The following is a 112,112-nucleotide window of genomic DNA, read 5'->3' on the forward strand; positions in this document are numbered from 1 at the left end:
GGTCGCCAGCAGATCCTTGACGTTGGTCGGAGCGACCGCGTTGATCTGGTCGCGCGTCACGCCGATCAGCTGCGAGCCCACCGGAGCCACGCCGCGGATCGACGAACCGGTGACCACCACTTCTTCAACGGCGCTGCTGTCCTGCGCGAAGGCCTGGCTGCCCGCCGCGAGCGCGGCGAACGCCACGCCGGAGGCCATCAAGGCCTTCAGTGAGGTTGAAGTCTTTACTCTCGAAGTCATCGGACTGAGCACTCCCCTATTGTTCGCGGCGCCCCAACGACGCCGTCGATTGTCGTCCGGCGGACACTCGACGCGCCGCTCCATGTGTAAGGAGCGACACGGCTTGCGGCCGCAATGATGAGGAACTTGCGTTCCCTCCCGACGGCGTTTTCGCCGTTTATTGCGAGATGTCCCGTGAGTGGGAGACCTCTTAGGCGCAGCATCTGCACGATGACCACGAGGGAGTCTAGTTTCAACAATGCAACAGTCGACCAAAAACAGGCATTTGTAACGACACAGTCACGGAAACACTTTGATACAATCCCGACACTGACTATCCACGCGCCTGATATGTACTGTATTTAAGGCACCAAAACTCGACATATTCTACAGCGACACGTTACCGTAACGCCGATCTTCAGAGGGGTTCAGGTGACGATGACCGAGCGCAAGCGGCAAATACTGGTCGTGGACAACGACCTGAAGCTGCGGGCGGACATCCTGGAGCATCTGGCCGCCGCGGGTTTCGCCGTGTTCGGCGCCCGGGACGGCGCATCGATGGACAGCTGCCTCGAGCGCGAGGCCATCGACCTGATCGTGCTCGACCTGACCCTGCCCGGCGAACACGGCCTCTCCATCTGCCGCCGCCTGTGCAGCCAGGTGGGACCCGCGGTGATCATCGTCAGCGCCATGGCGGAGGAGCCCGACCGCGTGCGAGGCCTGGAGCTCGGGGCCGACGACTACCTCCCCAAGCCGTTCACCCATCGCGAGCTGCTGGCGCGCGTGCGCGCGATCCTGCGCCGCAAGGGGGGCTCGGCGGGCGGCGACCAATCCGCGCCGTTCGCCTTCGCAGGCTTCAGCTACGACCCCGTGCACCGCCACCTGAAGGCGCCCAGCGGCCCCAGGATCCCGCTGACCACGGCGGAATCGACCTTGCTGGTCACCCTGCTGCTGAACCCCCGCCGCATCATGCTGCGGGAGGAACTGCCGTGGTCAGGGCAACCGGATTCGGCCAACGGCACGCGGGCGATCGACGCCCAGGTCAGCCGGCTGCGGCGCAAGCTGAAAACCCACGGCGGCGGACGGCTCATCGGCACTCAACGCGGCATGGGCTACCAGCTGAACTGCGATGTAATGCGGGCTTAAGCGGCCCCGTTAGGCCGCCTTGGCGGCTCGCCCCGCCAGCCGAGCCTGCACCTCTTCCAGCGAGCAGCCGCGGGTTTCGACCACCTGGGTCACCACCCACACGAGCTGGATGGCCATCATCACCGCGAAGAAGCCGAACACCTGGGCCGGGGCGAACCGGGCGACCAGGATCGGGAACAGGGTGGTGAGGATCGCCGCCAGCACCCAGTGTGTCGAACTACCGAGGGCCTGGCCAAAGGCGCGCTGACGGGTCGGGAAGATTTCCGAGATATAGACCCAGATCACCGCCCCCTGCCCCACCGCGTGGGCCGCGATGAAGGCGAAGATGCAGGTCGGAACAATGGCGTAGTTCCCGCTGGCGAAGGCCCAGGTCGCCCCGCCGAGCGAGACGATGTAGCCGAGGCAACCGATGAACAGCAGGGTGCGCCGCCCCACCCGGTCGATCATCCACAGGCCGACGAAGGTGAAGACGAGGTTGGTCACGCCGATGCCCACCGATTGCAGCAGGGCGGCGTGGGCGCCGAGGCCGGTCATCTCGAAGATGCGCGGCGCGAAGTAGAGAATGGCGTTGATGCCGCTCACCTGATTGAACACGGCGATCAGGAAGGCCAGGGCCGTGGCCTTCTTCACCCCTGGGGTCCAGAACTCGCCCGTGTGGTTGACCGCCTGGCTGGCGGCCAGGATCTCGTCCGCCCGCGCTTCGATGACGTCGGGCGAGGCCTCGGGATCGATCCTGGCCAGGACGTCGGCCGCCTCGGCCTTGCTGTTCCTGCGCACCAGCAGCCAGCGCGGGCTTTCGGGGATGAACAGGCAGAGGATCGCGTAGAGGATCGCCGGCGCCGCCATCACGCCCAGCATCAGCCGCCAGGCCTGCTCGCCGAAGCCCGAGAGCAGGGAGTTCGAGAGGAAGGCGATCAGGATGCCGAGCACGATGTTGAACTGGAAGAGCCCGGTCAGCCGGCCGCGGGACGCCGCCGGGGCGATCTCCGAAATGTAGAGCGGGGCGGCCACGGTCGAGACGCCGATGCCGAAGCCGCCGAGGGCGCGGGCGATGCTGAACGAGACGACATCCTGCGCCAGGGCCGACCACAGGGCGCCGACCACATAGAGCAGGCCGATCAGTTGCAGGGTCCGCTTGCGGCCGATCGCGTCGGCCGGAACGCCGCCGCACATGGCGCCGACGACGGTGCCGTAGAGCGCCGCGCTGACCGCCATGCCGTGCTCGGCCGGGCTGAGGCCCCATAGGCTCTGGATCGTCTGCTCGGCGCCGGAGATCACCACCGTGTCGAAGCCGAACAGGAAGCCAGCCAGGCCCGAGGTGGCGGACCACAGAATAAGATTGCGCTGCATCAGGCCCCTCCCCAGGACACCTCGCCGCCCGTTGACCTCGGGACTTGGCTCTGCGGAGATATCAGCAGGTCCGTGGACATTGCGCCACAGCTTGCGGAACCGAGTTATTTCCCACACCGTTAGTAGGAATTGAACGGGAGGCCCTCATGGACAACGCTCAAGACCTCATCGCGCAGGCCGAACACGCCGAGCGCCAGATCGACGGCTGCGATCGTCAGGACGAACGCGAGGCGCTGGAGACCTTGGCGGCGGAGCTTCGCGCCCGCGCCGTCGCGCTCGACAGCTACCTGCCCCTGGCGCGGGCCCACTAGCATTTCGCGGCGAGACGACTTCTTCGCCGCGCGAAAACCTGACAAGCTTCCTCCCAAGGCGCATCAGACGCCGTGGGAGGATACGATGGATCGCAAGCACGTCGCCGTGACGCGCCGCCTGTTGCCCGGCGTCCTGGCGCTGGCCCTGTGCGGAGTCGCCATGGCCCAGGCCGACGACACGCCAACCTGGGCCTATCCGGTCACGCCGCCGTCGACGACGCCGCGCGTGAGGCCAGACCCCGCCGAGGTGCTGCGGGTGCCGGGGATCGAAAAGACCTTCACCCGCAGCCAGTTCGACGGCCTTTACTGGGTGCCGGACTGGCGGCCCGAGGACCATATCCCCGCTCCGGAGAGCGTGCTTCGCGGCCGTAAGCCCGAGGTCGGCGCCTGTGGTTACTGCCACCTGGCGACCGGCGACGGCCGGGTCGAGAACGCCGGCGTCTCGGGCCTGTCGAAGGCCTACATCATCGAGCAGGTCCGCCAGTTCCGCGATGGAGCGCGAGGCAGCAGCGTGGCGGGGCGCGGCCCGACGCGGGACATGATCCGGGTGGCCAAGGGCGTGAGCGACGCGGACCTCGAGGCCGCCGCCGAATACTTCGCCCGCCAGCCGCACCGGGGCTACTACAAGGTCGTCGAGAGCAAGACCGCGCCCAAGACCCACATCACCGGCAACACCTATATCCGCGACGCCGAGGGCGGGACCGAACCGCTCGGCCGCCGGATCATCGAGACGCCGGACGACACCGCCCGCTTCGAGGTGCGAGATCCGCGCGCCACCTACACCGCCTATGTGCCGGTCGGCAGCCTCGGCCAGGGAAAGAAGCTGGCGCACAATTGGGGACCGGAGAAGTCCCTGGCCTGCGTCACCTGCCACGGCCCGCAGCTGCGCGGCGTCGGCGACGCGCCGCCGCTGGCCGGGCGTTCGCCATCCTACATCGTGCGTGAGCTGGCCGATTTCCGCGACGGCGCGCGGAGCGGGCCGACGGCGGCGCCCATGGCCCAGGTGACCCAGGGCATGAAGAACGACGAGATGATCGCCGTGGCGGCCTATATCGGCTCGCTCAAGCCCTGAAGCGGCCTACTGGCAGAAGGGTTCTACGCCCATCACCGACTTGACGCCGCCGGTGATCATCTTCTGAAACTCGGCCGCGCCGGCGAAGGAGCCGTCGGTGGTGAACAGCCTGGCGTCATGGCCGAGCGTCGTCAGCCAGGCCTTGCCGCCGTCGTAGTACTGGCACCAGGCCACGGGATGGAAGTCGCCGTGGCCCGGGCTGCGGCCGACCACCGACGGCAGGCGCGACGGCGGCGGCACGGTTGCGCCAGGGGTGGGCGTTCCTTCGCGAGGCCCGGCGGCCGGACGCTCCACCGCGCCGAAAGTCCTTTCATCGACCGTCGCCAGGAACCGCACCTTCGTGGGGAACGGCACGAGGTTGTACCACTCGTCCTTCAGCTTCCAGCGCGTGGGCAACCCCTTGGTCGAGGCGTCCTTGGCGTCGACGATGACCACCTCGCCGTCGCGCTGCGGGTCGTGGTCGTAGAAGTTGGCCCCGCCGAGCAGGCCTTCGTAATAGGGCCAGTTGTACAGCGTGCCGAAGGCGTTGTGGATGCCGACGAAGCCGCCGCCGGCGCGGATGTACTGGCGCAACGCGGTCTTGGCCGTGTCGTCGAGGATGTCGCGCGAGGTCGAGAAGAAGACCACCGCGTTGTAGCCGCTGAAGCTGGTCAGCTGGGTGACGTCCTCGGTGTAGTCGATGGCCCAACCGTTGTCGGCGGCGAGCTTCAGCATGCCCTTCTGCACCACGTTGGCGTCGGTCAGCGGCGGGTTCATGCCCGGCGCGAGCACCGGCCCGAGGTTGGCGTGACGGCTGGCGCCGGTGCGCGTGTAAAGCAGGATGCGATACTGGCTGGTCTTGGCCCGCGGCCAGTCGTGATAGCAGCCGGGATCGGTTCCCCGACAGACGCCGTAGTCCATGTCTCCGAGGTTCTGGTTCATCGGCCCGCCGGGATTGCGGCTCTGGGCGGCGGCCGAACCGGCGACGGCGGCCAGGGCGGCGGCGGTGAGGACGGCGGCGATCGGCGGGACGGACTTCATGCGGGACTCCTGCGGGGACCCATCTAGCCCGCACAAGGGGCCTTGTCGCTCAGTGTGTGAGCGACGGTCCGCCAAATTGGGCTGGACAATACCGGTTCCAACGCCATGTTGGCCGGACAAAAGAGGGAGGCACCCAGTGCTTAAGATCGAACGCGGAATCGCGTGTCTGCTGACCACCGCCGCCGTCGCGGCCTTCGGCATCGCCACGGCGAGCTTCGCGCAACCCCCGGCGGGCGGCGCCCCCGGCGGCCCCGGCGCTCGCCCGGCTTACGACTACAACAAGTCCGACCGCACGCCTGAGGACAAGGCGCTGCAAAATCCCTTCGCCTCGAACAACGGCTGGTATGAAATGCCGGCCGGCCGCTACATCGGCGGCATCAGCGGCATCGAGATCGACAAGAAGGACGGCAAGTCCCTGTGGATCTTCGAGCGTTGCGGCGGCCGCGACATGTGCGTGGGCAACCACGTCGACCCGATCATCCACTTCGCGCCGGACGGCAAGATCCTGAAGATGTTCGGCAAGGACCAGATCGCCTATCCGCACGGCCTCCATGTCGACAGCGACAACAATGTCTGGGTCACCGACCTGCAGTCGAACATGGACCCGGCCGCCCGCCGCGGTCGCCCGATCCCGAGCCAAGACGGCGTCGCCCCGACCAAGAAGCTGGGCGCGACGGTCACCAAGTTCAGCCCGGACGGCAAGATCCTGCTGCAACTGGGTACGCCCGGCGAATACGGCAATGACGAGAAGCACTTCAGCCAGCCGTCGGACGTGATCACCGACAAGGACGGCAACATCTACGTCGCCGACGGCCATGACAGCCAGCCGTCGAACGACCGGGTGGTGAAGTTCGACAAGAACGGCAAGTTCATCAAGGAATGGAAGGCCTGCAAGTCGACCGACAAGGCGCAAATGGACTGCAGCCACGCCCTGGCCTTCGACAGCAAGGGCCAACTCTACCTGGGCAACCGCGCCAACGACAGCGTCGATGTCTATACGACCGACGGCGTCTACGTGAAGAGCTATACCAACTGGGGCAAGCCCTCGGGCATCTTCATCGACGACAAGGACAACATGTACGTCTCCGACAGCCAGTCGGGCACGGGCAACAACATGAAGTTCGTCAAGGGCGTTCGCATCGGCAGCCTGGCTGAAGGCAAGCCGAAGTGGTACGCGCCCGATCCCCTCGGCAACATGGCCCCGTGGTCGGGCGGCAGCACGCTGTCCCCCGAAGGCGTGACCGCCGACAAGGACGGCATCATGTACACCAGCCACGTGACCCCCGGCGGGATCACGAAGTGGACCATCAGCAAGACGATGAAGCCCTTCCCCTATACCCCGGGCCAATAAGGTTCAGGCGCGTCGCCGCTCGTCGGCGACGCTTCGACCCAGACCTGGAAATCCCCGTCCGCCTCGCGCGGGCGGGGATTTTCTTTGCCCGCCCCTCAGGCGCCGTCGGGGATGCGGTAGAACATCGCCAGCTTGAAGCTCTCGGCGATCATCCCGGCGCGGGCCTGCATGGCGCCGGCCGCGGCGGGCGGCAGCAGCTCCGAGGTCGTCTGGCGCCACAGATCCAGCCAACGGTCGAACATGGCCGGGGTGATGACGTCCCTGTGCTTGAGGTGCGCCGGCATGGGGCGGCCGTGATAGCGCCCGGTGCGCAGCATCACCGACGACCAGAAGGCGGCGATCTTGCCGAGGTGCTCGTCCCAGTCGTCGATGGCGGCGTTGAACACCGGCCCGACCACATCGTCGGCGCGGCAGCGTGCGTAGAAGCGGTCGACGACGGCGGCGATCATCGCCTCATCGAGGCGCAGGGGGTCGGCGGGGTCGGCGGTCAGGGTCATCGTCGCCTCATGTCGGTGACCGGCGAGGCTGGCGCAATGGGGCGAAAGCGCCTTGCGCCGGATCAAGCCGCGAGGCTCAGAACATGTACGGCCCCCACATGAAGACAATGGCGCCCACGGTTCCCAGCGCGGTCACCGTCGTTGACAGCAACATTACGCCGAAAATCGCCCACCGCATCGCGGGCCGCGCGCTGCCTTGCGCCCGGAACCACAGCTCCAGCACGGCGAGCGGCACGAGGTAGGCGCCGAACTGCAGCACGATGTCCACGGGGCCGGAGAGGGTGTTGTTCATCCCCGCGCGACCACCCGCGCCCAGCATCCAGGCCATCATGCCGATACGCAGGAACCAGACGCCGTTGACCACGAGGAAGGCGCGCAGGGCCCAACGGCGGTGCGCCGCGAAGTCCCGCCGCAGGGCGAGGCGCCAGGCAAGCGTCGCGAAGACCACGATCAGGACGCCGTTCAACGACACGGCGACGGCGGAGATCAGCGACAGGTAGGTGTGGCGCATCCAGGTCAGCCACAGGCCGCCGAACGCCATGAGGCAGGCGACGACGAAGAACAACCGACCGTTCCAGCGATGCAGCGCGGGCAGGCGTCGGCGCAGGCTCGGGATCAGCTGCAGCAGGCCGCCGACGGTGACCACCGTCGCCAGCAGAACATGAGCGGCGAACACGGCGTTGCCCAGGCCGTCGCCCGGTACGTAACCCTTGATGATCGGCTTGTCGTTCCAGCCGGCGAAGTCGCCGACCAGGGTCCGCCGGCCATAGTGGGCCAGGATCATCCAGACGAACGCGGCCTGTCCCAGGACGGCGGCCAGGAACCAGGCGAGGCCCGAGCGTCGGAGGCTAAGCCGACCGGACGGGGACAGGCCGCCGTCCGTTGCAGGGATCGATGTCGTCACGTCTTTGCTCCTTGGCTCGCGAGGGACGACCAAGGCATTGTGGCGTGGTGAGCCGCCGTCTCGCCGATTTGGAAATCGGCGAGGGTTTTCGAAGGAGTCCTCCGCGATGCGCGCGTCCATCGCCGCGCCGGGCCTGCCGCTCTACGGCCTGCTGTTCGCCGTCGCCGTGGCGGCCTTCTGCGTGGAGCGGCTGCTCGGCGCCCGCCTCGGCCTGACCGCCGATGTGCTGGCGGTGGCGGGCGACGCCACCTGCGGATGGTCGTGGCTGCTGGTGCGCGCGCTCTTCAGGCCGCCGTCGGCGCCACGTTCGCCATGGCCGCTCCTGCTGGTTCTGGCGCTGGTGATCGCGGGCGCCGTGCTGCGACTGTCGGGCGACGGCATGACGGCCCCGCCGCGCATGGTCGACAATCTGGCCGGCCTGCTCAGTTCCACCCTGTTGCTGCTGGCCGCCATCGAACCCCTGCGAGGTCTGCGACGCGACCTGCCCGACGCCGAGCGCCGGTTTCGCATCGCCTTCGCCGTCGGCTACGCCGCCATCCTCGTGGTGGCCGTGGTCTGGGTGAACGGCGCGCCCGCGGGCGCCTTCGCGCAAGAGCATGGCTCGGCGATCAAGGCGACCTGCGCCGGTCTCGCGCTCGCCGGCATGGCCCTGGCCTTGGTCTACCGCGCCCGCCATCCTCTGGTCGAACCGGTCAAATCGGTTCGCCGCGCCTTGCCCATCGAGGCCGGCGACCTGGGCCGGCGCCTTCTGGACCTGCTGGCCGACGAGGCGGTTTTCGGCCGGCCCGACCTGCGGATCGCCGATGTCGCCCGGCGCCTGGGCGAGCCCGAACATCGCGTCAGCCAGGCCATCACCGGCGCGCTCGGGTTCCGCAACTTCAACCACCTGGCCAACCACTTTCGGGTGGAGGAGGCGAAGCGGCGGCTCGGCGATGCCGCGCTCGACCGCCTACCGATCCTGACCATCGCCTATGACTGCGGTTTCGCCTCGATCGGCCCGTTCAACCGCGCCTTCAAGGCCGAGACCGGCATGACGCCGATGCAGTTCCGTCGGGCGCGGCGATAGGCGGCGGCTCAGCCGGCGGCCAGCTTGGCGAAGTCGGCGTCGATGGCCGCGAGCACGGCGTCGGTGATCATGTCCGACGCGTATTGCTGCACCTCTTTCAAGCTCATGAAGCGGCCTTGGTCGAGGTCCGGATTGGAGACCAGCGCCGGCAGATGCTTTTGCAGCACCGCCTTGGCGGCCGCATTGTCGAGAATGTCGCCGATGGTCGTCTGGCCGGTCCTGAACTTCGCCGCGGCGGCGGCGCCCGGCAAGGTGGCCGGGTCGGCGGCGGCGGGCGCGCCCGGCGTCTGGGCGTGCGCCGCGAGCGGCGGGGCGAGCAGGCTCAGGGCGATGACGATGGCGGCGGCGCGCATGATGTTTCCTCCCAGGAATGCGTCGACGCGACCCTGCCTTCGTCGCCGAACATCGGTCAAGAATAATCGAACGGTCGCGTTCGATTATAACGAACATTGCCGGTTACGGCTCGGTTCGCCATGGTCGGAGCGTTGTCGCGTCGAGGACCTTGTGCCGACCCGTTCCGCCCCCGCCCGACCCGCCGGCCGCGCCGGACGCCCGACCGCCGCGCGGGCCGAGGCCATCAACCTGGCCATCCTGGCGGCGGCCAAGGATCTGTTCTTCACCGTCGGCTTCAGCGCCACGCTGATGGAGGCGGTGGCCGCCGCCGCCGGCGTTTCCAAGGGCGCGCTTTACGCCCGTTATCAGACCAAGGAGGCTTTGCTGCGGGCCGTGGTCGCCGATCGCCTAGCGGTATGGTCGGAAGAGGCGAGGGCTCGCGAGGGCCCCCTGCCCGACGACCCGCGCGCCCGGCTGGCCCTCCTGGCCTGGAGCCTGCAGCGCTCCCTGGCGTCCGACGAGATCCAGGCCTTCACCCGCATCCTGACCCAGGGGACCGAGGTCGGCGGACAGCTGATGCGGGATGTCTACGACGGCGGCTACATGGCGGGCGTCCGGAGCCTTCGCGATGCGATCCTCTACGCCGCCGAGGGCGCGCCGACGCCGCCCCGCGACGCCGAGCGGGTGGCGGAGATGTTGATGGCGATGATGATCGGCTGGCGCCAGGCGACCGGCCTCGTTCGTCCCATCAGCGACGCCGAGGCCAAGGCCTATGCCGAGCACGCCGTCGACGTCGTGCTCGGCGGCCGCATGGCTTGGTGAAGCGCCAAGCGTGGTCGGATCCTTGAGGTCGTTCACCGCATAAGGGTGAACGAGCGCCCAACTTCCGTCACACCGGAAATGGGATAACGTCGGTCAAGCTTCGCAGCGCGAGGTTCCCGGGGGAGGATACGTGCAGTCCGGTCTGCGTCTGGCCCTCGCCGCCGCGCTCTTCGGCCTTGCCGCCGAGGCGAAGGCTCAAACGCCCAAGGAGGAGCCGTCGAAGCCGCCTCCGCCGAGCGACGCCGTCGAGGGCGTGACCGTCACCAGCGAGGCCCAGGCGGGATTTCGCAGCGCCATCGACCGGCGCAGCTACAGCATCGCCAACGACCTGACCGCCGCCACGGGATCGGTCGGCGACGCCCTGCGCAACGTGCCCTCGGTGGAGGTCAGCCCGGACGGGGTCGTCTCGCTGCGCGGCAGCGTCAATGTCCGCATCCTGATCGACGGCAAGCCGTCCGGCCTGCTCAGCGGCCCCAACGCAGCGCTGGCCCTGCAGTCGATGCCGGCGGATTCCATCGAACGCGTGGAGGTGATCACCAACCCCGGCGCCGATCTTTCGCCCGAGGGCGGGGCCGGTGTCATCAACCTGATCAGCAAGACCAGCCGCAAGATCGGCAGCTCGGGCGGCGCGCGCGCCTATGTCGGGCCGAGCGGGCGCGGCATCGTCGGCTTCAATGCCAGCCGTAACGAAGGCAAGCTGACCCTCAGCCTCGACGCCTCGGCCCGGCGGCGAGACCCGGCGGGCGCCAACGGCGGGTCACAGATCGAACGCTTCGACGACGCCGACGCCCTGATGAGTAGACGCGAGGTGTTTCAGAACAACGTCGGCCAAGTGAACTCCGGCGCCGCGCGGGCCGCCGCCAGCTACCAGATCGACCCACGCACCACGCTGAGCGGCGAAGCCCGCTACAATGGCGTCGACTACGACCGGCGCACCTTCCAGCATGTCGACACTCGTGCACCGGACGGGGCGGCGATCGACAACTTCGACGTGCTGCAGCCGTTCGGCGGCGAGATCGTCACCAACGCCCAGCAGGCGACGCTGCGGCGCAACCTCGGCGCCGAGGGGCGAACCTTTACCCTCGACGTCTCGCGCGACCAGACCGACCATACCGAATACCGCAGCCAGCGACAGGCCGGTTTCGCGCTCGACGACGTTTCCGACTCTCGAGCCGTGCTCACTCAGCTGAAGGCCGATCTGGTGCGTCCGATCCCCTCGACGGGAGCCGAATTCAAGGCCGGCTACGCCCTGCGCGTCGACGACAATCGCTACCTGGTCCTCGGCCGCACCGGCGCGTCCGGCGACGCGCTGCATCCCGACCCGGCGTTCAGCAACCGCTTCGTCTTCAACCAGACCATCCACGCCGCCTATGCGTCCTACCAGCGGCCGTTCGGGGACTGGACCGTGCTGGGCGGCCTGCGCTGGGAGGACGTCGACCTCGACTACGGCCCCACCCGCGAGGCGCTGAGCCAGAGCTATGCGAAGCTCTATCCGTCGCTCCACCTGACCTATGCCCTGACCGAGCGCCAGCGCCTGTCGTTCAGCTATTCCAAGCGCGTGGAGCGGCCGCAGCCGCTCGATTTCAACTCCTTCGTGGTGACGGGTGGCGTCGATCTGTTTTCGGGCAGCGCCGACCTGAAACCGCAGTTCACCGACAGCTTCGAGGCCGGCTGGCAGTACAGGCGCGACCAGACCTATTACCTGGCGACCCTGTTTCATCGCGACAGCCGCAATGCGGTGGCCACCTACACGGAGCGCCTGCCGGACGGCCGCCTCTACAATCGCAGAGCCAATTTCGCCGACACCCTGGCGACGGGGCTGGAGTTGTCGGCCAACGGCAAGCTGACGAAAAGCCTGACCTACAGCCTCTCGAGCACCTGGGTATGGACCCAGATCGACGCGCGCCTCGCAGACCTCACCGGCGCGCCCGGCGCCGATCAGCATCGTTCGGGCGGCGCCCTCGGGGGCCGCGTGGCGCTCACCTGGCAACCGACGCCGAAGGACACCCTGCAGATCAACACCCAGGTGACCGCGCCGCGCCTCACCGTGCAGGGCGAGAGTCTGGTCACCGGCCTGGCGTCCCTGGGCTATCGCCACAAGTTCGGGGACAATCTGGCGGGCTTCGTCAATGTGCAGGACGTGTTCAACACCTCGCGTTTCGGCTCGCGGATCGACACGCCGGCTCTGCGGACGCGCACCGAGTTCGAGATCGACAGCCGCGCCGTCTGGCTGGGCCTGGTCTGGACGTTCAGCAAGGGCTCGGCCCCCAAGCCGCGCGAACCCGGCTTCGAATTCTGAAGCGCCTCATCCAGGCGGCGATTTGCTGAGCGCCGCCCATCGCGGCGCTGAGCGCGGCGCCGGTCACGGACCGGCCTCCCATCCTTTAGACTGCGACCGCCCCGCAATGCAGGAGACGCCGCATGGCCGCCGCCCCTAACTCGATCTTCGCGCCCGGGAAGGTCGCCGTCGTCACCGGCGCCGCCAGCGGCATCGGCCGCGCCGCCGCGGAACGCCTCGCCGAACTGGGGATGAAGCTGGTGCTGTTCGACCGCGACGAGGCGGCGCTGGCCGCCGTCGCGCAGCAGGTCGGCGGCGGGGCGCGCTGGATGGCGGGCGACGTCAGCCGCTACGAAGACATGGAAAGCTTGAGGGATCTCGCCTACGACGCCTTCGGCGAAGTCGCCCTGGTGATGAACAACGCGGCCATCGGTGGGCAGGGCAGCGACAACTGGACGGGCCTCGACGCCTGGCGTCGCATCCTGGAGATCAACCTCTGGGGCGTGATCCATGGGGTGCACGCCTTCGCCCCGGCCCTGCTGGCCCAGGACGCGCCGGCCGCCATCGTCAACACCGGCTCCAAGCAGGGCATCACCAATCCGCCCGGGGTCCCCGCCTACGGTGTCTCGAAGGCGGCGGTGAAGACCCTGACCGAGCAGCTGGCCCACGGCCTGCGCGAGGCGGGCGGCGAGGTGACCGCTCACCTGCTGATCCCCGGCTGGACCCACACGGCCATGACCGGCTCCGGCGAGAAGCCAGCGGGGGCCTGGTCGGCGGCCCAGGTGGTCGAGGCGATGATCGAGGGCGTGAGCGCCGGCGACTTCTACATCCTCTGCCCGGACAACCAAGTAACCCCCGAGCTGGACAAGGCGCGCATCCGCTGGAGCGCCGGGGACCTGATCGAAAACCGCCCCGCCCTCTCGCGCTGGGACCCGGCGTGGAAGGATCGCTTCGAGGCGTTCATCGCGCGCGAGACCGCAGGCTGAACCGTAGCGCACGCCCCGCGTTTTGCTGAAGAACGCAGGAGTTTGCGATGCACAATCCGCTCGAAGACGAAGCCGCTCTCGAAACCGTCCTGGCCTTTCTCGACGCGCCTCCGCTGGAGGGCTCCGAAGAGGATCGCCTGTTCGGCCGGCTGCTTCGACAGGTGAACGAGGCCGTGGCCGCGCCGGAAGAGACGAACCTGACCATCTCGGGCGACCTGCAGCGCCGCCTCGTCGACCTTGAGCGCCAGCGCGGAGTGCTTGAGCGCCGCAGCGCGCCCTTCCTGCCCTTCGGCGAGCATCCGGACGGCATCGGCCCGACGGTGGGCATCCAGACGCCGCACGGCTAGGCGAAGTTTGCTCAGTCCCTCAGCGGATCCTTGGCCTCGGCCGAGCCGTAGGTCAGGGCGAGAAACACGTCCTCCAGGTCGGGATCCTCGGTGGCGATGTCCTTGATGTGCAGGCCCTGGCCGCGCACGGCGGCGAGCACCTGCTCCACGCTGGATTGGCCGGTGCGGTAGGTGACCGCGAAGGCGCCCGAGGCGCGTAGCCGGGTCTCGAACCCGGCCAGCGTCGGCGCGGCCGTCACCGGCTCGGCCGGAGTGACCACCACATTGCGGGTGTCGAGGCGGGTGAGCAGCTGGCCGGTCGGCTCGCAGGCCACCACCTCGCCGCGATTGATGATGGCGATCTGGTCGCAGAGCTCCTGCGCCTCTTCGAGGTAGTGGGTGGTCAGGACGATGGTCACGCCCTGGTCGTTGAGCCCAGTGACGTACTGCCAGAGCTGGCGACGCAGCTCGACGTCGACTCCGGCGGTCGGCTCGTCGAGAATCAGCACCGGGGGCTGGTGCACCATGGCCTTGGCGACCATCAGGCGCCGCTTCATGCCGCCGGAGAGGGCGCGGACATAGGCGTTGGCCTTGTCGGACAGGCCGAGGGCGGCCAGCAGGGCGTCGGTGCGCCGCTGGTCCTTCGGCACGCCGTAAAGCCCGGCCTGCACCTCCAGCGACTCGCGCGGGGTGAAGAAGACGTCGGCGGCCAGCTCCTGCGGCACCACCCCGATGGCGGCGCGGGCGTCGCGCGGGCGCAGGTCGATGTCGCGGCCCCAGAGGCGCACCGTGCCCCGCGTCTTGCGGGTCAGGCCGGCCAGGATGTTGATGAAGGTCGACTTGCCCGCGCCATTGGGGCCCAGCAGGCCGAAGATCGAGCCGCGCGGCACCCTCAGGTCGATGCCGTTGAGGGCCAGCTTGGCGGGCGTGCCCTTGCCGGGCGGGTATTCCTTGACCAGCCCCTCGGCCTCGATGGCGAACTCAGGAAGCTCCATGCGCGAAACGGCCTTGCAGAAGGTGCGGGAGGATTTGACGCGAAGCGTCGCTGCGCCCTAGGTATGCGCGCGCGGGCCGTTCGCCAAGGCGGCCCCGCGATGCATGAGGAAATCCCGTCGATGGCGCGTAAGGCCAAGCCGATCCCCGACACCCGCGCGACCCAGCGCGAGCCCGTGGCGGACGCCGTGCCGCCGGGCGAGATCATCGTCGTGAAATCGCACCGCATCGCCTGCGACGGCGTCGGCGGCGCGCTGGGCCACCCGCGCGTGTGGCTGGAGATGGGCGGCGCCGACTTCGTCGAATGCCCCTACTGCGACCGCCGCTTCGTCGCCGCCAGTCACGAGGCGCACGAGAATGAACGGCTGGCCCCGGGCGTGTACGAAGGCCCGGGCGGGCACTGAGGAGCTAGATCGCCGTCGCCTGGTCGGGCGTGGAGAACACCACCGGCAGGCGGGTGCGGCCGCCCGCCGTCGGTCGGCCGCCGAGCATCTTGGGCTCCATGCGGTACTTGCCGGCGACCGCCAGGGCGGCCTGGCCGAAGCCGTAGCCGCGCGGGGTCTCGGAGACCACGAGGCAGGCCTTCAGATAGCCGTCGAGGCCGATCTCGCAGTCGAGGACCGCCGTGCCGCCGAGATGCGCCGCCAGGGCGCGGGGCGGATAGACGCGGCGCAGATCCTCCGCCGTCGGGGCGCCCCGCCAGGCCGAAAACGACGACATCTGCGCCGACGCGGCGCCGGGCGCGGCGAGGAGCAGGGCAAGGGCGAGAGCGAGGCGGCGCATCAGGTGGAAGTTCACCTACCACCGTGGCTACACCGGGGCGAACGCCCCGACCACCGGGCATCGAAGCCCGTCGACAACTTCGCCGTATGATTGCACCTTGTTATCGGAGCAATAGACGCGGGGCGCACCGTGCGGGGACTCTTTGCTATCGCAGCCGCGACCCTGCTCGCGACGGCCGCCCTGGCCCAGCCCGCGCCGGATGGGGCGGCGTCGCGCGAGCTTGTCGGCAAGGTCGTCTTCACCCGCAAACCCACGGGCGAGGAGATCTCGGCCAAACGGCCGGAACGGGTGGTGAAGGAACCGGTCGCCGGCGGGGCCATGCTCGACTGCCGGGCGACCGCCGGCGGCGGCCTGACCGATTGCAAGGTCGCCAGCGAAGCGCCCCTCGACTACGGCTTCGGGGCCGCCGCCCTGCGGCTGGCGGACCAGTACCGCGTGGCCGCCATGACCGACGCCGGCGAGGCGACCGCCGGCGCCCGCATCCGCGTGCCGGTGACCTTCAACGCCGCCCGGGTCGGCGGGGCGATGAACCTGATGGCCTATCCGATCTGGGTGCAGGCGCCGAGCCTGGAGCAGGTCGAGGCCGCCTATCCGGGCGCCACGGCCAGGGGGGCCGCCGGCAAGGCGGTGGTGCGCTGCGCCTTCGACATCGAGGGTCGCACCACCGACTGCGAGGTGCTTTCGCAGACCCCGGCCGAACGCGGCTTCGGCGCCGCAGCCCTGGCCCTGGCCGACGACTTCGTGGTGCTGCACACCGAAGACGACGCGGCGCTCTTGCCGGCGGTGATCGCCGACATCCCCATCGCCTTCCGCAAGCCCGAGGCCTCGCTTGGCAAGCTGCCCGACCCGCAGTGGCTGACCGAGGTCTCCGCTGCCGGGGCGGACGCATTCTTCCCGGTCGCCGCCCGCGAGGAGGCGGTCCGAAGCGGGCTTGGAACGGTCGACTGTCTGGTCAGCAAACAGGGTCAGATGACCGATTGCCGTGTCGCACGCGAACAGCCGGCGGACCTTGGATTCGGCGACGCCGCCATCCAGGTGGCGCAGCAGATGCGGATCAATACCTGGAGCCAGGACGGCCGAACCTACGCAGGGCGCCGTCTCACCGTTCCGATCCGCCTGAGGCTGGTCAATCCGAACGACCCCATGAGAGACCGACGCTTCACGCCGTCCTTCGGCTGGAAGGTCCCGGATGTGGCGGCGGGGCGTCGATGACGCGACACGCGACACGCGACGGTTATTTACTGCTCATCGCCCTCCTCGGCCTAAGCGCTGCGGCGGCCGTCTCGCCCGCCTCGGGGCAGAGCCGACGCCCCGAGGCCTCGCCCTGGATCGCCACCCCGACGTCCGAAGAGCTTCGAGCCTGCTCGCCGGGCGGGGCGGAGCCGCCGAAGGGGCGGGCGGTGGCGATGTGCAGGGTGGGGCCGCGCGGCAAGCTGGAGGACTGCACCTACGACCGCGTGGTCGGCGGGGCGCCGATGCGCGCCTGGGCGATGTGCGCCATCGCCGGGTTCACGGCCAAGCCGGAATTTCGCGGGCGGACGGTGGAAGTCCCGGTCGAACCCATCGACGAGATCGTCGAGGCGCCGATCCCGGGCTGACGGCGGCGGCGCGCGCCCCTATCTTGCCGCCATGACCGACACGCTCGCGCCCGAAGCCGCCCCGGAAACCCCCGCCGAGGACCGCCCCCTGACCCAGGACGGGCCGGCGATCCGGCTGTGGCTGATCGACGCCAGCGCCTACATCTTCCGCGCCTATCACGCCCTGCCGGCGCTGACCCGCAAGAGCGACGGCCTGCCGGTGGGCGCGGTGCAGGGCTACTGCAACATGCTGTGGAAGCTGCTGCAGGACATGAAGGGCGAAGGCGGGCCGACCCACCTGGCGGCGATCTTCGACCACTCCGAGAAGACGTTCCGCAACGAGCTCTACGATCAGTACAAGGCCCACCGCCCGCCGCCGCCGGAAGACCTGATCCCGCAGTTCGCCCTGGTGCGCCAGGCCACCGCCGCCTTCGGCGTGCACTGCGTGGAACTGCCCGGCTACGAGGCCGACGACCTGATCGCCACCTACGCCTGCAAGACCCGCGACCTCGGCGGCGAGGCGGTGATCGTCTCGTCCGACAAGGACCTGATGCAGCTGATCGGCGACGGCGTCGTGATGTACGACCCGATGAAGGACAAGCGGCTCGAGCACGAGGCGGTGGTCGAGAAGTTCGGCGTCGGCCCCGACAAGGTGGTCGACGTCCAGGCCCTGATCGGCGACTCGGTCGACAACGTGCCCGGCGCCCCCGGCATCGGGGTGAAGACGGCCAGCGCCCTGATCCTGGAATACGGCGACCTCGACACGCTTCTCGCCCGCGCCGGCGAGATCAAGCAGGAGAAGCGGCGCCAGACACTGATCGACTTCAAGGACCAGATCCTGCTGTCGCGCGAGCTGGTGAAGCTGACCTGCGACGCTCCGGCCCCGGAGCCGATCGACGACTTCGCGGTGAAGGATCCGGACCCGGACACCCTGCGCGCCTTCCTCGACGAGATGGAGTTCCGCACGCTGGCCCGCCGGGTGGGCGACGGCAAGGGCGCGCCGCCGGTCGAAGGGGCTCCGGCCCGCAAGGCTCGCGCCGCCATTCCCAGCGCCCCGGCCATGACCCCGCGCTACGCCAGCGGCGGGTTGGCGGCCGAGGCCCAGGCCTTCGACACCAGCGCCTACGCCTGCGTGCAGACGCTGGAGGAACTGGACCGCTGGATCGTCCGGGCGACCGAGGCGGGCGTCGTCGGCTTCGACACCGAGACCGACGCCCTTTCGGCCACCCACGCGGGCCTGTGCGGGGTGTCGCTGGCCGTGGGGCCGAACCAGGCCTGCTATGTGCCGCTGACCCATGAGCACGAACCCGTGGCCGGGGCCGGCGACGGCGGCTTCGACTTCGGCGGCGACGACGCGCCGCCCGCCAAGCCGCCCATCGAACAGATCGACAAGGCCACGGCGCTGGAGCGGCTGAAGACCCTGCTGGAGAATCCGGCGGTGCTGAAGGTCGGCCAGAACATCAAGTACGACATCGCGGTGATGGCCCAGCGCGGCGTCCGCGTGGCGCCGGTCGACGACACCATGCTGATCTCCTACGTGCTGGAGGGCGGGCTTCACGGCCACGGCATGGACGAGCTGGCCAGGCTGCACCTCGGCCACGAGCCGATCGCCTTCAAGAGCGTGACCGGCGCGGGCAAGAAGCAGATCAGCTTCAGGCACGTCGAACTGCCCGCCGCGACCTGCTACGCCGCCGAGGACGCCGACGTCACCCTGCGGCTGTGGCATATCCTCAAGCCCCGCCTCGCCGCCGAGGGCCTGCTGACGGTCTACGAAACCCTGGAGCGTCATCTGCCGGCCGTGCTGGCCGACATGGAGATCGAGGGCGTGCGGGTCGATCCCGAGCGTCTGCGCCGCCTCTCCACCGAGTTCGGCATCCAGATGGTCGACCTTGAAGCCAAGGCCCACCAGCTGGCCGGGCGCCCGTTCAACCTGGGCTCGCCGCGTCAGATCGGCGACATCCTGTTCGGCGAGATGGGCCTGCCCGGCGGCAAGAAGACCGCCACCGGCCAGTGGGGCACCGACGCCTCGATGCTGGAGGAGCTGGCCCTCACCCACGAGCTGCCGCGCACCATGCTCGACTGGCGCCAGCTGTCGAAGCTGAAGGGCACCTACACCGACGCCCTGATCGCGGCGATGGATCCCGACACCAACCGCGTCCACACCTCCTACCAGATGGCGGCGGCGACCACGGGGCGCCTCGCCTCGTCCGATCCCAACCTGCAGAACATCCCGATCCGCACCGAGACCGGCCGCCAGATCCGCCAGGCCTTCATCGCCAAGCCCGGCCATGTGCTGGTCAGCGCCGACTACAGCCAGATCGAACTGCGTCTGCTGGCCCATATCGGCGACATCCCGCAGCTGAAGCGCGCCTTCTCGGAGGGCGTCGACATTCACGCCTCGACGGCGTCGGAGATGTTCGGCGTGCCGGTCGAGGGCATGCCGGCCGAGACCCGCCGTCGGGCCAAGGCGATCAACTTCGGCATCGTCTACGGCATCAGCGCCTTCGGCCTGGCCAACCAGTTGGGCATCGAGCAGTCCGAGGCCGGGGCCTACATCAAGACCTACTTCGAGCGCTTCCCGGGCATCCGCGACTACATGGACCGCACCAAGTCGTTCGCGCGCGAGAACGGCTATGTGACCACCATCTTCGGCCGCAAGATCCACATTCCGGCGGTGCAGGGCAAAAGCCCGGCCGAGCGGGCGTTCGGCGACCGGGCGGCGATCAACGCGCCGATCCAGGGGGCGGCGGCGGACATCATCCGTCGCGCCATGATCCGCATGCCGGCGGCCCTGGCCGAGGCGAACCTGACCGGTCGCATGCTGCTGCAGGTGCACGACGAACTGGTGTTCGAATGCCCGGCCGAGGAGGCCGAGGCCTTCCGCAAGCTGGTCAGCCGGGTGATGGAGCGGGCGGCCGAGCCGGCGGTGGCGCTCAGCGTGCCGCTGTCCGTCGAGGCGCGCGCGGCCGGCAACTGGGACGAGGCCCACTGATCGTGAAGGCGCCACTCGGCAAGTTCCTGAGTTTCCTGCCGCGCGGCAAGATGGCCTACGAGCAGGACGGCAAGACCCGCCAGCACTCGGCGAGCTTCTTTCGCGGGGAGCACACCAACTTCCACCCACGCGACGTCTCGCTGAAGCTCGAGGGCTTCATCGCGGATTATGTGATGCGCGGCCTCGCGCCGCCGGAGCCCTTCCTCGGCAAGGACGACAGCGTCGCCGCCTTCGGCTCCTGCTTCGCCTACCACCTGTCGAACTATCTGTTCGAGCGGGGCTTCAACGTCTCCACCCGGCAGAAGAACGTCGCCTACATCACCCGCATGGGCGACGGCATCGTCAACACCCACGCCATCCGCCAGCAGTTCGAATGGGCCTGGCTGGGGCGCGAGCCGACCCAGGCCCTGTGGCACGGCTATGACAGGACCGCGCTGGGCTATGACGATGACGTGCGCGAGGCGACGCGCGAACTGTTCGACGCGGCGCACACCTTCATCATCACGCTCGGCCTTTCCGAGGTCTGGTACGACGAACCGACCGGCGAAGTCTTCTGGCGGGCGGTGCCGGCCGACGCCTACGACGCCTCGCGCCACAAGTTCGGCGTGGCCGGCTTCACCGAGAACCTGGAGAACCTGCGCGCCATCCACGCCCTGATTCGGGCGCGGCGGCCGGGCGCGCGCATCGTCTTCACCCTGTCGCCGATCCCGCTGACGGCGACCTTCCGACCGATCCCCGCCATCGTGGCCGACGCGGAATCGAAGGCCATACTGAAGACGGCGCTCGGCGAGCTGATGCGCACCGCCGACGATCCGCGCCTGCACTATTTCCCGAGCTACGAGATCGTCACCAGGCTGTTCAACCACCCCTACATCAACGACCGCACCCACGTGCACGCCCACGTCGCCGACCTGAACATGGCGATCTTCGAGCGCTACTACTGCACGACGGGGATGACCGACGCGGCCCTCTTCCAGCGCTGGCGCGCCGCCGCCGATCTCGACGCCGCCATCGGCCGCGAGGGTCATGACGCCGCGCCCGACGCCAACTTCAAGGACGTCAGGCGTCACCACGCCGCCAATTGAGCCAAGCCGCGCCTGGCGCGTTCTCCTCGTCGGAGGAGAACGCCATGACCGAGGCCCCGATCGGCGCGCCCGCGCCGCAGCCCGACACCGAACGCCACCCTCGAACGAAGGTCACCCGCCTGCCCTATGTGGCGGTCGTCCTGATCGCCCTGGCGGTCGTGGCGATCTTCGGCGTCCTCACCCTGCGCGAACGGCAGACCTACAGCCAGGAAGTGGTCGGCCTGCAGGTGACCCCGCCCGCCCAGCCGCAGATGGCCCCGACCACCGCACGGTAGCTGTGCGATCTGCGCACCTTGACACTTCAGGGGGCGCCACGGCTCATTCCCCGAGATTTGACGGGCCGCCAAGGCCTGCGGGCCGCGTGAGCGGTCGCCGCCGAAAAGCGGAAACGGGAGTGGGCGATGTTTCACCAGGTGCTGACGCCGATCGGCGACAATCTTCTGCTGTCTTTTCTGGTCGCCTGCATTCCGATCGCGGTGGTGTTGGTGCTGATGGGGGTGGTCAAGCGGCCGGCCTGGCAGGCCTCGCTGGCCGGCCTCGTCGTCGCCTTCCTGGTCGCGATCACCGCATGGCGGATGCCGGTGGGGATGGCCGCCGAGAGCACCCTGGCCGGGGCTGTCTTCGCCCTCTGGCCGGTGATGTGGATCGTGTTCAACGCCCTGGTGCTGTTCAACATCGCGGTGATGTCCGGCCGGTTCGACGCCTTCCGCCGCTGGACCCTGGCCTATATTCCCAACGATCGCCGCGTGGTGCTGATCGTGATCGGCTTCTGCTTCGGCGCCCTGCTGGAGGGCGTATCCGGCTTCGGCACCCCGGTGGCGATCACCGGCGCCCTGCTGATCGCCGTCGGCTTCAAGCCGCTGGACGCCATCGTCTACACCCTGATGTTCAACACCGCCCCGGTGGCCTTCGGGGCCCTGGGCGCGCCGGTGACCACCCTCGGCTCCGTCACCGGCCTCGACAGCCATGTGCTGGGCTCGATGATCGGCCGCCAGCTGCCCTTCATCGCCGTGCTGCTGCCGTTCTACGCCATCGGCCTCTACGCCGGCTGGCGCTCGATCAAGGCCATGTGGCCGCTGCTGCTGGTCGCCGGCGGCTCCTTCGCCCTGGGCCAGTTCGTCACGTCAAACTACCTGGGCTATGAGCTGACCGACGTCGGATCGGCCATGGCGTCGCTGATCGCCACCGTCGCCTTCCTGAAGGTCTGGAAACCGGCGGAAGACCCGGCGTTCGCCCTCGATCTCGAGACCGCCGCCCAGACCACGCTCAGCGAAGGCGGCATCACCATCCCGCCGTCGAGCACGCCGATGTGGCAGGGCTGGGCGCCGTGGGTGATCATCTCCGCCACGGTCATCGTCTGGACCACCTTCAAGGTGAACCTGCTCGGCGAGCAGAAGATTCCCTGGGAGGGCCTGCACAACCAGGTGTTCATCACCCTCTACGGCAAGCCCTACGCCGCGGTATGGAGCTTCCAGCCCCTGGCCACGGGCACGGCCATCCTGCTGGCCGCCGTCGCCACCGCCCTGTTCTGCGGGGTCGGACCGAAGGGCTACTTCAAGGCAGTGGGCGCCACCTGGAAGCAGATGCGCATCGCCACCCTGACGGTCGCGATCATCGTCGGCATGGCCTATCTGATGAACTACTCGGGCCTGGCCTATACGCTGGGCCTCGGCGTCGCCTCCGTGGGGATCTTCTTCCCCCTGGTCTCGGCCTTCCTCGGCTGGCTGGCGGTGTTCCTCTCGGGCAGCGACACCTCGGGCAACGCCCTCTTCGGCAATCTGCAGGTGGTGGCGGCCAACCAGTTGAACCTCAACCCGGTGCTGATGGCGGCGACCAATTCCTCGGGCGGCGTCATGGGCAAGATGATCTCGCCGCAGAACATCGCCACCGGCTGCGCCACCTCGGGCCTCAAGGGACGCGAGGGCGAGGTCTTCGCCCGCACCTTCATCCACTCGATCATCCTAGCCCTGTTCCTGGGCGTGATCGTGCTGATCCAGCAGTACCTGACGCCGTGGATGATCCCGCCGCATTAGCGCAAAAACTACTATTGTAATTTAATTTTACGTACGTAGTCTTCCAGGGCGGACGGCGCGGGGCCGCCGCCGGCGTGGAGGCGGCGATGCGGAATGCGGCGGCAAGCGAACAGCCTTCCCGCGCGCGGCGCGCGATCGCGGCCATAGCCTCGTTGGCGGCCGGCGCCGCGGTGGTCGCCACCGTTCCCGCCGCCCTCGGCACGGCCACCTGGCTGCGGGTGCGTGAACTGCAGAAGCAGTGGACGATCGACGGTCCGCCCTGCCCCACCCTGTCCGTGTTCGACCCGAACATCGGGCCGATGAAAGGAACCTTCCCGTACCTCGACGCCACCTACAGCTACGGTCGCGCCCAGGTCTATTGCGCCGACGTTCCGAAGTCGGGCGTGCTGGCGTCCGGGACCTATCAGATCTGCCAGTTCAACAATCCCGGCGTCGTACAGGTCGAGACGAGCCGGGGCGTCAGCGTCTTCGGCCCGATGCGCGGTCACCGCGCCACCGTCTCCGTGCGGGACGGCGCGGCCAGCTGCATCGTCGGCGGCTGGTTCGACGGCCACTGAGCCGGCGCGTTCCAAGCGCCCCTCGACACACGCCGACATACGATTCCCGCCGCCTGACCAATTCCGACAATTCGGCGAAGCGCCGCCGTTACGACCGGCTCCTAGAACGGAGATCGTCAGAACAAGCTGACGAACCAACCGCAAGGACCACGCCGATGACCCCGATCAACACCTTCATCCTGAACGCCGCCAGCGCCATGGGCTCGACCACGATCACGGCCCTGCTGGCCCTGACCACCGTCGCCTCGGTCGCCCGCTTCTTCTGATCAGATGACCTCGACAGGCACGGGAACGACGCGCCGGCTCTCGTTCTCAAGCCTCATGTCGGATCGGAAGGCCGATCCGTTTCGCCGAAACTCCGTCGCCTTGAACAGGGTCGACAGGCCCAGCAATCCCACCTCGGGCATGGACACCAGGTGCAGCGGAATGTCGGCCACATAGCTTTGCATGCGCCCCTTGTCCTCGAACCGGGCGCGTAGCAGTTCGCGGTCGAACAGGGCGGGGTGCGCGCTCATGAGTTCGCTGCAGATATAGACCCCGCCACGGGCGCCGATGGTCAGGGCGAGGTTGCCGGCGACGTCGCCGGTCCAGCCGGTGAACAGGCGCAGGGCTTCCAACGCCACATCGTCGCCGCCGGCGGCGGAGGCCAGGATGGCGTCGACCGTCGGCAGGTGGGGCCGTCCCCGGAGGTCCGCCACGGCGGCTTGCAGATTGAGGAGCCCCGGCTCGCTGACCACCTCGTCCGCCGAGATGCGGCCCAGGGCCTTGCGCATGACGGAAAGCACTTCGGCCTCGTGATCGTTGGTCGCCGCGATCAGCACATGCCCGCCTTCGCCGGGCAGGGCGACCCAGTCGCCGCTGCTGTCGGGCGCCAGGGTGCTGACGCCGCAGCCGCGACGCCAGGGCCCGACGACGCCCATGGGCATGTCGTGCTGGGCGACGCCCCGTCCGACCTTTTCGATATCGCGGGCGGCGAGATGCGGCACGGCCAGGGCGCAGGCGGTGAAGTCGTTGACCAGATGGACCCGGGTGGTGCCGAGCACCTTGCGAAGATGCGGCCGGCCGATCTGCATGTCGGCATGGGTCAGGCGGATGACGTCGTCCTGCACCGGGCCGGCGGCGCAGAACGCCGCCGCCGCCAGAGAAGGCCGCCCGGCGTCATCCATGAAGGCCTCAAGGCGCGCGTCGAGCTCCTCGACCGAGGCGCAATTCCAGATCACCGCCGCATCCGGTCGTGCGCCCGGAGACGCCAGCGTCAGGCGCATCCGCGAGCCATCGACCTCGCCCAGCAGAATCTTCGACATGCCCTTCCCTCTCGTTCGCGCGGCCTATCCCGCATAGGTTGATACACGCCACAGTTGCATGCTCAAGGCGATCAAGAGATTAACGCGGCCGCGACCGATCGGCGCACCTCACGGCCGCTCCGGATCAGGCCGTCGGCTTATCGAACAGCTTCAGATAGCGCATGCCCCACGGCATGCCGTCGCTGGCCGCCGCGGTCGTGGTGATCTTCACGAACCTGGCCGGCGTGGGGGTGAAGATCAGGCTGTTGTACATGCTGGTCGCCTGGCCTTCCCTGATGGTCTTCCAGGTCGTTCCGTCGGTCGAGACCTCCAGCTTGTAGCCCCGCGGCGAGAACACCCCGCGCGGCGGACGCTGGCCGGGAGGCAGCGGCGGGGCGCCGACGGACCGGATGCCCGAGCCGACCAGGGCCTGATAGTCGATGCCCGTGAGGTTGACCGTCTTCGGCAGCTCCACCTGGAACCACATGCCCGGCTTCTGAACCTCGCCGGTGGTCCAGCCTTCCAGGGTCAGGGCCGCCTCGGGGTGGCCCGTGGAGCCGATCACCACCGGCTTGTTGTGGCTGGCCGTCACCTTCCAACTCTTGTCGACCGGCAGCAACCGCGCCTGCACGGCCTTCAGCTGGGCGTCGGTGTAGGGCTGGGTGCGCGAGGCTTCCTGGGCGCGGATCTGGGCGACCATTTCCGGCGTCACCATGGTGGCGTTGTTGGCCATGCCGTTGCGCAGGTAGGAGGCCACCGCCGCGATCCATTCGTCGTTCTCGGCACGCTGCGGCACCATGGCGCCGGCGGCGTAGGAACGGCCGTCGATCGGGTCGGTCAGGCCGCTGAGCAGCACGCGAAGCACGTGCTCGGGGCTGCTCTGGCCGATGCGGGCGCTGCCGGCCAGGGCCGGAGCCATCAGGCCGCCGGCGCCGTCGGGGCCGCCCTGACCGTCGTGGCCGTGGCACTCGCCGCAGCTGTCGGCGAAGATCTGCGCGCCCTTCTCCAGCATGGCCACCTCGGCCGCGGTGCGGATCGGCGGGTTGTCGCCGCCGCCGTCGCCCAGACCGACCACCGAGACCGGCGGGCTGATGATGCGGTTGGCGATCAGCTGAATACCCTTGGTCTGCCTGGCCGCCATGGTCGTCTTGGCGACCGCCACGGCGTCGGGATGCTTGACGTACTGCAGGGTCAGCAGCGCCTGGATGGCGACATCGTTGCTCTGGTCGCCCGCCAGGCGCTTGAAGTCGTCGCCGAGGGTCTGGTCGCCGCCCTTGTAGACGATCTCGCCCAGGCGCAGACCCTGGGCCCGCAGCTTCGGATCGGCGTTATTGATGAAGCCCCGCACGGTCGCCGCGTCGAGGGCGCCGAGGCCCTCCAGCGTCCAGGCCGCGTGGATGCGGGCCAGCGGGTTCCTGTCGGAGGCGGCCATGGTCTTCAGGGCCGGGACGACCGACTTGTCCTGACGCAGAACCAGCTGCTGCTGGGCGGTGTCGCGCCACCAGCCGTTCGGATGGCTGAGGAAGCCGACCAGTTTGGCCGAGCTGTCCTGGAACATCGTCGGCTTGGTCTTGTCGCGCTCCATGCCGTTGTAGGTCAGCCGCCAGATCCGCCCCATGCCGATGGCGGTGTCGAGCTTGTACTGCTCGATCTTGGCGCGCAGGTACGAGCCCGGCTGGGTCCACTGCGCCTCCTGGATGATGCCGTGGTACATGTCGACGATGTAGATGGTGCCGTCCGGCGCGGTCTTGGTGTCGACGGGACGGAACAGCGGGTCCATCGAGCGGATGAACTCGGACTTCTGAGCCTGGTAGGGATTGGCGACGCGGGTCAGGCCGCCGTCGTCCACCGCCTTGGTGCGACGAAACACCCGGGCCACCACCTCGCCGTAGAAGTAGTCGCCCTTCAGCTCGGCCGGCAGGCGGTCTCCGCGATAGATGTTGGCCCCGGCGCCGGCGGTGGCGGCGTTGAGCGTGCCGTCGCTGGCGCGCACCCAGCTGGTGCCGCCCTGCATGTCGCCCAGGCCGATCGGCGCGCCCCACGGCGTGCGGAAGCCCGGCATCAGCGGGTCGGGCGTGGCGACGTTGCCGTACAGCACCGGGAACTGGAAGTAGCTGGGCAGGCCGCTGGCGCCGCCCTGGAACCAGACCTTGCCGTAGTCGTCCTGGGTGACGCCCCAGGCGCCGTTATTGGCCCCGACCGTCTCCTTCTGCGCCCCTTTCGGAGTCCAGCGCACGCGGATCGAGTTGTAGGTCGAGTACATCCAGTTATCGAGCGCCCAGGTCAGGCCCGCTTCCTGGTGCTCGACGTTGCCCGAGCGGCCGAGGCCGGTGACGAAGAGCTCCTTCTTGTCGGAGACGCCGTCGCCGTTGGTGTCGGTGAAGAGGAAGGTGTCGTCGGAGTTCGGCTCCTTGGCCAGCACCTGGCCGTCGCCGAGCGGCGTGACGAAACGGGGGAAGATCAGATTGTCGATGAAGACCGTGCCGGTCTCGTAGACGCCGTCGCCGTCCTTATCCTCCCAGCGCGAGATGCGGTTGCGCGGCGTCAGCTCGTCCTTGGCGTCGGCGTTGAGCATGTAGGTGCGCAGTTCCAGCACATACATCCGGCCGTTGGCGTCGAAGGCGATCTGGCCGGGGCTTTCGATCTGCGGGTCGGTGAGCACGGGCGTAAGGGCGTAGCCGGGCTGCAGCTGGAACAGAGCCTGCTCCTCGGCCGGGCGCCGGTGCGGCACCGGCGGCTTGGGCGACAGGTCGACGCCCTCCAGCGAGAACGGACCGCCCGTGCCGAGCGAGGCGGGAGCGCCCTCCTCCATGGTGGTGGCCATGCCGAGCGGCGAGCCCAGCGGCGCCGACTGGGCCGAACTCACGCCCGCATTGGGGTTCTGCACCAAGCCGGCGGCCGGCGTCTGCGCCTGGGCCGAATAGAGGGTCACCCCGACCAGGGCGACCGCGGCGACGCCCGCCAGGGCCGAGCGGGAGAAAAACGCCGTACGTTTCATGCCGGTTGTCTCTGTTCTTACGCCGACGGCGCGCGCCGTGGGCCGGTCCCTAATGCCCCTTCAATAACTCGGACAAATAGGCCGATCAACTCACGGAGTGAGGGCGTATCCCGGCAGGTTCAGCGACATCTCGGTGTCGCGCAGGGCGCTGAGGATCAGGTCGGTCATGCAGGCGCGGGCCCTGTCGGCCGAACCTTCGGCGATGGCGTCGAACACCGCGTAGTGCGGCGGCATGGAGTCCGGCGGCAGGGCGTTGCGCCGCCCCTTGAAGATGGTCGTCCAGCTCACCGCCGCCGAGATCGTCCCCGCCAGGGCCATGAGCGGCGCGTTGCGGGCCGCCTCGAGGATGAGATGATGGAAGGTCTGGTCGGCCATCCGCCCCTCGGCTGTGCCGACCCCCAGCCGGGCCATGGCGTCTAGGGCCGCGCGCATCCGCGCCAGCTCCGCCTCGGTCCGACGCTCGGCCGCATAGCCGGCCGCCGCCGGCTCGATGACCAGCCGCAGTTCAAACAGGTCGCGGATGAAGTCCTGGCTGGGCTCGAACTCGAACATCCAGCCGAGCACCTCGGGATCGAGCAGATTCCAGCGCGAGCGCGGGTTCACCTGGGTGCCGGCCTTCGGCTTGCTGGACACCAGCCCCTTGGCCGAGAGGATGCGGATCGCCTCGCGATAGGCCCCGCGCGAGACCTTCAGCTGCTCGCTCGCCGAAATCTCGTCGGCCAGCACGTCGCCGGGCCGATAGCGACCGGAGACGATGGCCACGCCCAGATCATGGGCGATCGAGCCGTGGATGCGGCGCGAAGCGGCCTTGGGGAGCCCTTCCGATGCTGCGATCGCGTCGTTCAATGCGGGTCCCGCTCCGCTTCACCCGCCTTAGGCCTAGGCCGAGCCTGCCGCGGTGTCGAGCATTCGCGCCGAGCGCCGCCCCCCAGCGATCAGATCGCGAACGATCCGCAAGTTCGTCGACCGTGCGACTGAACGGAAGCGCGGCTCATGCACTATCGCAGCATGAAGATCAGCGTTACCCGAATGGGCTCAGGGTATGCCGTCATGAACGGCGACGAGGTTCTCGAAAGTTTCGACACCCTCGACGACGCCCGCATGTGGGCGATGACCATGTGCGCCGAGGCGCTCGGTCGCGGCCAGATGTGCGACTGGGTGGATCTGTCGGACAACGACCGGAGCCTCACTTGATCGGAGGCGGCTCGCCTCGGTGCGCCAGCCGGTAGGCGGCGCGGTAATCCTTCCACGCCTTGGCCAATTCCCGCGCCAGCTCGGCCTCGACCGGCTGCAGATCGCGCAGGGTGGCCGGGTTGGCCTGGCCGATCGGCCGCAGCCTGGCGTCGGCTTTCGAGCGGACCAGCAGCTTTGCGATGTGCGCCTGGATGGCCAGGTGCCGCGCCCGCAGGTCCTCGACCTTGGCGCGCAGGCGCCGCAGCGCTCGGGCCCGGCCGCGCTCGGCGTCGGGCGTGGCGATGACGCGCGCCGCGCGGTCCCGCTGGGCCCGCGCCGGATCGGCCTCCTTGGGCGGATTCGACCATCTGAGCTTGGTCATCTGAGGGCGAAGCTCGCGCGGCCTCTATGTCGGGGAATTTCAGGTCCTGGTGGAGCCGAGGGGAGTCGAACCCCTGACCTCTTCATTGCGAACGAAGCGCTCTACCAACTGAGCTACGGCCCCCTCCCAGGACGAGGGAAGCGCGGCACATAAGGGGGGCCGCCCGGGGCTGTCAAGGATGCGTGGAAGCGCAGCGCGCTTGGCCTCGGCGGGCGAAACGCATACATCAGCCAAACCAGAGTTCGGGGGAGTGCATATGGGTCCGGCGATCATCTTTCTGATCAACAGCGTCATCAGCCTGGTCATCTTCGCGGTGATCGTCTCGGCGGTGCTCAGCTGGCTGATCGCTTTCGACGTGGTCAACACCCGCAACCACCTCGTCTATCAGGTGGTCCGCTTCCTCGACGCGGTCACCTCACCCCTGCTGTCGCCCATCCAGCGGATCATTCCCAGCCTCGGCGGCGTCGACATCAGCCCGATCATCCTGCTGCTGCTGCTGCAGGCCCTGAAAATTCTGCTCAGCAACACGCTGTATCCCCTGCTCTACAACCTCTAGCGCGGCCTCGCGGCGTTGATCCGCCGCAAGGCCGGGCGGCGTGCGGTCGCCTTAACATCGGCGCGGGCGGGCGATAGGAAGGCCGTCGGAAAGGATCCTGACGTCCATGTATGTTCTGCCGACGCCGGACTATTCGCGCTTCTCCCGCTTCCGCGACCACATGGGCGATATCGACGACGCCGTGCGCGCCGAGGCCTTCGCCCTGTTCATCAAGCCGTTCCACGCGCGCTATCGCGACATCCTCACCCAGCCGCGCCCAGACTATGAGGCGCGCATCGGGGCCGGCGACGACATCCTGGCCGCCCTGCAGGCCGACGGCGTGGCGCTGGCCAAGGCGGACGCCGGCTTGAAGGCCAGGCTCAACGCGGTGGCCATGCCGCTGGCCGACCAGATCGAAGATCACCTCGCCGCCACCGCCGAGCCCAACTTCAAGGACGGCCAGATTCTGCTGGACGAGACCGGGCACGCCGCGATCTACGAGGCCGTCGCCGCCGTCTTCGAGCAAGCCGGCGTCTTCGACGTGGCCCGCGCCTATGCGCGCCAGCCGGTCAAGCTGGCCAGTATCGCCGTGCAGGTGAACACCGCCGCCACCACCTTGCGGAAGTACAAAGCCGTCGACGCCGAAGGCCTGCCGAAGAAGAAGACCCAGTACCTGCACATCGACAGCTCGGGCTGGCCGCACCACAAGGTGCTGATCTACCTCAACGATGTCGGCCTCGACGAAGGCCCGTTCCGCTATGTGGTCGGCTCGCATCGCATGCTCGACGACTTCGAGCTGGCGGTCCGCAAGACCAACGACAAGCTGCGCATTCCGCCCAAGCTGTTCATGGCCCTGCCGGAAGCCTTCCGGCAGCTGGCCGACTTCGGCGACAACATCGACCCGGACAGTTCCGAGGCCCTGGCCCTGTTGCAGCGCGAGCGGGCTCTCTATGACGAGAAGGCCTCGGACCTCGTGCTGTTCGACTACCACGGCGTTCACCGGGGCGGTTTCGTGCGCAAGGGCGCGCGCCGCATCCTGCAGGTCAATTTCGCCGCCGTTTCCTGAGAAGCTTGGCAAGCGATGGTGCTGGCTTTCGCCTGTCAGATGCGATTAACCGTTATGCGTGCTTCCCAGTTCTGAAACCGCGCAGCCGCTGGATCGGCCCTCGGCCGACGGGCCCGACGCGAGCGCCCGCTTCGCCCTGAGGGACGCCACGGCGGAGGCTCACGCCCGTCTCGACCGCCTCTACGCCAGCCTCGATCTGGCGAAGCGGGACGACTACGCCGCCTTCCTCCTCAGCCACGCCGCCGCCTTCATCCCGACCGAGGGCGCGCTCCACGACGCCGGGGCGGAGGTCGTCTCGCCCGGCTGGAGCGCCACGCGCCGCGCCGACGCCCTGCGCGCCGATCTTGCGGAGATCGGCCTCGAAGCCCCCCCGCCGGCCACGCCCCCGATCTTCCTTACCGAAGCCCAGCTTCTGGGCGGACTGTATGTCTTGGAAGGCTCACGCCTCGGCGGCGCCCTGTTGATCCGGGGCGTGCGGCCGGGCCTCCCAACCCGCTTCCTGACCCCTGGGAACCCGGCCGTGTGGCGGGCGTTCACAGCCAAGCTCGACGAACGGCTCAGCTCGTCGGGTCTGCTGGAGGAAGCCGCCGCCTCGGCCACGGCCGTCTTTGGCCTCTTCGAACGCGTGGCGCGAGCTCACCTGGAACCTTCGCTTTGACCGCTAAACCGGCCGCCGTTGACCTGACCAACTGCGATCGCGAGCCGATCCACCTCTTGGGCGCCGTCCAGCCCATCGGCTTCCTGCTGGCCCTCACCGCCGACTGGATGATCGCCCGCGCGTCGACCAACGTCTCCGCGTTCATCGGCCATGAGCCGGACGACCTGTTCGGCAGGCCGCTGCAGGACGTCTTCGCGCCGAAGGCGGTGCACGACCTGCGCAACCGCGTCGCCATGCTGCTCGGGCAGGACGCCGTCGAGCGCCTGTTCGATTGCCAGCTCATCGACGGCGGCGGTCGCTTCGACATCGCTGTCCATATTTCCGGCGGCCACGTGGTGATCGAGGCCGAGCCGGCCTCGGCCGAGCATGGCGACGCGGGCGGCATGGTCCGCTCGATGATCGCCCGCCTCGACCAGACCGGCGACTTCACCGCCTTCTTCAAGGAGGGCGCCCGCCAGGTGCGAGCCCTGACCGGATTCGACCGGGTGATGGTCTATCGCTTCGCCGAGGACGGCTCCGGCGAGGTGGCGGCCGAGGCCTGCCGCTCGGGAATCGGACGCTTCATGGGCCTGCGCTATCCAGCGTCGGACATTCCCCAGCAGGCCCGCGCCCTCTATCGCCGCAACCTGCTGCGGGTGATCAGCGACGTGCACGCCGAGCCGGTTCCGATCGTCCCGGCGCGCGACGAGAACGGCCGGCTCCTGGACCTTTCTCTTTCGGTGCTTCGGTCGGTCTCGCCGATCCACATCGAATATCTGAAGAACATGGGCGTGGCCGCCTCCCTGTCGATCTCGATCATCGTCGAGGGACGGCTTTGGGGCCTGTTCGCCTGCCACCACTACGCGCCGCACTGCCCGAACTTCGAACGACGCTCGGTGGCGGAACTGTTCGCCCAGATGTTCTCCATGCGCCTGGAGAGCCGCGAGCGGCAGGCCACCGTCGAGTTCGAACGTCGCGCCCGCGACATCTCCGACCAGCTGCTCGGCGCCGTCGCCTCCGACGAGGCCCTGCTGAAGGATCCGGACTGGCTGGGCGACATCCTGACCCACGCCATCGAAGCCGATGGCGTGGGCGTCTGGATCGGCGGCAACTTCGCCTTCTCCGGCTCCACGCCGCCGGCCGACGACTTCCGCCGTATCGTCCGCGCCCTCAACGGCACGGCGGCGGGCAAGGTCTACGCGACCGACCACATCGGCTCGCTGGTCAAGGGCGGCGAGAAATTCGCCTCGCTCGCCGCCGGCCTGCTGGCCATCCCGATCTCCCGCAGCCCGCGCGACTATGTGGTGCTGTTCCGCCGCGAACTGATCCATTCGGTCCGCTGGGCCGGCGATCCGCACAAGCCGGTCGAGTACGGCCCCAACGGCCCGCGCCTGACGCCGCGCGAGAGCTTCGCCGAATGGAAGGAGTTGGTCGAAGGCCGCTCCAAGCCCTTCACCGGCTCCGAACGCCGGGTGGCCGAGACCCTGCGCGCCACCCTGATCGAAGTGGTGCTGCGCCTCGCCGACGAGGCTTCCGCCGAGCGCCAGCAGGCCACCGCCCGCCAGGAACTGCTGATCGCGGAGCTGAATCACCGGGTGCGCAACATCCTCGGGGTGATCCGCGGGCTGATCCGCCAGTCGCAACCCACCGGCGGCGATCTGAAGGACTTCGTGAAGGTGGTCGACGGCCGCATCCACGCCCTGGCCCGCGCTCACAACCAGATCACCGACGACCACTGGGGCCCGGCGCCCCTGCAGGCGCTGATCGACGCCGAGGGCGCGGCCTTCGTCGACGACCCCGACCGCATCGTCACCCACGGCGAGGGCGTGCTGCTCAACCCGCAGGCCTATTCGACCATGGCCCTGGTGCTGCACGAACTGGTCACCAACTCGACCAAGTACGGCGCCCTGTCGCCCGCCGGCGGCCAGGTGACCATCGAATGGAGCCGCAACGACTCCGGCGATCTGGTGTTCGACTGGCGCGAGAGCGGCGGCCCGCCTGTCAGGCCGCCCACCCGTCAGGGGTTCGGCACCACGATCATCGAGCGCTCGGTCCCGTATGACCTCGGCGGCATGGCCGAGATCGCCTACCACCCGGAGGGTGTGCACGCGACCTTCTGCATCCCGGCGCGCCACGTCTCGGAGCCCCGGACCTCGGGGATGCGGAGCATCAAATATCCCCGACCGGCGGCGGGACATCCGCAGGCGCCGCCGACAGGCGTGCTGAAGGGCCGCGAAGTGCTGCTGGTCGAAGACAGCCTGATCATCGCCCTCGACGCCGAGGACATCGTCAATCGCCTAGGCGCGGACAGCGTGGTCACCGCCGCGACCGTCGAGGGTGCGCTCGACAGCATCGACATCCGCAAGCCGACGGTCGCAATCCTGGATATCAACCTCGGCGACCGCAACAGCTATCCCGTCGCCGACCGCTTGAAGGAGCTGGGCGTGCCCTTCCTGTTCGCAACCGGCTACGGCGAGCAGGCCAACCTGCCGAAGGCGCATGGCGAGCGACCGGTCGTACAAAAGCCCTACACCCTGGAAAACCTCGCCCGGGCGATGGACAGTCTGCTTTCGAGCTGACGGAATCGGGAGAAGCAGGTGCAGGGCAGCAAGGCGTCATCCGGCCGGCTTCTGACGCTCGACGCCATGCGCGGCGTCGCCGCCCTGGTGGTGGTGCTCCACCACAGCGAACAGAACTTCCAGTCCAAGTTCGGCCCCGGCTTCGCCTACGGCTACATCGCCGTCGACGTCTTCTTCCTGATGAGCGGCTACGTCATCGCCCACGCCTACGAGGCGAAGATGCGGGGCGAGCTTTCGGTCTGGGACTTCTTCATCGTCCGCATGAAGCGGCTCTATCCGATGCTGCTGTTCGGCGCCCTGCTGGGCGGGGCCATCGCCTTCGGGCTGGGACGCTTCAAGCCCTGGCCCATGGCGACGCTGAGCAGCCTCACCTTCCTGCCGCTCGTGCTGAACGACATGGCCATGTACCCGATCAACGCGGTGCAGTGGTCGGTTTCGATCGAGATCATCATCAACATGCTGCACCGGGTGCTGGTGCGCTGGCTCAGCGTCTGGGCCCTGGCGGCCCTGGCCCTGGGATCGTTCGCCCTCACCTGCTTCGCCGTCCAGCACTTCGGCGACGTGTCGGTCGGCTGGTCGAAGGAGAACTTCTGGGCCGGCATCCCGCGCGCCGGCTATCCCTACTTCATGGGCGTGCTGATCTATCGCCTGGTGTCGGCGGGCAAGCTGAACGCGCCCTCCATCCCCGCGCCGCTGATCCTCGCCGCCCTGGTGGGCATCGTGCTGCTGGAGCCGCTCGTCGCCCCGGCGGTGATGTCGAAGAACCTCTACTGGCTGCTGGTCGTCGGCCTGGTCTTCCCGCCCATGCTGTTGCTGCTGGTCAAGGCCAGCCTGTCGCCGCGCCTGGAAGGGACCGCCAAGGTGCTCGGCGACGTTTCCTACCCGCTCTACGCCACCCACGGCCCGCTGATCGTCATCAGCCAGCCGCTGATCCTGATGCTCGATCCCTTCGGACGCCATGTGGCGACCATCGTCGCGGTGATCGCCTATGTGCTCTTCGCCCTGCTGGTCGACCGGGCCTACGACCGCCCGGTCCGCGCCTGGCTGAGCCGCCGGCGGACCCCGCCCCCGGCCTCCGACGCGGCGGCGCCTTAGGCGCTTGCAATCGTTATCATCGCGCCTTGACTTGGCCTCGGGCCGGCGCGCCTAGTCGCCGCCGGAGCACAACGAGAGTCGGGGGAAACGTCCATGAGCCTCAGCAAGCGCGAGGTGCTGCTCGGCATGGTCGCCGGGCTCGCCGCCGGCGCCGCGCCGGCCGGCGCTCAGGGCCGACGCCCGCCGAACGTGGTCATCGTGCTGGCCGACGACATGGGCTACGGCGACCTGTCGCTGCACGGCGCCCCCACCATCAACACGCCCAATATCGACCGCCTGGCCCACGAAGGCGCCGAGGTCACCTCCTTCTACACCGCCCCGGTCTGCACCCCCACGCGCGGCATGCTGCTGACCGGCCGCTACCCGCCGCGCACCGGCCTCTACAACCCCACCGGGCCGAAGGCGCCGGGCGGCATCCAGCCGACCGAACTGACCCTGGCCGACCTATTGAAAAGGCAGGGCTACCGCACCGCGATGTTCGGCAAGTGGCACCTGGGCGACTTCGAGAGCGACGCCCAGTTCAACCCGACCAACCACGGCTTCGACCGGTTCGTCGGCATTCCCTATTCGCACGATTACAACCCGCCCGAAGGCGTCCCGCTGTTCGATGGGCTCAACAAGGTCCAGCAGCCCGTCGACTACCGGAACCTGACCAAGCGTCTGACCGAAGGCGCGGTCGACTTCATTCAGAAGGCCGGGAACCAGCCGTTCTTCATCTACCTCGCCCACCCGATGCCGCACGTGCCGGTGGGCTCGTCCGAGGCGTTCAGAGGCCATTCGCGGGCCGGTCGCTACGGCGACGCCGTCGAGGAGGTCGACTGGAGCGTCGGCGAGGTGCTGAAGGCGGTGAAGGCGCGCGGCCTCGACAAGGACACCCTGGTGGTCTTCCTCAGCGACAACGGGCCCTGGGCCATGGTCGGCGAGAAGGTGCAGGATCGCGGACCGCGCGGGACGCAGGAGCGCGGCGACGTCGGCAACCCCGGTCCGATGCGCGGCTCGAAGACTTCGGTGTGGGAGGGCGGGGTACGCGTGCCGGCGGTCTTCCGCTGGCCGGGCCGCATTCCGGCGGGGCGTCGTACGGCCGACATCGTCTCGGTGCTCGACCTTTATCCGACCGTCGTTGGACTGGCGGGCGGGCAGGTTCCGGCCGACCGCACCATCGATGGACTGGATATCGCCGCCGTCCTTACCCGCGGCGCCCCGTCGCCGCGCAAGGAAGTGTTCTTCTACCTGTCACGCAATCTGCTGGCCGTCCGCCAGGGGCCGTGGAAGCTGCAGGTTCCGGACACCGGCGATACTTCCATCTCGCAGGCCGTGCAGGCCAAGGACCCGATCTCGCTGGCGCCCGAACTGGTCGCCGAGCAGGCGACGCCCACCGAGCCGGCGCTGTTCAACCTCGAGACCGATCCCGCCGAACGCTACAACCGCGCCGCCGAGCACCCGGAGATCGTCGCCCGGCTCACCGCCCGCCTAGCAGAGGCGGGCGCGGCGTTCGCGGCCGACCGAAGGTTGGCGCAACCGGCCTAGAGCTTGTGGGTGCAGAAGGCGAGCAGCAGGATGATCGGCAGCGGCACGCCGATGGCCCACAGCAGGATCGAACGCATCGCAGTCTCCCTGGGTTGGTCGAGGAGCTAACGGCAGGGCTTGGCCGGCGTTCCGCGCGGATATTTTCGCGAGGCCGCGCAACCTTTGCGCCGCCTCCGACGAACCAGCGGTGAAAGCCAAGGTTCTCCAGGGGATGCTCGCGTGACCAATACCTTCAAGCTGGCGACGGCCGCCGCCGTCGCCGCCGCGGCCCTGCTGGCCCCGGCCGCCGGCTCGGCCCACTTCATCCTGCAGTCGCCGCCGTCCTGGCTGGTCGAAAACAAGCTGGGCGACCCGCAGAAGGCCGGCCCCTGCGGCGGCGTGCCCGGCGATCCGGGCACGCCCACGGGCGTGGTCACCCCCGTCGTCGGCGGCTCGATGCTGCACCTGAAGGTGCAGGAAACGGTCTATCACCCGGGGCACTACCGCGTGGCCCTGTCGGTGCTCGACCGCAAGGAACTGCCGGCCGATCCGGAAGCCACCACCCGCATGACCGACAAGGGGCCGCAGTCCGTCGACGGCAAGATCGACCCCGCGCCCAAGCCGCCCGTGCTGGTCGACGGCCTGTGGGAGCACCATGAGCGCCCCGGGGCGATGCCCTACACCTGGGAGACCGACGTCAGGCTGCCCAACATCGAATGCGAGCACTGCAGCCTGCAGGTGATCCAGTTCATGGAGGAGCATGGACTGAACGCGGCGGGCGATTTCAGCTATCACCATTGCGCCGACCTGAAGATCACCATCGATCCCAAGCTCAAGATCGACAGCGGCTGGCCGGGCCAGAAAAAGAAGAGCTAGGGCGAAAGGCGCGAGCGAGACCCCTTGGGCGAGGCTGCGAGCGACGATGTCGAGGTGGACGACCGCGCGGCCTGGCCGGGCCTGATGGCGCGCGCCCAGGCGGGCGACCAGGCCGCCTACAACCAGGTGCTCAAGGCCATGATCCCCGCCCTCCGCGCCCTCGTCCGCCGCACCGTCGCCGACGCCGCCCTGGTGGAGGACGTGGTGCAGGACGCGCTGCTGACCATCCACCGCGTGCGCCATACCTACGATCCGGCCCGCCCGATCCTGCCGTGGGTCTCGGCCATCGCCCACGCCCGGGCCGTCGACGCCCTGCGCCGGCGCGGACGGCGCCGCGAGGCGGCCGACGAGGCGGCGCTGCTCGCCCAGGTCGATCCCGGCGCGGCCGAGCAAATCGAGGGCTTCGCCGGGCGCCGCGACCTCGACGGCCTGCTCGGGCGCCTGCCCAGCCGGCAGCGGCAGATGATCGAGATGGTGCGGCTGCGGGAGATGAGCCTGGCGGAAGCCGCGGCCTCGAGCCGCCTCTCCGTCTCCGCGGTCAAGGCGCTGCTGCACCGCGCCTTCAACACCCTTCGCCAAGCGGGAGCCGACCATGGCTGACCACGACGCATTGATCGACGCCCTCAGCCGCTCGGCCCAGCCGGTGCGACGGCCCCTGCCGCCACCCCTGCGCGCCATGGTCTGGGCCGCGCTCGCCCTGGCCTGCGGCGGTCTGCTGGTCGGCCTGGCGCTGCGCCCCGAGGCGGCCGACTGGTCGCGCCCGGTCGCGGCCTGGGCCGGGCTGGAACTCGCCGCCGCGCTTGCGCTCGGCGTGCTCTCCATCGCCGCCGCCTTCGATCTCGCCATCGCCGGCCGCAAGGTCGCCTGGCCGTGGCTGGGCGCCGCGCTGGCGGTCTGGCTGATCGCCGTCGCCGGCCGCCTGGCCGCCACGCCGGAGCCGGTCGGCCGCCTCGGCATGGGCGGCTACTGCTACACCTTCATGCTGTTGGCCGGCGCGCCCATGGCCGTGCTCGCCGTCGCCGCCCTGCGCCGCACCCGCGCCCTGCGTCCGGGCCGGGCGCTGGCGCTGGCGGGGCTCGGCTCCAGCTTCCTGGCCCTGACCCTGCTGGTGCTCTGCCATTCGCCGCAGGCGCGGCTGGTCGACGAACTCATGCACCTGGCCGCCGGCGCCACCCTGATCGCCGCCACCGTGCTGGCCGGCCGCCGCTGGGTGACCGCGCTCTAGAAAGAAAAGGTCCTCCGGCGAGGGGGCCGGAGGACCAGTGCTCCCACGAAAGCTGGGAGTCGGAGGCGGAGGGTCGGAACCGGCGACGGGGAGCGGCCGATCGGATCGCCTCCGCCGTCCAATCAGCGAAACAGCATCGGCGCGAACTCGTGGAAATAGAGCCGCCAGTTGCGCCAATCGTGGCCCCCGGGCGACTCCTTGGTGGTCAGCTTCACGCCCTTGGACCTCAGGTAGTTGGTCATGTCGACAGAGCCGTCGCGGGCGAAATCCGTGGCGCCCCAGGCCCAGTAGAAGACCTTGAGATCCTTCATCTGCGGGATCTCCTTCGGGGCGCGGTTCTCGTAGTACCAGTCGCGGTCGCGCTTGAAGAAATAGCCCGAGCTGAACACCCCGATGGAGCGGAACTTGTCGAGGTTCGAAACCCCGGCGTTCAAGGTCTGGATGCCGCCCATCGACAGGCCCGCCATGGCCCGGCTGTCGGCGTCGGGGATCGTTCGATAGGTCTTCTCGACGAAGGGGATGATGTCGGTGGTCAGTTCCTTGACGAAGGGCTCTTTCGACGGGTCCGGCGTCATCATCTGCAGGTGATCGGGCGTGTAGCCGGCCGGCATGACGATGATGAACGGCTTGGCTTTCCCTTCGGCCAGCAGGTTGTCCATGATGTCGTTGACCGAGGCGGCCGTGACCCAGCTGCTCTCGTTGTCGCCGCCGCCATGCATCAGATAGAGCACCGGATAGCTGCCCTGCCCCTTCTCGTAGCCGGGGGGGGTGTAGACGATCAGCTTGCGCTCGATGCCGCCCAGGGTGCTGGACGCGAAGTACTGGGTGGAGACCGCGCCGTGCGGAACCTGGCGATGCTCGGAGAAGTCGCCCTTCACCACCAAGAGGCTGTTCTGCATGTCGCGCTGCGGCGACATCTGGATGTTGCGCGGATCGAGCGTCACCACCCCGTCGACCACGAAGTAATAGCGATAGACGCCGGGACGGATCGGGGTGGTGGTGGTGCCGGTCCAGACGCCGTCGGCGCCCTTGGTGAAGTTGACCACCGGCGGCGGGCCGGCGGTCATGTCGCCGGCCGCGATCGGCACAGCGTTGCCCTGGGTGACGAACTCGCTGCCGAGCGTCACGGACCTGGCGTCCTTCGCGCCGATGCGGAAGGTCACGCGGCCGTCCGGCAGCACCTCGGGCGACTTCACGTCGGCCGGCTGAACGCCACGCTCGACGACGATGCGTTCGGTAGGCGGCGGCGTTCCCGGCGGCAGATCCTGGGCGAGGGCCGGCGCCAGCGTCAGGACTGAGAGGGCGGCCGCCAAGGCCATCCTGGGCAGGTTCGACATGCGGTTTTCCGAAGGCTTCATCGACGGGCTACTTGAAGAGCAGCGGGGCGAATTCGTTGAGGTAGAGCCGCCAGTTGCGCCAGTCGTGGCCTCCCGGCGACTGCATCTCGGTCAACTTCACGCCCTTCGATTTCAGATAGGCCACCGTCTCGACGGCGCTGGGCTGCAGGAAGTCGACGGCGCCCCAGCCCCACCAGAACACCTTCCAGCGCTGGTTGAGGCTCGCCAGGGTGGCCTGCTTGTCGGCGTAGAAGGCGTCGCGCGCCGGCTGGGCCTGGCCGATGCTGAAGGCGCCGACGTACTGGAACAGCTCCGGCCGGTTCATGCTGACCGTCAGGGTCTGGGCGCCGCCCGCCGACAGGCCGGCGATGGCGCGGCCGCTGGCGGTGGTTTCGGTGCGGAAGGTCTTCTCGACGAAGGGGATGATGTCGGTGGTCATCTCCTTGACGAACGGCAGCTGCGCCGCCGGGATCGGCGTCGAGCCGGGCGGGCCGACGAGATGCTGCGGCATCACGACGATCATCGGCTTGGCCTTGCCCTCGGCGATCAGGTTGTCGAGGATGTTGTTGGCGCTGGCCGCCGTGAGCCACGAGTTCTCATGGTCGCCGCCGCCGTGCAGCAGATAGAGCACCGGATAGGTCCCCTGGCCCTTGTCGTAGCCGGGCGGGGTGTAGACCCACAGCGGCCGCTGTGCGCCGCCGTAGGTGGTCGAGGTGAAGTACTGGGTCAGCACCGAGCCGTGCGGCACGTTGCGGAACTCCGAGAAGTCGCCGGGCACGGTCAGCAGGCTGTTCTGGCTGAGGCGCTGGGGCGACATCACCGTGTTGCGGCTGTCCAGGGTCGTCACCCCGTCGACCACGAAGTAATAGCGATAGACGCCGGGCCGGATCACGTCGGTGGTCGTGCCGGACCAGACGCCGTCGGCGCCCTTGGTCATCGGAATCCGCGGCTTGGGGCCGGTGGTCATGTCGCCGGGCGGACCCTGGATGGCGTTGCCCTGGCTGACGAACTCGCCGCCGATCTCCACCGTCCTCGCGTCCGGCGCATGGATGCGGAAGGTGACGTGGTGGTCGGGCAGCACCTCCGGCGAGACCACCGCTGGAATGGTCGAGGGCGCCGGGCGCGGCTGGGGCGGCAGCGGCGCCGGCTGGGCCAGGGCGGCCGAGCCGACGGCGAGCGAGATCGCCGCCGCCAGACAGATTTGCTTCGTTGCGAGGGGCATCGGGCGCTCCTTTGGCGGCGGCGGACCAGTCAGCGGACGGTCAGGACGAAGTGTTCGTACCGGGTCAGCGGGATCTTCCCGTTGTCGGTGGCCTCGGCGATCACATGGATCGTATCGCCGGCCTTGGCGTCGGCCGGGACGGTGATCTCGCCGGCCTTGAGCGTGCCCGTCGCGGCGAGCGCGCCCTTGTAGGTGCTGGCGCCGGCCCACGGCCACCACTTCACCGCCACCTTGTCCTTCTTGTCAGGATCGGAGACGGCGACCGGCAGCGAGACCTTTTGGCCGGCGGCCACGGTCAGGGTGCGCTCCCCCGTGGCGGCGATCTTCGGATAGTGGTTGGCGTCCTCGAACTTCGGCGTCACCGACCAGGCCAGGCGGCCGGCCAGGTCGTTCATGAACGGGACGAAGAAGGGATTGGGCGGAGGCAGGGCCGGCGCGGCGCCGGGCGCGGCCGCTCCACCGCCGCCGCCGAAGGTGTTGGTCCCCACGCCGGCGGCGACCGGCGGCGCCGGCGGACGGCGATAGCCGCCCCAGCCGCCGTAGGTTTCGGGACGGAAGCCGCGCAGGCCGTTGTCCAGCAGGTTGGTGTAGGTGCCGGTGTCGCCCTCGCCGATGTAGGTGCCCTTCGGGGCCGGCGGGGTCCAGACCTGATAGCCCTGGGCCTTCAGTTCGTCGGCGGTGAAGCCGGAGAGGTGGAAGTAGTCGAAGACGTCGCCGTCGACCATGCGCTTGCCATCGCCCCAGGTGCGGATCAGCTCGCCCATCGGCCCCTTCTTCAGGTTGGCCTGGGCCCACGGCGGATCGAGATAGACCCGCTGCTCGGCGTTCAGGCGCAGCTGGGTGTTGTAGCTGGCCCCGGTGCCGCCGGCGTTCGACTGGATCGGGATGTCCGGCCAGTGCTGGCGGATATAGCCGTTCAGCGTGCCGTCCTGGTCGCCCGAGAAGTGCAGCACGACCTTGTGGATCACCTTGTCGCGGATCGACAGCCACTCGGGGCCGCGCTGGTGGTCGAGCTGTATCGACAGCAGGGCGCGGGCCACCGTCGAGCCGCCGCCCCAGGCGTGGATGTAGAGCGGGGCCGGATTGTCATCCATGATCAGCGACTTGATCAGGTCCGAGCCGGGGGTGTCCTTCGAGATGTCGCCCTCGAACTCGATATTGCCCATGCGGACCTTCGAGCGCAGCTCGGCGGGCGTCGGGTACTCGGGGTCGTGGATCTTGAGGTTCGGATAGACCTTCTCGTAGGCGTCGACGGCGTCGTCGATGAAGCGCTCGCCCTTGGCCCAGCGATATTCCGTGCAGGGGCAAATGGTCAGGCCCGGCTTGTCGTATTCGCGCCTGGAGAAGAAGGCGCGCGTGCCCTTGCCGTCGCCGGTCCAGTGGAACTGGCTGGAGGCGTAGATCAGGCCCTCGGTCTGGAAGTCGGTGGACCGCAGCAGGTAGCGGATCATCGAGTTGTTGTCGTCCAGCTCCGGGTCGGCGGTGATCACCACCCGGGGCTTGGCGTTCGGCGGCGTCAGGTTGGTCACCGCCGGGGGCACGACCTGGGCGGGCGCCGCGGCCGGCGCCTGGGCGAAGGATACGGACGGGGCCGCCACGAGAAGCGCCAGGGCGACGGCGCAGGACTTCGACATCGAAAGGGACATGGGTTTCCGGCTGCAGGAGGGTTTGGCGGTTATTGAACGGTGACGATGGCGCGGGCGTAGCGGGTGAGCGGCACGCCCTTGCCGTTGTCGGTGGCCTTGGCGACGATGTGGATGGTGTCGCCCGGCTTGGCGTCGGCCGGCACGCGGAAGCTGCCCGTCGCCCCCTCGGCCCTGTCCATGGCGATCGGCGGCATGTAGCTGCCCGAGCTGTCGAACTTCAGCCACTCGACCTTCACCGCGTCGCCGTCGGGATCGCTGGTCCTGGCGTTGAGGCTGACCACCTCGCCGGCCTTGGCCGTCACCCGCGCGCGGTCGACGCTGACGGTCGGATAGTGGTTGGCGTCCTGGTAGTTGGGCGTCACCGACCAGGCGAGGCGGCCGGCCAGGTCGTTCATCAACGGTTGCTGCGTCGGGTTCGGGGTGGCGCGGCGAGTGGGGGCCGGACGAGGCGCGGCCTGGGCCGGCGGTGCTCCCGGCGCGGCGGGCGGGGCGACGCCCATGATGCCCGGCGCGGGCTGCGCGGGGCCACGGCGGTTCTCCGCCCTCCAGCCTTCGAGGCCATTGTCGAGCAGCGGCAGGAAGGTGCCGGTGTCGCCCTCGGCGATGAACCGGCCGGCCGGTTGCTGCGGCGTGAACGGGCGGTAGCCCTCCTTGCGCAGCTGGTCCTCGGTCTTGTCGAAGAAGCCGAAGTAATCGAACACGTCGCCGAGCGGCGAGGCCTTGCCGTCCTGCCAGACCCGCACGTAGCGGCCCATCGGCCCCTGATTGTTGACGTGGGCCTCCATCCACGGCGTCTCGAACTGCTTGGCGTCCTCGATGTTGGAGCCGGCCCAGGCGTTGTAGGCCAGCGAGCCGGTGGCGCCGCCGCCGCGCAAGTAGCGGATCTCCGGCCAGTTCGGGCGGATGTAGGCGTCCTGGGTCGAGTCCTGCGAGCCCGAGGCGTGGATGATGGTCTTGGCGATCACCTTGCGGCGCACCGCCTCCCATTGCGGAGTGTTCTTGTACTGGTCCTCGATGGACTTCAGCGCCCGGGCGATGCTGCTCTGGCCGCCCCAGGCGTGGACGTAGACCGGCTCCTGAACGTCATCCAGCAGCACCTTCTTGATCAGGTCCGAGCCGGGCGTGTCCTTCGAATAGTCGTCCTCGAATTCGATGTTGCCGTAGCGGACCACGGCGCGAAGGCTGGCGGGCGTGGGGTAGCGTTTGTCGTGGACTTTCAGGTTCGGATAGACGGTCTCGTAGATGTCGACGATGTCGTCGATGAACCGCTCGCGCGGCCCCCAGCGCCACTTGGTGCAGGGACACATGCCGAGGCCGGCGTACTGGCCGATCGCCAGGTCCTGCGTGCCGCCCTTGCCGTCGCCGGCCCAGTGGTAGCGGCTGGAGGTGTAGATCAGGCCGAGGGTCTCGAAGTCCGTGGTCTGCAGGATGTAGCGGACCATCGAGTTGCTGTCGTCGAGCTCCGGGTCGGCGGTGACGATCACCCGCGGCTTCTTGCCGACCGGCGTCTCCAGATACTTCACCCCGCTCGCCGAGGTCCCGGAGACCGGATTGGGCGGGGGCTGCCCCGGCGCCTGGGCAAGGCTCGACATCGGAGCGGCGAGCCCCAGAACCAGGAGGCTCGCCGCCATGGCGAAGCGTTTCATCTCGGCGTCTCCGTCTCTCGTTGCCGCGGTTTCGCGGAGCGGTCGGCCGTACTGAAAAGGTGATCCGCGGGCAGCCGACCCCGCCCGCGGATCGATCGGCCTTAGAACAGCTTGCGAAGGCCGACGTTGACGTAGCGGCCCAGGGTCGAGCCGTTGCCGGTGCCGCCCGACGTGTTCTGGAACGGCGGTTGGTCGTCCATCAGGTTGTCGACGTTCAGGGTCAGCGACAGGTCCCTGTTGTAGATGGCGTCGCCGGTGAAGTCGTAACGGAGCGCCAGGTTGATCGGGGCGAACGACTTGATCTTCGTCTGACCGACAACATTCGCCAGGTCGTAGCCCTGGCTGTAGTTGCGGGTCACGGAGGCGGTCAGCGAGCCGACATTCACACCGAGGGTGGTCGATAGCTGCAGCTTGCTTTGGTTGAAGGCGAGGTCGTCGTTCGCCGGCGAGCCGATGTTTTGGCTCTCGCGTTCCAAGGGCCGGGTGCCGGACAGGTTGGCGAAGATGGAGCCCCACGACACGGGTTGGCGGAACGACGCGTTGAAGTCGACGCCCTTGACCTTGAAGGTGCCGAAGTTGTTCCGCCGCAGGTCGACGACCAGATAGGGGTCCGCCCCGGCGCCGTAGAGCACCGAAAGATCGTTGGACGGGAAGCCCTGCAGGGGCAGGTTGCCGCGAATGGCGACCAGCTCGGCCAGCGTCGGGTTGGTCTGGTAGTAGCTGGCGAAGGCCGGGAGGCGGAAGAGATCCGGGCCGGTGGTGGCCAGGCCGATGCGATCCTTCAGATCCACGCTCCAGTACGACATGCCGACCTGCAGCTGCCGGAAGAAGGCCGGCTTGTAGTCGAAGCCAAACGAATAGGTGTCGGCCGTCTGCGGCTGCAGGCTCGCCTTGCCGCCCGAGATGGTGATGGTCGGCCGCTGCTGGTTGGAGGCCGGATCGCCCGGCTTCACGGTGCCGGTCGTCGGGAAATACTGCAGTCGGGCGTCGGCGCCGCCGGTGGTGTCGGCGAGCGAAGGCGCGTTGAACGAGCTGCCGAAGTTGCCGCGGAACTGCAGGCCGTCGATCACGCCCCAGGTGAAGGCGACCTTCGGATTGGTGGTCGAGCCGAAGTCCGAATAGTCGTCGTAGCGGGCCGACAGGTCGATGGCGAAGGACTGCACCAGCGGCAGGGCGTTGGCGTCCCCCACGATCGGAATGTTCACCTGACCGAATATCGCCTTCACGGTGCGCTTGGCCTTGCCGCGCCCGATGGTCGGGTCGTCGATGCTGGTCGCCGGCGTTCCCTGGAAGGCGTCGAGCGACGACTTCTGCCACTCGGCGCCGATGGCGGCGCGAACCGTGCCGCCCGGAAGGTCGAACAGCGGACCGTCGCCCTGAACACGGACGTCGTCGAGCGCTTGACGCGCATAGCCGATCAGCTTGTACGACCCGGTGACCGCTGACAGAATCTGCGGATTGGAGGCCAGCAGATTGTAGGGGTTGATCGCCGTCGAGGTGGTCAGGCCCGGACCGTTGAGCAGGGCCGCGAAGTTCGGGGCCAGCGTCGGGCTGCTGGTGTCGGTGATCGAGTGGCCGCGGTTGTAGAGCGCCTTGATCTGCCAATCGCCGCCGACATCCCAGGTCAGCTGCGGCGTGACCGAATACTGCTTGATGTGGCTGTTGGCGACGGCGCGGATGCCGGTGAACGGCGCGAAGCTGAAGTTCACCGTGTGCTGGGTCTCGGCGCCGATCGGCTGGAAGAACGGGTTGTTGACGCCGATGATGGCGTTGGTCCCGGTAAGAGCCGCCGAACGGCTCTTGGTGACGCGGTCGCCGTACAGGCCCTTCATCTCGAAGCGCAGATTGTCGGTGATCTGTTGGGTCAGCGACAGGAAGCCGCTGTAGGAGTGCTCTTCCGGGGCGATGTTGCCGAGCGCGGTGGTGTCGCAGAGGTTCAGGCTGCCGGGCACGCGGCTCTGCATGGCGTAGGTGACGCCGGCTGCGGTGATGTTGCCGGGCGTACAGGCGCGACCGCGGAAGTCGGTGCCGCCGAACGGACGCAGGTCCTGACGCGGACGCTCGCGGTCCTCGCTGTAGAGCGGGGTGTTGGCGCGGGTCGAGAAGGCCAGCAGGATGCCGCCCGTATCCCACTGGTGACCGCCGGTCAGGTTGAGGTCCCAGGCGTTGTAGCCGCCATCGGCCGCGCCGTAGCGCGAGGTGACCTCGAAGCCTTCGAACCGGCTGCGGGTGATGTAGTTGACGATGCCGCCCACGGCGTCGGCGCCGTAGAGGGCCGAGCCGCCGTCGGCCAGCACTTCGACGCGCTCCAGGGCGCCGGCCGGGATCATGCCGGCGTCGGGCGAGGTCTGCAGGGTGCCGACGCCGACTTGGTTATGACCGTCGACCAGCACCAGGGTGGTGTTGCCGCCGGACGAGCTGATGTTGCGGATATTGGGGCGGAACACGTTGAGGAACACCGAGGTCGGCGTGTTGGCCGTGGTGTTGAACTGGCTCGAGATCACCGGGATGTTGGCCAGGATCTGGTTGGCCGAGATGGCGCCGGTGCGCTTGATCTCTTCCTGGCCCATGCTCTGCACGTTAGCGCCGACCGGGGCGATGCCGCGGATGATCGTACCGGTGACGATCACTTCCTCGACCTCGCTGCTGGCGTTCGCCGCTTGGGCGAAGGCCTGGCCGCCGGTCATCAGCACGGCCGCGGCGGCGACGCCGCCCATCAGCCGGGCGTTTAGATTACCGCTAAACTTGGTACGCATGTTTCAACTCCCCTTGTTGTTTTTTCAGCCACGCGTCAGGCCGCCGCCCTGAGGACGATGCGCTGGTATCGCGTGAGCGACGGGCTCCCCCCATCCGTGACTTCCAGGATGAGGTGGATGGTTTCGCCCGGCCGGATGTCGCCCGGGACGTTCATCGAGGCGGTCAGGGCGCCGGGATTCTCCAGCGTCACGGCCCCCGAATAGGTGTCGGCGTCGTCGTAGCGCCACCAGCGGTAGGTCAGGGCGTCGCCGTCCGGGTCGCTGGCCGTCGCGGCCAGTCGCACGGTCTCGCCCGGCCGCACGGTGCGATCGACGGCGCCGGCGGCCTTCACCACGGGCGGGTGGTTGGCGGCCTTGAAGCTGGGCGTGGTCGCCCAAACCAGACGCGCGGCCAGATCGCGCTGGGCCGCGCCGAACCAGCGGGCCGAGGCGTAGGACGGCTTCGGACCATCGGGGCCGACGTCCTGGGCGTTGCGCCCGCCCCAGCCGCCCCAGGAGGCGTCGCGATAGCCGCGCAGGCCGTTGTCGAGCAGGTTCATGAAGGTCGAGGTGTCGCCCTCGGAGATCCAGGACCCCTTGTCCTGGGGGGCGGTCCACACCCAGTAGCCCTCGGCCCGCAGTTGATCGGCGGTCTTGCCGACCTCGCCGAAGTAGTCGGTCGGATCGTCCTGGGCCATTTTCCTGCCGTCGCCCCAGACGCGGTAGTGCGCGCCCATCGGCCCTCGGCTGGAGACGTTCTGGCGCATCCAGTCGGCGGTCAGGTAGAGACGATCCTCCGGCTGCACGGCGTTGCGGGCGCCGTAGCCGTAGGTCTGGGTCGACATCTGCCGGAACTCGATCTCCGGCCAGTTCGGCTTGATCGACTTCTCGTAGACGTTGTCCTGGTCGCCGAAGGCCTGGATGATCGCCTTCTTGGAGACCTTGGCGCGGATCGCCGGCCACTCGGGGCGGCCCTCGTAGCGATCCTTGATGCTCATCAGCGCCCGGCCGATGGTGCTCTGACCGCCCCAGGCGAGCAGATAGATCGGGCCCGGCTTGTCATCGAGCAGCAGTTGCTCGATCAGTTTGGAGCCGTCGGTCTCCTTCGACATGTCGCCGTCGAACTCGACATTGCCCCAGCGGATCTTCGATTTCAGGAAGGCGGGCGTCGGGTAGCGCGGATCGTGGACCTTGAGGTTCGGATAGGCCTTCTCGTAGGCCTCCACCGCGTCGTCGACGAAGCGTTCGCCCTCGCCCCAGCGCCAGTGGGTGCAGGGGCAGACCTTGCGGCCGTTGCGGTCGTACTCGCGGCCGGCGACGAACCATTTCGTGCCCTTGCCGTCGCCTTTCCAATGAAACTGGCTCGAGGCGTAGACCAGACCCTCGGTCTGGAAATCGGTGCTGTTCAGCAGGTAGCGCAGCAGGGAATTGGAATCGTCCAGCTCGGGATCGGTCGTCACGACGACGCGCGGCTTGGCCGGCGTCTGCGCCCCGGCGCCCCCGGCCACGAGCGCCAGGCTCGCCAGCAGACATGCGGACAGCTTGCGCCGCATCCTTCCCATCCTCCCGTGGCCCGCGTGGTTTAGCGGTATTCTTTGAAGGCAAGCTCCCGCACGGAGCGACGGGCGTCAACATATTTTTGTTGGTATGCATTTTTATGCACAATGCCCGCGATCAAAGTTAACGGCGTGGGTTCATTGTGAGATCGCGTCTCGGCGCATCTGCGCTAGTAAGGCTGTGAAACGGCCTAGCCATGGAGCGCGCATGGCCCGCGGACCACGCCCCTCGGGCGGCGCAATAACCATTCGAGCCGTGGCCGAACGCGCGGGCGTCTCGTCGATGACGGTCTCGTACGTGCTCAACGAGTCCAAGCCGGTGCGCCCGACGACGCGCGCCGCCGTGCTCAACGCGGTGGCCGAGCTGGGCTATATTCCCAACGCGGCGGCGCGTGAGCTGGCGACCGCCCGCTCGACGCGCATCGGGGTGCTCTACTTCGACACCAGCCACACCTTCGTCAGCGCCATGCTGGCCGGCGCCCTGAGCGCCGCCGCCCGCACCGGGGCCCAGGTGATCGCCCGGCAATGCGCCAGCTTCGCGATCGAGAACACCGGCCCCGCCCTGCTCTCCCTCGTCCAGGAAGGCGCCAACGGAATCCTGATCTACCCGCCGATCAGCGGCATTCTCACCGGCACCGAGACCATGGCCCGGCTGGGCGTTCCGGTCTGCGTGATCGCCCAGGGCGACCCGCTGCCGGACATGGACACCGTGGGTCTCGACGAGGTCGGCGCCGCCCAGGGGATGACGGCCTATCTGCTGGCGCGCGGCCACCGTCGCATCGGCTTCCTGACCGGCGACCTCGAACACGCCTCGGCGCTCAAGCGCCTGGAGGGCTACAAGGCCGCCCTGCGGGAGCACGGCGTGGAGGTCGATCCCGCCCTGATCGCCCAGGCGGACTACCGCTTCGAAGGCGGGGCGGCGGCGACCCGTCAGCTGCTCGACCTGCCGCGACGTCCGACGGCCATCTTCGCCAGCAACGACGACATGGCCGCCGGCGTCAGCCTGGTGGTGCACCAGCGCGGTCTGCGCGTGCCGCAGGACATCGCCATCGCCGGCTTCGACGACAGCTTCTTCGCCACGCGCATCTGGCCGCAGCTGACCACCATCCGCCAGGACGTGGCGGCGATGTCGGAGCGGGCGACCCAGATCCTGATCGGCCGCCATCGCGAGGGCCGCGTTCACGCCGCGCCGCGAGCCGAACGCCTGCCGTTCGAGCTGATCGAGCGCCAGTCGACCTGAAGACCCGCGACCTGACGCTCGACCTTCGCCTCAGTAGGAGGTGAACAGCGCCTGCTGGGCCAGCTTCAGGGCGCCTAGGGCGTCGTGCTCGGCCTGACACTTGGCCATGGCCTTCATGTCCAGCTTGTCGAGCGCGCGCTCGCAGGCCTTGAGGAAGTCGATCGCCTGCCTGGCGGCCTGCACGCTGTTTTCGCGGAAGGGGAACTGGTCCAGCTGCCAGACGCCTTCCCAGTTGTTTTTGCGCAGGGTGTAAAAGAACTCGAACAGCTCGATCGGGTGGACCGTGCCGGCCACCATGTCGTCGTCCCAGCCGCGCAGGTTGTCGTTCACGTCCATGCCGAACAGGCGGCCGTAGTCGATGGCCAGTTGGGCGGCGTCGGCCGGGCTCTCGCCACCGAACAACGAGTGGCCGAAGTCCAGCAGGATGCCGACGTTGGGCAGGCCGATCTTCTCGATGCCCAGGAGGGTGCGCGACACCGAGTCGAAGCTCATGTGCACCCGCGGCTCGCGCGGCTTGTACTCGATGACGAACTTCAGGTCGGGGTTCTCGGCCGCCAGCCGGCCGACGCCGTCCAGGCTGTGCTTCCACACCGTCGAATGATCGACCTGGAACGGATAGTCCCAGCCGTCCTGACCCGGCCAGATCTTCACATAGTCGGCGCCGAAGCGGCGGACGAGGCCGGCGGCCTCTGTGCACAGCTCATGCGCCAGGCGGCGGACGCCCGGATCGGGGTTGGTGAAGGAGCCCTTGCGGAACACCTTCGTGTAGATCTCCGGCGTGATGCCGATGACGCCGAGGTTGTTCCGCTTCAGCGCCGCCTCGACTTGATCGACCGAGATGTCGCCCGACCACGGGGCGTTGATGTCGACCACCGACAGGTCGCCCACCTGGCCGGCCAGGTCGATGGCCTGCAGCAGGTTCACCGGCTCGCCGTAGCCGTCGGTGGCGTAGCGGTCGACGTAGGTCGCGAAGTGCCAGATGCCGGCGCCGTACTTTTGCTGGGCCATAGCGTCGTCTCCCTAGAGGTTCGTTCCGGCGGTCAGAGCTTGGCGAAGACGCCGTACTGAGCCGCGTTGTCCTTGGTCACCAGTTCGCACGGCACGGTCTGGCGCTCGGCGAGGCCGGTGCCGCCCTTGGTGATCTGGTCGTGGGCCTGGTTGACGGCCATCTCCGCGATGGCGGCCGCCGGCTGCAGCACGGTGGCGGCGATGTCGCCGGCCTTGATGGCGTTGATCACGTCGGGGCTGCCGTCGAAGCCGACGACGATCACCTTCGACAGGCCCGCCGCCTTCAGGGCCGCAGAGGCGCCCAGCGCCATGGTGTCGTTGCCGCAGATCACGCCCTTGATGTTGCGGTTGCCCTGCAGGATCGTTTCCATCTTCTGGAAAGCCTCGGTCTGGCTCCAGTTGGCGCTCTGGCGGGCGACGGCCTTCAGGTCGGGGAACTGCTCGATCACCGACTTGTAGCCCTGGCTGCGAATGGTCGCGTTGGTGTCGCTCTCCTTGCCGACCAGCTCGACGTAGTCGCCCTTCTCGCCCATCAGGCGGACGAACTCCTGAGCCCCGAGGGTGGCGCCCTGGTAGTTGTCGGCGACGATCTGCGAGGTGGCCGCGCCCTTCACCGAGATCTCGCGGTCGATCAGGAACACCGGGATCTTGGCGTCCTTGGCCTTGTTCACCGCCGCCACGGTGGCGTCGCTGCCGGCGTTGTCGAGGATGATGGCGGCGGCCTTGCGGGCGATGGCCACGTCGATCAGCTCGGACTGCTTATAGGCGTCGTCGTCGTGGCTGTTGACCAGGGTCTGGTAGCCCAGCGCCTTGGCGCGCTTGTCGGCCGCGTCGGCCTCGGCCTTGAAGAAGGGGTTGTCGACCGACGGCGTGATGATGGCGATCAGCTTCGGGCCGCCCTCGGCGCCGCCGCCGCGATTGCACGCCGCCGCCGCCAGAGGGGCCGCGGCGGCCAGGCCCAGCAGCAGGCCTCTTCTGTTCAGCAAACCGTCCATGGCGTTTCCTCTCAGGCTTCTTTGTTGGAGGTCTTGTTGTACTGGTCGATGACGACGGCCGCGACGATCACCGCGCCCTTGATCAGGATCTGCCAGAACTCGGAGACGCCGAGCAGCACCAGGCCGTTGGCCAGCACGCCGATGACCATGGCCCCGATCAGGGTGCCGCCGACCGTGCCGCGACCGCCCATCAGCGAGGTGCCGCCGAGAACCACGGCGGCGATGGCGTTGAGCTCGAAGGTTTCGCCCGTGGCCGGGTGGGCCGAGTTCAGTTGCGAGGCGATGATCAGGCCGACCACGGCGGCGCAGAAGGCCGAGACCGTGTAGGTGACGAACTTGATGTCCCCTACCCGCACGCCGGCCAGACGGGCGGCGCGCTCGTTGCCGCCGACGGCGTAGATGTAGCGGCCGAGCCGGGTGCGGCCGATCACGAAGATCGCCACCAGGGCCATCAGCGCCATGATCCAGACCGGGGCCGGCAGGCCCAGCGGCCCACCGCCGCCGAGCAGCAGGAAGCCGTGGTTCTTCAGTTCGTCGCGACCGCCGAGGTCCGGGAAGGTGGCGCCGCCCGACATCAGCAGGGCGACGCCGCGCGCGACGTAGAGCACGCCCAGGGTGGCGATGAACGGCGGCGCCCGCAGCACCGTCACCAGGAAGCCGTTCAGCGCGCCGAACAGCATGCCGGCCAGCAGCGAGATCACGATCACCAGCCAGGCCGGGAAGAACACGGCCAGGCCCAGCGGCTCCAACACCAGCCCCTTGGTCAGCAGGAAGCCCGCGACCATGCCGGTGAACCCCGCGATCGAACCGACGGACAGATCGATGCCGCCGGCGATCACCACCCACGTCATGCCGATGGCCAGGATGGCGTTGATCGCCACATGCTTCAGCAGGATCGTCAGGTTGCCGGTGGTCAGGAACTCCGGGCTGAGAATGGCGAACACTCCCGCCACCACGATCAGGGCGATCAGGGCGCGCAGGCGCATCACCTGGTCCAGGGCGGACCGCTTCGTCGTCATGCGGCAAACTCCACTTCAGCCGCGGCGGCCTTGGCCAGCATCGACTCGTTCACTTCCGACGCCGCCGCCTCCAGGGCGATCCGCCCGCGCGACATCACGATGACGCGGGTGGCGGCGGCGAGGATCTCGCTGGAGTCCGAGGAGGCGAACAGCACCGCCGCCCCGTCGGCCGCGAGGCGGCGCATCTGGTCGAGGATCTCGGCCTTGGCGGCCACGTCGACGCCGCGCGTCGGCTCGTCGAGCAGCAGCACCTTGGGCCCGGCCATCAGGCAGCGCGACAGCACCACCTTCTGCTGATTGCCGCCCGACAGCGACTGCACCGGATGGTCCAGCGACGGGATCTTGATCTTCAGGGTATCGACCAGACGGCCGGCCGCCTCCCTCTCCTGGCCCTTCCCGAACATGCCGCCGAACACATCGGCGAGGCTCGACAGGCTCATGTTGCGCAGAATGCTGAGGTTGGGCAGCAGGCCGTCGCGCTGGCGGTCCTCGGGGGCCAGCACGAGGCCGGCCTCGATGCGATCGGTGACGCTGAGGCCCTTCAGGTCGCGGTCGCCCAGCCGCTGCTCGCCCTCGGCGTCGCGGTGCAGGCCGATCAGGGCCTCGAACAGCTCGGTGCGGCCCGCGCCCATCAGGCCGTAGAAGCCGACCACCTCGCCCGCGCAGACGGAAAGGTCGACGCCGCGCACCGCGCTGCGGCCCTCGCGGGCGCCGATCTTGAGGTTCTTGACCCGCAGCACCGGCTCGCCGGTCAGCACGGGGGCGGCGGCGGCGGCCGTCAGTTCTGCCCGGCCGGTCATCTCGCGGACGATCCAGTCCTTGTCGACGTCGCGGCACTGGGCCTGGGCGACGATCTGCCCGTCGCGCATCACCGTGACCCGGTCGCTGATCTCCAGCAGTTCGTCGAGGCGGTGCGAGATGTAGACGATGGCCACGCCTTGGGCGGCCAGCTTGCGGATCACCCCGAACAGCACCGGAATCTCCGCCGGGCTCAGCGCCGAGGTCGGCTCGTCCATCAGGAGGACCTTGGTGTCGCCGATCAGCGCCTTGGCGATCTCCACCGCCTGCCGCACCCCGACCGGCAGTTCGCGCACCTTGGTGTCGGGGCTCACCGTCTGGCCGAGGCGGGCCAAGGTCTCGGCGGCGGCCTGCTTCTGCGCGGCGGCGTCGACCAGGCCGAGCCGGTCGGTGATCTCGCGGCCCAGGAACAGGTTCTCCGCGACGGTCAGGTCGGGAAACAGCATCAGCTCCTGGTGGACCATGCCGATGCCGCTGGCGGCCGCCTCGCGCACCGAGGCGAAGCGGGTGGGAACGCCCTCGACCCGCAGTTCGCCCTCGGTCGGCTCCTCGATGCCGGCGATGATCTTGCACAGGGTCGACTTGCCCGCCCCGTTGGCGCCGATCAGGGCGTGAACCTCGCCGGCCTTCAAGGCGAAGTCGACGCCGCGCAGCGCATGGGCGCCGCCGTAGCGCTTGTGAATCCCACGGGCTTCGAGGGCGAAGGTCATGGCGACAGCGTCAACCGCACGGGGGTGATGCGGACGTCGCCCCTGGCCGTCCTGGCGCCGGCGCCGACGAAGGCGATGCGCTTGCCTTCCATGACGCTCGGATCAGACAGCAGCGGCAGGCCGGCCAGGGCGCGACGGTTCAGGTCGGACCCGACATTGGCGTAGTCGACCTGGGTGTCGAAGTCGGCGAAGGCCAGACCGAGCGCGTCGCGCAAGTCCGAACCGGTGATCACCGGGCCGAGCGCCAGGGTGACGTCGGCCGCGCCGTCCTGCGGATCGAGATCGACGAGGGCGAAGCCGACGCGCGACGTCGTGTCGACCTTCATCACCAGACCCTCGCCCTTGAGGAACGCAGGAGTGGAGGCGGCCTGGCCGACCGGGGCGGCGGCGTCCAGCTTGCCGGGCAGATCATCGCTCCACACCTTGCCGACGAAGGTCGCCGCGTCGAAGGCCTGCGGCCCGACGATGGCCTTGCCCTGGTCGTCCAGCGGCGTGGTCACCCACGGCCGGAACACGGCCAGCAGCACCACCGCCAGGACGGCGATCACGGCGCCCCAACGCGCGGGGGTCAGGGCAAGCTTCACTTCGGCGACTCCAGAATTGCCCGCGCCACCTGCTCGTCGGTCACCAGCACATCGACCACGCCGCTGCGCAGCGCCGCGTGGATGGCGGCGGTCTTGCGCGCCCCGCCGGCCACGGCGACGACGCGAGGCGTGCGGCGCAGTTGGGTCAGGTCGATGCCGATCACCCGCTCGTCGAGCGGCGAGCGCACCGGCTGGCCGGCCTCGTCGAAGAAGTGCAGGCAGATGTCGCCCACGGCGCCGGCGGCCTGCAGCGCCTTGCGATCCTCTTCCGAGAAGGCGTTTCCGGAGTCGGCCAGCAGCGGCGAGGGCTCGACGGCGCCGATGCCGACCAGGGCCACGGTCAGCCGGTCGAACAGCGCCGTCGCCTGGCTAACATAGGGATCGTCGAGCAGCACCTTGCGGGCGTCCGGCGACGGGGTCACGCCCGGGGCCGGCAGCAGCACCGGCTGGGCGCCAATCAGCTGGGCCGCGCGGTGCGTCAGGCGCGTGGCGTGCAGCTCGGCGGACGGATTGCCGACCCCGCCGAGGATCTGCACCACCGTGACGCCCTCGGTGCGAGTCGGCGACATGGCGTCGACCATCGCCAGCAGCGAGGCCGACCACGACGACATGCCGACCACGTCGTCCCGCTTCAGGGTGCTCGACAGCAGGACGGCGGCGGCCGAGCCGAGGTGCGAGAGCAGTTGCGAGGGGCTTTCGGCCGCGTCGACCACCACCGCCTGGGCCAGGCCGAAGCTCTGCTCCAGCCCCTGTTCGAGGTCGGCGTAGAAACCGGCGGGATAGTTCAGGCGCACCTGGACGATGCCTTCCTTCTCGGCCCGCTTCAGCAGGCGCGAGATGGTCGACTGGTGGATGCCGAGCTGGGCGGAGATCACCGCCTGACGCTGCTTCCGGTTGTAATAAAGGTCGGCGATCTTGGCGATCTGTCGCAGGTCGTCGCGGCGGCTCACGGGGCGGACTCCTCAGGTGGAGCGCGCAGCTTCGTCCGGGCGATGGCCATTCGCCAAGCGTCCCGTCGCCGGGCCGCCTCCGCCCGGTCCATTTTCGGCTCGAAACGATCGACCGCCCGCGGCAGGGCGCGCACCGCCTCGATGTCCCACACCCCGGCGCCGAGCCCCGCCAGACAGGCCACGCCCCGCGCCGACAGGTCCGCCGAACGGTCGCGGATCACGGGGCGGCCGATCATGTCGGCCTGGAACTGCATGAGCACGTCGTTGCGGCTGGCGCCGCCGTCGGCGCGCAGTTCGGCCAGGGTCGCCCCGGCCGCCGCCTCCATGGCGTCGAACACGTCGGCCACCTGATAGGCGATCGATTCGAAGGCGGCGCGGGCGATGTGGATCGCCGTCGAGCCGCGGGTCAGGCCGCAGATCAGGCCGCGCGCCTGGTCGTCCCAATGCGGCGCGCCGAGGCCCGCGAAGGCCGGCACGAAATAGACCCCCTCGCTGTCCGGCGTCATGGCCATGTTGGCGGCGGCCTTGCCCGGGTCTTCGCTGACCCCGAGCATCCGCCCCACCCACTCCAGCGTCGCGCCGGTGCTGGCGATGTTGCCTTCCAAGGCGTGGGTGACGGTCTCACCCAGCCGCCAGGCGACCGTGCCGGAGAGCCCGGCCGAGACGCCGCGCGACACATCGGCCGCCAGGGTCATCAGCGACGAGCCGGTGCCGAAGGTCGCCTTCACCACGCCGGGCTCGAAGGCCGCGTGGCCGAACATGGCGGCGTGGCTGTCGCCGGCCACCCCGGTGATCGGGGCGCGGACGGGGAAGTCGGCGGCGACGGCTTCGCCGAACAGGCTGTCGGAGGGGCGCACCTGCGGCAGGGCGGCGGCCGGGACGCCGAACACCTCGAGGAGGCGCGGGCTCCACTGGCCGGTCTCGATGTCGAGCAGCTGGGTGCGGCTGGCGTTCGAACTGTCGGTGGCGTGCACCCTGCCGCCGGTCAGCTTCCACAGCAGCCAGCTGTCCACCGTGCCGAGGCAGATCTCGCCGGCGGCGGCGCGGGCCGCGCCGTTGGGCGTCGCGTCCAGCAGCCAGCGCATCTTGCTGCCCGAGAACAGCGGATCGATGCCCAGGCCGGTCACCTCTTCGATAAGAGGGCCATGGCCGGCCTCGCGAAGCGTGTCGCAGAACGGGCTGGTGCGGCGGCACTGCCAGGTGACGCAGGGGCCGAGCGGCTCGCCGGTGCGACGATCCCAGATCATCGCCGACTCACGCTGGTTGGTCACGCCGATGGCGACCACCTCGGCCGGGTCGATCCTGGCCAGGGCGGCGGTCGCCGCGCCGACGACGCTGGACCAGATTTCCTTGCCGTATTGCTCGACCCACCCCGGCTGCGGGAAGCGGGTGGAGAGCGGGCGCGAGCCTTCGCCGACAACCCGGCCGGTCTCGTCGAAGAGCACGGCCTTGCTGTTGGTCGAGCCCTGATCGATCGCGAGGATCAGCCGACCGCCCATGGGAGTCAGCCCAGGAGGTCGCGGACGGCGGCGGCGACGCCCGCCGCGTTCAGGCCGAAGTGGTCGTGCAGGAACTCGGCCGAGCCGGTGGGGGCGAAGACGCCGGGCACCGCCACCATGCGCATCGGCGCCGGCTTGTGGGTGACCACCACCTCCGCCACGGCCGAGCCAAGGCCGCCGTAGACGGTATGCTCCTCGGCGGTGACGATGCCGCGGGTCTCCGACGACGCCGCGAGGATTTCCTCGACGTCGATCGGCTTGACGGTCGACATGTTGACCACCCGCGCCGAAACGCCCTCGCGAGCCAGGTCGTCGGCCGCCTGCAGGGCGCGCGAGACCAGGGTGCCCATGGCGATGATGGTCACGTCCGAACCTTCGCGCAGGCGCACGGCCTTGCCGATCTCGAACTTTTGGTCGGCGGCGTGGATCACCGGCACGCCCATGCGGGCGACGCGGATAAACACCGGGCCGTCGTAGGCGTGGATCAGGCGCATCATCGCGGCGGTCTCGACCGGATCGGCCGGGGTGATCACCGTGAGGTTGGCGATGGCCCGGGTCCAGGCGATGTCCTCGATGGAATGGTGGGTCGGGCCCAGTTCGCCATAGGCCATGCCCGGCGCCATGCCGCAGAGCTTGACGTTGTTCTTGGCGTAGCCGGCGTCGACCTTCACCTGCTCGGTCGCACGGCCGGTGAGGAAGCAGGAGGCGGCGCAGACGAACGGGACCTTGCCGGCGCTGGCCAGGCCGGCGGCGACGCCGACCATGTTCTGCTCGGCGATGCCGACATTGATCACCCGGTCGGGGAAGCGGTCGCGGAAGCCCGCCAGGTTCGACGAGCTGACGCTGTCGTTGCAGACGGCGACGACCCGGGGATCGGCCTCGGCCAGTTCGATCAGGGTCGAGGCGAAGGCCTTGCGGCAGTCGAAGAGATCGCTCACGCCAGCTCCTCCAGGGCGCGGGCCAGTTCGTCCGCGCTCGGAATCTTGTGATGCCAGGCGGCGATGTTCTCCATGAAGGAGACGCCGCGGCCCTTGGTGGTGCTGGCGACCACGCAGCGCGGCGCGTCGCGTCCGGCCGTGGTCAGCGCCTCGACCAGGGCGGCCTGGTCGTGGCCGTCGACCTCGACCGTCTCGAAGCCGAACGCCCGCCACTTGTCGGCCAGGGGATCGAGGGCGGCGGTGTTCTCGGTGAAGTCGCCCTGCTGCAGGCGATTGCGGTCGACGATGACGGTGAGGTTGGACAGCTTGCGGTGCGAGGCGGTCATCGCCGCCTCCCAATTGCTGCCTTCCTGCAGTTCGCCGTCGCCGGTCAGCACGAAGGTGCGCCAGTCGGCGCCGTCCAGCCTGGCGGCGATCGCCATGCCGACGGCGATCGGCAGGCCGTGACCGAGCGGGCCGGTGTTGGCCTCGACGCCGGGCAGCTTGTTGCGGTCGGGGTGGCCGTTCAGCATCGACAGCGGCTGCATGAAGGTCGCGAGCTGGTCCCGCGGGAAGAAGCCGGAGAGCGAGAGGGTCGAATAGAAGCTGGCGGCCGCGTGGCCCTTGGACAGCACGAAGCGGTCGCGCCCCGCCCAGTCCGGCCGCGCCGGATCGAACCGCATTACCCGACCGTAGAGCACCGCCAGAACGTCGGCGGCGGAAAGGTCGCCGCCCGGATGGCCCAGCTGGGCATGCACGGCCATGCGCAGGGCGCTGCGGCGAATCTCGCCGGCGAACGCACGCAACTCGGTGTCGGAAAGGCCTCCGCCTGGCACCGCTTCCCCCAATCTCATTCCCAACTGGCTCGGGATATTTATGCATTCAAGAATTTTGATGCAAGGAAGGATTAGCGGACTAGGGCGCGGCCAGCAAGCCGGCGCAGTCTGAAAACTTCTGGCGACCATGCGCAACTTTTCGCCCGCGCCCGGCGAACCTCAGTCAGGCGGGCTTGCCGTCTGCCTGCGGCGGTGCTGCCATGGCTCGCCTCGACCTCGGAGCGTCGATGAAACTCGCCCATCTCGCCCTGTCGCTCGGCCTGGCTTCGCTGCTGTCGGCGGCGCCGGCCCTGGCCAACCCCGAGACGGTCGATCCGGCCAGGACCCCGGCCGGCCGCTACGAACTCGATCCGCGCCACGCCAGCCTGGTGGTGCGCGTCGTCCACATGGGCTTTTCGAACTACACCATGCGCTTCAAGGGCCTGACCGGCAGCTTCGACTATGACCCCGCCGGCTGGGACAAGACCAAGGTGACCATCAACGTGGACCCACGCTCCATCGAAACCACGGAGTCGTCGTTCGACCGCACCGTCGCCGGCTACTTCGAGCCCGACAAATACCCCAGCATCACCTTCGTCTCGTCAGGCCTGACCTCGAACGCCCCCGCTCGCGGCCAACTCGACGGCGACCTGACCCTGCACGGGGTGACCAGGCCGGTCTCGCTCGACGTCACCTTCAACGGCGCCGGCCCCGGCCTGCTGGGCGCCGGCACGCGCATGGGCTTCTCCGGCACAGGCCGCATCAAGCGCTCGGACTTCAACATCACCGGCGGTCGTCCCTTCGCCAGCGACGAGGTCGATCTCGTCTTCGAGGTGGAGTTCGTGCGCCGGGGACGGGCCGAGCCCGCGCCCACGACTTCCACGCCATGACCGGAACCGTGGTCGTACTCGGCAGCATCAACGTCGACCTGCTGCTCAGCGTCGCGCGCTTGCCGAAAGCGGGCGAAACCGTGCTCGGCTCCAGCGTTGATCGCCAGCTCGGCGGCAAGGGCGCCAACCAGGCCGTGGCCGCGGCGCGGGCCGGCGCGCCCTGCATCCTGATCGCCGCCGTGGGGGCGGACGAGGACGGCGACCGGATGCTCGCGGCGCTGGCGACCGCCGGGGTCGATGTCGGTCATATCAATCGCGTACCCACGCCGACCGGGCTGGCTGTGGTCGCCACCTCGCCCGCCGACAACCAGATCATCGTCCTGGCCGGCGCCAACGCCGAACTCACCGCCGCCCAGGTGGACGCCGCGCCCATCGCGCCCGGCGACGTCTGCCTCACCCAACTGGAGTCGCCCATCGCCCTGGTCGAGCGGTTCCTGCGCCGCGCCAAGGCGGCCGGAGCGACGACCGTGCTCAACCCCTCGCCGGTCGATGTCGCGGCCCGCGAACTGCTGCCCGTGACCGACGTCCTGCTGGTCAACGAGAGCGAGCGCGACCTCCTGGCGCCGTTGAGCCTGAGCGACGACCAGGTTCTCGTCGTGACCCTCGGTGAACGCGGCGTCTCGGTCACCCACGGCGGAGAGACGCGGCGGCTGCCGGGCCGCAAGGCCGAGGTGGTCGACACCACCGGCGCCGGCGACTGCTTCGCCGGCTACCTCGCCGCCGCCCTCTCGCGCGGGACCGACCTCATGGACGGTCTGGCCGAGGCCAACGCCGCCGCGGCTCTTTCGGTGCAGTCGAAGGGCGCGGCGCCATCGATGCCCGACCGCGCCGCCGTGCTGCGGGCGCCAGGCTAGGTCCGCTTCGCCACCCCTCGCAGCCGCGTCGACCAGCAGGCCGCGGCCTCGCGGCTCGCTTCGCTCATCAGCCCTCCGGCCGACTTGATCGACGGCGGCCCGTATAGGGCTTTGGGCCGCCATTGAGATTGGCGCCCCTCCGTGATTTACCATAACCACGTTCGCTCACTGAGCCTTCCCCCTCACGCTGGCTCCTTGTTTGCAAACACAATTCTCTCCAAGCGGCACTGTGCCGATTTGGTACTGCGCATGTGGGGCGTGGACATGAAAAACATACTGGTTGCGGGCGGCGCGGGTTTCATCGGATCGCACCTCGTCGATCGGCTGCTGCGGCGCGAAGACATCGCGAAGATTCTCGTCGTCGACAATCTCTGGACGGGGCGCACGGACAACCTGGCGCATATCGCCGATCCGCGCCTAGAATTCCTGAAGGCCGACGTAGAACATGTCGAGTTCGACCAGAGCTTCGACGAGATTTACCACATGGCCTCTCCCGCGTCTCCGCCGTGGTATATGAACGAACCCTTGCGGACGATCTCAGCCAACGTCCTCGGCGCCATGAATATGCTCAAGGCCCTCGCGCCTGGGGGCCTGATTTGCTATACATCTACCTCTGAAGTCTATGGCGACCCATTGGTGTCGCCCCAGCCGGAGAGCTATCGCGGGTCCGTCGACTGCACGGGTCCACGCTCGGCTTATGATGAAGGCAAGCGCTGTGTCGAGGCGATGCTTTTTCAGGCGCTGCGCGTCCATAAGGTGCGGGTGAAGGTCGTTCGCCTGTTCAACGTATTCGGCCCGCGCACCCGGCCGGACGATGGCCGAGCCGTCTCCAATTTCATCACCCAGGCGCTGCGCGGCGAACCCATCACCATTTTCGGGGACGGCCTGCAGTCGCGAAGCTGGGGCTACATCGACGACATCGTCGATGCGCTCGAAAGGTTCTTCTGGCTGGACGGTTCGGACTACCCCGGCCCGCTGAACATCGGCAACGACCGCGAGATTCCCGTCATCGACGTGGCCCGATACATCATCGCCAAGCACTTCCCGGAAGCGACGCTCAGCTACGAGCCGCCGGTCGTTCAGGATCCGACCAATCGCCGGCCCGACCTTACCCTCTGCAATGAGCAGATCCCGGGTTGGGCGTGCGCCGTGAGCTACGAGGAAGGCGTCGATCGGACCATCGAGTGGTTTCGCGTCGAACTCGGCCTAGCCACGCGAGCCGCCTGAGCAGGAAAGCCGCTCGGATGCCCGCTACGCGCCATCTGGTGATCCACCCCAAGGTCGCCGACCTCCGGGAGCGTCCGCTCGTCTCCGTGGTCATCCCGGCCTACAATGGGGAAGCGACCCTGGATGAGACGCTCCTCAGCGTCAGGGCCCAGACCTATGCGCGCCTGGAAATCCTTGTCGTCGACGATGGCTCGCGCGACGGCACGGCCACGATCGTCGAGGCGCACATGGCGGTCGACCCCCGGGTCCGGCTTCGATCGCAGGCCAACGCCGGCGTGGCGGCCGCGCGCAACACCGGGTTGGCGGAAGCTAAAGGCGACTATGTGGCGTTCGTCGACGCCGACGACGTCTGGCGGTCGGACAAGATCGACCTTCAGCTGGCGGCCTTCGAAGAGGCGGGGGACGAAGTCGGGCTGGTCTATTGCTGGTACGCGCTGATCGACGACGAGACCAATGTCATCCATGCGCTCCCGCGGCCGGACGTCGGCGAAGATCTGCTGAGCGCGCTGGCCCGTCGCAACATCGTGGGTAACGGAAGCTCGGCCATGGTGCGGCGAAGCCTGGCGGCTTCGATAGGGTTCGACACGAGCCTTCGCGCGGCGAACGCCGAGGGATGCGAGGACTGGAAGTTCTATTTCGCCGTGGCCGAGCGCGCCAGTTTCGCCCTGGCGCCGGATTTCCTGGTCGGTTACCGGCAATCGCCGGGCAATATGTCGAGCGACATGCCGCAGATGCTGCGTTCACGGGACATCTGCATGGCGGAAATTCAGGCGAGGCACCCTCAATTGGCGCCGATACTGCGGGGATCGAGATCGCGATTGATGCGATTCATGCTCTATCGAGCCGTGCGCCAGGAACAGTGGCGCAGTTTCCTGACTGTTTTTCTTGAACTCTGCCGCCACGATAGCCTCAGCGCGATCGACACCCTCTGCCGCCTGGGTCTGCGCTTCGTGCGGGTTCGGGTTGGAAGTCTGTTCGGTCGCCGATCCTCCGGCGAGAAGCGCCAGAGGTTTTTGCTCCGGCCTGCCGAGGTCCAAAGTTGACCGGCGTGCGCGACATGCCACAGACCGGTGAAATTGCGCCGGTGCGCCCGACGCCATCCCTGCACGCCCCTTCGCCTTCCTCAGCGGGCCGGCCGGAAGGTCGCGGCGTTCGGCATGTGGACCTCGACGGTCCCGACCTTGCGGAAATCCGGCCGTCGGAAAAGACCCTATGCGTGTTCTGGCGCGGGGATCGACCCGTCGGCCAGAAGATCGTGGAGCGACCGTTCCTTCCCGCCGCGGACTTGAATGCGGGGCCCGATTCCCCCGCGCTCACGGGCGCGGCGAGCTCCCTCAGCCTGGTGATCTGCACGCGGGACCGGCCCGAAACCCTCGCGCGTTGCCTGGCGTCGCTGCCCCGGCAATCGCGGACGCCCGATGAGGTTATCGTCGTCGACAACGCGCCGACCACCGACGCGACCCGCCAGGTGTGCCTCGCGGCCGGCGTGATCTACGTGCGCGAGCCTCGTCCCGGTCTCGACATCGCTCGCAACGCCGGCGCCCGACACGCGACGGGCGAAATACTGGCCTACACCGACGACGATGTGGTGCTTCATCCGCGCTGGCTCGAGCGGGTGGTGCAGGCGTTCGACTCGCCCTCGATAGCCGCCGTCACCGGCCTTGTACTGCCCGCGGAGCTCGACACCGCCGCCCAGTGGCACTTCGAAAGCTTCTGGAGTTTCGGCCAAGGGTTCCAGCGCCGCGACTTCCAGCCGAGCTTCCTGGAAGAGGAGCCGGGCGATCCGGCGCCCGTGTGGCGTATCGGCGCCGGCGCGAACATGGCGTTCCGCCGCGCCGTCTTCGACGCCGTCGGGTTCTTCGACGAGCGATTGGACGTCGGCGCGGCCGGATGTTCCGGCGACTCCGAAATGTGGCATCGAATCCTCGTCCACGGCGGCGTCTGCAGATATGAGCCCTCCGCCGTCGTCTTCCACTATCATCGTCGGGAGATGGAAGCGCTGAGGCGGCAGTTATTCGCCTACATGCGAGGCCACGTCGCCGCCTTGTTGGTGCAACGTGAGGGCGCGAAGTCTTCGCGCGAGCTGCGACGCCTCCTCCATACCCTGCCGCTGCACTATAAGGCGGTGCTGAAGCGACGCTTTAAGGGACGGGCGCGGCCGGAAGACTGCTTCGCCCTCACGGAGATTCGCGGGGCGATTTCGGGCGCAGTCTTTTACCTGACTAGACCGCGCTCCAGGCTCGTCCGATGAGCGGCGTAACCTTCGTCATCCCGGCGTACAACGCAGCCGGAACCCTGGCCGCAGCTCTCGACAGCCTGCTGGCCCAGGGGCGCGGCGACTGGCGGGCGATCGTGATCGACGATGGATCGACCGACGCAACCGCCGCCTTGATCGCCGCTTACCAGCGACGCGACTCGCGCATTACCGGCTTCTCGACGGCCAACCAGGGCGTCTGCAAGGCTCGAAACGCCGGCCTGGCCCGCGTCGAAACCCCTTGGGTGGTTTTCCTCGACGCCGACGATCAGGTCGCGCCTCGCTATGTGGAGGCCATGTTGGCGCCGGCCGAAAGCGCCAGGGGGTGGGACGCGGTCTATTGCGGGTACCGCCGGCTCACACCGGACGGCGTCGTCGCGGCCGAGAGTTTCGATCCCCGCCTGGCGGAGCTCGGTTTCGCCCTGCTTGGCCGGGAATGCACCGTGGCGCTGCACTGCATGCTTGTGAGGCGGGACCGCCTGTTGGCCGCCGGCGGCTTCGATGCGGCCCTGGCGACCTGCGAAGATTGGGACCTGTGGCAGAGGCTGGCGCGGGAAGGGCTGCGCGCCAAGGCCGTGCCGGAACACCTGGCCGACTACCGGCTGTCGCCCGGGTCGCTGTCCTGCGATTTCGAGGCCATGCTGCGAGACGGGCTCACGGTCCTACGCCGCGGGTACGGCCCTGATCCGCGCGTGAAGACGCCGGCGCCCGCGTGGGCCGACGGTCTGAACGCCGGAGACCTCGACGCACGCGCGACGTCCTTTGCGGCCTGGTGCGCCGCCGCCCGTGTCGGCGCCGGCCAGGACGGCGCGCCGCTGGTCGCTCGGCTCGGCAGGATATACGACGGCGGTCAGACCATCGCCCTGGCCCGGACCCTCCTGGCCGGCCTCGCCGTCGGGGCGCGGCGGCCGCTCGCCGAGGCTCCTGGACTGCTCGTCCAGGCCTGGCCATCGCTGCAACCGCTGCTGCGGATATTGACCGGCGAGCGGCCCGTCGGGGCCGATCGCGAACTGGCCGATGCGCTGGAGCGCGAGGCGATCCTGGCCGCCCCCGAGGATTTCGCCGGAGCGCTGCTCCACACCGCCGCCTTGCCCCTGAGACCGGCCGGGCTGGCGGCGTTTGTTCCGCCCCCGAGCGTCGACCGCCTCATGTTCGCCGTACTCCGCCCCGGCGCGCCCGCCGTGCGCGGCGAAATTCCGATCTCCGGCCCGCTGACCGCCCGCGACCTGGCCGAGGTCTGTCGGCAGGCGATCGGCGATCGGGAATTCTTCGAAGCCTCGGCCGCGATCTGGTCAGGGCGATTCTGGGTCGCGGCGGCGAAGCCGGCGTTCGCCGCGATCAGGAGCAAGGGACGACGTAAGCACGCGCTGAAACTTGCGCTGCACGAGGCCGCGCTGCGCCGCTGGGGCGCGGGCGACGACCGGGGCCTTATCGACAAGGTGACGCTGGTCCCGCCCCCCGGGGAAACCGTCGCCGAGGCGCCCGGCTTGGAGCCCGAGGCCGCCGCGACCGACGAAAGCGTCGCCGTGGTCATACCGGCCTACAATGCGGCGCGAACCATCGACGCCACGCTCGTCAGCGTCCGGAATCAGACGCACAGACAACTGGAAATCCTGGTCGTGGACGACGGATCGACCGACGGCACGGCCGAGCGCGTGAGCGCCCACGCCGAGCAGGACCCGCGCGTGCGCCTCTTGCGGCAATCGAACGGGGGCGTCGCGGCCGCGCGGAATCTGGGGATTTCAAGCTGTCACAGCGAACTGGTCGCGCCGGTCGACGCCGACGATCTCTGGGCGCCCGACAAGATTGAACGTCAGCTCGAAGCGCTGCGTCGAGGCGGCCCCTCGGCCGCGCTTGCCTATACTTGGTATGCGGTGATCGACGAGGATGGGCGGACGATCGAGACGAACCACACGCCGCGCGACGAGGGCGATGTCCTGGCCCGGCTCTGTCGGGGAAACCTGATCGGCAACGGAAGCGCCGCCTTGATGCGAAAGTCCGCGGTCCTGGAAGCCGGCGGGTATAGTAGCGATCTGCGCGCTCAACACGCCCAAGGCTGCGAAGATCTGCTTCTCTATTTCCGCATCGCCGAGCGGCACGACTTCAGCCTCGTGCCGGACTTTCTCACGGGTTATCGGCGCATGCCCGAGGCCATGTCCGCCGACGTCACTCAGATGCTGCGATCCTATCGACTGGTCGGCGCCGAGATGCGCCGCAAATACCCGCGATACGCCCTGGAGGTTCATCGCGGCGAAGTCGACCTATCGGCATGGCTGTTCTGGAAGGCGGTGCGTAACCGCAGGTTCGGCCCGGCCGTGGAGCTTCTGGTCGAGATCGCCCGGCTGGACCTCCGTTACGCGGCTCGCACGGTCGTGAATGTTTGCCGCAAATCGGGCCTCCAGCTGTTGCGGAGGGGCCGTCACGAGCCGAAGCCCCTGTTCGCCATCGGCCCCACGGAAGCCTCGACATGATCCGGCCTTCGTCGAAAGCTCTGAAGTTCAGCTTCCTGCGGTCCGACGGCCTGGCCTTGGCGAGGCTGCTGGACGTTCGCGTCTGGCCGCTGGCGGCCATTATCGGGCTGGGCGTCCTGTCATCGATCGCCGAGAGCCTCGGCGTGAGCTTCGTGATCCTGTTCCTCTACGCCGCCATGGGCCAGGTCGATCAGATTCATGCGTTCGGCGGAGCTTTCGGGCGATTCCTTCAGCAACTTCTCGCCATCCTGCCAAGCCCCGCCCTGGTCGCTCCGCTGGTGTTGGTGATGATCGCGGCCAAGGTCGCCTTCTCGACCTGCTACAGCCTGCTGTCCGTCAGGGTGCAGAGCCTGCTGGGAGAGGCGGTGCGCAATCGTCTGCATCGTCAGTATCTGTTCGTGGACTACGGGTTCGTCCGCAAGCAGGACCAGGGCGGCATGCTGAGCCTCCTGGCCGAGGAATCCTGGGCCGTCTCGACGGCCTACGGCGTGGTGGCCAGGCTTCTCGTCTCCCTGGCCTATATCGCCGTGACCGCGATCGTCCTGCTGTCGATTTCCTGGCCCTTGACCGTGGCCGCGATCTCGCTGGGCGCCGCCCTGTTCATTGGCGTCAACCTGATGGCGAAGCCAGCCCGCCGCCTCGGCCTGGCCGCGGCCGAGATCAACCAGACGATGGCCGCCAAGGTCCTGCATGTGTTGCAGGGCATGCGGACGATCCGCGCCTTCGCGCAGGAGGCCGCCCATCAACAGCGCTTCGAAACCGCTTCCTCGGACTCAAGCAGGGTCAACTTGCGGACGCACGCGATGTTCGCCCTCATCACCCCGGTCTCGGAGCTTGGCTATGTGATCGTTCTGATCTCCATCGCCCTGCTGGCGCGCGAACTGCACACCCCTTTCGCGGCCACCCTGGCCGTGGTCGCCCTGCTCTACCGACTGCAGGGGCCGATCAAGGAACTCCAGAACGGCCTGCTTTCGTTGGCTCAACTCGAGGCGGCGCTCTCCCGCGTCGCCAAGCTTCTCCAGCAGCCGTTCAAGAACTACGCCCCCGATGGCGCGACGCCCTTTGAGCGGCTGGAGCGCGGCGTCACCTTCGAGAACGTGAGCTTCGCCTATAGCGAGGACGGTGACCGGGTTCTGAAATCGGTCTCCTTCGAGATTCCGGCGGGCAAGCGCACGGCGATCGTCGGGGCCAGCGGCGCCGGCAAGACCACCATCGTCAATCTTCTCCTTCGCCTGGACGAACCCGGAGAGGGGCGAATCCTCGTCGACGGCCGCCCCTTGAACACCCTGCGGCGGGAGGACTGGCTTCATCGCCTGGCCCTGGCCGGCCAGGATGTCGAACTGATGGAAAGCACGGTGAGGGAAAACATCGCCGTCGCCCATGCCGAAGCCGACACCGCCGAGATCATGGCCGCCGCGGACATGGCCGGCCTGTCCCCGCTCATCAACGCGCTTCCCATGGGTCTCGACCATTGGATCGGAACCCACGGCGCCAACTTCTCGGGGGGACAGAGGCAACGGCTCGGGCTGGCGCGGGCGATTCTGCGGCGCCCCCAGATTCTCATTCTCGACGAGGCGACGAGCGCGCTCGACGCCTTGATGGAGGACAAAATCCGCCACGGGCTGCTCGATACCCGCAAGGACCAGACGACGATCTCGATCACCCACCGGCTCACAGCCATCGTGGATTTCGACCACCTGATCGTCCTGGAGGACGGCGTCGTCATCGAGTCGGGCTCACCGAAGACCCTGCTGGCGCGCCCCGATGGACGCTTCCGCGCAATGCTAGAGCCCTTCGGCGCCAGCGCTTCCCTCGACGTCATGAAGGCGTAAGAGAAGGCGACGGCGGCGACATGGCGTGCAACCCGCAAGCCTAAATCGTCGACTTCATGGGAATGGTGCCGCTTACAGGACTCGAACCTGTGACCCCCTCATTACGAATGAGGTGCTCTACCAGCTGAGCTAAAGCGGCGTCGGCCCTAGGGGCGACCGGCGGTGGCCCGCCGTCTGGAGGCGGCTATTTAGCGGGGCGGGGACCGCTTGCCAAGCGGCGTGGACGTCGCGCCCGTCGCGGCTGGGCTTCGGGCATGGCGGCGGCCTCGTCCTCGCCGTTCTCGTCGTCGAATCCGCCGGCCCCGGGATCGTCCGGCACGGGGGCCAGGAGCTCATGGCCCGAGGTGACGCCGCGCACGAACGGGGTCGATTCCTCGTACGACAGCGGAATCTGCGGCAGGTCGCTGATCGTCCGTTCGCGGCGCTCGAAGCGCGGGTGAATCAGCTCGCCCGTCTCGGCGTAGCTCGCGGCCAGCCGCGCCCAGTCCTGGCGGGTGTAGGCGAAGGCGTGGCCCTCGGGGTCGAGGTCGGACCAGTCCGGCTCCTGCGGCGCGGCGACTCCCCGCGCCATCCAGGCCCGGGCCTCGTCGCGGTCGCCGGCGGTATAGGCCACGCGGGCCATCAACCCGCAGAGGCGGGCGGTCGGCTCGACCAGCTCGGCGTCCAGCGCGTGGGCGGCCAGGCGCGCGCCGGCCCCGTCATTAGCGACCAGGGCTTGTTCGACCCGCAGCAGGCGGCTCTCGCGCGCTTCCGGGTTCAGGGCGGCGAGGCCGGCCAGGCGCACGGCGCGCAGGCGCGGCGTCTCGTCGGGGCGCAGATCGCGGAAGGCCAGCCACAGCGCCGGGTGCGGCGCGGCCTTCCAGGCGCTCTCGATCAGATGGGCGGCCCGGCTCAGCTTGCCGTCGGCGGCCAGCAGCCGGGCGGCCATCACCACGCCGGGCGCGAAGTCCGGCCGCAGCTTGGCGGCCTGCTGGGCGAAGTCGAGGGCCTGGGCGCGCTTGCGCTCATCGACCGGCGGGCCTTCGTCCCCCTCGCGCCGCGCCGGCGACGGCTGTTCGAGTTCGGCCGCGGAGGCGGCCAGCAGGGCGGCGCGCGCCCGCTCGGCGACCAGCGGCGAGACGATCTTCCGCTCCAGGGCGCCCTGCACCAGGGTGATGGCGGCCGCCCAGTCGCCGGCCGCGATGCGGGCGTCGAACAGGGCGCGCCAGGCCCAGCGGGCGGTCTTGGCCAGGCCATAGGCGGTCTCGGCATGACGCAGGGCGATCTCCGGCTCGCCCTCGGCCTGGGCGGTCAGCATCAGGCCGCGCAGCCCCGCCAGCCGCATTTCGGGAAAGCCGAGCATGGCGTTGTAGGCGGCGCGCGCCGCCGCGAGATCCCCCGCCGCCTCGGCGGCCTGGGCGGCCAGCACCCGCGCCAAGGCCGGAGATTCATCGGAGAGTTCGGCGGCCTTCTGCGCGAGGCGCCGCGCCTCGGAGCCGTCGCCCGCCGCCACGGCGAGGAAGCCGCGCGACAGGGCCTCGCCGGCCTGACGCCGGCGCTGCTCGGCCCGCGCTCGCTGCGCCCGCCGCGGCGCCTCGACCACCCAGATCACCAGCCGCCAGATCAGCGCCGCGACCAGGGCGGCGAACAGGCTGAGCAACATGGCGGCGCTGGCCGTCATGTCCACGCGCCAGCCCAGCCACACCAGGTTGGCCCGGCCCGGGTCACCGGTGAAGGCCAGGGCCGCCGCCGCCAGGGCGACGATGAGGAGGACGACGAGGATGGCGCGGATCATGGGCGCGCCTGCAGATCGGCGAGCGCCTGGGCGCGAATGGCCGCCACCGCCCGGTCGATCTCGGCGCGGCGCGCGGCGCGGGCGCGCCAGGCGCCCATGGCCTCCCGAGCGCGCGGCGGCAGGGCGTCGAGCGTCGCCAGGGCGGCGTCGATGTCGCCGTCGGCGACCAGTTGCTCGGCGCGGGCTAGCACCGCGTCGGGGGTATTGCCCGAGGTGAGGCTCACGCGGCGGACAGAGATCACCGATCCCATGGCGTAGGCGACCTGGTCGAAGAAGCCGCCGCCGTCGGCGGGCGCGCGGGCGGCCGTGGCGGCGCGGGCGGCGGCGGCCTGGAAGTCGTCCGACAGCGCTTCACGACTCGGGGCGCCGGTCTCGGCGAGGCGGCGCAGCAGGCGGGTCTCCGGCGAAGGCGGCAGCAAACGTTCGACGGCCGCCATCTCCTCGACGAACGGACGCGAGGCGCGCGAGGCCTCGACCAGGGCGCTGGCGGCCAGGGCGGCCTGGGCGGCGGCGGCCGTGCGGCCCTGGGCGGTCTCGAGCGCGCCCACCCGCTCCTGCAGGGCCGCGACGTCGGCGGAGGTGGCGGCGGCGGCGACCGGCGCGGGCTCGGCGACGCTCGGTTGAGCGGCCGGGGCGACCAGGGCCGGCGCGGCGGCGAGCGGCGCGGCGGCCGGCGGCGCGACGGACGGAAACACCTTCGGCGCGAACCAGGCGATGAAGCCGCCGCCGACGGCGCAGATCAGGCCGACCACCACCATCAGGGCGACCGCGCCGCCGGTGATCGAGCCGCGACGGCCATACGCCGCCGGATCGCGAGGCGTCACGGTCGGGTCGGGCGTGGACGACGGGTCGGCGGACGTCATGCGACTCTTATATCGGCGTGTTCTGAACCAGCAGATTAAGCAGCGCCGCTTCATTGGGAAGCGGCGCCGAGGTCACACTCTGAAAATCCAGATGTTTCAGGGGCTCGGCGGCGGCGGGCGAGATGGTCATCGCCCGCATGTGGGGCGCCGCGCGGGCCGCCATCAGGCGTTCGAGCGCGCGCCCGGCGCGGGGCGAATGGATCAGCACGGCGGCCAGCCGTTCCCAGGCCGTCAGGGCCGCGGTCGGCTCGGTGTCGACGGAGCGATAGAGCACCAGCCGGCGCGCCTTGAGGCCGGCGCCCTCCAGGGCGCTGACCAGGTCGCCGGCCGGCTCGGCCGTGCCGGGATTCAGCACCACGCCATCGGGCCGACGGCGAACGATCAGGGCGGCCAGGGCTTCGACGTCGCCGGCCGCCGACTCGATCCGCGTGAAGCCGACAGCGCGGGCCTCCTCGGCCGTGCGATCACCGACCGCGTAGACCGGCAGTTCGCGCACGCTGCTGGCGGCGGCGAAGGCGCGCACGCCATTGGCGCTGCTGAACGCCAGGGCGGAGACGCCGGACAGCTCGACCAGGCTGGGCAAGGGCTCGATGGTCAGCAGAGGCGACACCAGGGGCCGATAGCCCAAGGCTTCGACGCGTTTGGCGGTGGCGCTGGCGCCCGGCTCGGCCCGGGTGATCCAGACGAGCGGCCCCCCCTGGCCGGCCATCAGTAGACCAGGGCCTCGCCGCCCTCTTCGCGCACGGCCCGGCCGAGCGAAAGGCCGAGGGCGCGGGCGGCCTCTTCGGCCGAGGCGCCGGAGGCGGCGGGAAGCTCGACGTCGCCCTCGCGGCGGAAGCGCTTCGATCCGTCCGGCGTCAGGGCCTCGAGAGTCAGGGTCAGGCGCAGGCCCTCGAGGCGGGCGTAGGCGCCAACGGCGGTGCGGCAGGAGCCCTCCAGGGCGAACAGCGCCCCGCGCTCGGCGGCGACGCGGAGAGTCGTCGGCTCATGCCGCAGGGCGCGCACCCACGGCGCGTCGATGTCGCCGACGCGGGTCTGCACGGCCAGGGCGCCCTGGCCCGGGGCCGGCGGATTGGCGACCGGATCGACGAAGCCGCGCGGCAGGGCTCCCAGCCCCAGACGATTGAGGCCGGAGGCTGCGAGAAGAATGGCGTCGGCCTCGCCGCGCGCCAGCTTGGCCAGGCGGGTATCGACATTGCCCCGGAGCATGACGATCTCCAGATCCGGCCGCAGGGCCAGGGTCTGGGCCTGGCGCCGCAGGCTGGCGGTGCCCAACTTCGCGCCGATCGGCAGGTCGCTCAGGCTGGTGAAGCGTTCGCTTAACAAGGCGTCGCGGGCGTCTTCCCGTTCGGGGATGGCGGCCAGCGCCAGCCCGTCCGGCATCTCGGCCGGCACGTCCTTCAGCGAGTGGACGGCGCAGTCGACGCGGCCCTCCAGCAGCGCCTCCTCGATCTCCTTGGTGAACAGCGCCTTGCCGCCGATCTCCATCAGGCGACGGTCCTGGACCCGGTCGCCGGTGGTGGTGATGGGCACGATGACGGCCACGCTTTCCATGTCGGCTTCGGCCACGCCGAAGGACGCGGCGATGCGCACCTGCAGGGTGCGGGTCTGGGCCAGCGACAGCTTGGAGGCGCGGGCGCCGATGCGGATGGGTTGCGACGACACGGGAGGGGAGCTACCTCGGAAACAATGCCCCTGCTGCTACAGGACAGGGCGCTGCGATTAAAGAGCGTATGACCTCCACCCTCACCATCCTCGGTCTCGAAACCAGCTGCGACGACACCGCCGCGGCGGTTGTCCGCCTGCAGGACGGCCGGGCCGAGGTGCTGTCGTCGGTGGTGCGCGGCCAGGCCGAGGCGCACGCTCCGTTCGGCGGCGTCGCCCCCGAGGTGGCCGCCCGCGCCCACGTCGAGGTGATCGACGCCGTCGCGCGTCAGGCCATGGACAAGGCGGGCGTCGCCTTCGGCGATCTCTCGGGCGTCGCCGCCACCGCCGGCCCCGGCCTGATCGGAGGGGTGATGGTCGGGCTGGCCTTCGGCAAGGCGGTGGCCCTGGCCCGCGACCTGCCGCTGGTGGCGGTGAACCATCTCGAAGGCCACGCCGTCTCGGCCCGCCTGGAGTCGGACATTCCCTACCCCTTCCTGCTGTTGCTGGTCAGCGGCGGGCATTGCCAGCTGCTGGAGGTCGCCGGGGTCGGGGCCTGCACCCGCCTCGGCTCGACCATCGACGATGCGGCCGGCGAGGCCTTCGACAAGATCGCCCGCGCCCTGGGCCTGCCCTACCCCGGCGGCCCGCCCCTGGAGCGGCTTGCCGCCGAGGGCGATCCGACCGCCTTCGACCTGCCGCGCAGCCTGCTCGGCCGCGACGACTGCGACTTCTCCTTCAGCGGCCTGAAGACCGCCGCCGCCCGCCTCGCCGCCGCCCAGACAACCGACCAACAGCGCGCCGATCTCGCCGCCGCCGTCCAGGCCGCCGTCGCCCGCCAGCTGGCCGAGCGCACCGACCGCGCCATGGCGGCCTACGCTCGCCGCCATGAGGGTCGCGACCTGCGCTTCGTGGTCGCCGGGGGTGTCGCCGCCAACAAGACCATTCGCGCCGCCCTGCAGGGCGCAGCCGACAGGCGCGGCTTCTCCTTCGCCGCCCCGTCGCTGGCCTTCTGCACCGACAATGCGGCGATGATCGCCCTGGCGGGCGCCGAACGCCTGGCGATGGGCGTTTCCGATCCACTGGACGTCTCGGCCCGGCCGCGCTGGCCGCTCGATGCCGCCGCCGCCGCCGCGGCCCCGATGCACAAGGCCGGCCGCAAGGGAGCGAAAGCATGAGCTATCAGCGCGCAGGCGTGATCGGCGGCGGCGCCTGGGGCACCGCCCTGGCCCAGGTCTGCGTCCGCGCCGGCCTCGATACGATTCTGCAAGCGCGCGAGCCGGAGGTGGTGGCCGGGGTCAACGCCGACCACGTCAACGTCCCCTTCCTGCCCGGGGTCGCCCTCGACCCGGACCTGCGCGCCACCGCTGATTTCGCCGACCTCGCCAAGGTCGACCTCGTGCTCGCCGTCGCGCCGGCCCAGCATCTGCGCGCGGCGCTGGCCGCCTTCGCCCCGCATGCGCGGGACGGCCTGCCGATCCTGCTGTGCGCCAAGGGCATCGAGCAGGGCTCGCTGAAGATGATGACCGAGGTCGCCGCCGAGGTCGTTCCCCACGCGCGCCTCGCCGTGCTGTCGGGCCCCAGCTTCGCCGGCGAGGTGGCGCGCGGCCTGCCGACCGCCGTGACCCTGGCCTGCCCCGACGCCGAGCTCGGCCGCGCGCTCGCCGAGGCCATCGCCACCCCGACCTTCCGGCCCTATCTCGCGGAGGACATGATCGGCGCCGAGATCGGCGGGGCGATCAAGAACGTGCTGGCCATCGCCTGCGGCATCGCCGAAGGCCGCGGCCTGGGCCGCAGCGCCCACGCCGCCCTGATCACCCGCGGCTTCTCGGAGCTCACCCGCATCGCCGTGGCCCTCGGCGGGCAGGCCGAAACTGTCGCCGGCCTCTGCGGCCTGGGCGATCTGGTGCTCACCTGCTCCAGCCCGCAGTCGCGCAACATGAGCGTCGGCTTGGCGCTGGGCGGCGGCCAGACGCTGGAACAGGCCCTGGCCGGCAAGCTGTCGGTCGCCGAGGGCGTCGCTTCCGCCCCGGCCGTGCGCGCCCTGATCGACAGGCTTGGCGTCGACGCCCCGATCTGTCAGGCCGTCGCCGCCATACTGGCCGGCGAAGTCGAGGTCGACGCCGCCGTCCTCGGGCTCCTCGCCCGGCCGCTGAAGGCGGAGCGGGACAATTAACTCCCTTCCCCCTCGAAGGGGGAAGGGTTGGGGATGGGGGTGTAGCCACGGAGGCGCGTGGATGGCTCAAAGGGCGCCCGCGCCTCTTGGGGCCTCATCCGATACGCCCTGCCGACACCCTCACCCCTGCCCCTCTCCCTTCGAGGGAGAGGGTTCTTGGACTTCGGCTACACCAACGTTAAGTGTCCGCGCGCTCAGAAACCCGAGACTTCAAGGACTCTCCCATGGCCCTCTTCGTCATCCTCGCCCAGGACAAGCCCGGCGGCCTCGACCTGCGCACCTCGACCCGCCCGGAACACCTCGCCTACCTCGAAAGCCTCGGCGGAAACCTCAAGGTCGCGGGTCCGTTCCTCGACGCCGAGGGCAAGCCCATCGGCACGCTGGCCATCGTTGAGGCCGACGATCTGGCCGGCGCCCAGGCGATCGTCTCGGCCGATCCCTACACCAAGGCCGGTCTGTTCTCGTCCGCCGAGATCAAGCCCTGGCGCGTGGGCGCCGGCTCGGTCGGTTGATCGACGCGGGGGCCGATAACCCGGCCCGCCCGGGGCCGGGGACCATCCTCTGCCCCCTGGACGAGCTCGCCGACTTCGGCGCGCGGGGCTTCCGCTTCCGCGTCGAGCGCAGCCTGTTCGCCGGCTTCGTGATCCGGCGCGGCGAGGCGGTGACCGGCTATGTCGACAGCTGTCCGCACAACGGCTTTCCGCTATCGGTGCTGCCCGACCGCTATCTGACCCGCGAGCGCGACTTCATCCTCTGCTCGGTGCACGGCGCCCTGTTCAGCCTCGACGACGGCGTCTGCGCCGCCGGCCCCTGCTATGGCGACAGGCTGCAGCCGTGGCCGGTCGAGGTGGTGAACGGGGTGGTGGTCACGGCCTGAATTCCTCCCCCCTTCCCTGTTCGTCACAGCCGGCCTTGCGCCGGCTGCCCATGAACACCGACTTTGCGGGCGCGCATGCGCCTCTTCGGACTCACCACGCATGGGTCGCCGGGACGAGCCCGGCGATGACGGATATCTGGGTGGCGCTTAGCCCGCCACCGCCGCGACATCGACGCCGCAGTTGAAGCCCGAGACGCCCGGCGGCAGGACGCCGACCTCGAAGTTCTCGAAGCGCTTGCTGCCCTTGGCGGGGATTTCGCCCTCCAGGGTCTTGGCCAGCCGGGCGAGGCGCTGGTAGTTCGCGGCGTGGATCAGGCAGTGGATTTCGGGATCCTTCACCGCGAAGTCGGCGCTGTTGATCACCACGCCGGAGAGGATCAAGCCCTCGCCCTTGGCGCTCTTCACGCCGCGCTCGATCTCCACCTTCAGCACGGTGTGCGGCCGGGTGCGCTGCTCCGCCTCGGCCTGGGCCGCCACCTCCGCCGCCGTCGGCGGCTTGGGCGGGGGAGGCGGCGGCGGCCGGTTCAGCGATGCGGCCAACACCCCGACGACGATCAGCGCCGCGGCCCCCGCTCCGACGATCACGGCCAGCCTGTTCACGCTCCAGCCCCTTCGGTCATCGTCGCCTCCCCGCGCCCTGCGCGCCCGCAGGCCAAGCTAGCCGCAATCAGCCGCCACGGCGATCAGGCTGGATCGACCGGAGTTCGCCCGCCGCCGGACCTTCCGCAACGGTGACGGTGGCGGTCGTTGCCTTGCGGCCGCTCACCCGACATCATGGGCGGCGAAAGGATCCAGCCCATGACCATCGAGAGCGAGGACCAGCTCGACAAGCTGCGCACCGTCGGCGCCCTGGTGGCCCGCACCCTCACCGCCATGGGCAAGGCCCTGGAGCCAGGGATCACTACCCGGGAGCTGGACGACATCGGCCGCGCCCTGCTGGAGAAGGAGGGCGCCCGCTCGGCCCCGGAGCTGACCTACAACTTCCCCGGCGCAACCTGCATCTCGGTGGGCCCCGACTGCGCCCACGGCATTCCCGGCGATACGGTGGTCAAGGCCGGCGACCTGATCAACATCGACGTCTCGGCCGAACTCGACGGCTATTTCGGCGACACCGGGGCCAGCTTCGCCGTGCCCCCGACCAGCCGCCGCATCGAGCGGCTGTGCCGCGACGGCCGCCGCGCCATGTGGGCGGGCATCCGGGCCGTGAAGCCCGAGGGGCGCCTCAACGAAATCGGCCGCTCCATCGAGGCCTTCGCCGACAAGAATGGCTACAGCCTGGTCCGCAACCTCGCCAGCCACGGCGTCGGCCGCTCGCTGCACGACGATCCGGGCGACATCGCCACCTGGTACGAGCCGCGCGACCGACGCACCATCCCCGAGGGTCTGGTCTTCACCATCGAGCCCTTCCTGTCGCTCGGCGCGGACTGGGTGGAGGAGCGCGACGACGGCTGGACGCTGTATCCGCCGGAGCGCCAGCCGACCGTGCAGTACGAACACACCCTGGTCGCCACCCGCAACGGCCCGGTGATCCTGACCCTGGGCTGACCTCTAAGCCGTCTCCGCCGGCGTCTGCAGCATCTCGCCGATCTTGCCGGCCAGGGTTTCGAGGGCGAACGGCTTGGTGATCATCTGCATGTTCGCCCCCAGGAAGCCGGATCGGATCGCCGCGTTCTCGGCATAGCCGGTGACGAACAGGATCGGCAGGTCCGGCCGGTGACCGCGCGCGACCTCCGCCAGTTCGCGCCCGCTCATCCCCGGCAGGCCGACATCGGAAATCATCAGATCCAGCGGCTGGTCCGAGGCCAGGATGGGCGCCGCCGCCAGCGCCTCGCCAGCGACCACGGCCTCGTAGCCCAGCTCGTCCAGCACCTCCTGGATCAGCATTCGCACGGCTGGATCGTCCTCGACGACCAGCACCCGCTGCCCCGCGCCGCGGGGCGCCGGGGCGTCGGCGTCGATCGTCGCCTCGACCGCGCTGTCCTCGGCCGCGGGCAGATAGATCTTCACCGAGGTCCCCTGCCCCGGATGGCTGTGGATGCGCACCGCGCCGCCGTTCTGGCGCGCGAAGCCGTAGACCATCGACAGGCCCAGACCCGTGCCCTGGCCCAGCGGCTTGGTGGTGAAGAAGGGGTCGAACGCCTTCTCCAGCACGGCGGCGTCCATGCCCACGCCGGTGTCCGACACCGCCACGACCACATATCGCCCCGGCGACAGCTCCGCCCGCGTGTCGGCGTAGGCCTGGTCCACCTCGGCGAACCGCGTCTCGATGGTCAGCCGGCCGCCGTTCGGCATGGCGTCACGCGCATTGATGACGAGGTTGAGGAGGGCGCTTTCAAGCTGGTTCTCGTCCGCCACGCCGAATGGCAGGTCGTCGGCGAGCGCCATCTCGACGGTGATCTGCTCGCCGATCGTGCGTTCGATCAGATCGTCGAGCGACAGGATGAGGCTGTTGATGTCGGTCGGCCGGGAGTCGAGCGACTGGCGGCGGGAAAACGCCAGCAGCCTCTGCGTCAGGGCCGCCGCCCGCTGGGCCGAGGCGGACGCCGCCTCCATGTAGCGGTCGAGATTCTCCAGGCGGCCGGAGGCGATCCGGCGCTTGATCAGGTCCAGCGAGCCGATCACCCCGGTCAGCATATTGTTGAAATCGTGGGCGATGCCGCCGGTTAGTTGGCCCACCGCCTCCATCTTCTGGCTCTGGCGCAGGGCGGCTTCAGCCTGGGCGCGATTGGCCGCTTCCTCCTGCAGTTCGCGTGTCCGCTCGGCGACCTTCTGTTCCAGGGCGTCGGCGGCGCGCCTGAGCTCGGCCTCACTCTGCAGCAGGGCCTGGCGACTGTCCGCGAGTTCCTTCAGCCGCTCGCGCATCTCGAACTGCTTCTGGCGTCCCCGCATGGCCGAGGCCACGGCGCTGAGCAGCGACGCCGAGCCCAGCGGGCGTTCAAGGATCACTAGGTTGGCGACGAAATCGGCGAGCTTCAGCCGGGGCGCGTGGGCCGGAGTCGCCCGCCCCGTCTGCTGCGCGGCCAGCAACACGAAAGGCAGGTTCGACCACGGAGGCTCGGCCTCGATCCAGGCGCGCACGGCGCCCAGCGGCGAAAGCAGGCACTCTTCGGTCAGCAACACCGCCCCGACATGCTCGTCGAGACACGCCGCCACGGCGTTGAGATCGTCGCAGACCTGGGCGTCATAGCCCTCACGGCCCAACAGCTCGCGCATATTGGCCGCATCGCGCCCGAACGGCGCGCAGATCAGAATCCGCTGACCCTCGTGCGCCGCACTATCCACCGGTTCCGCGATCTTCCATCAAGGGGTCCCGCTTGCCGATATACTCTGGGGTGCCGGTCAGCACGCCCTTAAAGTCGGTGAGGGGTTCGCCGACACGAATGCCTTGGGCGTCAATGCGCAACTCGCGGATTGTATCCTCGTGCGGTCCGCCGCGGTTCTTGATGATCGAGATCGCCTTTCGGATGCGCCCGGCCGCCTCGAAAAAGCGAATGAGGATCACGGTGTCAGCAACGTAGGAGATATTCAACCCGGCTGTCGCCATGGTGCCGAGTAAGCCGCTCTGCGGATTGATGAGCAGTGTCACGACACCCTGCTGGTTCAGGTAGGAAAGCAACTCGTGCATCTGCAGCACGATCTGCTTTTCCTCCGGCATCGCCGCCATGTAGCCGGCGAGGCTGTCGAACACGACGATGCGAACGTCGCGGTCTTCCAACTCCCGCTGGAGGTTCCAAGCGAACTCCCCAGGCGAAGTCTCGGCCGGATCGGATTGCACGATCTTCAGGCGACCGGCTTCAAGGTGTTTGCGCAGGTCCAGGCCCATGGCCTCCGCCCGCACCAGTAAGGTGCCGATGCGCTCGTCGAACTGGTAAACCACGCAGGCCTCGCCGCGCTCACAGGCGGCATAGAGATACTGCAGCGCGAGAGTGGTCTTGCCAGAGCCGGCCGGGCCCGTGATCAGGGTGCTGGTGCCGCGCAGGGGCCCGCCAGCCAGTAATTCATCGAGTTCAGTCACGCCGCTGGGCGTGTTATCGCCAATGAAGGGCGCGTGGTGATCGGATGCGATCAGGCGCGGGAAGACATCGAGCCCGCCCTTGCGGAGATTGAGGTCGTGGTAGCCGGCGGTGAAGTCGACGCCACGCATTTTCTGCACCTGCAACCGCCGTCGCGCGGCGCCGAATTCAAGAGTCACCCGCTCCAGGGTGATCACGCCGTGGCACAGACTGTGGAGGTGGCCGTCCCGCTCCCCGCCGTTGCCGGTCAGGTCGTCGACGAGGATGACGGTGATCTTTCGGCCGGCGAAGAACTGCTTCAGCGCCAGCACCTGCCGACGATAGCGCAGCGCATCCTGCGCCAGAAGGCGCATCTCAGAGAGGCTGTCGAACACCACCCGTGTCGGCTGCACCCGCTCCACCTCGGCCTGGATCAGCCGGATGGTCCCGCCGAGTTCCATCTCCCAAGGGTGCAGGATCGATTGCTCACGCCCCTCGCCCAGCACCTCCTCGGCCGAGGACAGCTCGAAGAGATCGACGCCGTCGAGGTCCCAGTCGTGGGAGGCGGCGACGGCGCCCAGCTCCTCGCCGGTCTCCGAAAGGGTGATGTAGAGCCCTCGCTCGCCATGCGCCTTGCCCTCCAGCAGAAACTGCATCGACAGGGTCGTCTTGCCGCTGCCGGGCGCGCCTTCGACCAGGTACAACCGGTTCGGCGGCAACCCGCCGCCCAGAATGCGATCCAGGCCCACGTTGCCCGTGGAAATGCGTCGGTCCGTCGTCGCCATGCGTCCTCTGCGGTGACTATCCTCTCCAGCTTGAGCGTAACGCCCACCTTGGAGGTCGGTTCGCGGAGCTCGGCCGCAAAGTTTGAGATCGCGCCGCGGAAAGCGCGGTGAAGCTACACGGTCGCGGGCGGCTGTCGGTCGGGTGGGTGACATCGCGCCGCTTGACGCTGTTCTCCCCCTGCCGCCTACTCGCCACAAAGGGGGAAACACCCTTGGGAGGCGTCGATGAAGTTGCGCGTGATCGGGCTGGTCGCCGTCGCGACCGCCCTGCTTTCGACCCTCGGCCTTGGCGGCGTCGCCTCGGCGCAATCGCCTGAAGCGGCGGCGGTGGCGCGGGGCGCGGCCCTGTTCAACAAACTCGGCTGCGAGGCTTGCCACGGCGCGCCGGGCGCGGGCGGCACGCCGCGAGCCAAGGACCTGACCACCTCGCCGCTGCCGCGCATCGCCGAGGCGGAAGTCACCCTCTCCGACTTCATGCGGAAGAAGCATCCCTATGTGAACGACCGCAGCGATCGCAGCTCGACCCTGACCATCCCCATCTCGCCGGTTTCGGTGGAGCAGGCCGCCGATCTGCTGGCCGCCGTCCGCGGGTCCTACAGCAAGGTCCGCCTTGAGAAGGGCCGGGCCGAGGCTCCCGCGCTCATCGCCGCCTCAGGCGCTCCATGCACCCTGACCGACGCCCTCTACAATCCGATAAGCGAGGACAAGAAGGCGCAGATCACCGTCGACGCCTATGAGCTCGCCTGCGCCGGCGCCCTCGGCCGGGTGGTCATCAAGACGGTCGAGGCCGGCCAGGCCGGCTATGAGCTGCAGGACTGCATCGCCGCCTCGACGCCCCGCGCCGACGGATCCCGCAACCCCCTCGGCTGCATGCTGCCGCCCAACCGCGACGCGGTCGCGCAGCTCGCGCCCTACCTCGCCAATTCCGGCGTGACCTGCGACCTGAAGCAGGCCCGTGCGCTCGGCTCCACTGCCGACGCCACCTATATCGAGGTCGCCTGCGCCGGCGACCGCGGCTATGTGCTCGGCCTGCCCAAGATGCTCGATCCGGCCAAGGACGTCACCGCCCGCAACTGCCTGGCCTTCGAGCCCGGCTCATCGACCGACTGCAAACTGATCTCCCGCGAGGCCATGCTGGCCGCCGCCGTCGATCCGCTGGCCGCCGCCGCCGACAAGGCCTGCGAGGTCAAGGGACGCCGCTACGTCGCCGCTAGCCAGGGCGACACCTACTACGAAATCGCCTGCGCCTCGGGCGTCGGGTTCATGGTCGCGGCCGACTTCCGGGGCGGCCTCAAGACCAAGGTCGCCTGCGCCAACGCCGAGGGCATCGCCGGCGGCTGCACCCTGACCGACAGCCGCGGCGCCCAGACCGCCGACAACGCCCGCTACACGGCCCTGGCCAAGGCCGCGGGCTACGATTGCGCCGTCTCCGGCTATCGCGGTCTCGCCTCGACGGACCAGGACGAGACGGTGGAGATCGCCTGCTCCAACCGGGCCGACGGCGCCGTCGCCCTGTTCCCCAAGGCCGGCGCGGGCCGCGTCTTCAACTGCGCGGCGGCCGAGACCACCGGCTATCGGTGCGGCCTCAGCGCGGTGGAGGCGACCTACACCCGGCTCACCGCCGTGCTGAAGAAGGCCTATCCGACCACCACCTGCCAGGTTTCGGCGAGCCGCTTCATCGGGGTGACGCCGGACGCCGGTTTCGTCGAGGTCGCCTGCGCCGACAAGGCGCCGGGCTATGTGGTGCAGTACGCCAAAGCCACCGCCCAGCCGACCCAGGTCCTCTACTGCAGCCGCATGCGGTCCGAGGCCGGCGGCGCCGCCTGCAGCCTGCCGACCAACCTGCTGAAACAGGCCTCCTAGACCGCGTCCGTCCTTCCTTAACGCCTGCCGCGCTATGGCTCCCGCTCCAGAATGGAGACGACCGGATGGCGGAAGCCCTCAAGGCGATGGCGAGCATGAACGGGCGGTTCGCCCCGCATTTCGCCCGCACCATGACCCAGCCGCGCGATGCGACCATGATGGCCGCCTTCGCCGCGCACGTTCAGGCCAAGGGTTTCGAGTTCAGCGAGGACTGGACCGACAAGAACATCCCGTTCGCCGCCCCGATTTTCCGCGGCTTCGCCGATGGCCGCGACCAGATCCGCTATATGGAGATCGGCGCCTACGAGGGCCGCAACCTCGCCTTCATGGACTGGCTGCTGCCGGGCCGCCTCGACGTCACCGTCATCGATCCGTGGTTCGACGAAGCCCTGAACCCGGAAGAGAAGTACCACGCCGTCGAGCCGCGCTTCCAACGCAACATCCAGAAGCTGGCCTTCCGCAGCCTCGACATCCACAAGGGCTTCTCGACCTACGAGCTGCCCAAGATGCTGGAGCGCGGCGAGCGCTTCGACCTGATCTTCATCGATGGCAGCCACACCGCCCTGGCGGTGATGATCGATCTGGCGTTCTGCGCCGCCCTGCTCAACATCGGCGGGGTGATGGTGATGGACGACTACTGGCACCGGGAGTCGGAGATCGGCGGCCCGGGCGTGAAGCAGGCGGTCGACCGCTTCCACGGCGCCTTCCGCCGCTACTTCGAGGTCGAGGCCGTCTACCGTCAGGTCGCCCTGCGCAAGATCGCCGAGATTCCGCGGTAGGCCTCTACGGCGTCACATAAAATCCCGCGCCCGGCGTCGGCCCGCCCGACGCCACCTCCAGGCCCGACTGGGACGAGCCGCAGGGGCAGCGCACCTGATCGGCCAGGTCCTCCAGCGGGCGGTCGTGCCAGCGGCGGGCCAGCCAGTAGCCGGGGTCGATCGGCCCGTGCCGGCCGCAGCCGCAGCGCGCGCGCAGGTGACGGTCCTCCGCCACCGCCTGGCGCAGGGTCAGGCCGAAGCCGGCCAGGGCCCAGCCGTCTTCGGCGAGTTGGGAGGGCGAAAAGGTCTCGGAGGAAACAGGGCGCACGTTAGACATCCCCAACCAGAACAAAATAGGAACCACAGAGTCGAGCCCTATTCGCGCCGGATTCGGTCGTCTGGGCCAGAAAGCTGTGAGCGGGTGCGACGCCGCGCCTGTGGACGACCGGACATCCTGGCGCGGACCTTGCGAGCCTTTCGGCCGACGAAGGCTTCGAGAGGAACGTCATGGTCGCGATCACCGCCGGCGGCACGCTGACCCAGCAACTCTACATGCGGCTGTTCGATCGCCTGAACACCGACGGCGACGACGCCCTCAGCGTCTCCGAGATCGGGGCGGCGACGCCCGGCCAGGCTGACTCCGCCAGGATTTTCAACGCCTTGGACGCCGACCGCGACGGCCAGGTGATCCGCTCGGAAATGACGCCCTCCAGCACCTTCGGCGCCGACACCCTGGGCTCGCTGCTCGCCGCGCAGTCCGAGAACGCCGGCGCCGACCCGGCAAGCTCGGGCGCGGCAGCGGTTGCCGACCTGTTCGCCCGTGCCGACCTCGACGGCGACGGCGCTCTGAACGCCGAGGAGATGAAGGCCGAGCAGGATCTGCGCCGGGCGGCCAATCTCGACGCCGGCTACGCCGCCGGGCCGATCTTCATGTCGCGCGACAAGAACGACGACGGCTTGCTGACCGCCGATGAAGTGACCGCCGCCCAGTCGCTTCGCAGCCTGGCTCTCCCCGACAGCGCCATCCGCTTCTTCGACGAACTGCCCGAGGATCAGCAGAAGCAGTTCCAGGCCATGCGCGAGATGCAGGGCCTGCCGCCCATGCCTCGGCTGACGGCGGAAGAAAAGGCGGCGAAGCGGGCGCAATGGGCGGCCGACCGCGCCGAACGTGAATCCGGCCCGGCCGGAACCATGACCTTCCTCAGCCGCGAGATCGACGACCTGCGCGCCAAGGCCGGCGAGGCCTACGCGAAACAGGACCTCTCGGGCAGCCTGAGCCAGCGCCTGCTGCAGCAGATTCTGGGTGAGGCCTGGAAGACCGAGGCGACGGCCTAAGCCTTCGAATAAGGCTCCGGCGAGCGCTCGGCGCCGAACGCCGCGACGTCGGCGATCAACGCCCGGGCCGAGGCCGCCACCAACTCGCCGCCCTTTTCGGGGGTGGCCAGCGCCGGGTCCGAACCCATGCGGCCGTCATGATAGCGGGCGCGGAAGTCCACCGCCTCGCGGATCGGGCCGGTGGCGGCGATCTGCGGCGCGTAGTTCGCCGCCTTGATGGCGTCGGGATAGGCCCACTGGGTCACCGCGATCTCGGATGGCGTCGCGTGGCTGCCGTGGCCCACGGGGAACTGGCGGTTGGCCAGGGCGGCGACGCCGTCGAGATCCCACCAGTTCTTCAGCTTGCAGGCGAAGCCGGCCGAGCGGCCGGTGAAGGAGAAGTCGGCGTAGATTTCCGAGAACGCCGCCTCGATGGAGGCCACGTTGCCGCCGTGGCCGTTCAGGAAATAGATTCGCGTGAAGCCGTGCCCGGCCAGCGAGCGCACCCAGTCGCCGATCGCCGCCATGAAGGTCGAGGGTCGCAGCGAGATGGTGCCCGGGAACGCCAGGTGATGCTGCGCCATGCCGATGTTGAAGGTCGGGGCGACGAGGAGGTCGCCGCTCTTCTGCGCCTCATGGGCGATGATCTCGGGGCACATCCAGTCGGTGCCGAGCAGGCCTGTCGGCCCGTGCTGCTCATTCGAGCCGATCGGGATCACCACGGTCCGCGACCTCGCGAGGAAGGCCTCGATCTCCGGCCAGGTCGATTTGGCGAGCAGCATGGAAAGGCCTCCTTGAAGTCAGCGGTCGGCTTAGCATACTCGCGCCAACGACAAGGGAGTGAAGGCGTGAGCGAGCAAGAGGTCTACCCCGTCAGCCCCGAGTGGGCCGCCCGCGCCCACCTCGACGCCGCCGCCTACGACGCCGCGGTCGCGGAGGCCCGCAGCAATCCGGAAGCCTACTGGCGCAAGTTCGCCGCCCGCCTCGACTGGATCAAGCCCTTCACGGTGGTGAAGGACGTCTCCTACGCGAAGGACGACTTCCACATCCGCTGGTTCGTCGACGGGGTGCTGAACCTCTCCGCCAACTGCCTCGACCGGCACCTGGCCGAGCGCGGCGACCAGACCGCCATCATCTTCGAGGGCGACGAGCCGACCGACAGCCGCCGCATCTCCTACCGCGAGGTCCACGAGGAGGTCTGCCGCTTCGCCAATGTGCTGAAGACGCACGGCGTCAAACGCGGCGACCGCGTGACCATCTACCTGCCGATGATCCCGCAGGCGGCCTACGCCATGCTGGCCTGCGCCCGCATCGGGGCCATCCATTCGGTGGTGTTCGGCGGCTTTTCCCCCGACAGCATCGCCGGCCGCATCCAGGACTGCGGCTCGCGCATCGTCATCACCGCCGACGAGGGCGTGCGCGGCGGCAAGCGCATTCCGCTGAAGAGGAACGTCGACGCGGCGCTCCTTCAATGCCCTGAGGTCGACCGCGTGCTGGTCATCAATCGCACCGGCGCCGCCTGGCTCGACCACGACGGCCGCGACATCGCCTACGAGCCCGAGCGCGACGCCGCCTCGCCGGTCTGCGAGCCCGAGCCGATGGGCGCCGAGGATCCGCTGTTCATCCTCTACACCTCCGGCTCCACGGGAAAGCCGAAGGGGGTGATGCACACCACGGCAGGCTATCTCGCCTGGGCCGCCTGGACCCACGAAGCGGTCTTCGACTACCGCCCGGGCGAGGTCTACTGGTGCACCGCCGACGTCGGCTGGGTGACGGGCCACAGCTATGGCGTCTACGGCCCGCTGTGCAACGGCGGAACCACCCTGATGTTCGAGGGCGTGCCCTCCTACCCGGACAGCTCGCGCTTCTGGCAGGTGATCGACAAGCACAAGGTCGAGATCTTCTATACCGCCCCCACCGCCATCCGCGCGCTCATGCGTGAGGGCGACGAACCGGTGAAGTCCACGTCACGCGCCTCCCTGCGCCTGCTCGGCAGTGTCGGCGAGCCGATCAATCCCGAGGCCTGGCGCTGGTACCACGAAGTGGTCGGCGACGGCCGCTGCCCGGTGGTCGACACCTGGTGGCAGACCGAGACGGGCGGCCTGATGATCTCACCCCTGCCCGGCGCCACCGATCTGAAGCCCGGCTCGGCCACCAAGCCCCTGCCCGGCGTCGAGCCGGTGCTGGTCGATCAGGAAGGCCACATCCTTGAGGGCGCCGTCTCGGGCAACCTGTGCATCGCCGACAGCTGGCCCGGCCAGATGCGCGGCGTCTGGGGCGACCACGACCGCTTCTACAACACCTACTTCTCGGCCTATCCGGGCAAGTACTTCACCGGCGACGGCTGCCGCCGCGACGAGGACGGCTACTACTGGATCACCGGCCGGGTCGACGACGTGATCAACGTCTCCGGCCACCGCCTGGGCACCGCCGAGATCGAGAGCGCCCTGGTGCTGCACCCCGCCGTCGCCGAGGCCGCCGTCGTCGGCTATCCGCACGACATCAAGGGCCAGGGCATCTACGCCTATGTCACCCTCACCGCCGAGGCCGAGGCCACCGACGCCCTGCGCGCCGAGCTGGTGAAGTTCGTCCGCGCGGAGATCGGCCCCTTCGCGGCGCCGGACGTCATCCAATGGGCCCCCGGCCTGCCCAAGACCCGCTCCGGCAAGATCATGCGGAGAATTCTACGCAAGATCGCCGAGAACGAACTCGGCAGCCTGGGCGATACCAGCACCTTGGCCGATCCCTCGGTGGTCGACGATCTAGTGAAGAACCGGCCGGCGACCTGAGGCTTCGGCCTTGCGTGCTTCGACACGCGCCTGACGGCGCTACTCAGCATGACGCAGGTGGGTTGGCGATCGAACTGCTGAGGTCGTCATCCTGAGTAGGCCGCGCCAGCGGCCGTGTCGAAGGACGCCGAGCGCAACCGCTTCACCCCCCCTTGGCGTCCACCGCCACGGTCACCGTCTTGCCGCGCGACAGCGGCTCCCACCCGGCGGCGACGGCCGAGGCGATGGCCCGCGCCACCAGATCGACCGGAATCTGCGACGGCTTGAGCGTCGTCGCCCCGAACTTCGGCTTCGCGGCCGGCGGCGGGAACTCGAGGACCACCTCGCGCTGTCCCTCCTTGTGCAGGGCGCCCAGGGCCATGCCGGTGTAGGCGTTGTCGTCGCTGTTCCAGCCCGGCTGGCGCTGCAGCCACCAGACAAAGGGCTCGCCGTCGACGACGATATCGAACTCGGGGGTTTGCTTGCTGCGCGCCATGCGGGGGAGTTAGCGCGAGGGAGCGTGCTAAGACCACCCCTCTCCCTCCAAGGGAGAGGGGCAAGGGGTGAGGGTGTTCGCAGAGCGCTTCCGGTCAGGCGCAAGAGGCCCCGCCTGTTGAGGCCATTCCGATACGGGTCGCCGACACCCCCATCCCTGCCCTTCCCCCTTCGAGGGGGAAGGGTTCTACTCAGACGCCTTCAGGGAGCCGCCGCGTGACCCACCGTGTCTTCAAGATGAGCGTCGCCAGCGTCTACCCGCACTACATCGCCAAGGCGGAGAAGAAGGGACGCACCAAGGCCGAGGTGCATCAGATCATCCGCTGGCTGACCGGCCTGACCCAGGAAGGCCTGGAGCGCCATCTCGCCGACAAGACCGATTTCGAGACCTTCTTCGCCCAGGCTCCGCGCCTGAACCCGGCTCGCGCCGAGATCAAGGGCGTGGTCTGCGGCATCCGCGTCGAAAACATCGAAGACCCGCTGATGCGCGAGCTGCGCTACCTCGACAAGCTCATCGACGAGCTGGCCAAGGGCAAGGCGATGGAGAAGATCCTCCGGGGATAAGCCTCACCCGCCCGACGCCTCGAACACCGCCTTCTGGTCCGCGAACGCCCGCTGATAGGCCGGGCGCGCCTCGCCTCGGGCGACATAGGCGGCGAGGTTGGGATATTCGTCCAGCAGGCCGGACGAGCGCAGGCGCAGCAGCACCGAGATCATCATCAGGTCGCCGGCCGTGAAGCCGCCGTCCAGCCACGTGGCGTCGCCGAGCCGCTTGGCGAGGTCGGCCAGGCGCACGCGGATGCGGTCCTTCACCAGCGGCAGGCGGGCCTCCTTCCAGGGGGCGTCGCCCTCAGCGAACAGGGCGTCCTGCAGTTCGATGATCGGCTGCTCGACGGTGTTCACCGCCGCGAACATCCAGCTGATGGCCCGCGCCCGGGCCTTGCCGTCGTCCGGCAGCAGTCCCGCGCCGCGTTCGGCCAGGTGCAGCACGATGGCCCCGGTTTCGAACAACACCAGATCGCCGTCCTCGAAGGTCGGAATCTGACCGAAGGGCTGCAGCGCCCGGTGAGGCGCCCGCTTCATCTCGGCGAAGGAAACGAGGCGCACGTCATAGGCCCAGCCCACTTCCTCCAGCGCCCAGCGCACGCGCATGTCGCGCGCCAGGCCCCGGCCACGGTCGGGCGAACGTTCGAAGGCGGTGATCACGGGGCTCATGGCGGTCGTCTCCTGCAAGGTTCCACACCAAGGACGAACGATCCTCTTCAGGTTCGACACCCGGCGGCGCCTTTTCTCGCCACGCCATCGCCGACGCCGGCGCCTCGGATGACAGGACCGTAATCTTTCCCCCAAGCGAGGCGGTGTTAGGGTCGGCTCAAGCTTCGGAGCCTCGCCGCATGAACCTTCGCGCCTTCGGTCTCGCCCTCGTCCTCTCCACCGCCGCCCTTTCCGCCGCGGGGTGCTCGCGAATACCCGCCCTGGGCGCCAAGACCGCGATCGAGGTCCCGCCGATCGAGTTCAAGGAACGGGTGCTGCCGAACGGGCTGAAGGTCTACACCTCGCTCGACCGCACCACCCCCAACGTCTCGGTGCAGGTCTGGTATGACGTCGGCTCCAAGGACGACCCCAACGGCCGCTCCGGCTTCGCGCACCTGTTCGAACACCTGATGTTCAAGGCCACGCGCGACATGCCCAGCGAGACCATGGACCGCCTGACCGAAGACGTCGGCGGCTTCAACAACGCCTCCACCTGGGACGACTTCACCAACTACTACGAGGTGATCCCGGCCAACCACCTGGAGCAGCTGATCTGGGCCGAGGCCAACCGGATGGGCTCGCTCGTCGTCGACGAGGGGAACTTCAAGTCCGAGCGCGACGTCGTGAAGGAGGAGTACCGCCAGAGCTACCTGGCCAATCCCTACGGCCGCCTCAACCTGGCCATCGCCCAGCAGAGCTACGCCGAACACCCCTACAAGCGCCCCGGCATCGGCAATCTGGAGGAGCTGGACGCCTCGACCATCGACGACGTACGCGCCTTCCACCAAGCCTACTACCGGCCCGACAACGCCGCCCTGATCGTGGTCGGCAACTTCGACGAGGCCCAGCTCGACAAATGGGTCGACCAGTATTTCGGCCCGCTGCGGAAGCCCGCCGACCCGATCAAGCGCGTCACCGTGGTCGAGCCCGCCCGCACCACCTCCAAGACCGTCACCGCCTACGGCCCCAACGTGCCCCTGCCGGCCGTGGCCATCACCTGGCTCGGCCCGAAAGCCTCGGACAAGGACGCCGCCGCTGTGAAGGTGCTCGACGCCATCCTCTCGGGCGGCAAGTCCTCGCGCCTCTATCAGAGCCTCGTCTACACCCAGCAGATCGCCGCCGAGGCCAGTTCCAGCGCCGACCTGCCCGCCCAGCCGGGTCTGGTGCAGGTGATGGCCGTGATGTCGGAGGGCAAGACCGTCGACCAGGGCGAGGCCGCCCTGCGCGCCGAGGTCGCCAGGATGCGCGACGCCCCGCCCACCGAGGCCGAGCTGACCGAGGCCAAGACCGAGCTGATCGCCGCCGCCGTGCGCGAACGCGAGACGGTCGACAACAAGGCCTTCGCCCTTGGCTACGCCCTGCTCACCGAGGGCGACGCGGCTCGCGCCAACAGCGCCATCGCCGAGTTGCAGGCGGTCACCGCCGCCGACGTCCAGGCCGCCGCCAAGAAATACATGCCGGACGAGCTGCGCACCGTGATCCGCTACCTGCCGGAAAGCGAGCGCAAGCCGGGGGTCGCCGAGGCCATCGCGCCGCCGTCGCCCAAGGTCGCCTCGGCCCGATTCACCGGCGAGGTGTTCACCCTGGCCCCCGAAGGCCAGCGCCAGCAGCGGCCGCCCGTCGGCAAACCGGTCAATCCCGTGCTGCCGACGCCTTCGGAGCGCGTCCTCGCCAACGGCCTGCGCGTCATCGTCGCCAAGTCCACCGAGTTGCCGCTGGTCACCGCCGACCTCACCATCAAGAGCGGCGCGGCCTTCGATCCGCCGGGCCTCGCCGGCGCGGTCAGCATGACCGCCGACCTGCTGACGGAAGGCACCACCACCCGCACCGCCACCCAGATCGCCACCGAGATCGAGCAGCTGGGCGCCGAGTTGAACGCGGGGGCCGGCCTGGAGTCGTCGTCGGTCACCCTCGGGGTGATGCCGCAGAACCTCGAGCGCGGCATGGCCATCATGGCCGACGTGGTCCTGAACCCGAAGTTCGACCCGGCCGAGGTCGACCGTGTCCGCACCCAGACCCTCGACGGGCTGCAGGTGGCCTATGGCCAGCCGCGCGCCCTGGCCGGCTTCGTCTCGGCGCCGGTGCTCTACGCCGGCACCGCCTTCGGCCACGTCGCCGCCGGCACGCCCGGCAGCCTGGCCAAGATCGACCGCGACACGCTGGCCACCCTGCACAAGGCGGCCTACCGGCCCGACAACGCCATCCTGGTGCTGACCGGCGACATCACGCCCGAGCAAGGCTTCGCCATGGCCGAGAAGGCGTTCGGCGGCTGGGCCAGGCCGGAGGGCGCGGCGCCGCCCACCCCGATCATCCGCCCGCAAACCCGGCCGCGGAACATCGTGGTCAATCTGCCGGGCGCGGGCCAGGCGATGGTCAGCGTGGTCAAGACCACCATTCCGCGCGCCGACCCCGACTACTTCAAGGCCATCCTGACCAACTCGATCCTCGGCGGCGGCTACAGCTCGCGCCTGAACCAGGAAATCCGCCTCAAGCGCGGCCTTTCCTATGGCGCCAATTCCGGCCTGACGCCGCGCCTGTCGATCGGCGGCTTCACGGCCCAGGCCCAGACCAAGAACGAGTCCGCCGGCCAGGTGGTCGGCCTGGTCAAGGCCGAGATCGCCGGCCTCGCCGCCCGCCCGCCGGAGGCCGACGAGCTGGCCAGCCGCAAGTCGGTGCTGGTCGGCGGCTACGGCCGCACCCTGGGCACGACGGGCGGCCTCGCCGACACCCTCGGCGACCTCGCCTTCTACGGCCTGCCGCTCGGCGACATCAGCGCCTACACCGGCCGGGTCGAGGCGGTGACCGCCGCCGACGTCCAGGCGTTCGCCGGCCGCTCACTGAACCCGGCCGAGGCCAGCGTCATCGTCGTCGGCGACGCCAAGGTCATGGGCTCGGGCGTCAAGACCGCCCTCCCCGGCGCCGAAACCATCGACGTCGGCGACCTCGACCTGGACAAGCCGAACCTCCGCAAATGATCCCTCGCCCTTGATGGGGAAGGGGTTCAAATAACGCCATGAACCGCGTCGACATCGCCATCGTTGGAGCCGGCGCGGCCGGCCTGGGCGCGGCGGCGCGGCTGGCGGCGACGCCGGCCGATTTCGTGGTGATCGAGGCCAGGCCCCGGCTCGGCGGGCGGGCGCACACCGTCCTGGCGCGGCCGGACCTGCCGATCGACCTCGGCTGCGGCTGGCTGCATTCGGCGGACCAGAACCCGCTGGTCGGCCTCATCGAGCAGCGCGGCTTCACCATCGACCGCGCCCGACCCGCCTGGGAGCGGCAATCGGGCGACCAGGATTTCCCGCCGGAGGACCAGGCGGCGTTCCGCGCCGCCTTCGCCGCCTTCGAGGAGACCATCGACAAGGCCGCCCACGAGGGGCCCGACCGCCCCGCCGCCGACTTCCTGCAGCCGGGCGGGCGCTGGAACGCCCTGATCGACGCCATCAGCAGCTTCTACAGCGGCGTCGAACTCGATGGCGTTTCGATCCGCGACTACGCAGCCTATGTCGACACCAACGTCAACTGGCGGGTGCGCGAGGGTTACGGCGCGGGGATCGTTTCCCTGGCTCCCGATCCCGAGCGGGTGACGCTGGACTGCCCGGTCAACCTGATCCGCCACGATGGCCCCGAGGTCGTGTTGGAGACCGCGCGTGGAGCCCTGCACGCCGCCGCCGTCATCGTGGCGGTCCCCACCCCGATCCTGTCGCGGGGCCGTCTGTCGTTCTCGCCGGGCCTGCCCGACAAGGGGGCCGCCGCCGCCGGCCTGCCGCTGGGCTTGGCCAACAAGGTCACCTTCCTCCTGGAGGGCTATGACGAACTGCCGGACGAGGGCCACCTGTTCGGCGCGGTGCGGGCCGTCGACGCGCCGAGCTTTCACCTGCGCCCCTTCGGCCGCCCGATGATCGAGGCCTTCATCGGCGGTCGCGCCGCCGACGCCCTGGAGGTGGAAGGCCCGGGCGCGGCCCACGCCGCCTGCGTCGAGCGCCTGGTCGACCTGATCGGCTCGAACATCCGCCGGGCGCTGACTCCGCTGCACGAAACGCGCTGGCGCAGCGACCCGTGGGCGTTGGGCGCCTATTCCCACGCCCTGCCCGGCCACGCGGACGACCGCGCGGTGCTGGCCGCGCCGGTGGACAACCGCCTGTTCTTCGCCGGCGAGGCCTGCTCGCCGGCGTTCTATTCGACCGCCCACGGCGCCTGGCTGACCGGAGTCGCCGCCGCCGAACAGGCGCTGGCCGGCCTGCGCTAGGCGGCCTTGCGGCCGGTCGCCTTGAATACGATCACCGCGAACAGCACCATCGAGACGGCCACCAGCAGGCTGGCCAGCATGATCGCCTTCTCGGCGTTCATCAGCATGGTCTTCGGCCCCGCCAGCACCACGCCCAGCGACGGCACGAAGATCAGCACCCCCGCCAGGGCCAGCCAGAAGTGCACCTTCGGCAGCTTGCCCTCGGCGGCGGTCGGCACGACGCGGTAGAACAGGCCATAGAGCGACATCGACACCCAACCCAGCAGGTTGAGGTGCGCGTGGGCGCTGGCGGCGGCGAAGTTCTGCTGCGCCCCCATGACGATGCCCCAGGTCATGCCGCAGAGGGCGGCGATGACCGCGAGGCGCAGAAAGCGATTGGACAGCGAATGCATGGATAGGCCCTCCCCAGGGAAGGGCGCAGCTTCACCGACCGGCGTTCGCCGTCAAGTCGTATCGATCAGGGCCGCACGGCGCGGGGCAGGGCTTTGGACTGGGCGGGGGTCAGGCGCGTGATCCGGCTCACCTGGCAGTAGGTGGTCGAAAGGCCAGGCCGCACCACACGGATGTTCACGTCGATCGGCCGGCAGATATAGGCGCGGTCGGTGAACTGAAGCAGGGTGGCGCCCAGGGCGTTCAGCTCCGCGCAGGGCTGCACGAAGTCCAGCCGGTAGGTGCGATTGATGCCGGTGTCGACATACATGCTCTGGCCGTCCGGCGTCGCCTTCCAGCCCCGCCAGTCGGAGGCGCGGAAACACTGCTGGGCGGAGCGAGGGGTCTGGGCCGACGCCTCGCCGGTCGAGAGAATCGCCGCCGCGGTCACGCCAAGGGCGATCAAAGCCGTCTTCATCGCGCATCCTCCTGCGGCCGATCGCGAGTCGTCGGCCGTCTCGCCCAACGGCCACCACGGCGGCCTCGCGTCAAGCGGGGGCGAGTCAGATGACCAGGAAAGCCGCGATGAAGACCGCCGCGAACACCGCCGCCCCGATCGCCAGGGTGATCGAAAACGACGCCGTGCGCCGGTGCGACTCCAGTTCGTTCCGCAGCGACACATACTGCGGTTCGACAGTCCCGTAGCTGTCAGACATTCGTACCATGATGGATCGCTCCGTCTCCTCGACGAGCTCACCTGCATGGATAGCGCCAAGAACGCCCGCATAGCGTGGGGTGAGGCGTTCCGTCGCGCCTCGGACAGATATCAATTCCACCTAGGGTTTTACGGGAACGCTTCGCGCTCTCGCAGGTTAAGTTAATTAGAATAAACCCAAGGAGGAAACCTTGGCCTCTCGCGCCCCAACTGATGTTCACACAGAAGGCATTTCGCAGACGCAGTATCCGCTTCGTCTCCGCGTGGCGCCGCATTCGCGACCCCGCTGGGATATCGTCGCTGTACTGATCGGCTGCGCAGTGTTCCATATCGCCTGGATCGGCACGGCCCTCGCCCTGTTCGCCTGAGGCGGCGTGGCGAGAACGAGCCTCAAGCGATCGACGATCGCCTGCCGTCGGACTCCCCCCGGACGTCCGACGTTCCTACTGATCTCCCGGCGCCGTACTATTCAGGCGCGCGGCGAAGCTTCAGCCCAGCCTCAGATTGGCGGCCGACAGCTTGCCCGTCCGATCATCGGAAAGCACTTCGAAGCTGACTCTCTGACCGTCCTGAAGGTCGCTCAGGCCGGCGCGTTGCACGGCGGATGCGTGCACGAAGATGTCTGGACCGCCCGCGTCCGGCTGGATGAAGCCGAAACCCTTGCTAACGTTGAACCATTTCACGGCGCCGGCGGCCTCCCCCAGCGACCGCCCACGGGGCCCCGCGTCGCCACGCCCGCTGGACGGCGCCCTGGCGCGCGGCGGCGCCGCGCCCGTCACCCGCACGTCCACGGCGGTGTCTTTTCCGGACCGGCGGTCGGCGACCACCTCGAACTCGACCTGATCCCCCTCGTTCAGACCGGCCGGGTCGTTGACGCCCGAAGCGTGGACGAAGACGTCCGGCCCGCCGGCGTCGGGGGCGATGAAACCGAACCCCTTCGCCGCATTGAAAAACTTCACCACGCCCGCAGCCATGCTCACGTCTCGCCTTGGCGGCCCCACGCCGCATCGGCGTGAACCTGTTTCAGTCGTTAACGCCTGTCCAGAGGGGAATGCTCAAGACCGCCGATGTCCGTGCATTCCGCCGCGTCGCCATGCCGACTGCGCTCGCGGCGAAGTCGCGAACGAACACCTTCGAACGGAAGGTTGTCGTGCCGGATTTTGAACGGGAAGGAGATGGTGGACGTGACAGGGATTGAACCTGTGACCCCCTCGATGTCAACGAGGTGCTCTCCCGCTGAGCTACACGTCCGCCGGGGCGGTTAGGCCGGGAAGGGTCGGGGATATACCGATGGGGCCGCGCGGGCGCAAGCGCCCATACCGCCCGAGCTTGCGATTCGAGCGCGAGGCTTCAGGCCGCGGCCATCATCCGCTCGACCTCGGTGACGAGGTCACGCAGGTGCACCGGCTTGGACAGCACCTTCGAGCCAGCCGGCGCGCGGTCGGCGGCGGCCAGGGCGACGGCGGCGAAGCCGGTGATGAACATGATGCGCAGGCCCGGCTGGGCGGCGGCGGCCTGACGGGCCACCTCGATGCCGTCGATCCCCGGCATGACGATGTCGGTCAGCAGCAGGTCCCAGGTTTCGCCGAGATAGGCCGTGGCCTCCTCGCCGTCGGCGCAGGCCTGCACCTCGAATCCGGCGCGCTCGAGGGCGCGGGCCAGAAAGCCGCGCAGGCTGTCGTCGTCTTCGGCGAGAAGGATGCGGGGCATGGGTTCGTAAGCTCTATGGGGTCTTGCGGGCGCTTGATCGCAACAGCACCGTAACCCGCCAGACGTAAATCGCCGATAAACCACGGGCCTCCCCGTTGTCGCCGGGACCAGAGACGCTGATAGTGACTCGCATGAGGGATGGAGAACTTCCGCCGGAGGCAGGCGCGGCCTCGATCGAGGCGCCCTACGCCGTGCGGCGGGCGGGGGGCGGCGCGCCGCCCACGCCGCTGGTCTTCGCGTCTCCCCATTCCGGTCGGCTCTATCCGCGGGCGATGCTCGACGCCTCGGCCCTCTCGCCCGACGCCATCCGCGGCTCGGAGGACGCTTTCGTCGACGCCCTGATCGCGGGCGCGCCCGAGGCGGGCGCCACGGTGATCGAGGCGCGCTTCGCCCGCGCCTGGGTCGACCTGAACCGCGAGCCGTGGGAGCTGGATCCCGCGATGTACGAGGACGAGCTGCCGGCCTTCGCCCGCGCCCGCACCGCGCGCGTCGCCGCGGGCCTCGGCGCCATCGCCCGGGTGGTCGGCGAGGGTCGCGAGATCTATGCGCGCAAGCTGACCTTCGCCGAGGCCAAGGCCCGCATCGAGAGCACGCATCGGCCCTATCATGAGGCCCTGACGCGCCTGCTCGCCGAGGCGCGCTCCGCCCACGGCCTCGCCATCCTGATCGACTGGCACTCCATGCCCTCGGCCGCCGCCCGTCGCCAGCGCGGCGGCCCCTGCGACATCGTGCTGGGCGACCGGTTCGGCGCCGCCTGCTCGGCTCGGCTGACCGGCCTGGTCGAGCGTGAGCTGACCGCCATGGGCTACGCCTGCGCCCGCAACGCCCCCTACGCCGGCGGCTACACCACCGAACACTATGGCCGGCCGCACCGGCGCACCCACGCCCTGCAGATCGAAATCAGTCGCGGCCTCTATCTCAATGAGGCCACCCTGGAGCCGACCGAGGGCCTGGAGCGGCTGACGCGCGACTTCGCCCGCCTGGCCGAGGCGCTGGCTCAGGCGGACTGGAGTTCGCTGCGATAGGCTCGGGGCCTTAAGCCCCGCAGTCGACCTTGGCGCAGGCCTTGACCTTGGCGGCCTTGGTCACGTCGTCCAGCTCGAAGGCGATCAGCTTCAGCAAGGGCTCGATCTCGGGGTCGGAGAGGGTCGAGCGGACCGGGCCGGCCTGGACGTTGGGCAGGGCGCGCAGCCGCTTCTCGCCCAGCGCCTGGGCGTAGTAGTCGACGATCAGGCCGCGCAGCGCCGCCTCGTGCTTCTGCACCTCCTCGCGGCCGGCCACGCGGAAGGCGTCGGCCACCGGGCCATCGACCTCGGCTCCGCCGCCCTCGAGGTCGCCCAGCAGGCCGGCCACCAGCCGCCGCAGATAGAGGAAGGTCTCGTCGCCCATCGCCGCGCGCTCGGCCATGGCGGCCACCTCGGCGCTCGGATGCGGCGGCACGGGCGGATGGGACGTGACGGGGGTCGCGCGGGCCTTGAAGTTGACCGGGATGGTCACCTCGGTCGTCGGGTCGGGCTTTCCGTCGATCATCGACGGCTTCACCTTCATATGGGAATAGGCGACGGCCGTGGCCGCCTGGGCGAAACCGAAGCCCTTCGGCGACTCGCTCTCGGCGCGGCAGTCCGTCAGGCTGGTCGAGGCCTCGACCCGGCAGGTGACCACCGCCTGGCCGGAGATTTCGAACATGGTGGCGAGCTTGGGATAGTAGTCCCAGATCTCTTCCAGGGTCGGCTTGGAGACCCAGGCCGGATCGGTGCGCACCTGGGCGGCGGCCGGGATGGCCGCGACGGCCGCGGTCGCGGAAAGGCCCAGGCCCAGCAGAAGTCCGAACGCTCGCATATGTATCCCCTGGTTCGCGGGGATAGCGCGCCCCGCTCCGGCGTCTGTCAACGCGCGCCAGGGTTAAGGCCAAAAAAAAGCGGCGCCAAACGGCGCCGCAGTTCATTAGGGAGGAAACGCCCAGGAAGGGCAGAAGCGGCAGCGCCGCCTCACGAGGAAACATATAGGTTGCGGCGCACAAAACGGCAAGCAGAAAAATTGGACGCCGCTCAAATCAGACGCCGTTAACCGCGAAATCCCCGCACAAAACCCCTTTGGCGACGGGGTTTCTGGCGAAAAGGCGGCGAAGTAACGGCCATGCTGCGGCGCGGCATACTCACCCGCCCGCCCTTTCAAGCGGAACAATTCCCCAAAAAGATCAGCGCCTTGGCTGGACATTGCTCACATTGAGCTAAGCATCGTTTAGATTGGTTCGCGATTCTCGGGCTCCCGGCCACGCGGGAAGGTGCGACGCGCCGTCGCAGGCTTCACCTTTAACCATCGAGCCCCCGGCCGAGCGCGGCGGATCGATGTGGCTCTGCAGCACCGCTGATCCCGCCGCGAACATTCCTCGCCTTGCGCGCGCGGCGCCCCAGGCGTAACGGGACCGCTCGCTGTTTTAGGAGAGTGCGATGGGTTACCGGGTGGCCGTCGTCGGCGCCACGGGCAACGTGGGCCGCGAGATGTTCAACATCCTCGAGGAAGTGAACTTCCCCGTGGACAAGATGCACGCCATCGCCTCGCGCAAGTCCATCGGCGTCGAAGTCGCGTTCGGCGAACAGATCATCAAGTGCGAGGACCTGGAGCAGTTCGACTTCTCCACCGTCGACATCGTGCTGATGAGCGCGGGCGGTTCGATCTCCAAGGCCTGGGGCGAGAAGATCGGCGCCGCCGGCCCGATCGTCATCGACAACTCCTCGCACTTCCGCATGGACCCGGACGTGCCGCTCGTCGTGCCGGAAGTGAACCCGGACGCGGTGAACAGCCTGCCGAAGAACATCATCGCCAACCCGAACTGCTCCACCGCCCAGCTGGTGGTGGTGCTGAAGCCGCTGCACGACGCGGCCAAGATCAAGCGCGTGGTGGTCTCGACCTATCAGTCGGTCTCCGGCGCCGGCAAGGAAGGCATGGACGAGCTCTGGGATCAGACCAAGGACGTCTACATGCTCGGCGCGCGCGAGCCGAAGAAGTTCACCAAGCAGATCGCCTTCAACGTCATCCCCCACATCGACGTCTTCCTCGACGACGGCTTCACCAAGGAAGAGTGGAAGATGACCGCCGAGACCCAGAAGATTCTCGATCCGGCCATCAAGCTGGTGGCCACCGCCGTGCGCGTGCCGGTGATGGTCGGCCACTCGGAAGCGGTGAACATCGAGTTCGAGAACCCGCTCGACGAGGACGAAGCCCGCGACATCCTGCGCGAGGCTCCCGGCGTCGTGGTCATCGATAAGCGCGAGGACGGCGGCTACATCACCCCGAAGGAAGCCCAGGGCGAGTTCCCGGTCTACGTCAGCCGCATCCGCAACGACCCCACCATCGACAACGGCCTGGTGCTGTGGTGCGTGGCCGACAACCTGCGCAAAGGCGCGGCCCTCAACGCCGTGCAGATCGCGGAGCTGCTGCACGAACGAGGCCTGATCAAGCAGGCCGTCCCGGCCTGAACCTGAACGCCGCAACAAGCGGGTCGAATTCTCAGGGCTCCCGGGACACTCCCGGGAGCCCTTTTCATTTGGCGCCAGAGCGCGAAAGACCACGACGATGACCACCACCACGAGTGGACCGAGAGACGAAGGCCGGTCGGCGATCATCGCCGGCGTGGCCAGCTACAGCCTCTGGGGCTTCCTGCCGCTCTACTTCCACCTGCTCTCCAACCTCGGCGTCGGCTCCTGGGAGATGATCGCCCACCGCACCCTGTGGTCGGTGATCTGGGCGGGGCTGCTGGTGATCGTCGCCAGGCAAGGCGGCGAGCTCGCCCGCGTGCTGCGCGAGCCGCGCACCCTGCTGGTGCTGGCCGCCTCCACCGCCGCCATCTTCACCAACTGGAGCGTCTACGTCTTCGCGGTGAACGCCGGCCACGTGCTAGAGACCAGCCTCGGCTACTACATCAACCCCCTGCTCAACATGGCGGCGGGCGCCCTCTTGTTCCGCGAGCGGATCGACCGCTTCGGCCTCGCCGCCATCGCCCTGGCGGCGGTCGGGGTGCTGATCCAGACGGCGGCGCTGGGTCACGTGCCGATCGTTTCCCTGGCCGTCGCGGGCAGCTTCCTGATCTACGCCATCCTCCGGAAGCAGGTGCGCGCCGACGCGCAGACCGGTCTGTTCATTGAGACGGCCTATCTGGCGATCCCCGGCCTGCTTTACGTCCTGTACCTGGAGCGCTCGGGCGCCGGCCACTTCATGGCCGATCCGCGCACCATGCTGCTGTTGCTGCTCGCCGGCCCGGCGACGGTGGCGCCCCTGGCCCTGTTCGCCTGGAGCGCCCGGCGCATGCCGCTCAGCGCCATGGGCTTCCTGCAGTTCCTGGCCCCGACCCTGCAGTTCCTCATCGGCGTGGCGCTCGGCGAGGCCTTCACCCCGATGCGGGCGCTGAGCTTCGCCTTCATCTGGCTGGGCGCGGCGGTGTTCGCCTACGGCGCCTGGCGGCGGGTAAAGGCGGCGGGGGCCTAAAGCAGCGCCTCATACGCCGCGTCGATCAGGGCCACCGCCCGGCGGTCGCCGATCAGCTCGGGCGACTGGCGGTTCATCACATAGGATGCTGAGACGCGGTTCTCGGGGTCGGCGAGCACGCAGCTGCCCCCCCAGCCCGAGTGGCCGAAGGCGGTCTGGCTCGGGCCATAGAACATGTTGGGCGGGTTGCGCAGGAAGCCGGCGGCCCAGGAGACATCGTAGGGCAGCACCTGGTCGGGCCCGGCGATGCGCTCGCGGCTGGCCTCGGCGATGGTCTCGGGCTTCAGCAGCCGCACGCCGTCCAGCATGCCGTCGTTGGCCAGGGCGCCGGCCAGCCGGGCCAGGGCCTCTGAGGTGGCGTGGATGTTGGCCGAGGGGAACTCGGCCTTGCGCCAGGCGTCGGGCGAGCGGGCGCCGCCGGGCGCGGCCCAGCGGGTCATGAAGGCGGCCTTCCGCGCCTCGTTCATCTTGCCGAAGTTGGGCAGGGAGCGCGGGCGCTCGACCTCGGCGAGGCGCGACAGCTCGCTGTCCGGCAGGCCCATCGAAAGATCGAGGCCGAACGGCTCGGCGAGATCCTCGCGCAGCGCCGTGCCCATGGTCCGCCCGTCGACGTGGCGGAAGATCTCACCGGCCACGAAGCCGAACAGGCCGGGCGCATAGCCGCTGGCCGCGCCCGGCGGCCACATCGGCGCCATGGCGGCGACGCGGGCGCAGATGGCGTCCCAGTCGAACCATTCCGACGCGTCCATCGGCTCGGTCAGGCCCGGCAGCCCGGCCTGGTGCGACATGGCCTGGGCGACCGTCACCTCGCCCTTGCCGGCCTGGGCGAACTCCGGCCACACCGAGGCGACCGTCTGGTCGTAGGACAGCTTCCCGGCGTCCACGAGGCGGGCGATCAGGAAGGCCGCCACGGCCTTGGAGCTGGAGAACACCGGCGTCAGGGTCAGCTCGTCGAAGTCCCGCGTATGGGCCTTGTCCGCGAAGCCGCCCCACAGGTCGACGAACACCTGCCCCTCGACCAGGAAGGTGAAGCGGGCGCCGGTCTCCTGGTCGTCAGCGAAACTGCGCTGGAAGACCTCGCGCACGCCCTCGAAGGCGGGCGGGCAGACGCCGCCGATCGATCCTTGCGTGCTCATGCCAGACGCTCCGTTCGCACCGCGGGACTGGACTCCATCAACCGCGCGCCCATGGCGACGATCGGCAGCTCCGGCGCGCCCCAGTCCCGGGCGGCGGCGACGGTCTCGTAGAGCCCGCCGACGGCGTAGGCCAGGGCTTCGGCCGCCTCGCGGCCTTCGACGAGGTGGGCGGCGAACAGGGCGGTCAGCAGGTCGCCGACGCCGTTCGGCGCGTGCGGCAGGCTCGGGTGGGCGGCGAGCCAGGCGTCCTCGCCGTCGACATGGACGACGCCGAGCCCCTCGGCGGTGGGGATCGAGGAGACCAGCACCGGCTTGCCGAGGGAACGGGCGGCCCGCACGGCGCTCTCGGGACCGGCGATCTCCTCGCCCGTCAGATGCTGCAGTTCCCAGGCGTTGGGGGCGATCAGGTCGGCGCGGGGCAGGAGCTGGGCGACCACCGCCTCCGCCACCTCGACCGGCACATAGAGTCCCTTGCCGGCGTCGCCGAGAGTCGGATCGACGATGATGCGGGCGGCGCGGGAGTAGGCGCCATCGCGTGGCGCGGCGCGCACGGCGTCGATGGCGCGGGCGGCGGCCTGGACCTGTTCGGGCGTGCGGAAATAGCCGGTGATCACCGCATCGACCTTGCCGAACAGGCCGTTGGCCTCGATGCCGGTCAGCATGCCCTCGAAGGTTTCGGAGGGGACGGCCGCGCCGCCCGGCGGGCCCCAGCCGGGGTGCCGCCCGAACAGCACGGTGGGAACCACCATGGCGTCGATCTTGAACGGCGCCAGGGCGGCCGCCTGCGCCGAGCCGCCGACGCGGCTGCCGGCGACATGGCTGGAAAGGACGAGCGCGAGGGGCACGCTTCAGGCTTAGCGGAGGCCCGCCGCCCTTTCCAGCCGTTCAGCCAAGATCAGCCGCGACCGCGGCCTTGATCCTTGTCGTCGCCGCGGTGGTCGCGGCGGTCATGGTCGCCTCGGCCGCGCTGGTGATCGCCGCGCTCATCGCTGGGGCCTTCGAAGCCGCCGCCCCGGCGGTCAGGGCCGCGATCGGCGAACTTTCGCGGGCCGGCGTGGTCGTGGCGCCTGGCCTGGCCGGGCTTGGCGGCCTGCGGCTTGGCCGGGCGGTCCGGCTTGGCGGTGCGTTCCTGCACCGGCGGCTTGCGGGTGGGGGCGGGCGTCTGCGCCGAAGCGATGGCCGGCAGCATGGTGAGGGCCGCGACGGCGGCCAGGGCGGTGTTGATGAAGGTCTTGGTCATCGGTTCGGTCCTCTAGGGTTTGGGCATCAGGTCGTTCCTGACGATCCCAAGCTAGGGGCCGCGCGTGGCGCCGCCGCGTCCGGCGATTGTCGCAACATGTCGAGCCGCGCCGAACGTGTGTCGGCCCTTGTCGAGAGCCGGGCGCGACACGCGCGGACATCGAATTCCGCCGCGCGCTTTACAACGCCCCGCTTCCCCCCTCTCCTGTCCGCATGGCGCGGGAAGCGTATGATCTGCTGATCGTCGGGGGCGGCATCAACGGCGTGGGCATCGCGCGCGACGCGGCCGGCCGTGGGCTGAGCGTGCTGCTGGTCGAGCAGGACGACCTGGCCAGCCACACCTCCTCGCGCAGCACCAAGCTGATTCACGGCGGGCTGCGCTATCTCGAGCAGTACGAGTTCCGCCTGGTGCGCGAGGCGCTGCAGGAGCGCGAGCGGCTGTTGAAGATCGCCCCGACCATCGCCTGGCCGCTGCGCTTCGTCCTGCCGCACGACCGCTCGCTGCGGCCGGTCTGGCTGATCCGCGCCGGCCTGTTCCTCTATGACCATATCGGCGGCCGCATCTCCCTGCCGCGTTCTCACGCAGTCCGTTTGCGGGAAGACCCGGTCGGCCGCCCGCTCAAGGCCCGCTTCACGCGCGGCTTCGTCTATTCCGACGCCTGGGTGCAGGACAGCCGCCTGGTGACGCTGAACGCCATGGACGCGGCCGAGCGCGGCGCCGCGATCCGCACCCGCACCCGCCTCATCCACGCCGAACGCGAGAACGGAATCTGGCGCGCCGAGCTGCAGCCGGCCGACGGCCCGGCCGAGACGGTGCGGGCCCACGCCCTGGTCAACGCCGCCGGCCCCTGGGTCGACACCGTGGTGCGCAAGGCGCTGGGGCTGGAGGAGGCCGTGCATGTGCGGATGGTCAAGGGCAGCCACATCGTCGTGCCCCGCCTCTACGACGGCGATCAGGCCTACATCCTGCAGAACGCCGACAAGCGCATCGTCTTCGCCATTCCCTATGAGGACCGCTTCACCCTGATCGGCACCACCGACGAGCCGTTCCAGGGCGACCCGACCAACGTCGAGATCAGCGCCGAGGAGACCGACTACCTCTGCCGGATCATCAACCAGTATTTCGAGCGCCAGATCGCGCCGCCGGACGTGGTCTGGAGCTACGCCGGGGTCCGTCCGCTCTACGACGACGCGGCCGCCAACGCCTCAACCGTCACGCGCGACTACGTCCTGCGGGTCGACGGCGGCGAGGACGGGCACACGCCCCTGCTGTCGATCTACGGCGGCAAGATCACCACCTACCGGCGGCTGGCCGAGCACGCCCTGGAGAAGCTGGTCCGCTACTTCAAGCGCCCCGATCTGCCGGGGCTGAACACGGGCTGGACCGATACCCAGCCCCTGCCGGGCGGCGATATCGACAGCTTCGAGGCCTTCCTCGCCGCCTTCCTCACCCGCCGTCCCTGGCTGCCGGAGGCGCTGGCGAGGCGGCTGGCCCACGCCTACGGCTCGCGCGCGGAACTCCTGCTGGGCGACGCCGGGCGCCTGGAAGACCTCGGCCGCGACTTCGGCGGCGGCCTGACCGAGGCCGAGGCCGACTACCTGATGCGCCACGAATGGGCGCGAACGGCGCAGGACGTGCTGTGGCGGCGATCCAAGCTCGGCCTGCACACTCCGCCCGAGACCGCCGCAGCGCTTGACGCCTGGATGGCGATGCGCGCCAAGCAACTCGCTGCGGCGTGAGTTAGGCGGCTAAGATCGAATAAAGCGCCGGAAGTGCGCGCACGGGGAGTGAAATGACCAAGCCAAGCGGTTGGCGCGCGCTGCGCGGAGAGATGATCTCCGAAGCCGTCGCCATGTTCATCATCATCTCATTCGGCTGCTCGGTGGCGGCCATGTACACGCTCTACGATCCGAGCCCGTATCAGAACGCCTACTGGGGCGTCTGCATCGCCTGGGGCCTCTCCGTCACCATCGCCATCTATGTCACCGGCGCGGTCTCGGGCACTCACGCCAACCCCGCCGTCACCCTGGCCCTGGCGGTCTATCGCGGCTTTCCGTGGAAGAAGGTTCCGCTCTACATGATCGCCCAGGTCATCGGCGCCTTCCTCGGGGCGGCCGTGGTCTACCTGCTCTTCTCGCCGGTGATCGATCACTACAACACAGCCCAGCACCTGACGCGCGCCGGCGACGGCGGGGCGGCCGGCGTTTTCTTCACCCACCCCGGCCTGGCGATCACCCCGATGCGGGCGCTGGTCAACGAGATCGTCCTCACCGCCTTCCTGCTGCTCGGCATCTTCGCGATCACCGAGGAGTGGAACACCATGGCCCCGATGGCCAACTCCGGCGCCCTCATCATCGGCCTGCTGGTCGCCCTGATCGGCTCGTCGATGGGTTATCTCGAAGCCTGGGCCATCAACCCCGCCCGCGACTTCGGCCCCCGCGCCTTCGCCTATCTGATGGGCTGGGACGCGCAGGCCTTCCCGTCACCCGGAAACTACTGGTGGATCCCCATCGTCGGCCCGCTGATCGGCGGCCTCGTCGGCGGCGGCGCCTATCAGGTGCTGATCCGCCCCTACCTGCCCCCGAAGACCGCCCGCGTGCAGCAACAGGCCGAGCCCGCCACCGGCGCGCCGAACTGAGGACGACCATGAGCGAGACCTACATCGGCGCCATCGACCAGGGCACCACCTCCAGCCGCTTCATAGTGTTCAACAGCGCGGGCGACATCGTCTCCGTCGCCCAGCAGGAGCACGAGCAGATCTATCCGCAGCCGGGCTGGGTGGAGCACGACGCGGCGGAAATCTGGCGCAACACCGAGGCCATGATCGCCAAGGCCTTGGAGCAGAAGGGGCTGAAGCCGTCCGACCTCGCGGCCGTGGGCATCACCAACCAGCGTGAGACCACCGTGGTCTGGGACCGCAAGACCGGCGAGCCGGTGTGCAACGCCCTGGTCTGGCAGGACACTCGTGTCGACGTCCTGGCCCGCGACTACGCCCGCGACGGCGGGGCCGACCGCTTCCGCGCGGTGACGGGCCTGCCGCTGGCCAGCTACTTCAGCGGCCTGAAGCTGCAGTGGGTGCTCGACAACACGCCCGGCCTGCGCGCCCGCGCCGAGGCCGGCGAGATCGCCTTCGGCACCATCGACAGCTGGCTGGTCTGGAACCTGACCGGCGGCGCCGAGCACCTGACCGACGTCACCAACGCCAGCCGCACCCAGCTGATGAACCTCGCAACCCTCGACTGGGACGAGGGCATGCTCGCGGCCCTCAAGATTCCGCGCGCGGTGTTGCCGCGCATCGCGCCGTCCTCCCAGGTCTATGCCGAGGCGACCGGCGTGCTGGCCGGGGCCAAGATCGCCGGCATCCTGGGCGACCAGCAGGCCGCTCTCGTGGGCCAGGTGTGCTTCGCCCCGGGCGAGGCCAAGAACACCTACGGCACCGGCTGCTTCATGCTGATGCACACCGGAACCGAGCCGGTGCAGTCGACCGCCGGCCTGCTGACCACCGTCGCCTACCAGTTCGGCGACGCCGCGCCCTGCTATGCCCTGGAAGGCTCGGTGGCGATCAGCGGCGCCCTGATCCAGTGGCTGCGCGACAACCTCGGCCTCATCAAGACCAGCCCCGAGATCGAAGACCTCGCCAAGACGGTCGAAGACAACGGCGACGTCTACATCGTGCCCGCCTTCTCCGGCCTCTACGCCCCCTACTGGCGCGACGACGCGCGCGGCGTCATCGCCGGCCTGACCCGCTACGCCCGCGCCGGCCACTTCGCCCGCGCCGCGCTCGAGGCCGTGGCCTACCAGACCCGCGACGTGGTCGAGGCGATGGAGAAGGACAGCGGCATCGCCCTGACGGAACTGCGCGCCGACGGCGGCATGGTTGGCAACCACCTGCTGATGCAGTTCCAGGCCGACATCCTCAATCTGCCCGTCGTGCGCCCGGAAGTGGCCGAGACCACCGCCCTCGGCGCCGCCTACGCCGCCGGCCTGGCGGTGGGCGTCTGGAAGACTCCCAGCGACCTCGCCGCCAACTGGAAAGCTTCGCAGCGCTGGGAGCCCCGAATGGCGGAGGACAGGCGGACCGCGCTCTACAAGAGCTGGAAGAAAGCCGTGGGCCGCTCCTTCGATTGGGTCGTCTGACGTCAGGATTGGCGCTCCGAACGAGCCCAGAGCGCGAACTTCAGCACCACCAGGGCGGCCAACCACAGGCAAGCGACGACCCGCAACGGCGTCGCGGCGGCGGGCAGGTGATGGCTCGCCACCAGCAGGGCGACGAACCCGGCCCCGCCCACCAGGCTGACCAGCAGGCGCGCGGCGAGGTTGCGCTCTCGCCGGCGCGGCCGGGGCTTTGCAGGCGGACGCCGGGGTGCGTCCGCCTGCGTCGCCAGGTCGATGATCCACCAGTCGGAGGGGCGGATCATCTCACGCCGCCTTCAGCATGCGGGGACAGGCGTGGCGGCGGGCGAGGTAGAGATCGCGGCGCACGCCATGCAGGCGACGTTCGACGTGGTAACCGTGCGCGTCCAGCAGATGCGCCACCAGCCGGGCGCTGATCGGCAGGCCGCACTGGAAGATCAGCGCGCCGCCCTCATGCACGTGCGGCCCTTCGGCGAGCAGTCGTTCCAGCGCTTCAGCGTCGCAGGTATGGGCCACGACCACGGCGTCGGGCTGTTCCGACGGTCCGTGCCCCGAGCGCTGATAGCCGACCTGCTCGAACCCGTGGCGACAGAGCCAGAGCAGGGCCGAAAGGCCGCTGGGTCCGGTGACGCGGATGACGCTGGACTTTCGGATGTCCGCCGCCTCGAACAACCCGATCAGGTCATGCGCGCGGGAAAGGCCTTGGGGGGATGGGACAGCCTGGGGCATGCGCCGCCGACGCTCCTTTGACGAGGGCGCCCGGCGCCCCCTGTTGAAGGCCGGCAGGATCGCGCCGAAGCGCGTAAGCGATCGATGTGGAAGACGCGCGGCGGCATAAGCGCCGCATCAAGGCCGCCGCCCCGCCTACTCCGCAGACGGCGGCCGAAGTCGGCAAACGAAAACGGCGGGGCTTTCGCCCCGCCGCCTCGGATACCGCGATCGCCGGACCGCTTAGTAGCGGTAGTGTTCCGGCTTGAAGGGCCCCTCGACCGGCACCGAGATGTAGTCGGCCTGTTCCTTCTTGAGCGTGGTCAGCTTGGCGCCGAGCTTCTCGAGGTGGAGGAAGGCGACCTTCTCGTCGAGGTGCTTCGGCAGGGTGTAGACCGCGTTCTCGTACTTGGCGCGGTTGGTCCACAGTTCGATCTGGGCCAGGGTCTGGTTGGTGAACGAGGCCGACATCACGAAGCTGGGGTGGCCGGTGGCGTTGCCCAGGTTCACCAGGCGGCCTTCCGACAGCAGGATGATCTTCTTGCCGTCCGGGAACTCGACGTGGTGCACCTGCGGCTTGATCTCGTCCCACTTGAAGTTCTTCAGGCCGGCGACCTGAATCTCCGAGTCGAAGTGACCGATGTTGCAGACGATGGCGTTGTTCTTCATCGCCCGCATGTGCTCGACGGTGATGACGTCCTTGTTGCCGGTGGCGGTGACGAAGATGTCGGCCTTGCCGGCCACGTCTTCCAGCGTCTGGACGTCATAGCCTTCCATCGCCGCCTGCAGGGCGCAGATCGGGTCGATCTCGGTGACGATCACGCGGGCGCCGCCCTGGCGCAGCGAGGCGGCCGAGCCCTTGCCCACGTCGCCGTAGCCGCAGACCACGGCGACCTTGCCCGACAGCATCACGTCGGTGCCGCGGCGGATGGCGTCCACCAGGCTCTCGCGGCAGCCGTAGAGGTTGTCGAACTTCGACTTGGTGACGCTGTCGTTGACGTTGATGCCGGGGAACGGCAGCTCGCCCTTGGCGGCCATCTGGTACAGGCGGTGCACGCCCGTGGTGGTTTCTTCCGAGACGCCGGTGATGGCGTTGCGGATGGCGGTGTAGAAGCCCGGCTTTTCCTTCAGGTAGCGCTTCATCACCGCGTAGAGCGCTTCTTCTTCCTCGTTGGTCGGGTTGTCGAGGATCGAGGGGTCCTTCTCGGCCTTCGGGCCGAGCACGCAGAGCAGCGTGGCGTCGCCGCCGTCGTCGAGGATCAGGTTCGGGTAGCCGCCGTCGTGCCACTCGAAGATCTTGTGGGCGTAATCCCAGTACTCGACCAGCGTCTCGCCCTTCACAGCGAACACCGGCGTGCCCTTGGCGGCGATGGCCGCGGCGGCCTGATCCTGGGTCGAGAAGATGTTGCACGAGGCCCAGCGCACTTCGGCGCCCAGCGCCTGCAGGGTCTCGATCAGCACCGCCGTCTGGATGGTCATGTGCAGCGAGCCGGCGATGCGGGCGCCCTTCAGCACCTGATCCTTGCCGAACTCGGCGCGCGTGGCCATCAGGCCGGGCATTTCGGTTTCGGCGATGAGGATTTCCTTGCGGCCCCAATCGGCGAGCGAGATGTCCTTGACGATGTAGTCGGCCATGAGCGGCGGGCTCCTATGAAGGTGTGAGCCGTCTATAACCGCGCGTCGGAATCCTCGCAACGCGATATAAGGATATCTTTATGTGAGGCCGCTCAGCGCCAGAACGGCTTGTCGGCGAACATCTCGTCCCACGCGGCCTGGGCGGCCTTGAGGCGCCTGGCCTCGCGGCGCGGGTCGGGCGCGAAGGCGGCGCCGGCGGCGAAGGCGGCCTCGGCGTTTCCACTGGCGGCGGCCAGGCGATGGGCGATCCGACGGCCGACCGCGTCGTCATTCAACAAGCCGAGGCGCTCCTGCGCCTGCTTGAAGGCGGCGGTCATCCGCTTGCGGCGCTTGGGGTGCTCGTCGAACAGGGCGGCGAAGGCGTCGGCGGCGTAGCGCAGCTTCTTGATCTTGATGCGCTCGTGGTGGCGCTGCTCGACCGGCAGGGCGCCGAGATCTTCCTTGGGATCGAGCTTGGACAGGCGCTTGTCCAGCGCTTCGGCGGCGAACTCGGCGATCGGCCGCTCGCGCAACTGACGGATGTCGCGCGCCGGGCTGCGTCGCCAGCGACCGACCGTCAGCCACTCGGCGATCTTCAGCGGCAGGGCGCGGCGACGGGGCGAGTCCAGAGCCTCCTGCAGACGCGCGCGGGCGGCGGCGCGCGCCGCCTCCAGCACGCCGTGGAAGGCCGCATCGGCGTCGGCGACGGACTCGGCCAGGACGTCGAGGTCGCGCATCTCGTCGAGCGCGTGGGCCAGCCATTTCAATTCGGAGGCCATGCGCTCGGACTCGGCGTCGACCAGCATGGCCTTGAAGGTCGATCTGGCGCTGCGCAGGCGGCGCAGGCCGACGCGCAGGTCGTGAACCCCCTTGGGCGTGATCTCGGCCGCAAGTTCGGCGCAGGCGCCGGCGATGTCGGCCAGGGCCGCCTCGCCGATGGCCGCAAAGGCGGTCGCCGTGTCCATGCTCGGCTTGATCACCGCCCGCTCACGCTTGGCGCCGTCGACCAGGCGAAAGCCCCGGCCGCCCTTGGTCTCGAAGGCCAGCTCCACCGGCCGCCGGCGCTGCATCAGGCGGCGGCCGAGGGCGAACAGGGCGGACGGCGAGCCGCGCAGCAGTTCGAGCTCGATCTCGCAGATCGTCTCCCGCCGGTCGCCGCCCTCCACCCAGCCGGTGTCGAGGCAGATTTCGACCTGCGAGGCGCCTTGCATGACGACGGCCTTGCGGCGGCGAACCTCGACGGTGAACAGCGGCTCCACCGCCGCGCCGTCCAGCACCGCGGCGGCGGGGGTTTCGGCGAGGGCGGCGGCGTCGATCCCCGGCCCTTCGACGGCCTGCTCGTACTCGGCGCGAGCGAAGCCGCCTTCCGGCGAGCCTTTCAGCGTCTGGATCCTGGTCTTGCCGTCGTCGCGGATGCGCAGGGCCATGCCTGCGGCGGACAGCCGACGGTCCGGCGTGTCGAAGTAGGTCGAGACCAGGGTCTTGCCCTTGCCCTGGGCCGCGTCCGCCGGAGCGAAGGCGGCCCAGACCGCCTCGGCGCGCTCCGGCGGGACCGCGAACTTCAGCTCGATTTCCTGCGCGGTCTCGCCCAAGTCATCCCCGCTTATTGACGGTTCTGCGAAGGGCTAGGGCAAAGTTCGGGCGGCATCTACCGTGGCGGCCGGTAAATTTTCGGGGTGACGGCGCCAAACCCCGCCCATCGGAGTTCGCCCTTCATGACACCCATCGTTCTGATCCCCGGCCTCGTCTGCACCGCCGAACTCTTTGGGCCCCAGGTCGCCGCGCTCTGGCCGCACGGCCCGGTCACCGTCGCCTCCACGCTGGAAGGCGACACCATCCCGGCCATCGCCGCCGCCATCCTGGCCTCGGCGCCGCCGCGCTTCGCCCTCGGCGGCCTGTCGATGGGCGGCTACATCGCGCTGGAGATCATG

105 protein-coding genes, 3 tRNA genes and 1 pseudogene (2 of these 109 cut by a window edge) are annotated in these 112,112 nt (G+C 69.2%); 54 read left to right on the forward strand and 55 right to left on the reverse strand.

Annotation, left to right across the window (positions count from 1 at the left end):
- On the reverse strand, positions 1-198 hold the 5' end (the start) of the coding sequence (locus tag ACFLIT_RS08590; RefSeq protein WP_479910807.1) for a TonB-dependent receptor domain-containing protein. The gene continues 2,475 nt to the left of window position 1, outside the view; the window shows 198 of its 2,673 coding nt (coding positions 1-198); its start codon is at positions 196-198; its stop codon lies off the left edge, out of view.
- A gap of 459 nt (positions 199-657) precedes the next feature.
- Here ACFLIT_RS08590 and ACFLIT_RS08595 point away from each other — a divergent pair, with 459 nt between their 5' ends.
- Entirely contained in the window at positions 658-1,365 is a 708-nt protein-coding gene (locus ACFLIT_RS08595; protein WP_479911155.1) for a response regulator, read from the forward strand.
- Between the two features lie 9 nt (positions 1,366-1,374).
- Here ACFLIT_RS08595 and ACFLIT_RS08600 read toward each other — a convergent pair whose 3' ends face one another.
- Complete coding sequence (locus tag ACFLIT_RS08600; RefSeq protein ID WP_479910808.1) at positions 1,375-2,715, reverse strand: sugar porter family MFS transporter; 1,341 nt, start codon at positions 2,713-2,715, stop codon at positions 1,375-1,377.
- Between the two features lie 146 nt (positions 2,716-2,861).
- Here ACFLIT_RS08600 and ACFLIT_RS08605 point away from each other — a divergent pair, with 146 nt between their 5' ends.
- The gene (locus ACFLIT_RS08605; RefSeq protein WP_479910809.1) at positions 2,862-3,026 is read left to right on the forward strand and encodes a hypothetical protein; all 165 of its coding nucleotides are present in this window, start codon (positions 2,862-2,864) and stop codon (positions 3,024-3,026) included.
- Between the two features lie 85 nt (positions 3,027-3,111).
- Positions 3,112-4,098, forward strand: a complete 987-nt coding sequence (locus tag ACFLIT_RS08610; RefSeq protein ID WP_479910810.1) for a c-type cytochrome — start codon at positions 3,112-3,114, stop codon at positions 4,096-4,098.
- 6 nt (positions 4,099-4,104) lie between these two features.
- On the opposite strand, the gene ACFLIT_RS08615 is transcribed toward ACFLIT_RS08610, so the two are convergent.
- Positions 4,105-5,118 (reverse strand): ThuA domain-containing protein, encoded by a 1,014-nt coding sequence (locus tag ACFLIT_RS08615; RefSeq protein ID WP_479910811.1) that lies wholly within the window; start codon positions 5,116-5,118, stop codon positions 4,105-4,107.
- A 136-nt stretch (positions 5,119-5,254) separates the two neighbouring features.
- Here ACFLIT_RS08615 and ACFLIT_RS08620 point away from each other — a divergent pair, with 136 nt between their 5' ends.
- Entirely contained in the window at positions 5,255-6,469 is a 1,215-nt protein-coding gene (locus tag ACFLIT_RS08620; protein WP_479910812.1) for an NHL repeat-containing protein, read from the forward strand.
- Positions 6,470-6,564: 95 nt separating this feature from the next.
- Here ACFLIT_RS08620 and ACFLIT_RS08625 read toward each other — a convergent pair whose 3' ends face one another.
- A complete protein-coding gene (locus tag ACFLIT_RS08625; RefSeq protein WP_479910813.1) occupies positions 6,565-6,966 on the reverse strand; it encodes a group III truncated hemoglobin in 402 nt (133 codons plus the stop codon).
- 76 nt (positions 6,967-7,042) lie between these two features.
- The gene (locus ACFLIT_RS08630; RefSeq protein ID WP_479910814.1) at positions 7,043-7,870 is read right to left on the reverse strand and encodes a DUF2306 domain-containing protein; all 828 of its coding nucleotides are present in this window, start codon (positions 7,868-7,870) and stop codon (positions 7,043-7,045) included.
- A gap of 106 nt (positions 7,871-7,976) precedes the next feature.
- Between ACFLIT_RS08630 and ACFLIT_RS08635 the strand changes: the two genes are divergently transcribed.
- Positions 7,977-8,936: a helix-turn-helix domain-containing protein gene (locus ACFLIT_RS08635; RefSeq protein WP_479910815.1), complete on the forward strand. Its 960-nt coding sequence runs from the start codon at positions 7,977-7,979 to the stop codon at positions 8,934-8,936.
- Between the two features lie 8 nt (positions 8,937-8,944).
- On the opposite strand, the gene ACFLIT_RS08640 is transcribed toward ACFLIT_RS08635, so the two are convergent.
- Complete coding sequence (locus ACFLIT_RS08640) at positions 8,945-9,289, reverse strand: hypothetical protein (RefSeq protein ID WP_479910816.1); 345 nt, start codon at positions 9,287-9,289, stop codon at positions 8,945-8,947.
- A 151-nt stretch (positions 9,290-9,440) separates the two neighbouring features.
- Between ACFLIT_RS08640 and ACFLIT_RS08645 the strand changes: the two genes are divergently transcribed.
- The 4 genes from ACFLIT_RS08645 (at position 9,441) to ACFLIT_RS08660 (ending at position 13,702) form a co-directional block, all read left to right on the forward strand.
- Positions 9,441-10,091: a TetR/AcrR family transcriptional regulator gene (locus tag ACFLIT_RS08645; RefSeq protein WP_479910817.1), complete on the forward strand. Its 651-nt coding sequence runs from the start codon at positions 9,441-9,443 to the stop codon at positions 10,089-10,091.
- Between the two features lie 130 nt (positions 10,092-10,221).
- Entirely contained in the window at positions 10,222-12,390 is a 2,169-nt protein-coding gene (locus ACFLIT_RS08650) for a TonB-dependent receptor domain-containing protein (RefSeq protein WP_479910818.1), read from the forward strand.
- Positions 12,391-12,512: 122 nt separating this feature from the next.
- Complete coding sequence (locus ACFLIT_RS08655; protein WP_479910819.1) at positions 12,513-13,355, forward strand: SDR family NAD(P)-dependent oxidoreductase; 843 nt, start codon at positions 12,513-12,515, stop codon at positions 13,353-13,355.
- Positions 13,356-13,402: 47 nt separating this feature from the next.
- On the forward strand, positions 13,403-13,702 hold the full coding sequence (locus tag ACFLIT_RS08660; RefSeq protein WP_479910820.1) for a hypothetical protein: 300 nt from the start codon (positions 13,403-13,405) through the stop codon (positions 13,700-13,702).
- An 11-nt stretch (positions 13,703-13,713) separates the two neighbouring features.
- Here ACFLIT_RS08660 and ACFLIT_RS08665 read toward each other — a convergent pair whose 3' ends face one another.
- Entirely contained in the window at positions 13,714-14,676 is a 963-nt protein-coding gene (locus ACFLIT_RS08665; RefSeq protein ID WP_479910821.1) for an ABC transporter ATP-binding protein, read from the reverse strand.
- Between the two features lie 120 nt (positions 14,677-14,796).
- Here ACFLIT_RS08665 and ACFLIT_RS08670 point away from each other — a divergent pair, with 120 nt between their 5' ends.
- Complete coding sequence (locus ACFLIT_RS08670) at positions 14,797-15,078, forward strand: zinc-finger domain-containing protein (protein WP_479910822.1); 282 nt, start codon at positions 14,797-14,799, stop codon at positions 15,076-15,078.
- Between the two features lie 4 nt (positions 15,079-15,082).
- Here the strand turns inward: ACFLIT_RS08670 and ACFLIT_RS08675 are convergent, their stop codons facing one another.
- Positions 15,083-15,457 carry a TonB family protein gene (locus tag ACFLIT_RS08675; RefSeq protein WP_479910823.1) on the reverse strand — a complete coding sequence of 125 codons (375 nt, stop codon included), beginning with the start codon at positions 15,455-15,457 and terminating at the stop codon, positions 15,083-15,085.
- Positions 15,458-15,586: 129 nt separating this feature from the next.
- On the opposite strand from ACFLIT_RS08675, the gene ACFLIT_RS08680 reads away from it, so the two are divergent.
- The 7 genes from ACFLIT_RS08680 to ACFLIT_RS08710 all read left to right on the forward strand — a co-directional run bounded on the left by ACFLIT_RS08680 (position 15,587) and on the right by ACFLIT_RS08710 (position 23,701).
- The gene (locus ACFLIT_RS08680; protein WP_479910824.1) at positions 15,587-16,669 is read left to right on the forward strand and encodes an energy transducer TonB; all 1,083 of its coding nucleotides are present in this window, start codon (positions 15,587-15,589) and stop codon (positions 16,667-16,669) included.
- Positions 16,666-17,055: a hypothetical protein gene (locus tag ACFLIT_RS08685; protein ID WP_479910825.1), complete on the forward strand. Its 390-nt coding sequence runs from the start codon at positions 16,666-16,668 to the stop codon at positions 17,053-17,055. Before ACFLIT_RS08680 ends, ACFLIT_RS08685 begins: the two co-directional genes overlap by 4 nt.
- A 31-nt stretch (positions 17,056-17,086) precedes the next feature.
- Entirely contained in the window at positions 17,087-20,026 is a 2,940-nt protein-coding gene (gene polA, locus ACFLIT_RS08690) for a DNA polymerase I (protein WP_479910826.1), read from the forward strand.
- A 2-nt stretch (positions 20,027-20,028) separates the two neighbouring features.
- On the forward strand, positions 20,029-21,111 hold the full coding sequence (locus tag ACFLIT_RS08695) for a GSCFA domain-containing protein (RefSeq protein ID WP_479910827.1): 1,083 nt from the start codon (positions 20,029-20,031) through the stop codon (positions 21,109-21,111).
- Positions 21,112-21,155: 44 nt separating this feature from the next.
- On the forward strand, positions 21,156-21,386 hold the full coding sequence (locus ACFLIT_RS08700; RefSeq protein ID WP_479910828.1) for a hypothetical protein: 231 nt from the start codon (positions 21,156-21,158) through the stop codon (positions 21,384-21,386).
- A 126-nt stretch (positions 21,387-21,512) separates the two neighbouring features.
- Positions 21,513-23,144 carry an L-lactate permease gene (locus tag ACFLIT_RS08705; protein WP_479910829.1) on the forward strand — a complete coding sequence of 544 codons (1,632 nt, stop codon included), beginning with the start codon at positions 21,513-21,515 and terminating at the stop codon, positions 23,142-23,144.
- Between the two features lie 152 nt (positions 23,145-23,296).
- Positions 23,297-23,701, forward strand: coding sequence for a hypothetical protein (locus tag ACFLIT_RS08710; RefSeq protein ID WP_479910830.1), 405 nt, complete (start codon positions 23,297-23,299; stop codon positions 23,699-23,701).
- Between the two features lie 266 nt (positions 23,702-23,967).
- On the opposite strand, the gene ACFLIT_RS08715 is transcribed toward ACFLIT_RS08710, so the two are convergent.
- The 3 genes from ACFLIT_RS08715 to ACFLIT_RS08725 form a co-directional block, all read right to left on the reverse strand.
- Complete coding sequence (locus tag ACFLIT_RS08715) at positions 23,968-25,005, reverse strand: glucokinase (RefSeq protein WP_479910831.1); 1,038 nt, start codon at positions 25,003-25,005, stop codon at positions 23,968-23,970.
- Between the two features lie 124 nt (positions 25,006-25,129).
- Positions 25,130-27,982, reverse strand: coding sequence for a DUF7133 domain-containing protein (locus ACFLIT_RS08720; protein WP_479910832.1), 2,853 nt, complete (start codon positions 27,980-27,982; stop codon positions 25,130-25,132).
- 90 nt (positions 27,983-28,072) lie between these two features.
- Positions 28,073-28,828: a FadR/GntR family transcriptional regulator gene (locus ACFLIT_RS08725; protein ID WP_479910833.1), complete on the reverse strand. Its 756-nt coding sequence runs from the start codon at positions 28,826-28,828 to the stop codon at positions 28,073-28,075.
- A 147-nt stretch (positions 28,829-28,975) separates the two neighbouring features.
- On the opposite strand from ACFLIT_RS08725, the gene ACFLIT_RS08730 reads away from it, so the two are divergent.
- A complete protein-coding gene (locus ACFLIT_RS08730) occupies positions 28,976-29,176 on the forward strand; it encodes a hypothetical protein (protein WP_479910834.1) in 201 nt (66 codons plus the stop codon).
- Here the strand turns inward: ACFLIT_RS08730 and ACFLIT_RS08735 are convergent.
- Positions 29,169-29,537, reverse strand: a complete 369-nt coding sequence (locus ACFLIT_RS08735; protein WP_479910835.1) for a hypothetical protein — start codon at positions 29,535-29,537, stop codon at positions 29,169-29,171. The genes ACFLIT_RS08730 and ACFLIT_RS08735 overlap by 8 nt on opposite strands.
- 47 nt (positions 29,538-29,584) lie before the next feature.
- A tRNA-Ala gene (locus tag ACFLIT_RS08740) sits at positions 29,585-29,660 on the reverse strand.
- Between the two features lie 133 nt (positions 29,661-29,793).
- Between ACFLIT_RS08740 and ACFLIT_RS08745 the strand changes: the two genes are divergently transcribed.
- The 9 genes from ACFLIT_RS08745 (at position 29,794) to ACFLIT_RS08785 (ending at position 39,056) form a co-directional block, all read left to right on the forward strand.
- Positions 29,794-30,093 carry a YggT family protein gene (locus tag ACFLIT_RS08745; protein ID WP_479910836.1) on the forward strand — a complete coding sequence of 100 codons (300 nt, stop codon included), beginning with the start codon at positions 29,794-29,796 and terminating at the stop codon, positions 30,091-30,093.
- A gap of 106 nt (positions 30,094-30,199) precedes the next feature.
- A complete protein-coding gene (locus ACFLIT_RS08750) occupies positions 30,200-31,138 on the forward strand; it encodes a phytanoyl-CoA dioxygenase family protein (RefSeq protein ID WP_479910837.1) in 939 nt (312 codons plus the stop codon).
- A 58-nt stretch (positions 31,139-31,196) separates the two neighbouring features.
- Entirely contained in the window at positions 31,197-31,796 is a 600-nt protein-coding gene (locus ACFLIT_RS08755) for a biliverdin-producing heme oxygenase (protein ID WP_479910838.1), read from the forward strand.
- Positions 31,793-34,354: an HWE histidine kinase domain-containing protein gene (locus ACFLIT_RS08760; RefSeq protein WP_479910839.1), complete on the forward strand. Its 2,562-nt coding sequence runs from the start codon at positions 31,793-31,795 to the stop codon at positions 34,352-34,354. Before ACFLIT_RS08755 ends, ACFLIT_RS08760 begins: the two co-directional genes overlap by 4 nt.
- 18 nt (positions 34,355-34,372) lie before the next feature.
- A complete protein-coding gene (locus tag ACFLIT_RS08765) occupies positions 34,373-35,449 on the forward strand; it encodes an acyltransferase family protein (RefSeq protein WP_479910840.1) in 1,077 nt (358 codons plus the stop codon).
- A gap of 93 nt (positions 35,450-35,542) precedes the next feature.
- On the forward strand, positions 35,543-36,976 hold the full coding sequence (locus tag ACFLIT_RS08770) for a sulfatase family protein (protein ID WP_479910841.1): 1,434 nt from the start codon (positions 35,543-35,545) through the stop codon (positions 36,974-36,976).
- Positions 36,977-37,195: 219 nt separating this feature from the next.
- Positions 37,196-37,831: an SCE4755 family polysaccharide monooxygenase-like protein gene (locus tag ACFLIT_RS08775; protein ID WP_479910842.1), complete on the forward strand. Its 636-nt coding sequence runs from the start codon at positions 37,196-37,198 to the stop codon at positions 37,829-37,831.
- Positions 37,832-37,855: 24 nt separating this feature from the next.
- Positions 37,856-38,431 carry an RNA polymerase sigma factor gene (locus ACFLIT_RS08780; RefSeq protein WP_479910843.1) on the forward strand — a complete coding sequence of 192 codons (576 nt, stop codon included), beginning with the start codon at positions 37,856-37,858 and terminating at the stop codon, positions 38,429-38,431.
- On the forward strand, positions 38,424-39,056 hold the full coding sequence (locus tag ACFLIT_RS08785) for an NrsF family protein (RefSeq protein ID WP_479910844.1): 633 nt from the start codon (positions 38,424-38,426) through the stop codon (positions 39,054-39,056). The genes ACFLIT_RS08780 and ACFLIT_RS08785 overlap by 8 nt, the downstream gene beginning before the upstream one ends.
- 122 nt (positions 39,057-39,178) lie before the next feature.
- On the opposite strand, the gene ACFLIT_RS08790 is transcribed toward ACFLIT_RS08785, so the two are convergent.
- From ACFLIT_RS08790 to ACFLIT_RS08815, 6 genes are all read right to left on the reverse strand, one after another.
- Complete coding sequence (locus ACFLIT_RS08790; RefSeq protein ID WP_479910845.1) at positions 39,179-40,414, reverse strand: alpha/beta hydrolase; 1,236 nt, start codon at positions 40,412-40,414, stop codon at positions 39,179-39,181.
- 7 nt (positions 40,415-40,421) lie between these two features.
- Positions 40,422-41,615: an alpha/beta hydrolase-fold protein gene (locus ACFLIT_RS08795; RefSeq protein ID WP_479910846.1), complete on the reverse strand. Its 1,194-nt coding sequence runs from the start codon at positions 41,613-41,615 to the stop codon at positions 40,422-40,424.
- A 29-nt stretch (positions 41,616-41,644) separates the two neighbouring features.
- Entirely contained in the window at positions 41,645-43,261 is a 1,617-nt protein-coding gene (locus ACFLIT_RS08800; protein WP_479910847.1) for a DUF1593 domain-containing protein, read from the reverse strand.
- 29 nt (positions 43,262-43,290) lie between these two features.
- On the reverse strand, positions 43,291-44,907 hold the full coding sequence (locus ACFLIT_RS08805; RefSeq protein ID WP_479910848.1) for a DUF1593 domain-containing protein: 1,617 nt from the start codon (positions 44,905-44,907) through the stop codon (positions 43,291-43,293).
- 101 nt (positions 44,908-45,008) lie between these two features.
- A complete protein-coding gene (locus ACFLIT_RS08810) occupies positions 45,009-47,663 on the reverse strand; it encodes a TonB-dependent receptor plug domain-containing protein (protein ID WP_479910849.1) in 2,655 nt (884 codons plus the stop codon).
- Between the two features lie 35 nt (positions 47,664-47,698).
- The gene (locus tag ACFLIT_RS08815; RefSeq protein ID WP_479910850.1) at positions 47,699-49,195 is read right to left on the reverse strand and encodes a DUF1593 domain-containing protein; all 1,497 of its coding nucleotides are present in this window, start codon (positions 49,193-49,195) and stop codon (positions 47,699-47,701) included.
- Between the two features lie 259 nt (positions 49,196-49,454).
- Between ACFLIT_RS08815 and ACFLIT_RS08820 the strand changes: the two genes are divergently transcribed.
- A complete protein-coding gene (locus ACFLIT_RS08820; protein WP_479910851.1) occupies positions 49,455-50,438 on the forward strand; it encodes a LacI family DNA-binding transcriptional regulator in 984 nt (327 codons plus the stop codon).
- A 30-nt stretch (positions 50,439-50,468) separates the two neighbouring features.
- Here the strand turns inward: ACFLIT_RS08820 and ACFLIT_RS08825 are convergent, their stop codons facing one another.
- Genes ACFLIT_RS08825 through ACFLIT_RS08865 form a run of 9 tightly spaced genes read right to left on the reverse strand, consistent with a single transcriptional unit; the run spans position 50,469 to position 59,754 of the window.
- Entirely contained in the window at positions 50,469-51,446 is a 978-nt protein-coding gene (locus ACFLIT_RS08825; protein WP_479910852.1) for a sugar phosphate isomerase/epimerase family protein, read from the reverse strand.
- Positions 51,447-51,478: 32 nt separating this feature from the next.
- On the reverse strand, positions 51,479-52,441 hold the full coding sequence (locus ACFLIT_RS08830) for a substrate-binding domain-containing protein (protein WP_479910853.1): 963 nt from the start codon (positions 52,439-52,441) through the stop codon (positions 51,479-51,481).
- Between the two features lie 11 nt (positions 52,442-52,452).
- Positions 52,453-53,460, reverse strand: a complete 1,008-nt coding sequence (locus tag ACFLIT_RS08835; RefSeq protein WP_479910854.1) for an ABC transporter permease — start codon at positions 53,458-53,460, stop codon at positions 52,453-52,455.
- Positions 53,457-54,968, reverse strand: coding sequence for a sugar ABC transporter ATP-binding protein (locus ACFLIT_RS08840; protein ID WP_479910855.1), 1,512 nt, complete (start codon positions 54,966-54,968; stop codon positions 53,457-53,459). The genes ACFLIT_RS08835 and ACFLIT_RS08840 overlap by 4 nt, the downstream gene beginning before the upstream one ends.
- Complete coding sequence (locus ACFLIT_RS08845) at positions 54,965-55,552, reverse strand: DUF2291 family protein (protein WP_479910856.1); 588 nt, start codon at positions 55,550-55,552, stop codon at positions 54,965-54,967. Before ACFLIT_RS08845 ends, ACFLIT_RS08840 begins: the two co-directional genes overlap by 4 nt.
- Complete coding sequence (locus ACFLIT_RS08850; protein ID WP_479910857.1) at positions 55,549-56,502, reverse strand: sugar-binding transcriptional regulator; 954 nt, start codon at positions 56,500-56,502, stop codon at positions 55,549-55,551. The genes ACFLIT_RS08845 and ACFLIT_RS08850 overlap by 4 nt, the downstream gene beginning before the upstream one ends.
- Positions 56,499-58,001, reverse strand: coding sequence for an FGGY family carbohydrate kinase (locus ACFLIT_RS08855; RefSeq protein ID WP_479910858.1), 1,503 nt, complete (start codon positions 57,999-58,001; stop codon positions 56,499-56,501). The genes ACFLIT_RS08850 and ACFLIT_RS08855 overlap by 4 nt, the downstream gene beginning before the upstream one ends.
- Before the next feature lie 5 nt (positions 58,002-58,006).
- Positions 58,007-58,939, reverse strand: coding sequence for a transketolase family protein (locus ACFLIT_RS08860; protein WP_479910859.1), 933 nt, complete (start codon positions 58,937-58,939; stop codon positions 58,007-58,009).
- Positions 58,936-59,754 carry a transketolase gene (locus ACFLIT_RS08865; RefSeq protein ID WP_479910860.1) on the reverse strand — a complete coding sequence of 273 codons (819 nt, stop codon included), beginning with the start codon at positions 59,752-59,754 and terminating at the stop codon, positions 58,936-58,938. Before ACFLIT_RS08865 ends, ACFLIT_RS08860 begins: the two co-directional genes overlap by 4 nt.
- Before the next feature lie 227 nt (positions 59,755-59,981).
- On the opposite strand from ACFLIT_RS08865, the gene ACFLIT_RS08870 reads away from it, so the two are divergent.
- The 7 genes from ACFLIT_RS08870 (at position 59,982) to ACFLIT_RS08900 (ending at position 69,261) form a co-directional block, all read left to right on the forward strand.
- Positions 59,982-60,623: a YceI family protein gene (locus ACFLIT_RS08870; protein WP_479910861.1), complete on the forward strand. Its 642-nt coding sequence runs from the start codon at positions 59,982-59,984 to the stop codon at positions 60,621-60,623.
- The gene (locus ACFLIT_RS08875) at positions 60,620-61,477 is read left to right on the forward strand and encodes a ribokinase (protein WP_479910862.1); all 858 of its coding nucleotides are present in this window, start codon (positions 60,620-60,622) and stop codon (positions 61,475-61,477) included. The genes ACFLIT_RS08870 and ACFLIT_RS08875 overlap by 4 nt, the downstream gene beginning before the upstream one ends.
- A gap of 264 nt (positions 61,478-61,741) precedes the next feature.
- Positions 61,742-62,704, forward strand: coding sequence for an NAD-dependent epimerase/dehydratase family protein (locus tag ACFLIT_RS08880; protein WP_479910863.1), 963 nt, complete (start codon positions 61,742-61,744; stop codon positions 62,702-62,704).
- A 17-nt stretch (positions 62,705-62,721) separates the two neighbouring features.
- A complete protein-coding gene (locus ACFLIT_RS08885) occupies positions 62,722-63,747 on the forward strand; it encodes a glycosyltransferase family 2 protein (RefSeq protein ID WP_479910864.1) in 1,026 nt (341 codons plus the stop codon).
- A 5-nt stretch (positions 63,748-63,752) separates the two neighbouring features.
- Positions 63,753-64,955, forward strand: a complete 1,203-nt coding sequence (locus ACFLIT_RS08890; protein ID WP_479911156.1) for a glycosyltransferase family 2 protein — start codon at positions 63,753-63,755, stop codon at positions 64,953-64,955.
- A complete protein-coding gene (locus ACFLIT_RS08895; protein WP_479910865.1) occupies positions 64,952-67,429 on the forward strand; it encodes a glycosyltransferase in 2,478 nt (825 codons plus the stop codon). Before ACFLIT_RS08890 ends, ACFLIT_RS08895 begins: the two co-directional genes overlap by 4 nt.
- Positions 67,426-69,261, forward strand: coding sequence for an ABC transporter ATP-binding protein (locus tag ACFLIT_RS08900; RefSeq protein WP_479910866.1), 1,836 nt, complete (start codon positions 67,426-67,428; stop codon positions 69,259-69,261). The genes ACFLIT_RS08895 and ACFLIT_RS08900 overlap by 4 nt, the downstream gene beginning before the upstream one ends.
- 63 nt (positions 69,262-69,324) lie before the next feature.
- Here the strand turns inward: ACFLIT_RS08900 and ACFLIT_RS08905 are convergent.
- From ACFLIT_RS08905 to hemC, 5 genes are all read right to left on the reverse strand, one after another.
- A tRNA-Thr gene (locus ACFLIT_RS08905) sits at positions 69,325-69,400 on the reverse strand.
- Between the two features lie 45 nt (positions 69,401-69,445).
- On the reverse strand, positions 69,446-71,035 hold the full coding sequence (locus ACFLIT_RS08910; RefSeq protein WP_479910867.1) for a heme biosynthesis HemY N-terminal domain-containing protein: 1,590 nt from the start codon (positions 71,033-71,035) through the stop codon (positions 69,446-69,448).
- Complete coding sequence (locus tag ACFLIT_RS08915) at positions 71,032-71,898, reverse strand: COG4223 family protein (protein WP_479910868.1); 867 nt, start codon at positions 71,896-71,898, stop codon at positions 71,032-71,034. Before ACFLIT_RS08915 ends, ACFLIT_RS08910 begins: the two co-directional genes overlap by 4 nt.
- 7 nt (positions 71,899-71,905) lie before the next feature.
- Positions 71,906-72,607: a uroporphyrinogen-III synthase gene (locus ACFLIT_RS08920; protein WP_479910869.1), complete on the reverse strand. Its 702-nt coding sequence runs from the start codon at positions 72,605-72,607 to the stop codon at positions 71,906-71,908.
- Positions 72,607-73,563, reverse strand: a complete 957-nt coding sequence (hemC, locus tag ACFLIT_RS08925; protein ID WP_479910870.1) for a hydroxymethylbilane synthase — start codon at positions 73,561-73,563, stop codon at positions 72,607-72,609. Before hemC ends, ACFLIT_RS08920 begins: the two co-directional genes overlap by 1 nt.
- A 68-nt stretch (positions 73,564-73,631) precedes the next feature.
- Here hemC and tsaD point away from each other — a divergent pair, with 68 nt between their 5' ends.
- From tsaD to ACFLIT_RS08945, 4 genes are all read left to right on the forward strand, one after another.
- Entirely contained in the window at positions 73,632-74,720 is a 1,089-nt protein-coding gene (gene tsaD / locus ACFLIT_RS08930) for a tRNA (adenosine(37)-N6)-threonylcarbamoyltransferase complex transferase subunit TsaD (protein WP_479910871.1), read from the forward strand.
- Positions 74,717-75,718 carry an NAD(P)H-dependent glycerol-3-phosphate dehydrogenase gene (locus ACFLIT_RS08935; RefSeq protein ID WP_479910872.1) on the forward strand — a complete coding sequence of 334 codons (1,002 nt, stop codon included), beginning with the start codon at positions 74,717-74,719 and terminating at the stop codon, positions 75,716-75,718. The genes tsaD and ACFLIT_RS08935 overlap by 4 nt, the downstream gene beginning before the upstream one ends.
- Positions 75,719-75,942: 224 nt before the next feature.
- Positions 75,943-76,230, forward strand: a complete 288-nt coding sequence (locus ACFLIT_RS08940) for a YciI family protein (protein WP_479910873.1) — start codon at positions 75,943-75,945, stop codon at positions 76,228-76,230.
- The gene (locus ACFLIT_RS08945) at positions 76,227-76,595 is read left to right on the forward strand and encodes a Rieske (2Fe-2S) protein (RefSeq protein WP_479910874.1); all 369 of its coding nucleotides are present in this window, start codon (positions 76,227-76,229) and stop codon (positions 76,593-76,595) included. The genes ACFLIT_RS08940 and ACFLIT_RS08945 overlap by 4 nt, the downstream gene beginning before the upstream one ends.
- A 147-nt stretch (positions 76,596-76,742) precedes the next feature.
- Here ACFLIT_RS08945 and ACFLIT_RS08950 read toward each other — a convergent pair whose 3' ends face one another.
- On the reverse strand, positions 76,743-77,195 hold the full coding sequence (locus ACFLIT_RS08950) for a hypothetical protein (protein ID WP_479910875.1): 453 nt from the start codon (positions 77,193-77,195) through the stop codon (positions 76,743-76,745).
- A 198-nt stretch (positions 77,196-77,393) separates the two neighbouring features.
- Between ACFLIT_RS08950 and map the strand changes: the two genes are divergently transcribed.
- A complete protein-coding gene (gene map, locus ACFLIT_RS08955) occupies positions 77,394-78,140 on the forward strand; it encodes a type I methionyl aminopeptidase (RefSeq protein ID WP_479910876.1) in 747 nt (248 codons plus the stop codon).
- 3 nt (positions 78,141-78,143) lie between these two features.
- Here map and ACFLIT_RS08960 read toward each other — a convergent pair whose 3' ends face one another.
- Complete coding sequence (locus ACFLIT_RS08960; RefSeq protein WP_479910877.1) at positions 78,144-79,877, reverse strand: ATP-binding protein; 1,734 nt, start codon at positions 79,875-79,877, stop codon at positions 78,144-78,146.
- A complete protein-coding gene (locus ACFLIT_RS08965) occupies positions 79,870-81,372 on the reverse strand; it encodes an ATPase domain-containing protein (protein WP_479910878.1) in 1,503 nt (500 codons plus the stop codon). Before ACFLIT_RS08965 ends, ACFLIT_RS08960 begins: the two co-directional genes overlap by 8 nt.
- Before the next feature lie 225 nt (positions 81,373-81,597).
- Between ACFLIT_RS08965 and ACFLIT_RS08970 the strand changes: the two genes are divergently transcribed.
- Both ACFLIT_RS08970 and ACFLIT_RS08975 read left to right on the forward strand, forming a co-directional pair.
- Positions 81,598-83,235: a hypothetical protein gene (locus tag ACFLIT_RS08970; RefSeq protein WP_479910879.1), complete on the forward strand. Its 1,638-nt coding sequence runs from the start codon at positions 81,598-81,600 to the stop codon at positions 83,233-83,235.
- Between the two features lie 65 nt (positions 83,236-83,300).
- A complete protein-coding gene (locus ACFLIT_RS08975; RefSeq protein WP_479910880.1) occupies positions 83,301-84,014 on the forward strand; it encodes a class I SAM-dependent methyltransferase in 714 nt (237 codons plus the stop codon).
- Positions 84,015-84,018: 4 nt separating this feature from the next.
- Here ACFLIT_RS08975 and ACFLIT_RS08980 read toward each other — a convergent pair whose 3' ends face one another.
- Entirely contained in the window at positions 84,019-84,321 is a 303-nt protein-coding gene (locus ACFLIT_RS08980; RefSeq protein WP_479910881.1) for a hypothetical protein, read from the reverse strand.
- Positions 84,322-84,500: 179 nt separating this feature from the next.
- On the opposite strand from ACFLIT_RS08980, the gene ACFLIT_RS08985 reads away from it, so the two are divergent.
- Positions 84,501-85,328, forward strand: coding sequence for an EF-hand domain-containing protein (locus tag ACFLIT_RS08985; RefSeq protein WP_479910882.1), 828 nt, complete (start codon positions 84,501-84,503; stop codon positions 85,326-85,328).
- Here the strand turns inward: ACFLIT_RS08985 and ACFLIT_RS08990 are convergent.
- Positions 85,325-86,089, reverse strand: a complete 765-nt coding sequence (locus ACFLIT_RS08990; RefSeq protein ID WP_479910883.1) for a creatininase family protein — start codon at positions 86,087-86,089, stop codon at positions 85,325-85,327. The genes ACFLIT_RS08985 and ACFLIT_RS08990 overlap by 4 nt on opposite strands.
- Before the next feature lie 66 nt (positions 86,090-86,155).
- Here ACFLIT_RS08990 and acs point away from each other — a divergent pair, with 66 nt between their 5' ends.
- Positions 86,156-88,096: an acetate--CoA ligase gene (gene acs, locus ACFLIT_RS08995; RefSeq protein ID WP_479910884.1), complete on the forward strand. Its 1,941-nt coding sequence runs from the start codon at positions 86,156-86,158 to the stop codon at positions 88,094-88,096.
- A gap of 142 nt (positions 88,097-88,238) precedes the next feature.
- Here the strand turns inward: acs and ACFLIT_RS09000 are convergent, their stop codons facing one another.
- Entirely contained in the window at positions 88,239-88,571 is a 333-nt protein-coding gene (locus ACFLIT_RS09000; protein ID WP_479910885.1) for a hypothetical protein, read from the reverse strand.
- Positions 88,572-88,807: 236 nt separating this feature from the next.
- Between ACFLIT_RS09000 and ACFLIT_RS09005 the strand changes: the two genes are divergently transcribed.
- On the forward strand, positions 88,808-89,134 hold the full coding sequence (locus ACFLIT_RS09005) for a DUF2200 domain-containing protein (protein ID WP_479911157.1): 327 nt from the start codon (positions 88,808-88,810) through the stop codon (positions 89,132-89,134).
- Between the two features lie 3 nt (positions 89,135-89,137).
- On the opposite strand, the gene ACFLIT_RS09010 is transcribed toward ACFLIT_RS09005, so the two are convergent.
- Positions 89,138-89,785: a glutathione S-transferase family protein gene (locus tag ACFLIT_RS09010; RefSeq protein WP_479910886.1), complete on the reverse strand. Its 648-nt coding sequence runs from the start codon at positions 89,783-89,785 to the stop codon at positions 89,138-89,140.
- Between the two features lie 179 nt (positions 89,786-89,964).
- On the opposite strand from ACFLIT_RS09010, the gene ACFLIT_RS09015 reads away from it, so the two are divergent.
- Together ACFLIT_RS09015 and ACFLIT_RS09020 are read left to right on the forward strand one after the other, a co-directional pair.
- Positions 89,965-92,799, forward strand: coding sequence for a M16 family metallopeptidase (locus ACFLIT_RS09015; protein ID WP_479910887.1), 2,835 nt, complete (start codon positions 89,965-89,967; stop codon positions 92,797-92,799).
- A 38-nt stretch (positions 92,800-92,837) separates the two neighbouring features.
- On the forward strand, positions 92,838-94,070 hold the full coding sequence (locus tag ACFLIT_RS09020) for a flavin monoamine oxidase family protein (RefSeq protein ID WP_479910888.1): 1,233 nt from the start codon (positions 92,838-92,840) through the stop codon (positions 94,068-94,070).
- Here ACFLIT_RS09020 and ACFLIT_RS09025 read toward each other — a convergent pair.
- From ACFLIT_RS09025 to cpdR, 7 genes and pseudogenes are all read right to left on the reverse strand, one after another.
- Entirely contained in the window at positions 94,067-94,462 is a 396-nt protein-coding gene (locus ACFLIT_RS09025) for a hypothetical protein (RefSeq protein WP_479910889.1), read from the reverse strand. The two genes, ACFLIT_RS09020 and ACFLIT_RS09025, sit on opposite strands and share 4 nt — an antisense overlap.
- A gap of 65 nt (positions 94,463-94,527) precedes the next feature.
- Entirely contained in the window at positions 94,528-94,917 is a 390-nt protein-coding gene (locus ACFLIT_RS09030; RefSeq protein WP_479910890.1) for a DUF6491 family protein, read from the reverse strand.
- Between the two features lie 85 nt (positions 94,918-95,002).
- Positions 95,003-95,164 (reverse strand): hypothetical protein, encoded by a 162-nt coding sequence (locus ACFLIT_RS09035; RefSeq protein WP_479910891.1) that lies wholly within the window; start codon positions 95,162-95,164, stop codon positions 95,003-95,005.
- Between the two features lie 478 nt (positions 95,165-95,642).
- Positions 95,643-95,858 carry a cold-shock protein gene (locus ACFLIT_RS09040; RefSeq protein WP_479911158.1) on the reverse strand — a complete coding sequence of 72 codons (216 nt, stop codon included), beginning with the start codon at positions 95,856-95,858 and terminating at the stop codon, positions 95,643-95,645.
- A gap of 84 nt (positions 95,859-95,942) precedes the next feature.
- Positions 95,943-96,128: pseudogene (locus tag ACFLIT_RS09045) on the reverse strand (cold-shock protein); the annotation flags it as partial.
- Between the two features lie 202 nt (positions 96,129-96,330).
- Positions 96,331-96,405, reverse strand: a tRNA-Val gene (locus ACFLIT_RS09050).
- A 99-nt stretch (positions 96,406-96,504) separates the two neighbouring features.
- Positions 96,505-96,864 carry a cell cycle two-component system response regulator CpdR gene (gene cpdR, locus ACFLIT_RS09055; protein WP_479910892.1) on the reverse strand — a complete coding sequence of 120 codons (360 nt, stop codon included), beginning with the start codon at positions 96,862-96,864 and terminating at the stop codon, positions 96,505-96,507.
- 131 nt (positions 96,865-96,995) lie between these two features.
- Between cpdR and ACFLIT_RS09060 the strand changes: the two genes are divergently transcribed.
- Positions 96,996-97,889 (forward strand): N-formylglutamate amidohydrolase, encoded by an 894-nt coding sequence (locus tag ACFLIT_RS09060; protein WP_479910893.1) that lies wholly within the window; start codon positions 96,996-96,998, stop codon positions 97,887-97,889.
- A 10-nt stretch (positions 97,890-97,899) separates the two neighbouring features.
- Here the strand turns inward: ACFLIT_RS09060 and ACFLIT_RS09065 are convergent, their stop codons facing one another.
- A complete protein-coding gene (locus ACFLIT_RS09065; protein ID WP_479910894.1) occupies positions 97,900-98,703 on the reverse strand; it encodes an energy transducer TonB in 804 nt (267 codons plus the stop codon).
- Positions 98,704-99,314: 611 nt separating this feature from the next.
- Between ACFLIT_RS09065 and ACFLIT_RS09070 the strand changes: the two genes are divergently transcribed.
- Both ACFLIT_RS09070 and rarD read left to right on the forward strand, forming a co-directional pair.
- Positions 99,315-100,343, forward strand: a complete 1,029-nt coding sequence (locus tag ACFLIT_RS09070; RefSeq protein WP_479910895.1) for an aspartate-semialdehyde dehydrogenase — start codon at positions 99,315-99,317, stop codon at positions 100,341-100,343.
- Positions 100,344-100,440: 97 nt separating this feature from the next.
- Complete coding sequence (gene rarD, locus ACFLIT_RS09075) at positions 100,441-101,349, forward strand: EamA family transporter RarD (protein WP_479910896.1); 909 nt, start codon at positions 100,441-100,443, stop codon at positions 101,347-101,349.
- On the opposite strand, the gene ACFLIT_RS09080 is transcribed toward rarD, so the two are convergent.
- From ACFLIT_RS09080 to ACFLIT_RS09090, 3 genes are read right to left on the reverse strand one after another with little or no spacing between them, the layout of a single operon-like run.
- The gene (locus ACFLIT_RS09080; protein WP_479910897.1) at positions 101,346-102,485 is read right to left on the reverse strand and encodes a serine hydrolase domain-containing protein; all 1,140 of its coding nucleotides are present in this window, start codon (positions 102,483-102,485) and stop codon (positions 101,346-101,348) included. The genes rarD and ACFLIT_RS09080 overlap by 4 nt on opposite strands.
- Positions 102,482-103,330, reverse strand: coding sequence for a pyridoxal kinase (locus ACFLIT_RS09085; RefSeq protein WP_479910898.1), 849 nt, complete (start codon positions 103,328-103,330; stop codon positions 102,482-102,484). Before ACFLIT_RS09085 ends, ACFLIT_RS09080 begins: the two co-directional genes overlap by 4 nt.
- A 50-nt stretch (positions 103,331-103,380) precedes the next feature.
- On the reverse strand, positions 103,381-103,725 hold the full coding sequence (locus ACFLIT_RS09090) for a hypothetical protein (RefSeq protein ID WP_479910899.1): 345 nt from the start codon (positions 103,723-103,725) through the stop codon (positions 103,381-103,383).
- 212 nt (positions 103,726-103,937) lie between these two features.
- Between ACFLIT_RS09090 and glpD the strand changes: the two genes are divergently transcribed.
- Genes glpD through glpK form a run of 3 tightly spaced genes read left to right on the forward strand, consistent with a single transcriptional unit; the run spans position 103,938 to position 107,862 of the window.
- On the forward strand, positions 103,938-105,464 hold the full coding sequence (gene glpD / locus ACFLIT_RS09095; RefSeq protein WP_479910900.1) for a glycerol-3-phosphate dehydrogenase: 1,527 nt from the start codon (positions 103,938-103,940) through the stop codon (positions 105,462-105,464).
- A 53-nt stretch (positions 105,465-105,517) separates the two neighbouring features.
- The gene (locus ACFLIT_RS09100; RefSeq protein WP_479910901.1) at positions 105,518-106,363 is read left to right on the forward strand and encodes an MIP/aquaporin family protein; all 846 of its coding nucleotides are present in this window, start codon (positions 105,518-105,520) and stop codon (positions 106,361-106,363) included.
- Positions 106,364-106,371: 8 nt separating this feature from the next.
- Positions 106,372-107,862: a glycerol kinase GlpK gene (glpK, locus tag ACFLIT_RS09105; protein WP_479910902.1), complete on the forward strand. Its 1,491-nt coding sequence runs from the start codon at positions 106,372-106,374 to the stop codon at positions 107,860-107,862.
- Positions 107,863-107,864: 2 nt separating this feature from the next.
- On the opposite strand, the gene ACFLIT_RS09110 is transcribed toward glpK, so the two are convergent.
- The 4 genes from ACFLIT_RS09110 to ACFLIT_RS09125 all read right to left on the reverse strand — a co-directional run bounded on the left by ACFLIT_RS09110 (position 107,865) and on the right by ACFLIT_RS09125 (position 111,773).
- Positions 107,865-108,143 carry a hypothetical protein gene (locus ACFLIT_RS09110; protein ID WP_479910903.1) on the reverse strand — a complete coding sequence of 93 codons (279 nt, stop codon included), beginning with the start codon at positions 108,141-108,143 and terminating at the stop codon, positions 107,865-107,867.
- A 1-nt stretch (position 108,144) separates the two neighbouring features.
- On the reverse strand, positions 108,145-108,588 hold the full coding sequence (locus ACFLIT_RS09115; protein WP_479910904.1) for a hypothetical protein: 444 nt from the start codon (positions 108,586-108,588) through the stop codon (positions 108,145-108,147).
- 222 nt (positions 108,589-108,810) lie between these two features.
- Positions 108,811-110,202, reverse strand: a complete 1,392-nt coding sequence (ahcY, locus tag ACFLIT_RS09120) for an adenosylhomocysteinase (protein ID WP_479910905.1) — start codon at positions 110,200-110,202, stop codon at positions 108,811-108,813.
- A 92-nt stretch (positions 110,203-110,294) separates the two neighbouring features.
- Positions 110,295-111,773 (reverse strand): CYTH and CHAD domain-containing protein, encoded by a 1,479-nt coding sequence (locus tag ACFLIT_RS09125; RefSeq protein WP_479910906.1) that lies wholly within the window; start codon positions 111,771-111,773, stop codon positions 110,295-110,297.
- A 123-nt stretch (positions 111,774-111,896) separates the two neighbouring features.
- Between ACFLIT_RS09125 and ACFLIT_RS09130 the strand changes: the two genes are divergently transcribed.
- On the forward strand, positions 111,897-112,112 hold the beginning of the coding sequence (locus ACFLIT_RS09130; RefSeq protein WP_479910907.1) for an alpha/beta fold hydrolase. 477 nt of this gene lie beyond the right edge of the window; 216 of the gene's 693 nt are visible here — the first part of the coding sequence; its start codon is at positions 111,897-111,899; the stop codon falls past the right edge of the window.

It is taken from the genome of Caulobacter sp. HJHS_5 (assembly GCF_056683955.1).

Bases quoted from the DNA above. Each gene is read 5' to 3' on its own strand.
- ACFLIT_RS08675 (WP_479910823.1), bottom strand. From the start codon at position 15,457: ATGCGCCGCCTCGCTCTCGCCCTTGCCCTGCTCCTCGCCGCGCCCGGC.
- ACFLIT_RS09060 (WP_479910893.1), top strand. From the start codon at position 96,996: ATGAGGGATGGAGAACTTCCGCCGGAGGCAGGCGCGGCCTCGATCGAG.
- ACFLIT_RS08940 (WP_479910873.1), top strand. From the start codon at position 75,943: ATGGCCCTCTTCGTCATCCTCGCCCAGGACAAGCCCGGCGGCCTCGAC.
- tsaD (WP_479910871.1), top strand. From the start codon at position 73,632: ATGACCTCCACCCTCACCATCCTCGGTCTCGAAACCAGCTGCGACGAC.
- ACFLIT_RS08770 (WP_479910841.1), top strand. From the start codon at position 35,543: ATGAGCCTCAGCAAGCGCGAGGTGCTGCTCGGCATGGTCGCCGGGCTC.
- ACFLIT_RS09065 (WP_479910894.1), bottom strand. From the start codon at position 98,703: ATGCGAGCGTTCGGACTTCTGCTGGGCCTGGGCCTTTCCGCGACCGCG.
- ACFLIT_RS09015 (WP_479910887.1), top strand. From the start codon at position 89,965: ATGAACCTTCGCGCCTTCGGTCTCGCCCTCGTCCTCTCCACCGCCGCC.
- ACFLIT_RS08600 (WP_479910808.1), bottom strand. From the start codon at position 2,715: ATGCAGCGCAATCTTATTCTGTGGTCCGCCACCTCGGGCCTGGCTGGC.
- ACFLIT_RS08935 (WP_479910872.1), top strand. From the start codon at position 74,717: ATGAGCTATCAGCGCGCAGGCGTGATCGGCGGCGGCGCCTGGGGCACC.
- ACFLIT_RS08970 (WP_479910879.1), top strand. From the start codon at position 81,598: ATGAAGTTGCGCGTGATCGGGCTGGTCGCCGTCGCGACCGCCCTGCTT.
- ACFLIT_RS08870 (WP_479910861.1), top strand. From the start codon at position 59,982: ATGAAACTCGCCCATCTCGCCCTGTCGCTCGGCCTGGCTTCGCTGCTG.
- ACFLIT_RS08965 (WP_479910878.1), bottom strand. From the start codon at position 81,372: ATGGCGACGACGGACCGACGCATTTCCACGGGCAACGTGGGCCTGGAT.
- glpD (WP_479910900.1), top strand. From the start codon at position 103,938: ATGGCGCGGGAAGCGTATGATCTGCTGATCGTCGGGGGCGGCATCAAC.
- ACFLIT_RS08730 (WP_479910834.1), top strand. From the start codon at position 28,976: ATGCACTATCGCAGCATGAAGATCAGCGTTACCCGAATGGGCTCAGGG.
- ACFLIT_RS08880 (WP_479910863.1), top strand. From the start codon at position 61,742: ATGAAAAACATACTGGTTGCGGGCGGCGCGGGTTTCATCGGATCGCAC.
- ACFLIT_RS08810 (WP_479910849.1), bottom strand. From the start codon at position 47,663: ATGCGTACCAAGTTTAGCGGTAATCTAAACGCCCGGCTGATGGGCGGC.
- ACFLIT_RS09035 (WP_479910891.1), bottom strand. From the start codon at position 95,164: ATGGTACGAATGTCTGACAGCTACGGGACTGTCGAACCGCAGTATGTG.
- ACFLIT_RS08815 (WP_479910850.1), bottom strand. From the start codon at position 49,195: ATGCGGCGCAAGCTGTCCGCATGTCTGCTGGCGAGCCTGGCGCTCGTG.
- glpK (WP_479910902.1), top strand. From the start codon at position 106,372: ATGAGCGAGACCTACATCGGCGCCATCGACCAGGGCACCACCTCCAGC.
- ACFLIT_RS08795 (WP_479910846.1), bottom strand. From the start codon at position 41,615: ATGCCCCTCGCAACGAAGCAAATCTGTCTGGCGGCGGCGATCTCGCTC.
- ACFLIT_RS08595 (WP_479911155.1), top strand. From the start codon at position 658: ATGACCGAGCGCAAGCGGCAAATACTGGTCGTGGACAACGACCTGAAG.
- ACFLIT_RS08830 (WP_479910853.1), bottom strand. From the start codon at position 52,441: ATGGACGGTTTGCTGAACAGAAGAGGCCTGCTGCTGGGCCTGGCCGCC.
- ACFLIT_RS08975 (WP_479910880.1), top strand. From the start codon at position 83,301: ATGGCGGAAGCCCTCAAGGCGATGGCGAGCATGAACGGGCGGTTCGCC.
- ACFLIT_RS08785 (WP_479910844.1), top strand. From the start codon at position 38,424: ATGGCTGACCACGACGCATTGATCGACGCCCTCAGCCGCTCGGCCCAG.
- polA (WP_479910826.1), top strand. From the start codon at position 17,087: ATGACCGACACGCTCGCGCCCGAAGCCGCCCCGGAAACCCCCGCCGAG.
- ACFLIT_RS09005 (WP_479911157.1), top strand. From the start codon at position 88,808: ATGAGCGTCGCCAGCGTCTACCCGCACTACATCGCCAAGGCGGAGAAG.
- ACFLIT_RS08660 (WP_479910820.1), top strand. From the start codon at position 13,403: ATGCACAATCCGCTCGAAGACGAAGCCGCTCTCGAAACCGTCCTGGCC.
- ACFLIT_RS08835 (WP_479910854.1), bottom strand. From the start codon at position 53,460: ATGACGACGAAGCGGTCCGCCCTGGACCAGGTGATGCGCCTGCGCGCC.
- ACFLIT_RS09025 (WP_479910889.1), bottom strand. From the start codon at position 94,462: ATGCATTCGCTGTCCAATCGCTTTCTGCGCCTCGCGGTCATCGCCGCC.
- ACFLIT_RS08735 (WP_479910835.1), bottom strand. From the start codon at position 29,537: ATGACCAAGCTCAGATGGTCGAATCCGCCCAAGGAGGCCGATCCGGCG.
- cpdR (WP_479910892.1), bottom strand. From the start codon at position 96,864: ATGCCCCGCATCCTTCTCGCCGAAGACGACGACAGCCTGCGCGGCTTT.
- ACFLIT_RS09115 (WP_479910904.1), bottom strand. From the start codon at position 108,588: ATGCCCCAGGCTGTCCCATCCCCCCAAGGCCTTTCCCGCGCGCATGAC.
- ACFLIT_RS08655 (WP_479910819.1), top strand. From the start codon at position 12,513: ATGGCCGCCGCCCCTAACTCGATCTTCGCGCCCGGGAAGGTCGCCGTC.
- ACFLIT_RS09030 (WP_479910890.1), bottom strand. From the start codon at position 94,917: ATGAAGACGGCTTTGATCGCCCTTGGCGTGACCGCGGCGGCGATTCTC.
- ACFLIT_RS08990 (WP_479910883.1), bottom strand. From the start codon at position 86,089: ATGCTGCTCGCCAAATCGACCTGGCCGGAGATCGAGGCCTTCCTCGCG.
- ACFLIT_RS08895 (WP_479910865.1), top strand. From the start codon at position 64,952: ATGAGCGGCGTAACCTTCGTCATCCCGGCGTACAACGCAGCCGGAACC.
- ACFLIT_RS09020 (WP_479910888.1), top strand. From the start codon at position 92,838: ATGAACCGCGTCGACATCGCCATCGTTGGAGCCGGCGCGGCCGGCCTG.
- ACFLIT_RS08615 (WP_479910811.1), bottom strand. From the start codon at position 5,118: ATGAAGTCCGTCCCGCCGATCGCCGCCGTCCTCACCGCCGCCGCCCTG.
- ACFLIT_RS08750 (WP_479910837.1), top strand. From the start codon at position 30,200: ATGTATGTTCTGCCGACGCCGGACTATTCGCGCTTCTCCCGCTTCCGC.
- ACFLIT_RS08700 (WP_479910828.1), top strand. From the start codon at position 21,156: ATGACCGAGGCCCCGATCGGCGCGCCCGCGCCGCAGCCCGACACCGAA.
- ACFLIT_RS08670 (WP_479910822.1), top strand. From the start codon at position 14,797: ATGGCGCGTAAGGCCAAGCCGATCCCCGACACCCGCGCGACCCAGCGC.
- ACFLIT_RS09010 (WP_479910886.1), bottom strand. From the start codon at position 89,785: ATGAGCCCCGTGATCACCGCCTTCGAACGTTCGCCCGACCGTGGCCGG.
- ACFLIT_RS08910 (WP_479910867.1), bottom strand. From the start codon at position 71,035: ATGATCCGCGCCATCCTCGTCGTCCTCCTCATCGTCGCCCTGGCGGCG.
- ACFLIT_RS08900 (WP_479910866.1), top strand. From the start codon at position 67,426: ATGATCCGGCCTTCGTCGAAAGCTCTGAAGTTCAGCTTCCTGCGGTCC.
- ACFLIT_RS08805 (WP_479910848.1), bottom strand. From the start codon at position 44,907: ATGAAACGCTTCGCCATGGCGGCGAGCCTCCTGGTTCTGGGGCTCGCC.
- ACFLIT_RS08915 (WP_479910868.1), bottom strand. From the start codon at position 71,898: ATGACGTCCGCCGACCCGTCGTCCACGCCCGACCCGACCGTGACGCCT.
- ACFLIT_RS09000 (WP_479910885.1), bottom strand. From the start codon at position 88,571: ATGGCGCGCAGCAAGCAAACCCCCGAGTTCGATATCGTCGTCGACGGC.
- ACFLIT_RS08640 (WP_479910816.1), bottom strand. From the start codon at position 9,289: ATGCGCGCCGCCGCCATCGTCATCGCCCTGAGCCTGCTCGCCCCGCCG.
- ACFLIT_RS08790 (WP_479910845.1), bottom strand. From the start codon at position 40,414: ATGAAGCCTTCGGAAAACCGCATGTCGAACCTGCCCAGGATGGCCTTG.
- ACFLIT_RS08635 (WP_479910815.1), top strand. From the start codon at position 7,977: ATGCGCGCGTCCATCGCCGCGCCGGGCCTGCCGCTCTACGGCCTGCTG.
- ACFLIT_RS08825 (WP_479910852.1), bottom strand. From the start codon at position 51,446: ATGGCCCAGCAAAAGTACGGCGCCGGCATCTGGCACTTCGCGACCTAC.
- ACFLIT_RS08625 (WP_479910813.1), bottom strand. From the start codon at position 6,966: ATGACCCTGACCGCCGACCCCGCCGACCCCCTGCGCCTCGATGAGGCG.
- ACFLIT_RS08705 (WP_479910829.1), top strand. From the start codon at position 21,513: ATGTTTCACCAGGTGCTGACGCCGATCGGCGACAATCTTCTGCTGTCT.
- ACFLIT_RS08685 (WP_479910825.1), top strand. From the start codon at position 16,666: ATGACGCGACACGCGACACGCGACGGTTATTTACTGCTCATCGCCCTC.
- ACFLIT_RS08800 (WP_479910847.1), bottom strand. From the start codon at position 43,261: ATGTCCCTTTCGATGTCGAAGTCCTGCGCCGTCGCCCTGGCGCTTCTC.
- ACFLIT_RS09100 (WP_479910901.1), top strand. From the start codon at position 105,518: ATGACCAAGCCAAGCGGTTGGCGCGCGCTGCGCGGAGAGATGATCTCC.
- ACFLIT_RS08855 (WP_479910858.1), bottom strand. From the start codon at position 58,001: ATGGGCGGTCGGCTGATCCTCGCGATCGATCAGGGCTCGACCAACAGC.
- ACFLIT_RS08745 (WP_479910836.1), top strand. From the start codon at position 29,794: ATGGGTCCGGCGATCATCTTTCTGATCAACAGCGTCATCAGCCTGGTC.
- rarD (WP_479910896.1), top strand. From the start codon at position 100,441: ATGACCACCACCACGAGTGGACCGAGAGACGAAGGCCGGTCGGCGATC.
- ACFLIT_RS08985 (WP_479910882.1), top strand. From the start codon at position 84,501: ATGGTCGCGATCACCGCCGGCGGCACGCTGACCCAGCAACTCTACATG.
- ACFLIT_RS08920 (WP_479910869.1), bottom strand. From the start codon at position 72,607: ATGGCCGGCCAGGGGGGGCCGCTCGTCTGGATCACCCGGGCCGAGCCG.
- ACFLIT_RS09110 (WP_479910903.1), bottom strand. From the start codon at position 108,143: ATGATCCGCCCCTCCGACTGGTGGATCATCGACCTGGCGACGCAGGCG.
- ACFLIT_RS08715 (WP_479910831.1), bottom strand. From the start codon at position 25,005: ATGTCGAAGATTCTGCTGGGCGAGGTCGATGGCTCGCGGATGCGCCTG.
- ACFLIT_RS08885 (WP_479910864.1), top strand. From the start codon at position 62,722: ATGCCCGCTACGCGCCATCTGGTGATCCACCCCAAGGTCGCCGACCTC.
- ACFLIT_RS08840 (WP_479910855.1), bottom strand. From the start codon at position 54,968: ATGACCTTCGCCCTCGAAGCCCGTGGGATTCACAAGCGCTACGGCGGC.
- ACFLIT_RS09090 (WP_479910899.1), bottom strand. From the start codon at position 103,725: ATGACCAAGACCTTCATCAACACCGCCCTGGCCGCCGTCGCGGCCCTC.
- ACFLIT_RS09080 (WP_479910897.1), bottom strand. From the start codon at position 102,485: ATGAGCACGCAAGGATCGATCGGCGGCGTCTGCCCGCCCGCCTTCGAG.
- ACFLIT_RS08720 (WP_479910832.1), bottom strand. From the start codon at position 27,982: ATGAAACGTACGGCGTTTTTCTCCCGCTCGGCCCTGGCGGGCGTCGCC.
- ACFLIT_RS08875 (WP_479910862.1), top strand. From the start codon at position 60,620: ATGACCGGAACCGTGGTCGTACTCGGCAGCATCAACGTCGACCTGCTG.
- ACFLIT_RS09070 (WP_479910895.1), top strand. From the start codon at position 99,315: ATGGGTTACCGGGTGGCCGTCGTCGGCGCCACGGGCAACGTGGGCCGC.
- ahcY (WP_479910905.1), bottom strand. From the start codon at position 110,202: ATGGCCGACTACATCGTCAAGGACATCTCGCTCGCCGATTGGGGCCGC.
- ACFLIT_RS08605 (WP_479910809.1), top strand. From the start codon at position 2,862: ATGGACAACGCTCAAGACCTCATCGCGCAGGCCGAACACGCCGAGCGC.
- map (WP_479910876.1), top strand. From the start codon at position 77,394: ATGACCATCGAGAGCGAGGACCAGCTCGACAAGCTGCGCACCGTCGGC.
- ACFLIT_RS08610 (WP_479910810.1), top strand. From the start codon at position 3,112: ATGGATCGCAAGCACGTCGCCGTGACGCGCCGCCTGTTGCCCGGCGTC.
- ACFLIT_RS08665 (WP_479910821.1), bottom strand. From the start codon at position 14,676: ATGGAGCTTCCTGAGTTCGCCATCGAGGCCGAGGGGCTGGTCAAGGAA.